Below are 113,997 nucleotides of genomic sequence, written 5' to 3'. Positions count from 1 at the left end.
GCCGGCAACCGGAGCCGACGCCGTAAAGGCAGGTGAGAAGCTGCGCTGCGACGCCTGCCCGGTGATGTGCTACATCGCGGAGGGGCGCACCGGCGCTTGCGACCGCTACGGCAATTTCGGCGGCCGGATCACGCGTTGCGATCCCGTGCGCATCCTCGAACACGTCGCCGCGCGAGGCAAAGACGCAATCGTCGCGCGTGACATGTTGGGCGACTGGGACGGCAATCCGGTCGATAGCTCGCAGCGCTTCGTGTCCGCGATCGGGGCCGGCACGACCTATCCCGACTTCAAGCCCGCACCGTTCATCGTACGCCAGGAGGTCGAGGGCGTCGACCTCGTAACGGTGGTGACGGAGGGGATATTCTCCTATTGCGGCGTCAAGGTGAAGATCGATACCGACAGGCATCTCGGAGCGGAAACGGCGACCGTGCGCGCCAATGGCGAGGCGATCGGGCACGTGACGACGGCCGAATACGGCTCGCAGATGCTCTCGCTCGGAGGCGTCCACCATCTGACGGGGGGCTCGAAGGCGGAAGGGCGTGCGACCTGTGACGCGATGCTGGCGCTGTGCAACAAACAGGCGGTCGAACTGACCATCGATGATGGTGCCACTCTGGTCGTGCAGGCAGGCAAGCCGCCGATCATTGACGGGCAGGTGGAAAGCCGCATGCGGGTCGGTTGCGGTTCGGCGACCATCGGGATGTTCGCGACCCAGTGGAAGGATCTCGTGGACGAGGTTGTGGTGGTGGACGACCACATCACGGGCGTCGTCTCCGAGCATCAGGCCGGCAAGGTCATCGGCTGGCAGGAAACCGGGATCAAGATCATCGGCCGCCGCTCGACGCCGGGCCGATATTTCAAGGTGTCCGAGCCGGGCCTCGGCTGGGGCGGCACGCGGCTGACCGACCCGCTGGACATCCTCGGCGATTTCAACGCGAAGAAGGGCGCGCGCCCCGGCCTGTCGCTTCTCATGGTCTCGACCACGGGCGAGCAGTTCGCCTATTTCGAGCTCGACGACGATCTGCGGCCGGTCGAAAAGCCGTTTCCCGATCGTCTGCGCAAATCGGTCGAACTGATCGAGGACAATTGCGAGCCGGCGCTTTGCACCGTCCTTTTCATGGGGGGAGCAGGCGGATCGTTGCGCGCGGGCGTCACGGAAAACCCGGTCAACCTCACCCGTTCGGTCCACAAACTGCAGACCTATGTCACATGCGGCGGTGCGCCCGTCTATGTCTGGCCGGGCGGCGGGATCACGTTGATGGTCGACGTCATGCGCCTGCCCGACAACGCGTTCGGCTATGTCCCGACGCCGGCGCTCGTCGCCCCGATCGAGTTCACCTTGCGCCGCGACCACTATGTGCAACTCGGCGGCTATGAGAACGAGGTGCGGACGGTCGATGAGGTGCTCGCCGCCGGCGGCGAATACCACAACGACCGCGTCATCGAGGCTGCGCCTTCGGAAAATCCATTCCCGCCCGCCGAACAGCGGGCGATCGAACGCGCATGAACGGGCCGCAGGCCGGCTGGCTCGCGGACGGGCGGCGGCTGCACCTCAATCACGGCCCGATCGATCTGATCGTCGAGGCGTTCGGCGATCCCGATCAATGTGCTGCCGCCTATCAGCGCGCCATTGCCCGATTCGAGACGGTGCTGACCGAGCTTGTCGGCGAGCTCGACGCGTTGCGCAAGCCGGCGGGCAACGCTCCGCGCCGGTTCGAGGGTCCCATAGCCGCCCGCATGGAGGCTGCGGTCGCCGCGCATTATCCCGTTTTCATCACCCCGATGGCGGCCGTAGCCGGCGCGGTTGCAGATGAAATGCTGGCGACCTTATGCGAAGGTTCGTCGCTGCGGCGCGCCTACGTCAACAATGGCGGCGATATCGCGCTTCACCTCGCGCCCGGCGAGGAAATCAGGGTGGCCATCGGTGGGCTGGACACTGTTACGGGCGACCGCATCACGATCGGGTTTGGCGATCCGGTGCGAGGGATCGCGACGAGCGGCTGGCGGGGGCGCAGTCATTCGCTTGGCATCGCCGATGCCGTGACCGTGCTGGCGCGCAGCGGCGCGGTTGCCGACGCCGCCGCGACGATCATCGCCAACGCGGTCGATCTTCCCGGACACAAGGCGATTTCACGAAGCCCTGCGGTTCTGCTCAGCCCGGACAGCGATCTGGGAACGCGCGAGGTCACGACAGGCGTCGGGCCGTTGAGCGAAGCCGAGATCGACGAGGCGCTCGATAAAGGGATGGAAGTCGCGGACGACCTGCTTCGGCGCGGACTGATCGCCGGGGTAGCGCTGAACCTGGCAGGTAAAACGCGAATCCACAGCCTATTGTGGGATGCGAAAAACGCGCTCAAATCGAATGGAACTTGATCGAGATTCGTTCGTATGCTAACGATATACCGACTATAAGAACGCCTGTTGCATCGCATCGAAAGGGAAAATCTTATGGCTCAAACAGCGCTTGCCGCCACCGACATTGCCGCCCCAGATTTCCCGATCCCCGCCAACACCTATGCCGAGAAGGTGGTGTCGGTAACGCATTACACCGACAGCCTGTTCTCGTTCCGCATCACAAGGCCCGCCGCCTTTCGCTTCCGCTCCGGCGAGTTCGTCATGATCGGCCTGCCGAATGCACAAAAGCCGGTGTTCCGCGCCTATTCGATCGCAAGTCCTTCATGGGACGAGGAGGTCGAGTTCTATTCGATCAAGGTCGAGGACGGCCCGCTGACGCAGCATCTGCAGAAAATGCAGCCAGGCGACACGGTGCTGATGAAGCAGAAGCCGACCGGGACGCTGGTGCTCGACGCTCTGAAGCCCGGCAAGCGCCTGTGGTTGATCGCGACCGGCACCGGCTTTGCCCCCTGGGCGAGCCTGTTGCGCGATCCCGAAACCTACGAGAAATTCGACGAGGTCGTCGTCACCAACACTTGCCGGGATGCCGCCGACCTTGCCTATGGCAATCATCTCGTCGCCTCGCTCCATGCCGATCCGCTGATCGGCGAACTGACGGCGGGCCGGGTCAAATACATTGCCACCACCACGCGTGAGCCGTCAGCGCAGATGGGCCGTATCACCACCTTGATCGAAAACGGCGAACTGTTCGCCATCGCCGGCTGCGCGCCGTTCGATGCCGCGAGCGACCGCGTGATGATCTGCGGCTCGATGGCGATGCTGAACGACGTCAAGGCGCTCATCGAGGCGCATGGCCTTGAGGAAGGCTCCAACGCCAAGCCCGCCGACTTCGTCGTCGAGCGCGCTTTCGTCGGCTGAACCAGGCGAGTGCTGCGCCCTTGCGAAACGCTTGTAGGCGAACAATACTAGTCTGAATTTTCCAGAGGAAGGGGCGCTTGCGATGGCGGATGTTGTTCAGGACGGGCAGGTGGGGCGTTTGGCGATCCGCAATATCGGATTGCTTCTTTCCGGTCGTATGGAAGAGCCGATCCTCGATGCCGATTGCATCGTCGCGGAAAAGGGGCGCATCGTCGCCATCGGCCGCGCCCGGGATATGGACCTCGAAGATATCGAGATCGTTGTGGACGCCAATGGAACAACCGTCACGCCGGGCCTGATCGACAGTCACGTCCATCCCGTCATCGGCGATTATACGCCGCGCCAGCAGCAATTGAGCTGGATCGATTCCACCCTTAATGGCGGTGTCACGACCATGATTTCGGCTGGTGAGGTCCACGCGCCCGGCCGTCCGCGCGACATCGTCGGACTGAAGGCGCATGCGATCGCCTCGCAGCGTTTTTACGAGAACTTCCGTCCGTCGGGTGTGAAGGTCCATGCCGGCGCCGTCGTCATCGAGGAAGGCATGGTCGAGCAGGACTTCAAGGACCTTTCCGATTCCGGCGTGAAGCTTCTGGGCGAGGTGGGTCTTGGCTCGGTCAAGCGCGGAGACGTGGCGCGCGAGATGGTTTCCTGGGCGCGCAAATACGGCATGCAAAGCACGATCCATACGGGTGGTCCGTCGATTCCAGGTTCCGGCCTGATCGACAAGGACGTCGTGCTGGAAGCCGATACCGATGTGATCGGTCACATCAATGGCGGTCACACGGCGCTTCCCGACGACCAGATCATATGCCTGTGCGAAAGCTGTTCGCGCGGCCTCGAAATCGTTCATAACGGCAATGAGCGGGCCGCGCTTTTGACGGTCAATACGGCCAAAGAACTGAAGCAGCTCGACCGCGTCATTCTTGGTACGGACGGGCCTGCCGGTTCGGGCGTCCAGCCGCTCGGCATCTTGCGGATGATCGCGCTGATCGCGTCGCTGACCGATACGGATGCGGAAATCGCGTTCTGCTTCGGTACGGGAAACACGGCGCGTCAGCGTGACCTCGATTGCGGGATCATCGAGGTGGGCAGGGCGGCGGATTTCGTCATCATGGACAAGGCCCAGCATTCGCCGGGCAGGACGATCCTGGACTCGGTCAAGCAGGGCAATCTTCCCGGTATCAGCATGACGATCATCGATGGCGTCATCCGCACGCAGCGAAGCCGCAACACGCCGCCCGCGACCGCGTTCGCCCACATCGTCAACGCGTAATGCGAGAGTGGGGCCGCTGCCCCGCTCTCAGGAGCCGATTTTTACCAGAAGCCGAAGCAATTGCGCGCGTTCCCGCTCGGTGAGGGGTTCGAGCGTTTTCTCCGTCACCTGAAGCGCGATGGCGTAAGCCTTGGCGAGAAACGCCTTTCCTTCGCCCGTCAGTTCCAAGACTGAGCGGCGCTTGTCGTCCGGGTCCGGCCTCGACTTGACCAAACCGCGCTGGCGCAGCCGGTCGATGACGCCCTTGATGGTGGCGACGTCTATGGCCGCCAGGCGCCCCAGATGGTTCTGCGAGCACGGGCCGGCCTGATCGAGGCGTGCGAGTGTCGCGAACTGCGTCGGCGTGACGCCGTCCGGCATCGCCTCGGCGAAGATCGTCGTATGCCGCTGCTGCGCCCGCCTCAGGACATGGCCGACCTGCGCGTCGAGAAGGTAACCCGGCGCATCGTCGCGCATTTCCGTCGTCATCCGTGCCTCCCCATTTTCCGCGCCGGAAGCGAGTGCCGCTTCCGGTCGCCTGCCTTCACCGAAGGCCGCCTTTTCCCTCGGCCTCGTCGGCCGTCAGGCCGCCAACGCGCGGCAAGGGACGACCGCTGTCGGTCACCGCGATGGCGACCATGATCTCGCCGGCGCGCGGCGCATCGTTGATTTCGACCTCCATCCCGTCGAAATGCGAGCGCACATAGGCAGCATCCTTGTGGCCGAGTGGAATGTCGAGCCGCTGGCCGGGACTGCCGCGCTTTTTCGACGATGGCACGAGCGCCGCGCCTTTCTCAACCGCCTCGCGCAAGGGTTTTCCCATGCGCGGATGCAGGATCGCGGCGGCGTGTTCGAGTTCGCCATCTTCGCCGACCATGGCCGCCTTGCCGAAGCTGTGCGCTGCGCCGGGCGCGATGCCGAGCGCTTCGACGCATTTGCGACCGAGTAGCCCGCCGAGCTCCTCGCCGATTGCCATCAGCGGTTCGAGGTCCTCGACATAGCGGCCTGCGAAGGGGTTGGCGATGACTGCCACCGCCGCCGCGCGGCGCGTCGGCCGGTCAAGCTCGCGGGTCACCTCGCGGTGCGTTTCCTCGACTGTGACGACCAGCTTGCGGATTTCGGCTTTCATCGCAATCCATCCTTTCCTTCGATCGCATCGGCTGCAAGACCGCCGACGCGGGCGTGGACCCGCGCTCCGGTGGTCATGACCAGCGCCAGAACAATCTCGTCGGCGCGCGGTGCATCGGGCAGGCCGACCTCGACGGCGTCGAAATGCGAGCGGACATAGGAGGCGTTGATGTGGGTGACGGGGACGTCGAGCCGCGTTCCCGGCCCTCCGACTTTCTTGGTGGATGGTACGATCGCGTTGGCTTCACCGAGCGCGCCGCGCATGGCGTAGCCGCCGGGCACATGCCAAAGCGCGCCGTGTTCGATCTCGCCCGCCGTGCCGACGATAGCGCCTTTGCCGTAGCCTTCGATCGCGCCCTTGTCGCCGCCCAGCACGCCGATCAGGCGCTGCGCCATTTCGAGGCCGAGCGGTTCCAGATCCTTCATGAAGCCCGCGATCTCCGGCTCATAGCGGCCCGCGAAGGGGTTTTCGACGATGGCCAGAATGGACGCCCGGCGGTGCGGCTTTCCAGCCACCGGCCCTCCCTCGTGGAAGATTTCTTCTACGCTTGTGACGATCTTGCGGATTTTGGGCTCGGGCATGTGCCGGCACCTCCCTTTCGCTCGTATGCTAATGGATAATCAGGGTGTTAAACACTGTCAACGAATGCGGACGCTGCCCGTACATTACCGAACCTCGCCGGATTTCAGCCGCGCGAAGCGGCGCTTGAAACGAGGCAGGACGATCGGCAGCACGATCGCTGCGATCGACATGACGATGAGCGCGAGCGACAGGGGCCGCTCGAGAAAAATGGTCCAGGAACCGCGTCCGATGATGAGGCTTCGGCGTAGGTTTTCCTCCAGAAGCGGCCCGAGTATCAGGCCGAAGGCGAGCGGCGCGGGCGGCATGCGCAGCACGTAGAGAACGTATCCGACGACGCCGAAGAAGATCATCACGAAGACGTCGGAGATCGAGTTGCGGGTCGCGAACGAGCCGACGACGCACAAAAGCGCGATGGCGCAGAACATGATGTGTCCGGGCACACGCATGACGAGCGTGATGACGCGGATGAAGGCGAAGCCGACGACCAGCGTCAGGACGACCCCGAAAAAGACCGACGCATAGATGTTGGAGACGAAGCCCGGATCGTTGGCAAAGAGCATCGGCCCGGGCCGAAGGCCGTGAATGAGCAGCGCGCCCATCAGAACAGCCGTCATGGAATCGCCGGGAATACCGAGCGTCATCATCGGCACCATCGATCCGCCGATGGCGGCGCTGTTGGCCGCTTCCGGTCCCGCTACGCCGGCGGGCTCCCCCTTGCCGAACGCTTCCGGGGTCTTCGAGAACTTCTTCTCCTGCGCGTAGGACAGCGCGACGGCGATAGCGGAGCCGGCCGCCGGGATCGCGCCGATGAAGGTGCCAACGATCGATCCGCGCAGCATCGATTTCCAGAGACCGGCGACCTCGGAAACTTTCGGAAAAAGGCTCCCAAGTGAAGGTACGGCGGGAAGCTTACCGCCGCCATGGGCGAGATTGCGCAGGACTTCGGCGAGGCCAAAGATACCGACCGTGACCGGAACGAGCTCGATTCCACCTTGAAGTGCGGGAGAGCCGAAATCGAAACGCGATATGTCGGTCAGCCGGTCGAAACCCACCATTCCACAGATCAGTCCGATTACGCCGACCAGAATGCCGCGCATGGTCGAGCCTTCGGAGGCGAAGGATAGGAGGATGAGCCCGAAGACGGCGGCCATCGCGAATTCCGGGCTGCGAAAGTTCATCGCTGTCGCCGCCACGAGAGGTGCCAGCATGACGAGCAGCGTCAGTCCGATCAGCCCGCCGACGGTCGAAGCGATCAGCGCGAAAGCCAGAGCGTGACCGGCGCGGCCTTTTTTGGCCAGCGGATAGCCGTCGAACTGGGTGACGATCGCGCCGGGCGTGCCGGGAATGTTGATCAGGATCGCCGAGATCGAGCCGCCATAGACGCTCGATATGAAGACGGCGAGCAGGAAAAGCATGGCGGCGTTCGGTTCGAGACCGAAGCTGACGGGCAAGAGGATGGCGAGCGCCATGGTCGAGGAAACACCCGGCAGAGCGCCGAGCACGATGCCGATCAGGACACCCGAGACGGCAAGCAGCAACAGGTCGGGGCGGACGATGTAGCTTGAAAGATGATCCAGGAAGAGGTCGAAAAGCATCTGTGAATCCGGGTCAGAGCGGGAGCGGCACGAGGAGGAAATGCGCGAAGATCGCGTATATGACGAGCGTGAGCGCGGCTCCTGTCACAACCGAAAGCAACGCGGCTTTCGGCGACCGGCGCAGGCCGGCAGAAAGCGCGTAAAGCCAGAATACCGAAAACAGGAGGCCCGAGGCGATGAAGCCGATATGCGGCATCAAAAGCGCGGTGAGCGCGATCGATGCGGCAAAGGCAAGCGGGCGGACATGATCGCCGGCGGCCGGCAGGTCGTGGGCGTAGGGCGGGCCTCCCCGAAGCCGCACAACGCCTCGGATCAGGATCGCGAGGCCGCCAGCGGTCAGCAGTCCAAGCACCAGCAAGGCCAGAAGGGCAGGGCCGGGATCGGCCGATACCCCTAGACTGTTGCGCAGCGGCATATTGGTCCAGTAACCGTACCAGCCGGTGAGCGCCCAGACGATGAACAGCATGCCGGCAAGAAGATCGATGACCGGAGAGGTCGGCGCAGTGGTGTCTTCGCCATTCATATGCGTATCCTCGAACGAGCGGAGCGTGCGCGAGCCACGCTCCGCTTCGATGGTTAGCGCTGGCGCGTCGTCACGAGGCCGGCATCGAGCATGACCGGGTAGACCTCCGCGTCCACATTCGCGATCGTCTCGCGCGCCGCGTCGGCACCTTGAGGGTCGAGGATAAGACCGATCGTTTCCGCCGACGCCTTGAAGCCGTCCGTGTCCATCGCGGCGAGGAGAGCGGCTTCGAGCGTGCCTTTGACATCTTCCGGCAGTCCTTTCGGTCCGAAGATCACGACGTAGTCGGAGAAGACGTAGTCGATACCCTGTTCCTGAAAGGTGGGCACGTCGGGAGCGGCGAAATGGCGTTCGGCGGCGGCGACGCCAAGGATCTTCACGTCGCCCGCCTCGTGAAGATCTGCAAGGAGCGGGACCGGAAGCGTCACCGTCTCGACCTCGCCCGCGACCAGAGCCGCCACGGTCGGCGCGAAGCCCTGATAGGGAACCTTGGTCATCTCGATCTCAAGGTTCCGTTCGATGAATTGTGCGTTGAGGAAGGAGAAACCGCCCGGCGAATCGTTGCCGTTGATCACCACGCCGGGATTTTCTTTGGCGAATGCGATGAATTCTTCGAGTGAGGAAATATCCATGCTGCTGCTGACGGTCAGCGCGGCCGGATCGATGTTGACCAGCGCGAGCGGCTCGATGGCATCCATCGCCGTCGCATTCTCGTTGATATAGGCCTGCGCGACGCCGTGAAGCCCGATCGTACCGATCGTGTAACCGTCAGGCTCGGCGGTCTCCACCTCGCGAACGCCGTTCGCACCGGCCGCTCCGGGCACGTTGGACACGACCACCGTCGTCGACAATTGCTGGCCGAGATGCTCGGCGACGAGACGGCCGACTGTGTCCTGCGCGCCGCCTGCCGGCCAGCCGATGACCATCGTCATGTTTTCAGACGGGAAGTCCTGCGCGCCGGCGAGGCTCGCGGAAAGGGTGACGACAAGCGTTCCGAGCAATGCGCCCGCATTTTTAGCCAGTATTTTCATTTCAGTTCCCCTGTTTCGAGCCGCCGCCGGAAACATGAAGAACACGACCGATGCCTCCCGTCATCGTGATGGCTCGTGTTCCCTTCGGCCGGCGTCTGACGTTTTTGCAGATCTTCGTTGACCAGCGACACGGTTCCTACATTTCGCTAGTACACCAACGATATGACTTTGCTTGGAACTGTCAAGCCGGTGTCGGGACGATCATGGGGCGAGAGACATTCCCGGTCGCCGATACCGCGGTGGCAGTCGGCTTTGCGTGCAGGCGGAGCGCCGTGTGAGGACGTAAGCGGATCTGTATAATGGGAGCGATCAGCGGCGGTGCTCGGTGACCGAGCCTGGCTGGTCGGCAGTTGTGCTATGCGCCGGCGACATCGCTTTCGGGCCGCGACCGCAATACGGCTGCGCCAGCACCGAGTGTGGCACCGAATGCACCGGCGAACGCAAGAACGAGAAACGGCCGGGGCTGGCTCCTGCCGGAGGGCGCGCGCGCCGCGATCAGCACCTGTGCGCCATCGCTGACCGGGAGAGAGCCTTGCTGAACCGCTTCCTCGTATCGCTGCAACATGCCGGCGTGGAGCGTCCGGTAGATTTCTGCCGAAGCTTCCAGTTCGTTCAATTGCGTTCTTTGCCGATTTGCCTCGCGTGCGCGAAAAGTGGCGTCCTCGAACGCGTCTTCGAGTGAAGCCAGGGTCTGCCGGGCATCGACGAGTTCGGCGTTTTCGGCTTCAGCATTTTCGCTGCGGCTTTGCGGGGCGTCTGTTTCAAGCCCAAAATCCGTCAGTCGTCGATCTGAGGCGAACGGCTCGGAAAGCATGGCGATCTCGTTACCCGCGCGGGTTTCCCGCGACGGGACGGCGGGCGTGTTTTTGCTCGTATCCGGTGCGTTGCCGTCCTGTCCGCTCGCCCGGTCAACAGCAGCCCGCGCCGCTTCGATCTGAATGCCAAGCTCGTAAAGGCGCTGCTCCGCCTGAAGGCCGTGATTGGCTCCGACGCCCAATATGTTGTTGGTGGTTTTGAAATTCTCGGCTGCTCTGTCCGCGTTCTCAAGCTGTTGCCGAAGACCGTCGAGGCGTTGCGTCAACCATGCCACGGACTGGTCGGAGGCCGTTGTCGCATCGCGCCGCCGCTGACTTACGTAGACCTGGATAAGCGCGTTGACGACATCGGCGGCCCGATCGGGATCGGTGGAATTGTATGCGATGGAAATGACCGGCGTCATGGCCGGTCGCGTGACGGTCAAATTGCGCCTCAGCGTCGATACGGCCTCCTGTACGGGGTCTGTCGTCTCCGGTTCGGATGCAAGCCCGGGCACGAGCGCGACGACAAAACGCTTTGCAGCGCGTGCAGGGTCGAGGAAGACATTCCGGTCATCCTGATCGATGCCCGCTTCCACCAGATGAAGCTGTTCGATGACCGCGCGTACGAGCACGTCAGACCTCATCGTCTGCGTCTGGCTTTCGATGTAATACTCCTCGGGCATCGAGGACGATGCCGGATCGACGAGCAATGTCGCACTCGCGATATATCTCGCCGGCGCATACGCCAGATAAGCCACGCCTGCACTGAGGCTTATCAGCACCATGGTCAGGATAAGAAGAGAATTGCCTTTGAGAAGGGCAAGCATGTCGCGCAGCCCTGTGACGGGCGGGCGCGTCTCCATGACGGCAAACGAACCGTCAGGGCCGGCAGGCTGAAGACCGGCGTCCAATTCACCGTCATCCGACATCTGCCGCGAATTCGTTTGTCGAAGAGGCTTTCCGTCCAGCTTCGCTGTGGAAGTGCGGCGCGCCGGCCTTTTGGGGTTCTTGATCATTATACGATACTTGCTCGCCACCCTTGCATGAGGCTCCATCTTGGAGACGTCGGCGCTCTGGCCCTAGAGGCGAATTAGGCGTGAAAGACCCTCCGATCGACGCCGAAAGGACGTGCCGTTACCTCTGTTTGGTGATCCATCATGCAAATGGTGGTGCCGGGATGATCAATCGGAGGTATCGGCTACCCTCTAGATCAGGTTTACCCGGCAATACGGGGCTCCCATCATCGGCGTGACAACGCAGCATCTGACCGGCCGGGCAACGCCGCGTCAGGCGGAATGGTCGGGGGATTTTTGATGAAACGTTACGCGATAACGGGTGCGGACGGAATGATCGGCAGGCATCTCGTCCAGACATTGCGCGCTTCGGGCGCCAGTCCACGCGTTCTTTTGCTGCCCAACGCGCCTGTGCCGTCCTTATTTGAAGGGCTTGAGATCGTGCGCGGCGATATCCGGCATCGCGCGACGGTGGAGCGCTTCGTGGACGGCGCGGACGTCGTGTTCCATCTGGCCGCGCTTGTCGGCAGGGCGGCGAACGGAGTGCCGCTGGCGATGGCGCGCGACGTCAATGTCGGCGGAACGCGAAATGTCCTCGACGCCGTTGCCCGGTCGAAAGACACGCGGGCCGTTTTCCTGAGCACCTGCTGCGTCTATGGCCTGCACGGGTTCGAGGAACAGGTTCTGGACGAAACGAGCCCCCACGTTCCTCTCGCTTTGCCTTATGACGTCTCCAAGGCGGAAGCGGAAATCCTCGTTTCCGGCACCGATCCGCAGGCCACGCAGTGGACGATACTTCAGGTTCCCGTCGCGCTTGGTGGCGTTCATACCGTCGAACGGCCCACGGCGATGTCGCTCATCCGCCTCGCCCGGACGGGGCTGGCCCCGCGCACAAGGGGTGCCGGCATCTGGACGAACTACGTCTTCGGAGCGGACGTCGCGGCGGCTCTTGCGATGCTCGGCGAGCATCGTGAGGCGGTTGGCCAGACATTCATCCATAGCGAGAGCGTTCCGCTGCATGTCCTCATTTCGTGGATCGCGCGCGAGTTGAACATACGATGTCGGGAGGTTCTTGTGCCGCATATCATGCTGAGGACGGCCGCTCGTGCCGCGCACTCGGCCATCGTTCTGGCCAATCGGCGGCGCTTTGCGAGCGAGAAGATCGGGCGTCTCGGCTTTGCCGCGCCGGTCGGCCTCGAGCGGGGTGTTCACGAAACGATCCAGCACTATCGCGCGGCGGGACTGATCTGATGAACGGGCAAACAAATCCGGCCGGTACGCTTCCGGCACCCGCCAATGTCACTGCCGGCCGGGCTGCCAAGTCTCGTCCCTTACGCGTGATCGTGCTCACGCCCGGCGTTGGCGGGCTCGGCGGAATCTCACGAATGATGGATAATGTGCAGGAGGAACTGCGAGACCGGCGCGATGCGAAGATTTCGGCGCGCTTCGTCAGTACGCGCGGAGACGTCAAGCACCTGATGCCGCTGGTCTTTCTTCAGTCGATCCTTCGCGTGACGTCTGCGTGCGTCGCCGGCCGCTGCGATGTCCTGCACGTCAATGTCGCCTCGTCCGGCAGCACGTTTCGCAAGCTCATTTTGGGAACGATCGCCGATATTTGCGGCGTCCCCTACGTCTTGCATCTTCACGGCGCGGAGTATCGTGAATTCTGGACGTCACGCGGACGCTTCGGTCGTGCCGTGATCGATCGGTTCTTCCGCCGCGCGGCAAAGGTCATCGTGCTGGGACGCACATGGGAAGATTTCGTGCAGGAGCGCGTGCCGGAAGCCGCCGGGCGGACGACCATCCTGCCGAATGCGACGCCTTCCCCGGATCTGTCGGATAGTGGGCAAAAGGGCAAGGAGCAGGTTATCGCCTTCCTTGGCCAACTCGGTCCCAGAAAGGGTGTTCCGCAACTGGTTGCAGCGCTTTCCGCATTGCCGCCCGACCTCTCATGGCGCGCGGTGCTGGGCGGCGACGGCGACGTCGAGGAAACGCGCGATCTCGTGCGCGAATTGGGTCTTGCGGACAAAGTGGACGTTCCCGGCTGGGTCGGTCCTGAACAGGTAGACGAGATTTTGCGTAAAGCCGATATCTTTGCGCTGCCGTCCTTCGCGGAGAATTTGCCGATGTCGATCATCGAGGCGTTTGCCTATGGCGTTCCGGTGATATCGACGCCTGTCGGTTCGGTGCCGGAGATGGTCGAGGACGGTCGCACCGGACTGCTCGTGTCGCCCGGAGACAGCGTGGCTCTTGGCGATGCACTGCAGCGTCTGCTTTCGGATGCGGAGCTGCGACAAGCGCTCGCGCGAAACGCGCGCCTTGTCCATGACGCGCGTTACGGGATTTCCTCACATACGGACCGCCTTGTGTCGCTGTGGCGGGCAGCAGCGCGTACCGGACGCGGCCAATAGCGTCAGTACGCGTCCATCTTTCCGGCCAGCATCGCAAATGCTGTTGCAACAAGGATGCGAATGTCGAGCGCGAAGGTCCAGTGCTCGATGTACCAGACGTCGAAATCGACCCGGTGTTTCATATCGGACGGCAGTGGGGTCGGCCCCCGCGCACCGTTGACCTGTGCCCATCCGGTGATGCCGGGTTTGACGGCAAATCTGAGCGAGTAGTTCGGCACCGTCTGGCCATATATCTCGTCATGCGCCAGCGCGTGAGGGCGCGGTCCGACAAGAGACATGTCGCCCGTCAGGACGTTGAAGAGTTGCGGAAGCTCGTCAAGGCTGGTGCGCCGCAGGAAGCTGCCAACGCGCGTGACCCGGCTGTCGGCCCTGCCGATCTGGCGTATCGACGGGCCATCCTCCAGAACGGTGAGCGTCCTGAATTTCAGGATCGCGAACGGACGACCGTCAAGTCCGCCCCGCCTTTGGCGAAACAGTACCGGCCCGCGGGAATCGAGTTTGATCGCCAGGGCTATGACGAGGAGCAGCGGCAAAAGGGCCACGAGGGCGATTGCGGCAAGAACGATGTCTACGCTTCTCTTTGATCTTTGGCTTGGATGACGAAATTCTTCGAAAGGTGGCGTCTTGAATATCCTGCTACCTTCGCGCCATAGATTACCGTCCACTTAAATGCCCCCTGTAATAGAATTAAAACTCTCCTTCGCGTTCTTTAATAAGTTTACAATCCGGCGTCCGGGTGGTCTATCGTCTTGTCGTACGCCTTAAGATCATTGAGGTACCTCTGTTTGGTGTATTAAAAATATTGCGTTTTTGTAATAATACTTTTGCACAGCACGAAAGTAGGTGTCCCGCCCACGGGAGGTTCGATCCATGCCATTTGCAGTCGGGACTGCATGATCATGAAGATGCTTCACGCCCTTGCCGCAGTCGGTGCATTGGCCACGGTGACATGGGGAGGCGTGACATGGGGGCTGCCTGTTCTCGGGCTTGACGTTCTTGGCAGGCATGCCGAACGCGACGCCCCCGTGCTGGGGTTGCGCAAGATATTCAGCGCCGGCTTCGAGGACCCCGTCTTCATCGTAGCCGACGATACGGGGCAGCGGGCGTGGCTGAAAGGCAGGGATGTCGACGGTCAGACCTGGGATGGTCTCGACCATGTGTTCGAGATGGTGGCGCCGCGATCCTTCGATCATCTGGTCACGACCGAATTCAGCGACGAACATGTCCGCTCGGGTAGCCGCTCCCTCTTCCTGCGCCAGAACGTCGAAGAGGGCGGGACGCAGAACCGGCTTCAGTTCTTTTCCAATGACGGCGAATTCAGTTCCGAGATATTCACGCGGCGGCACTATTTCGTGCCGGGACGAAATCTCGACTACCTGCCCGGACAGGACGATGCCGTTTCGATCGCCGGCACGCGCGAGGTTCGCGGCGGCAGCGCGCCGCCCGGCGCTGACAATGCCGATTTCTCCATGCCGCTATATATCGTGCGCCGCGGTGACCAGCTCGTCTTCGCACAGGCGATCATCGATTATTCGGCCGGCCCCAACTGGTCGGACTGGACACGTCCACCGAGCGGATTGCTGGCTTACGGAAACGAAACGCCCGTGCCGATCGATCGCTGGTTCGAACTGGACATCTACGTCAAGCGCGATCCGGTTCACGGCGAGATCAGGGTGTGGCTGGACGGCGAGCCGATCTTCGAACTGGAGGACGTGCGCACCAAGAACGACACCGACGCGTGGTTCACGAAGCTGGCTGATGTCGATTCGGAACCCGCGCCGTTCGAGCTGTGGGTGGACGACGTCGAGATCTGGACCCGGTAACCCGCGAATTATGCGGGAGCAGCGCGAATGCCAGAAACAGCATGGCAGGGATGGGCCGGGCCAGAAGCCCGTTGCTGAATAGCGAGCTGGTGACGAACATCACATATAGCGGGATGCGCGCTTCATCGAGAACACGCCCTGTCGTGACGAGGAGCAGCACGAAAAGTCCAAGACCCAAGACGCCGATCTGGATGGTCAGATCGATGAAGTCGTTATGCGAGTTCTTCGCCTCCCACCACCAGACCGTGGACGGCAAAAGCTCCGATCCCGGCCCGGTTCCGAACAGCAGTTCCGGGACCGGCCGGCTCGCTATGAGATCGAGGCGCTCCTCGTAGACGCTCGTGCGACCGCTCGAAAGCTCGACGAAATTGACGTTCGCGCTGAAGGCGAGCGCGATCAGCAAGGCGAGCATGCCGCCGATCGGCAGGAGCAGCCAGAACGCGTCGCGCGACTGCCGGCGAAAGTGGAGGATCAGGCAGGTTATCAGGTATGCGGCGACCATCATCCATGTGGTGCGGACCTGATATGCCATGACGAGGGTCAGAAGCGGAGCACCAAGGAGAATGCTCCATCCCGTTGCCAGCCAGCGACGTTGCCACAGGACCATGACACCGATCAGCGCGGCGGCGGTGACATAGCCGCTGGAATGAACGCCTTCGGGGCCGCCGGTAAAGGTGGCGGGGCGCAACGTGCCGGCATAGTCTACCGGCGCGGCGGTCAGTGCCGGCCACAGCGCCGCCAGGGTGATGGCGACACATAGAACGACCAGAAGCCTTGGCGAGACGATCTTCCCTTCATGACCGAAATACATGACCACGGCGATGCTGGTCATCAGCCTGAGCGCAAAGCCGGCATACTCGCCCGCCGAGTGAGTGAGCGGATCGGCAACGAAGATGAACTGGAATGCGCAGGAAAGAATCAGGCCGGCCAGCAGAAACGTCGCCGTTCGCGCCTGCGGCGACGGCCATGAGACGAGGCAACGCAGAACGACGGCGATGCCCAGCAGACCGGCCACGGCAACGCGAAGCCGCTCGTCGAGAACGTCGAACAAAAGCGTATAAACGAGCGCGATACCGACGAGGCAATTTGCAAAAGCTACGTTGAGCGCAGATGTCGTCCCTCCGATAGCAGTCGCATTAGACGGCGTGGTGATGGCGATTGAAGATTGCCCGCTCATCCCGCCACCTTCAAAGTCCGGAACAGGGCTTGCAGCCCCTGAGGTCGCAGGAAACCCGAGACCTCGAGCCGAGGCCGGATCTGTCGGGCAAGGCCGATGTCGAAGACGACGACGCCGAGCAGGAACGACAGAGCGATGCCGGTGACGCCGAGCCACTGGCCCAGAACGACGCCCGACACGGCGACTGTGGCGAGACGGAACACCGAATAGGTGCGCACGAGCTTCTGGCATCCGGTCACAAGCAGGATCGGGCTCGAGAGGCCGTATGCCGCATTCAGCGCGCACGCGGCCAAAATCACCAGCAGCGGCACGAATGCGTCCTGATAGGTTGCGGGAAAGAACAGGTCGATCAGCCACTGGCCGAGGAACAGCGTGACGAGAAGCACGCATGCGGACGGCACGAAGGCAAGCCATGAACCTACCGCCAGCGCCTCGCTGAAGGCCCGTCTTTCATTGCGCACATGCAGTCCTGCGAAGACGGGCGAATAGGTGACCGACACGCCGGTCGTGAAGATGGTCGGCAGGGTTCCGAACCGCATCGCGACTTCCAAAATGGCGGTGGGCACGGGGCCGAGAAGGATAAGGCTGATATAGTTCGGAGCGCGTCCCGCCAGCCCGATCAGCAGGAGGGCTTGCCAGACCTCGAAGGATTCGGAGCGGATGGTACGCCATGATTCCGGAGGCACCGGATCTGCGCCGGCCGAGATGTTCGGCAGGAGTGCGGCCACATAGACAAGCGTCGCCGCCACTGCCGAAACCGCCATGCAGGCGAGCACGATGTCGAGGCCGAGGCCACCCAGAAACGCCAGGCCCGCGATGAGAATGAGTATCAGGAGATTGAGGCCGAAGGACTCGATGCCTTGCGAGGCGATGTTGCGATCGAAACCGCGCAGCACCGCCGCAAGCACGCCCATGAGCGTGAAGGCGGGAACCGCTCCGGCGACGAGGGCGATCTCGAAGGTCGAAAGTTCGCCCCCTGTCGCCATGTTGACGAGCGCAAGCGCCAGTGCCGAAATCGCCATGAGAGCGAAGCCGGCGAAGCCTGCCGACCGACAGGCGCGGCGGGAGATTGCCACAGCGTATCCGTCATTGCCGGTCGCCCGCGCGGCTGCCACGTCACGTAAAATGATGTGATCGAGGCCGAAGGGGCCGAGCATTCGCACGAGGCCCCAGAAGACGTAGAGGACGGAAAAGATACCGACCTCGCGCGCAGGCAGGACGTTCACGAGAATCACGAAAGTAGCTGCCTGGCACAGGACGCCCGCGATGCGTAGCGCGACGACGACGATCGAGGACTGGGAAGAGGTGAGCGTCATCGCGCACCCTTCCGCCAGATCCCGAATTGACGCCGGTGGGCGATGCTCACTGGTGCTGTACCTCGATGAGGGGCAGCGTGTTTCCGGCGACATGCGTCGTTGGGACAGCCTGCGGTGTGGGCTGCGCGTCGCGCCACAGCCCACGCGTGTCGAGAACCCTCATCTGCTTGCGCAGGCCGATCGGCACGGACCTGAATTCGTCGTGGTCGACGAGCAGGACGCCGAGCGTGCAACTGGCCAGCGCGTCGGATAGCGGCGTCAGGCGTGCGCCGGTATTGGCGAGGGCGGGCGGGAGCCTGTCGAGGTTCGGTTCGACGATACGGATACGGTCTCCATAGCGTCGGGCGAGTTCGGTGGCGATCGTCAGCGCGGGGCTCTCCCTGATGTCGTCTACATTCGCCTTGAATGTGAGGCCGAAACAGGCGGCGCTTTCATTCGGATGCGTGTCCAGAAGACGGCAGGCGCGGTCGAGCGTGTGGCGCAGTTTTTCGTCGTTCACCTGCCGCGAGGTCCTGATGAGATTGGCGATATCCGGCGCAGAGTGGACGAGGAACCACGGATCGACGGCTATGCAATGGCCGCCGACGCCGGGACCAGGCGACAGGATGTTGACGCGCGGATGTTTGTTGGCGAGCCGTATGACCGACCACACGTCGACGCCGAGATGATCGGCGAGCATCGAAAGCTCGTTGGCGAAGGCGATATTGGTGTCGCGGAACGCGTTTTCGGCGAGCTTGACCATTTCGGCGGTGCGCGCGGTGGTCGTCGTGCACTCGCCGCGCACGAAGGTCTCGTAGAAGCGCTGCGCCTTCAGCGCGCATTGTTCCGTGATGCCGCCGATGCACCTGTCATTGGTGACGAGCTCGATGAGAATGCGGCCGGGCAGGACGCGTTCGGGGCAGTAGGCGACCGAAATGTCGGGGTATGGCTCATTGGAGCCCGGCACCCTCAGATCGGGACGTTCCCGCCTGATCAGCGCACAGACCTGCTCCGTCGTGCCGACCGGGCAGGTCGATTCCACGACGACCAGATTGCCACGTTGCAGGACGGGCGCGAGAGAGCGCGCCGCTGCCAGAACATAGTCGATACACGGCTCGAAATGCTCGCCGAACGGCGTCGGTACGGCGATCACGAAAACATCGGCGGGAGAGGGGTGCTGCTGCGCGGTCAAGTTGCCGGCCGCGACGACCTCGCGCAGGCTCGGCTCAAGCCCCGGCTCCCTGATGCTCATCGAGCCGGCCATGATCGACGACGTCACCGTCTCGTTGATATCGACGCCGATCACCTTCAATCCGCGGCTGGCTATGAGCACTGCCGTCGGCAGGCCGATATACCCCAGTCCATGAATACTGATAGTCCGAAATTCGTCGGTCATCGAGAAGTGCTCCCAGAATTCGTTCGCTCGCAAACCCGTCTCCGAACGGGTTGTGAGCCGTTGCCATTGAGTGATAGTGGGCCTTATCGTCGAGCAGCCTGGCGGCTTCCTCCACGATTGTGTGGCGGTTCGTTCCCACGAGCAGTGCCGTGCCGGCTTCGACCGCCTCGGGTCGCTCCGTATTGTCGCGCAGCACAAGCACCGGCTTGCCGAGCGCCGGTGCTTCCTCCTGAACCCCGCCGGAATCGGTCAGGATGAGTTCGGCGTGATCGAGAGCCGAGACGAAATCGACATAGTCGAGCGGCGGCAGAAGCGAGACGTACGGATGATCGCCGAGCCTCGTCTTGAAGATCGCGCCCACATTGGGGTTGGGGTGAACGGGCATCAGGATGTGCACGTCGCCGCGCGCAGCGATTTCGGCAAGCGCGTCCGCAACGTTTTCGATGCCCCGCCCGAAATTCTCCCGACGGTGGCATGTGGCGAGGACCGCACGGCGCCCACCAGTCATGGCGGCGAAGGTGTCCTTGCGCCCACGCCAGCGCGGTTCCGATGCGATTTTCGCCCTTGCCGCAAGCAGGGCGTCCACGACCGTGTTGCCGGTCGTCATGATGCGATCGTGCGAGACGCCTTCCGCGCGCAGCGCCTTTGCGGCCCGAGGTGTCGGGGCAAAGTGCTGGTGCGCGATCTGTCCGACGATCTTGCGGTTGGCCTCCTCGGGAAAAGGTGACGTGATGTCGCCGCTGCGCAGGCCGGCCTCGACGTGAGACACCGGAATGCGGTGGTAGAAAGCCGCCAGCGCCGACATCATCGCAGTTGTCGTGTCGCCCTGAACCACTACACGGTCCGGCCGCGCTTCACGCAGGACGGCGCTCACCTCCAGCATGATCCGCGCGGACAGGCCTTCCAGAGACTGACCGGCCTGCATGAGGTCAAGATCGTAGTCCGGAATGATGTCGGCGAAGGCGAGCATCTGGTCGAGCATGTCGCGATGCTGGGCCGTCACGCACACGCTCGCGTCTACGCCGGGCGTTTCCTTTAACAGATGCACGAGCGGGAAAAGCTTGATCGCTTCCGGGCGGGTGCCCATCACGACCATGATCTTCTGCTTGGCGCTCATGGCACGCTCCTCTGACGGTGCGCGCCGAAGCCGTTAAGCGCGAGCTCGCGCAGCATCAGGGCCATGAACATCGCGTTGGTGGAGACGTAGCGGCCGATCATCCGACGCGGCTCCTGGATCACGCGGAAGGCCCATTCGAGGCCGAAGCGCTGCATCCATGCGGGTGCCCGCGCGACCTTTCCGGCGAGCACATCGAAGCTGCCGCCGACGCCCATCACGAAGAAAGCGTCGATCGCCTGCCGGTGAGTGGCAAGGAAGCGCTCCTTGCGCGGCGTCGGCATGCCGACGAAAAGACAGTCCGCACCGCTCGCATTGATCGCCTCGACGATCGCCTTCTCGTCCGCCTCGGCGAAGTAGCCATCATGAAGGCCGGCGATTTCGAGGGCTGGATATCTGTCGCGCGCGGCCGTGGCGGCACGGTGCACCACATCCGGCGTCGCGCCCAGAAAATACGGCCGATAGCCCTGGCGGGCGCATTCATCGAGCAGCAACAGCATCAAATCTATGCCCGGCACCCGCTCCGGCACGGGGATGCCGGACAACCGGGCGCCCCAGACGATCCCCATCCCGTCGATCCCGACGATGTCGGCAGCGCATACGTCGTTTCGAAGAGCCGCGTTGGAGCGCATCTTGACGAGCTTGGCGACGTTCAGCGCGCAATGGGTCGCCTTTTTGCCAGACCGGATCGCCGCGAGCGCAAGCGAAACCGTTTCCGCCTTCGTCAGCACATCCATCGGCGCATCGATGAAGGTCGTTCTCATTATGGAGCCGCTCCCGCGTCAGTTGGAAAGACGTCTCCGGGAACTGACCCTTCCACGTCGTTATAATTCCCATCAAACACTGATTTGGCGCGTCTATTAATTTATACATGAGGAGTAGTAGACAATTAACAGTCTAGTCGAGTTGGCGTCCTTATTAATTCTTACGACATGTCCACAGTCGATTGGAGGGTTAAGGGGGCATGGTCGCAAGCCGAAGGGGTAAAGCCGCCGACAAAGGGCGTAGGGCTCTACCTCTCTGGTTCGGGATGACGAACGCCGCACGCATGCCGTACGACTTGATCAGGGTACCGTCGCCTCGTGCAGGAGGTGCTGGAGATCGTTGCAAGCAAGGAGGACGGATAGTTGGGGGCGTTCCTGGATATTGCTCGCAGCGGATATGTCGGTCTGCCGGCAGGCGTGAGGCGTTACATAGGTGCCGCGCTGGGAGCCGTACCGGTCGAGCTGCGCTTTGGCGGAGCCTACCGCGACTGCCGCACGAAGATTGCGCTAGCGCGTTGCGATCACGTCATGGCACGGGAAGAGCAACGGGCGCGCCTCGAACGGCTCGTGGCGGTTGCACTGGAAAAGTCACTCTGGTACCGGCAGGTCTTCACCCAAACATTCGGGCAGGGGACCGTCGCCGAGGAGATCATCCGGCCGGAAAATTGGCGGCGCGTGCCGGTTCTCGACAACCCGACGGTGCGGCGCGAAGGTGCGCGCCTGTGCTGCGCGCCGGCGGATACGCTCGACCGCGTCACGACCGGCGGCAGCTCCGGCAAACCATTGCCCTTTTATCTCGATCGTGACCGCAGTCCGACCGAATACGCCTTTATCATGGATCTTTGGGATCGAGCCGGATGCGGACCCGACGAGTGGCGCGCCTCCTTCAGGGGATGGAATATTGATGCCGCCTCACGCCAGCCGTTCGAGGTCGAGCACGGCTTGCGCCAGCTTCGGCTTTCCGTCTTCCGGATGCAGCCGGACGATATGGCCCGGTACGCCGGCGAGATCGCACGGCGCGGTATAAGGTTCCTTCAGGGCTACCCACACGCGATTGCGAAGTTCGCGGCTTTCGTGGCGCGCCACGATCTGCCGATGCGGCACGATATAGCTGCCGTCATGCTCCATTCCGAACCGCTCTATCCGGAATATTCGAGCACGATCGAGCAAGCTTTTCCGAACGCGAAGCTGCTTCCCTTCTATGGCCTGAGCGAGAAATGTGCATTCGGCAGCCCGGTGCCGGATCGCCCCGGCGTTTATGAGATGAACCCCCTTTACGGTTTGACGGAGCTTCTCGATGACGACGACGCGCCTGTCACCGAGCCGGGCCGCAGAGGCCGGCTGGTTTCGACCGGCCTCCAGTTCATGGGAATGCCGTTCATACGCTACGAGACCGGCGACCGGGCCACGCTGATCGAATTGCCTGAGGAGGCCAATGGGCATTGTCTTCGCGTGGCGGACATCGTGCCCCGGGAAGGTCATCTGTTTTTGGTGACGCGCTCAAACCAGTTCATTCCGGCGCACACCATGATGATGGGCGACCACGAAGTGGATGCCATTTCCGAGTTTCAGTACGAGCAGCACCGGGCCGGCGAGGTCAAGATGCGCCTCGTTCCGGCAGAGGGAGCCCAAGCGTCGACAATAGAGGCCTACATCAGGAAGGCCAATGAGCGTCTGGGCGGCGAACTTGTTCTCATTCCCGAGATCGTCTCCGCCATTCCTCTCACTTCCAGAGGCAAGCTTCGCATCGTCATCCAGCACCTCGATGTTTCCCGGTCGGACGACCATGGTCCGTTGCCTGCCATCACGAACGGAGCTGCCGATGTTTGAGCGAAATTCCAAGGACCGGCGGAGCACGAGCGCAGCATATGCTCGGGCAGTGGGGCTGGCTGCGATGCTTGGCCTCTCGCTTTCGATTGCTCCTGCGTCGGCTGCCGATTACTTGATCCAGCCCGGTGACATTCTCCAGATCGACGTCACCGGGGTGAGCGGGATGCAGCACATGATGCCGGTCGGCCCCGACGGAATGGTGCGCGCGCCGCTGGCCGGATCGGTTCCCGTCGCCGGTCGGAACATCCATGATATCGCCGCGCTTCTGCAGGCGCGGCTTGCCTCCAGAACGCTGCGCCAGTCCTCGCCATCGGGCGATGAGTTCCTCGTCATCATCGATCCGGAGCGGGTTCTGGTCTCGGTGGCCGAGTACAGGCCCGTCTATGTGAACGGAGACGTGGCAAGCCCCGGCGAACAGAGATATCGGCCGGGTCTGACGGTGCGCCAAAGCATCTCGCTGGCAGGCGGATATGAGATCGGCGATCGGCCGCAATCGTCCGACATGTCCTTGCAGGTTGCCGATTTCCAGGCCGAGCACGCAAGTCTGTGGACGCAGTATACGCGTGAGACGATGCGTATCGCGCGTATACGCAGCGAACTCGCCGGTGCCGATGCAGCCCCTTCTTTCGATGTCGATAACATACCGCTCCCGCAGTCGACCGTTGCCGAACTCGCCCGACTCGAAACCGAGATGTTCGACGTCCACCGTGTGGATCGCGCAAAGGAGCGCGCTTTCCTCGAAGGCGAGATCGAGAACAGCATGACCCAGCTTACGACCGTGAGAGAGCAGCAGGAACAGGAGCGCGAAGGTCTCGAAGCCGACACCACCGAACTCGAACGACACCGGGAAATGGAGCAGCGCGGCATAACGACATCCGCGCGCGTATCGGAATCGCGGCGCAATCTGCTCATGTCTTCCACGCGCTATCTTCAGGCAACCGTGCAGATCGCACAGTTCGGCCGGGAGGAGGCATCCCTTCGTCGGCGTCTCGATCAGCAGGAAGATGAAAGCCGGTCGGAGCTGCTCGGCGAATTGCAGGAAGCGGTCGTCAGCGCCACGTCAATCGCCGAGCAGATCGCGGCGGTGTCCGACAAACTTCTTTACGCGCGCGCCGGCCGGACGCGACTTTCTCAAGAGCCGGATCAGGCGCCGACCGTGACGGTGATCCGCAACGATGACGCAGCCCCGCAGACGATCGACGCAGACCAGGACATGCCGCTCATGCCGGGTGACGTGGTCGAAGTGTCGCTGCCGGACGAGCCGCGCGGTCCCGCACCGTTTCTCCAGAACTGAAGGAAAGGACATGGCCTCCCTCCTCGCCGAAGAAGTCAAGACATATGCGGGCGTCTTCGCGAAAAGGGTGCTTCCCGGCAGCGCCGTGGAAGGCCTTCGCGGGTTTGCTCGCCGTCGCGCGCGGATCAGGCGCCGCAAAGGGGTCGCGGATGAGCAAGCACCTCTTACGCGCGAGCGGCTGGCCTCGGATCTTTCCGCCCTCGGCCTTCGAAGGGATCAGGATGTCCTGATCCATGCCACCTTCAGCGCTCTCGGGCCGATCGAAAACGGCCCTGCCGGCGTCTTGAACGCTATCCGGGACGTCGTTGGACCCAACGCGACCATCCTGGCACCTGCCTATCCGATGTCGGGCACGATGCATGAATGGATGACGAACCCCGCACCGTTCGACGTGAAAGCCAGCAAATCGTGCATGGGAGCCATCAGCGAATATATGCGCTCGCTTCCCGAGATGCGGCGCTCCGCGCATCCGACGCACAGCGTGGTGGCGATCGGACCCGAAGCGGACGCCTACACGGCTCTGCATCACGAGGGCGAAACGCCGACCGGCCCGCACTCTCCCTTTTCCTTCCACATGCGCAAGGGGGGCGGCATCCTCTGTCTCGGCTCCGGTATCGGTAAGGTCACGTCCTATCACGTCATCGAGGATCTGGTGCCGGACTTTCCGCTCGACGTTTATTGCGTGCAGCATTTCGAGAAGCTCGTGCGCTTCGAAGACGGCACCAGCAGGCGCATCCGCACGCGCATCAACAATCCTGACCTGAGCCCGTGGCGGGTCGACAATTTCAAGCCCAAGGAAGCCGAGATTTTCGATCGCCTGCGCCAATGCGGCGCCGTGCGTGTCGGGATGGTGGGCGGTGCTCTTTCCCATCTGATGAATGCCGCCATCCTGCTCGAGTTGATGCGCGACTGGCTCAGAATGGGGGTGACCATCTACCACCGGCCAAGATGGGGAGTTCCGAGCCGCCCATGGGCACCGACAGCTTAGTGAGGGAAATTTATGGGAGTGATGCTTCATCTCGATAGCGTTTCGGCGAAAGACGCATCGTATGCGCTTCCCGTCGGCGCGAAACACGATCCGCTGATCGGCTATGTTCTGAAGGGGTTGCGCAATTGCTGGCTGCCCGAGCATGGACGCTGGTCGCACATCTACCATCTAGACGGACGCGATCAGGCGAACGAGTCCGTGCCGGAAAGCGACGTGTTCTACTCGCTCAACGTGCTTTTGGGCATGTCGCGCGTGGCTGGTGCCGGCTCGCTTGGCTACGACCTCGACGTGATTTTCGATACATGCGCCCGCCAGCTCCTGAAGCTGAACGTGCGCAAATATGTCTACGGCATGGCCCTGTGGACTTCTGCCGAGATGGGCAGGGATTTGCCGGGCGACGTCGATGACGCGATCCATGCCTTCGTGCGCGATCGCTCCAACTGGGCACATTTCCGGGCGCAGGATCTGGGCATGATCCTGACCGGGCTTGCCGCACGCGCGGCGGCCGGAGACGATCGCGGACGCGATCTTCTGGAGCCGCTTTTCGAGCACCTTCGCAGCAATCATGCCTGCGCATCCGGGTTGTTTTTCGAAGGAGGCGGAGCTTTGCGCCGTCGCTTCGCGACCTTTGCCACCCAGACTTATCTCACCATCGCCTGCTACACCTATTTCGAGTTTTCGCGCGACGCGCGCGCGCTGGCGCTTGCCAATGCGTGCGTGAAGAAACTGATCGAATTGCAGGGGCCGCAGGGGGAATGGCCCTGGTTCTTTTATGTACCGCGCGGGCAGGTTGCGGATTTCTACGAGGTCTACTCGGTCCATCAGGATGGCATGGCGCCGGCCTTTCTCGAATTTGCGGAACGTCATGAGGTCGCGGGCGCGCGGGATGCCCTGCGGCGCGGCTTCAACTGGATATTCGGCGACAATCAACTCGGACATGACATGCTGCGTCCTGAAGTCGGAATGATCGTTCGTTCCCACCTGCGCCGCGGTGAAGAAGACAGCAAACGTCCGCGAATGTTGCGAAGCGGTCTGGCGGCGCTGACCGGGCGCAGTCAAAGGCTCGTCGATCCACGAAATCTTACCCTGAGGCTTGAATGTCGCAGCTATCATCTCGGCTGGGTACTATGGTCGTTCGCCGCGAGGCGGGACCTGCCGGAGATCACCCGAGCGCCGATCTTCTCCAGCACGGTTTGACGCCGCCCGAACACGCAACCGCGCCGGCATCGGGCGGAACGCTGACATGGTATCTGCGCCGTGCGGCGGTGATGCCACCGCGAGAGCTTGGTCACCGCGTTGTCGAGCAGATCCGGCGAAGCCTTTCCAGACTTGATAAACGTGGCTGGGAACGCTTCGACATCGGTAACGGTCCGCTGACGCCGCTATCCGCTTTTAAGGTGCTCGCCGATGCGCCTTGGCCGGAAGGGTTGGAGGCGCTGGCATTTCCGCATGCCGCAAGCGAGCCGTTCAAGTTCCTCGGACAGACCTGGCCGGAATCGCCTTTCGCATCCCCGCAGGATGCGTTCTGGCACAAGGATCCCGTAACTGGCACGTGCTGGCCCGCTGCGGAGACCTTCTGCTTCGACGTGAATTGGCGGCAGGCGGCGAACAAGTCCGACGTCAAGTTCGTGCTGGAGCTGAACCGTCTTCAGCATCTTCAGGCGGTATCGACACGCGCCCTGCGCGAAGGCAACGCGGCAGCGGCGCATATGGCGGCCGACATGCTGATCGACTGGATGAATGCCAATCCGCCATTTTACGGCGTGAACTGGTTGTCGGGTATCGAACTCGCACTTAGGCTCGTTTCAGCCGCTTTTGTTGTAAGCGCACTCGACGCGACCAGCCCGGGACACAGCTACGACCGCGCCCTTCGCAGATTTGTCGCTGCGCACGCGTATTGGCTCGACCGTTTCCCGTCGCTCCACTCCTCCGCCAACAATCATCTGGTCGCCGAAGGTCTCGGCCTCGTGGTCGCCGCCGGTATCGTGCCCGACCTTTCCGCAAAATACGGACGCAAGGGCCAGGCGATCCTGTCCGAGGCGGTGCATACGCAATTTCACGATGACGGCACGGGCGTCGAGCAGTCCCCGACCTATGCGGCGTTCACGCTGGAAATGCTGCTTTTGGGCGTCTTGATCGAGAAATCGCAAGGCGATACGCCGCCGGCGGATAGGATGAATGCGCTTGGCCGGGCAGCCTCGCATCTCAAGTCGCTGCTGGATACAGGCGGGCGTCATCCACGCATTGGCGACGACGATGAGGGCAGGGTGATCGTCACGTCGCCGGCCCATGAGGATCGTTATACAGCCTCGATTGTCGCGGCTGCAGCCGGAGTGCTTGATCGCCCTGGCCTCGCGCCACCGGCTCGATCCACAGAGTTGCGCGATCTGCTGTTTGCGCCGCCGTCGCGTCCGTCCCTCACGCCGTCCGGCATATCTTCGTTTCCGTCAGGCGGCTATTCGGTGATCCGCGAGAAGATTGCGGGTCGGTCGATGCTTCTGGTGATGGATCATGGCCCGGTCGGCTTCGATCCGCTTGCCGCGCATGGACATGCCGACGCACTCTCGATCTGGATGCATCTGGACGATCAGCCGGTGTTCGTCGATGCCGGAACATACCGCTACAACGCAAGCGACGGTTGGCGCGAATGGTTGCGCTCGACGCCTGCTCACAACACGTTGGCGATCGAAGACGAAAGCCAGAGCCTGACTGCCGGTGACTTCAACTGGAGGCATAAGGCGAACTCGAAGCTCGTCGAACTCGACACCGGTGCCAACTGGCGGCTGAACGCCTGGCATGATGGCTACTTCAAGCGTTTCGGCGTGTTTCATCACCGAGCCTGCCGGCGCGTCGATAACGGTTTTATGATCGAGGATCGCCTGACGCCACCGAATGCAGGGCTCGATGCGGTTGTCGGATTTCTGGTCCATCCGGCCTTGACCGTCACGCCATGTGCGAACGGCGCACTTCTCTCTAAGGATGGAGATAAACTCGTGAGGGTGACATCGCGCGCGCAGATGCCGGCGGTATGCACGATCGCGTCATCGGCCTATTCTTCGGCGTATAATGCGTTGGAGCCGGCGAACCGGATCGAATTCCGGCTTTCCCGATCCGAACAGCCGCATTCGACTCTGATCGAGATCGTTGCTGGTCGCGGCGTGGCGTGAATAGCGACGTCAGTTGCTCGCGTTCTGAAGCAGATTATGCGTGAGATAGGCGACCTGGGTCCGGTTTTGAGCCTTCAGCTTTTTCATGATGTTGCGCACATGAACTTTCACAGTGCTCTCATGCATATTGAGTTCATAGGCGATCGTCTTGTTCGCCTTGCCCTGGCGGATCGCTTCCACGACAGCGGCTTGCCGCTCGGTGAAAATACCCGCGAGCGGAGATTTCGGCTCGCTGGAAATCGAGGTCAGCATTCGCTTGGCCGACAAGAGGCTGCTGGCCGGGACGAAGACGCCCCCGGCACGCACCAGATTGAGTGCCTCGACAGTGATATCCAGACTGACGCTGGTTGGAATATAGCCCTTGGCACCGCTGTCGAGCGCGCTGACAATCTCGCTGATGTCCTCCTGCTCGGAGATGAAGACGATCGGCGGCATTGCAAGCTTGGCCGGAAATTTGGCGCGGTCACGGTCGATCTGTTCGATCTGCTCACTGATGGTTTTTTGCCCGTACAGACACATCAAGATCAAGGCTGCAGGCGGCCTGTCCGTAGCATCACCGGCCCATTCTGACAGAGTTGCATAGGTTTCGACCGTTTGGCCGATAGACGTCTCAAGGCACGTCGCTATGCATTCGCGGATAAGCACTCGGGGGTCTATAACCGCGACCATGGCTTCGGACGACATCTCTTGGCCTGGTTTTTCTTCGTGAGGCACACGATCCCCATACGCAGGGACATCCATGCCATCATGCAGATCCATGTCTTGATTAGTAGGCCTTCTTAGTCGCAGAGACATCGATACCCCCAATATTTACATCGGAATTTTACAGTCTACATATTTTTTATTTAGTATTTTTTCCAAAATTCAATCTAGTAACGATTAATTTCCATCTTTAAATGTATAGCATGGTGTCGAAATTTGTTATATAGATCATATGATTGATTGGAATTTACATCCAAAATACCACTTTGGGTGTATTGAAAATCGAATGACTGCTCCTTTGGGAGGTGGTTGCTCATTTTCCGGTTCGGATGTGGCGGCTCGTCGGCTGGCTGATCGGATTGAAAATCGATCTTTCAGATCGACCATAGTCGATGTTCACTCGATCTGATGCGACAAAGACTGCTGAAATGGCTCATGCGAAGATGAATTTTATGTGTAGACGACAGGCTTGACTTCTATTTCTCCGAAAGCCGCTGGATCAGGACACGCTTCGGCGTCCATTCGGCTCAACACGAGTGACATTCGCCGGCCGACTTAAGGACGGCCGTTATTCAGGTCGATCGCGACGGGCCGAATTGGAGTTTTGCTTTTTGCCGAGCTTGCGATCGGGTGGCAAATCATCCTTGTCCGGCGGAAACCAGCCCAGTTCATTGAGGGCGTCGTGAAGCTTCTTTCCGTCTTGCGAGAGGTGGATTTCGCCGCAAATTTCACCGTCGCCGAGCAGCAGTCCCGCCTTCGTCATGGCGGTCAGCATTCTTTTGCTCACGCGATGAGGTTGCCCTCTTGCGATGAACTGCAAAGCCTTGCGCTGGTGATACTTCACCTCAAGGGCTTTCGCCCGCATTTCAGAGCTGACTGCCATCGGTCGAATGCCCCAAGTTAGGCGACCTTAAGCCACAATAGGCCAGACGATCTAGCCCAAAAGGGTGTCGCTTGGTCTGATAGCATGACCGGATGCGGGTCCCGCACCGATCTGTGATCCGGTGTGGCGTTTCGAGCGATTTTGAATAACCGGTAGCGAACAGGCGTTCGCTCGCTCGCGCATTTGCGAGCATGAATAATCAAAATGTTCGTGGTTTTATGCCGAAATGGCGCGCCCGAAAGGATTCGAACCTCTGACCCCCAGATTCGTAGTATATTTTGGGGTGCCCGCTATTCTTCTCCACTCTCCTGCGCGCAATTCCAAGGCCAATTCAAGTATATAAATTTACTGCGATAATAGCGTCGTAGCGCAAGATTTCGTGGATAGACCCTGGAAACCGCCGCCGCGAGCTTCCGCAGACTAATCGCAGACTAATTTTTTGTCGGGCCGCATGTCTGACCTCGACTCTTTCCGTCTCCAATAAAGCGATCGAGAGGCTTCCCTTGCGTCAAAGAGGGGCGGGCCGCGATCGCGCGGCTTGAACGAAGGGGCATGCAGCGCTATCTTACGATCGTCTTACGTCAAGAAGGATCAGCTCGATGGCCAGCGCGGAAAAACTCACCACCACCGTTTCGACCAAGGGACAGGTCATCCTACCGAGCGCCATCCGGCAGCGGCGGGAATGGGGTGCGGGCACGCGATTGGTGGTCGAGGACACGCCGGAGGGCGTGCTCCTGAAGCCGGCGCCAGCTTTTGCCGAAACACGGCCGGAGGACGTGTTCGCATCGCTGCCTTACAGCGGCAAGCCGAAGACGCTCGAGGAGATGGATGCAGGCGTACTCGCCGAAGCGAAGCGACGCGATGCTCGCGATTGATACGAACCTTGTCGTTCGCTACCTCACTGGCGACCACCCCAAGCAGTCGCTCCGTGCCCGTGCGCTAATCGACGGAAAGCCAGTCTTTGCGTCCGTCACAGTGATGATGGAGGTCGAATGGGTGCTTCGCAGCACCTATGGCTACCGTCCGACAGAGGTTGCGCGCGCAATGATGGCCTTCGCCGGCCTTCCCACCGTCACAGTCGAAGATGGAGCAATGCTGACCGCAGCCTTCAACCTTGCCGAGAAGGGAATGGATTTCGCCGACGCGCTGCATCTCGTCAGGTCCTCGCATTGCGATGGTTTCGTCAGCTTCGACCGAAAGTTCGTTAAAGCGGCGAAGGCCGCAGGCTATGTGGGTGTGCAGGAAGCATGAGCCAGACCGGCAGCTTTGCGCCCCCATTTCTGCCGTTCGGTCAAACTCTACCTTAGCCGCGAAGCTGACATTCAGGCCGTGCTAACTTTTTAACCGGCACGTCCGTGCACGCAATCTTAATAAAAAATCTGTTGTTCATCAGCATTCGTCCCCGTTTGAAATACCTCCGACGATAAAGAGCCGGGCACAGGTCAAGACTAATAACAACTATGCACCAAAGATTGATACGCATAACTTGATTGATGCAGCCAACCCCTGTTATCCAGTGCCCCCATCACTCCATGTTGCGGAACGGCGCCTCGCGGATGTCGAGAAATTCCTTCAGGCTTTTTTGCTTGAGCAGCCGCATCCAGTAGCGTCCCTCTTCGGTGCCATGGAGAATAGCCGTGGTTTCGCGATTGTAGGACCACGAACTTTCCAAGCCCATCGTCTGCTGCGTATGGTTGAGCGCCGCTTTCGCGTAGCCGATCGCCGCACCCGGCATTCGCGCGCATTTACGTGCCAGTTTCTCCGCTTCTATCATCAACCGCTCGCGAGGCACCGCCTTGTTCGCCAGATGGATTCGAACCGCCTCCTTCCCGTCAATAAGGTCGCCGGTATACATAAGATATCGCGCATGAATCATCGGCACCGTCCAAGGTAACATGAGCGTCGGCGGTGCGGAAACATGGCGCACCTCCGGCTCGCCCAGCAGCGCCTCCTCGGCAACGATTGTCATGTCACAGCACATCATCAGTTCGAGGCCGCCTGCGAGCGCGTAGCCGTTGACTGCAGCTATGATGGGGATTTGCGCGTCGCGAACGACCTTCATGCGGCGCATGTTTTCGCCGATATCGGTGCGCCAACGATCAGCGTCCATCTCGAAATCGTCGCCGCCCAGATCGAAGCCCGCAGTGAAGGCGGGACCGGCGCCCGTCAGGATCACGGCACGGATGGCAGGATCGCCCGCTGCGCGAAGGATGGCGGCTTCGAGCGCATCGCCCAGCGCCTGGTTCATAGCATTCATCTTGTCGGGTCGGTTCATCACGAGAGTGACGAATGCATCTCGTTCGTCCTTCTTCCAAAGTACCAGATCGTCGGGCATTGAATGGCTCCTCGCGCAAGTTCGATAAAGTAACGGCTGCGCGTCTGACCGCGCTTTCTTGACGTTTCGGCAACGGCTTTCGGATGTGGAGATCCATCAGCGTGCGCGTTCCCGCAGCTTCACATCTCCACATCCGTTCCGGCTGATCCGTCCGACAGGGCGCCGAACAAGCCGGCGCGGTTTCTCAGGAGAGTCCTGTGTACCAACTGGCCCTTCACGGACACCTCGCCGCGATCGGGATCGGGCGCGAAGTCGGCAATGGCGAACCGTGAAACGGCCATCGATGAACCGGGATTTTCGCGCTTCCATTCTGCCAGGATTGACGCGAGCCTGTTGCTCGGGTCCGGTGTTTTGGCGAAAACGAGACCGACGATGGCATCACGTCCTTCACCGCCGAGCACGATGTCATCGGCAAGATTGCCGATCCGCTCCATGAGTGCAGCCCGCAAGGCGCCCGCACGCACTCTCGTGCCGCTCGAAAGCTTGAAGTCCTCGGAGAGACGCCCGTCGAAACGTAGCGCGTCGCCATCCAGAATGCCGGCATCCCCGGTGCGATAGAAGCCCTCTTCATCCAGCGGTAGCGGCGAGACGCCATCTTCGAAAAGATAGCAGGGCGCAAGATTGGGTCCGCGAAACCGAATCTCGTATCCGGCATCGACGGGAACGAGAGCGATCTCATGGCCGGGCAGCGGCCAGCCGAGAATTCCCGGCGTCGGTACATCGGAGGGCGCGAGGCACATGGTGGAGGCCGCTTCGGTGGCGCCGTATCCCGACAGAATCGAAATCCGGGTGCCAAAACGGACTTCCATGTCCATGACAAACCTTCCTAGACGACTCCACAAGGCAGGGTCCATCGCAGCGCCCGCAAAAAAGATATGCGTCGCATTGCGGAAGCCCGGCGCGACCCGCTCGGGATCATGGTCGTAACGGTCGAGCATGAGCCGCAGGCCAAGCGGCACGCCGATCGATATGGTCGGTGCGGTCTCCGCCATCAGCTCCAGCAATTCATCCACCCCTTCTTCAGACGGTGCGGAAGCTCGATGTAGGGTGCCGCCATTCCAGATGATCTTGAATAGGTTGTCGAGGCCGCCGAATACGTGGTTCCACGGCATCCAGTCGACCAGAACAGGCGGGCGTTCGCGAAGGAACGGCCACATGGCGGCGCAGGCGGACTGACAGGACGAGATCATGCCGCGCGTCACCGGCACGCCTTTGGACGCCCCGGTGCTGCCGGCGGTGAAGAAAACGGCGCTCCAGTCACCCGGCTCGCCTTCATGGTCGGGAAGGGCCATCGCTGTTTCCGGAAGGTCTGTCAGTGCAAGTGCGCACCCGCTTCCTCTGGAAAGATGATCGTGTGCGACGACGATGAGTTCCGGCTTTACGATCCGCCACAGCCGGGCAGCCTCTCCTTCCACCGGAGGAAAGCACTCGATATCTCGAAACGGGTAGTGCGGCAGGGCGATATGGACATACCCGCCCAGCAGGCAGGCGAGCCGTAATCGCAACGCATCCAGACCAGGTGACAGCAGGGTTGCAACCCTGTCGCCCGGCCGCAGTCCTGCCTCGACCAGACGAGCGCGCAAAATACGTGCGTCACTCAGGGCGTCGGCATAGGTGAGAGAGCAGCGATTTCCGTTTGAACGTGCGGACATCAGCACACGGCCGGGCACATGCGCGGCCCAGTGGCGGAAGCGGACCGCGATGTCTTCAGGCGGGTTGGTGAGCTCGAGCCGACCGGACAGGAGGACCGCGCCGTCACGACGTTCGCCTCGCTCAAATATAAGGCGCTCTGGCACGGTTTCGTTCATGCGCAACCCACGCTGATGGAATCCGTGCTGAAACTCTTCCGCTGGCTTACCGCCAGATACCGGACGCCTTGATAATCGACCAGCCGGTCGAAATCTCCTGGGCCGACACTGTCGAGCGCAGGCGAAATGCTCTTGTTCACGACGACCGATAAAAGGCGAATCCCCCCACTGCTGCTCGCTCCTAAGATGGACGGACGATGCCACGTCGATGCAGTGGAAATCTTCGTTCGAGTCCGAAATCTTGATGCTGCCATTCGGGTCTCCTGTCGGCGCCGGTAACCGCCGGCATGATGAGCGACCGGGATCCAATGTTGCCATGAACAGTATTTGGTATACAATACGCCAAAAGATATAAAAAGAGGGTCGCCTGGATGAATTTACAACCCTTGGGTTCTGCGGAGGATGTGAATGCCCCAGAGCTTTTGCCGGCAGTTGACGTCCGCGAGCTGGGCTTTCGCTATAAGGGGACGCAGGTATCGGCCGTGCATGGCCTCAATATCAGCATCATGCCGGGAGAGTTCGTAGTCATTATGGGCGCTTCCGGCGCCGGCAAAAGCACGCTGTGCCAGGCGCTCAACGGACTGATCCCGCATCTGACCCGTGGCCAGATGGAAGGTGAGGTTCTCATACGTGGCATCTCGACGCGATCCACCACGGTCGGCGAGATGGCGCGGCATGTGGGGATGGTCTTTCAGGATTTCGAAGCACAGCTATTCTCGACCAATGTCAGGCTCGAGGTCGCGTTCGCGCCGGAAAATTTCGGATTGCCACGCGAGGAAATCGGACGGCGCGTCGAGAGCGCTCTCTCTCAGGTTCATCTCGAAGGCTTCGACAATCGCCAGCCTGCAACCTTGTCAGGAGGCCAGAAGCAGCGACTGGCCATTGCCTCCGTACTGGCCGCCGGGCCGACCGTGCTTTGCCTCGATGAGCCGACTACCGATCTCGATCCTGTCGGCAAGCAGGAAGTCTTTACGATCGCGAATGCGTTGCGCAGTCAGAACAAGACACTCGTCGTCGTCGAACACGAGACACCGGAGGCGCTGAGCGCGACGCGCGTCGTGCTGATGGACAAGGGTGCGATCCTTCGAGACGGCCCTGCGGAGGACGTGTTGCGCGAGGTCGAATTGTTCCGCGAAATCCGGGCTATGCCGCTGCAGATTCCAGACCTGTTCTGCCAGCTCGGCTACGAGACGTCTGCGCGCGCCCTGACGGTCGAGCAGGCGCTGGCCGAGTTCGGCGAGAACGGGCTGAAGATAGATTCGGCAACACATGCCGACTGCGTCGGGCGTGACGCCCTTCGCCGAGAAACCTATGGCGAACCGATGATCGAAATCTCCAATCTCGGTCACCGCTACGAAAGCGGGCTTCTTGCGGTCGATGACGTTTCCTTCACCGTCAGGCGTGGCGAATTCGTCGCCGTTCTCGGCCAGAACGGCTCCGGAAAGACGACGATGATCAAACATCTCAACGGGTTGCTGAGAGCGACGTCGGGCCGCGTCGGCATTGTCGGGCGCGACGCCGCTACTTCGAGTGTTCTCGAGCTCGGCGAGCATATCGGCTACGTTTTCCAGAATCCCGATCACCAGATTTTCTCCGACACGGTCTTCGACGAGGTCGCGTTCGGCCTTCGCAAGCGCAGCTTTGAAGACGACGAGGTTCATCAGCGCGTCACCGAAGCGCTCGCCGCAGTGGGGCTTGCCGGTTTCGAGCAGGAAGACCCGTTTTCGCTCACCAAAGGCCAGCGCCAACGCGTCGCCGTGGCGTCCGTGCTGTCGATGCGTCCCGACGTGCTGATCCTCGACGAGCCGACGACCGGGCTCGATTATCTCGAGCAGCGCGGAATGATGGAACTGGTGCGCGGTCTCAACGAACAGGGTTCCACCATCATCATCGTCACCCATGCCATGTGGGTCGTCTGCGAATTCGCCCACCGGGTGCTGGTGATGAAGGGCGGCAAACTCGTCGAGGACGGGCCGACGCGACAGGTTTTCGCTGAAGAAGACGTGCTCAAGGACATGTTTCTGCTACCGCCGCCGATCGTGTCGCTTGGCAACAGGCTCGGCTACCCGGTCCTGACCGTTACCGAGATGCTTTCGCTGACAAACGGAGGAAATCGTTCGTGAACGTATACCTTTATCTGGACCGCGACAGCCTCCTCCATCGCCTCGACCCGCGTACGAAAGTGCTGCTCCTGATGGCGAGTTTCGTCCTCGCGTTCAGCTTCGCGGATCCCCTTTATAATGTCGGTGTGCTCGCCTTCCAGCTCTTGCTCGTGACGTTGGCGCGGGCGTGGCCAAACGTTCTGCGCATGTGGAGGCTGCTGCTGGTCATCGCCGTGGTGACCGCAGTCCTGTTCGCTGTCAGCGCGCCGGGCGACACTCCGCTGTTCTGGATTGTGGAGCAGGAAAGCCTGGCATACGGCATCTCGGTGGCTCTGCGCCTCAACGTATTGATCATCGCGGGGCTCGTTTTCCTGTCGACGACGACGAACGAGGAGATCGCGCTGGCGCTTGTGCGGTTCGGTGTACCTTACCGCATCAGCTTCGCCGTTTCCACGGCGTTGCGTCTCGTGCCGACCATACTGGGAACCGCGTTGGTCATCACGCAGGCGCAGCGTTCGCGCGGGCACGATATCGATTCAGGCAACATCATTGCGCGAGTGCGCAAGTTTACGCCGATCGTGGTGCCAATCTTCATCTCGACGATACGCTCGACCCAGGTCTTCGCCATGGCGCTTGAATCCAAGGGCTTCAATGCCGGCGGCGTGCGGACCTTTTTCCTGAATCCCCGTTTCGGGCGCAACGATGCGCTGGTGGTTGCCGCCAGCGTCATCGTTCTCGCAGGAGCGCTTTGGCTTCGCCTCGAAGGCCACGGCGGCATCGAAGGCTACCGAGGCTAATAACATCAATGGGAACACCGGAGACGCGTCATGACTGAAGTTTTTACGATGTGGCGGCACACCAACATGATCGTGCTGACGGCGCTCTGCGCCGCCATCTACGCCGCGGTACTTATCCCCTTCCAAAGCATTCCCATCATTCCGGGCCATGTCTCGTTTCGTGTAGCCGGCGTCTTGCCGATTGCGCTTGGCCTTCTGTTCGGGCCGGCGGGCGCCTGGGGCGCGGCGATCGGCAATCTTATCGGCGATTTCTTCGGCACGCTCAGCCCTGGGGCGGTCGGCGGCTTCTTCTCGAACTTTTTCACCGGCTTCGTGTCCTACAAACTCTGGAGCGTTCTGAGCCCGTCGAAAGATCTCGGCGTCGGATTGAATTCCTTTCAGAAACTGGTGCGCTTCGAAATCATCGCCGTGCTCAAGGCGTTCGGCACGGTGGTGATTCTGACCTGGTGGGTGTGCCTGCTGCTGCGTCTGGCGCCTCCGCACGCTTACGCCACCGCGGTTCTGATCAGCAACCTCGTCGCGCCCGTGATCGGCGGCCCCTTCGTCCTCAAAATTCTCGAGCCGCGCATCCGCAAATGGGGCCTGCTGTGGACGGAAATCATGAAGCCCGAAGAAGTATCGCGCGGCTTCATGCCTGGGGTCGGCTTGGTCCTGCTGGTCATTGGCAGCCTCGGCGGCGGTGCGGCGCTGTTCTGGTCGCTCTTCATGTCGGGACTCGACATCGGCGATCCGCTCGTCCGCCTCCTGCCGGTTCCCTTCATCGTCATGCAGGTCCTTGGAGCGGTGATGATGGGCGGCCGCAATCAGGTCGAGGCGATGCAGCAAGAGGAACTGGCAAGCGCTGCAAGCCGTCCTGAAGTGAAGACCGCCTGAAGACGAAAGGGAGGAGAAACCATGCCATCGGTCATTTTGCTTGGAACGCTCGACACGAAGGGGCCGGAATACGCCTTCCTGCGTGACGAACTGGCGGCGCGCGGCGTCGGGACGACGGTCATAGACGCCGGTGTGCTGGGCGAGCCGTCATTCACACCCGACATCGACCGTGCGGCTGTTGCCCGCGCGGCCGGTGCCGAGCTTGACGAACTCGTCGCCGGCAATGACCGGGGCGCGGCCGTCGAGGCGATGTCGAAGGGCGCCGCGGCCATCGTTCGCGACCTGAATGAAAAGGGAGAACTCGCCGGTATCATCGGTCTTGGGGGTACCGGCGGCACGACGTTGATCACGGCAGCTATGCGCGCGCTGCCTGTTGGCGTCCCGAAGCTCATGGTCTCCACAGTCGCTTCGGGCGATACCCGCGCCTATGTCGGCGCTACCGACATCACCATGATGTATTCCGTCGTGGATATTGCCGGCATCAATAAGATTTCCCGCCGCATTCTTTCAAACGCGGCGGGGGCAATCGCCGGCATGGCGACGCCCGGCCGAGAGCTGAAAGACGCCGAGGACAAACCGTTGGTCGGCGCGACCATGTTCGGGGTCACGACGCCTTGCGTGCAGAAGGCGCGCGAATTGTTGGAGGCGAAGGGTTACGAAGTCCTTGTCTTCCACGCCACCGGCACCGGCGGGCAGTCGATGGAGGCACTGATCGACGCCGGAATGCTTGTCGGCTTGCTCGACACCACCACGACCGAGCTCGCCGACGAACTGGTTGGAGGCGTGTTTTCGGCTGGACCGACGCGCCTGACAGCCGCAGGCCGTACCGGCCTTCCGCAGGTTGTCAGCCTTGGTGCTCTCGATATGGTCAATTTCGGCCCGCGCGACAGCGTTCCGGCGCAGTTCGAAGGCCGCAACTTATACGAGCATAACGCCTCCATCACCCTGATGCGAACGACCCCGGAGGAATGCTCCGAACTCGGCAAGCGGCTGGCGGAGCGGCTTTCCGCCGGCAGCGGATCGCGCAAACTTCTCATCCCGCTGCGCGGAATCTCGCTTATCGCGACCGAAGGTCAGGTTTTCCATGATCCCGAAGCCGACAACGCGCTGATCGCGGCGATTAAAGCGCATCTTTCGGATGCGGTGGAGCTTCACGAAATCGATACGGACATCAACGACCCCGCATTTGCACGGGCGCTCGTCGATAAGCTTGTCGATGCCATGAGTAATGAAAAACAAGGAGCGACGAATGGTTGACAGGACGGCAGCGCTTGACCGCCTCAGGAAACAAATCGAGGCGGGCCGGCCGATAGTAGGCGCCGGTGCGGGTACGGGTCTGTCGGCGAAATGTGCCGAGGCCGGAGGCGCGGATCTGATCATCATCTACAATTCCGGCCGTTACCGAATGGCCGGCCGCGGCTCTCTGGCCGGTCTGATGCCGTACGGCGACGCGAATGCCATCGTCATGGAGATGGCGGGCGAGGTGCTTCCGATCGTCAGGGACACCCCTGTTCTCGCCGGCGTCTGCGGCACTGACCCGTTCCGCCGTATGCCGGTATTTTTGAAGCAGATCGCCGATGCAGGTTTCGCCGGGGTTCAGAATTTCCCGACTGTCGGGCTGATCGACGGCACGTTTCGGCTGAACCTGGAAGAGACGGGCATGGGCTTCGATCTCGAGGTCGAGATGATCGGTATGGCGCATGACGCCGGCCTGATGACCTCGCCCTACGTATTCGATACGGAACAGGCGGTTGCGATGGCGAAAGCCGGGGCGGACGTGATCGTCGCGCATATGGGATTGACCACATCTGGCGCCATCGGCGCGAAGACGGCGCTGTCGCTCGATGAATCGGTCCGCCTCGTGCAGGATATTCGGGACGCGGCGATTGCAGAGCGCGGCGATGTCATCGTGCTGTGCCATGGCGGTCCGATCGCCACGCCCGACGACACGGCCTACGTGCTGCAGCGCACGAAAGGCGTCTCAGGCTTCTTTGGCGCCTCCAGCATGGAACGCCTGCCCACAGAAACGGCCATCACCGAAAACATGCGCAAATTCAAATCAGTAGCGTTTGGTTGATGCCGGCGCAATAGAAAGGACATCGCGTGACAAGTCAGCTTACAATTCTGAATTCAATGGCCGATCCGGATTTTGATCGGGCGTTGGCCATCCATAAGGAATGGGGCCTGAAATGGCTCGACCTGCGGGACGGCATCTACGGCAACTGGGTAGCGAATGTGGATCTCGATTCCGCCAAGCGTGCGCGCGAAGCGATCGACGCCAGCGGTCTCGACGTATTTTGCATGTCGACCAGCACCTTCTTCGAGGAGATCGAGAAGGGCGAGGAACTGTTTCGGGAAAAACATCTCGGCAAGCTCGGGCACCTCATCGAACTTGGCAAAATTTTCAAGCCGAAGGTGATGCGCATCATCGCTGCTCAGCTACCGTCCCGCGAGCCTGGAGAAAACGCCGTCGAACTGATCGAGAAGAAATATCCGTGGGTGTTCGACGTTTACCGCGAGGCGGTAGACCGCATCGTGGATGCCGGCCTGCGTCCCACGATCGAGAACGAAGCGTTCAAATGCATGCTGTCCCAGCCGGGCGAGATCGTCGAATTCTTCGATCGTCTCGACCGAAAGAACAGCGTCGACTTCACATGGGACGTGCAGAACCAGTGGGCGACCGGGGTCTTTCCGACGCTTGAGGTCTACGAACAGCTCAGGCCGCTGATCCAATACTACCACGTCAAGGGAGGCGCGACGGAAGGAGACGACCGCAAATTGCGTTGGAACGTGGCTCTCGAGGACGCCGATTGGCCGGTCGTCGAGATCACCAGCAAGGTCGTCGCGGACGGCGTATCCCCCGTCATCTGCATCAATCCGGCGCAGCATGGTGAGAACAAGCCCGACTACGACTACAGCAATATCGTCAAGCGGGACATCGACTTCCTGCGCAATAACGTCCCGGGAGTGGAATGATGGAATATCTGAGAGAGGCCAAGCGCCGTATACGGATCGGCATCGTCGGCGCGGGATCGCACAGCTACCGCAATATCTTTCCCACGCTGACCTACCTGCCGGTCGATCTCGTGGCTGTGGCGGATATTGACTTAGACCGCGCTTCCGCGACGGCCAAACAATATGGTGCAACCGAAAGCTATGGCTCTGCCGAGGAAATGTATTCCAAGGCCGACATAGAAGCGGTGATCCTCTGCGTTTCTCCGCAAATGCATCCGGCCCTGACGATTGCGGCCTTCAAGGCCGGCCTTCATGTCTTCATGGAGAAGCCGGCGGCGATGGTCGCCAGCGAAGTCGAGGAGATGGTCGCGGCGCGCGGTGACCGCGTGAGCGTCGTGGGCTACAAAAAGGCTTTCATGCCGGCGCTTCGAAAGGCGCAGGAAATTCTCGCTATGGACGGAGTGGGGCCGCTTCGCAGCGTCGTCGGTACCTATCCCATGTCCATTCCCGAGAACGGCCGAAAGGTGCTGGACGAGCGGGAAGCAACGAACTGGCTTGCCAATGGGTGTCATCCGCTCTCAGTGTTTCTGGAGTTTGGCGGGCCCGCTGCCGCAGTGACGACCCATCGCGGAAAGAATGGGGGCGGCGCGCTGATCATTCATCACGCCAACGGCACGATCGGCAATTTCCATCTCGCCCAAGGCGCGCCGATGTTCCAGCCATTCGAGCGCTATGTCATCTACGCTGACAAGCAGAGCATCGAAATCGAAAACTCCCGCCGCCTCTCCTATCAGCGCGGTATAGAGTTTTCCTACGCAACCGGCACTTCCTTCGCACCCCCCGGACTTTCCGGCGGCGCCATCGTCTGGGAAGCACAGGACGGATTGAATACGCTGGAAAACAAGGCGGTGTTCACGCAGGGCCTTTACGGTGAACTCGCCCATTTCTTCGAATCGATCCTCGCCTCGCAGCCGGCAACGATAGGCACTCTCGAATTCGCGCTGGATCTGACGCGCGTTTACGAAGCGGCCCTTCTGTCCGAAGGCGATACGGTCGAGATCAGCCAGGGTATGTGAGTGATGAGCAGCAAAGATTTTGATATCGAAACCAAAGTCAGCCGGGCGTCCGCCCATGATGTTCAACCGACTTCGTGGGGCAAGCTCATCTGGCAGGTTTCGGCCGAACAGAAGAACTCCGAACTGATGACGGTCGGTATCTGTTACATCGATCCCGGTCAGGAGAACGGCAGACACCTCCATCCTGACTGCGAGGAAGTGCTATCGGTCTGGCGCGGGCACATCGTCCACACCTGGGAGGACAAGGAAGTGGAGATGCGGGAAGGCGATACCATCACCATTCCTGCCGGCGTCATGCACAATGCGCGCAATATCGGCGACGATATCGCCGAGTTGGCAATCTGCTTCTCCAGCGCGTACCGCACGACCGTGTCGGAAGAAGAGAGTAGCGATCCCGCCTGATACCGGTGCAGGCGAAGCAACGCGCTTCGCCCGCAATCACGCTGACCTAGCGGGCAGTTCCTCGTTCGAGACCCGCTCTGCGAAAGCCTCGCGCGCGCCGTCGATGTGCAGTTTCATCTGAGCAACCGCAGTTTCGACGTCCTTTTCGCGGAATGCCTTCAGGATGGCATTCCGCTCCGCGACAGTGCGTTGCGCGGCGTCTGGCGCTTCATTTGCATAATGCCGCGCCAGCTGAACTTTGAGACGCAGGTTTTCGAGGCATTCGATCAGCGTCTCATTGCGCGACAGACCTGTCAGGAAGCCATGGAATTGCTGGTCGAGCCGTTCGAAATCGAGGAGGCGATTGTCGGAAAGCGCCTGATGGCATTCACCGATGATACGGCCCAGTTCATCGATTTCGGAGCCAGTCGCCGTTTCCAGCGCCAGACGAACGGCGAGACCTTCCAGTTCCTTCCGAACCTCGTAGAGGTTGTGAATCTGGAGCGGCGTGAAGTTGCGCACGAAATTCCCCTGATAGGGGCGACGTTCGATAATGCCCTCAGTCGCGAGCCGACCGATCGCTTCGCGGATGGGCGTGCGACTGATCTTCATCCGCTCGGCAAGTATCCGTTCGTCCAGCCGCTCTCCAAACCGTAAGTGACCTGAGAAAATCAGTTCGCAAAGCCGATCATAGGCCCGCTGGTTTACGGTTTGGGTCGGGATTTCCAGATCGACCATGCCTGAATTGATATATTCCATCTATCGTTCTTTCGAAGGGCAGTCGGGCTTCCATCTGCCCTCATAAGGGGCAGTCTTTGCAAGATCGGACGCCATCGCGCAATGGTTCTTGGTATACCCAAATCATGTCGAATGAAAGTCAGCGGCTGCGAACGAACGGCCATTCGCATACCCTTTTGAGTGCAAAGCCCCCACTGCGCACTTGACCAAATCCATATTTGGTGTTTGGTATACCAAACAATCTGACGGAGAATGCAAAAAAATGCGCCCGTCGCAAATGGGAACGTCATCATGCACTCCAAAATCATATCGCTATCAGCCGCGCTCATTGTCGCAGCGCTGATGCCGTCACATGCTCAAGAGCCGCAATCCGGCGGCACTGTGATCATGGCCCTCGATGCTGATCCAGAGAATTTGAGCGGCGCGGAGGGTGGCAAATACAACGCCGAGGACGTTAAGGCGAAAATCTTCGAAGGTCTTGTCTGGCTTGACCCGGAATCGATCGAGAAACCTTTGTTGGCGAGCAACTGGACCGTGTCGGACGACGGCAAGCTCTATACGTTCAAACTTCGCGATAACGTGAAATGGCACGACGGCAACCCCTTCACCAGCGCCGATGTGAAGTTCACGTTCGATGAGGCGCTTTCCAAATACCATCCGCGCGCCGCAAGCATGATCGAGCGTTTGAATCTCAAGGTCGAGGCTCCAGATCCGATTACGGTTACGTTCGAACTCAACCAGCCCTATGCGCCGTTTCTGCGTCAGCTGACGGTCATGGATGCGCCGATCATCCCCGCCCATGTGTATCGCGACACGGACTTCAGAACCAATCCCGCCAATCAGAGCCCCGTGGGTACCGGACCCTTCAAGCTTTCCGAGTGGAACCGCGGCCTGAACATCACGCTGGAGCGAAACCCGGACTACTGGGCTGCCCCCAAGCCTTATCTCGATCGCATCATTTACCAGATCATCCCGCAACCTGCCGGCCGTGTCGCGGCTCTCGAGACTGGCGAGATAGACTTCGCCGCCGACTATTATCTTGCGAAGACCGATCTGCCGCGGCTGATGGATGGCGGGCAGTTCCAGGTTCGTGAGGGCGGCAGTCTTCCGGCGTTCTATCTCGCCAAGATGAACACCGATGGCCCTGTATTCTCGACAAGGGAAGCGCGGCAAGCGCTCGCCTTCGCGGTCGATCGCCAGCGCATGGCGCAGCAGGTGATGAACCGCTTCGGCCGCCCCGGCACCGGCGCATGGGGCGATGGCTTTCCATGGATGGTGGACACCGAGGTCAATTACGGGACGCTCTATCCCTACGATCCGGAGAAAGCGAAGGAGATGCTGGCAGAGGCCGGTATAGAGCCCGGCACACAGGTCCGCATTCTTTACGAGGCGACACGACCGCAACTCGTCACGACGGCCCAGTTGATCCGCGAAAGTCTGACTACGATCGGCCTCGACCCCGTGCTGGAGCCGGTGGAAAACACCGTTCTGGTCCAGCGTCTTTATGAGCGCCGCGACTTCGACATCGCCATTCTGTCCTATTTTTCCAGTGGCGACCCGGCAATCGGCTACCATCGCCTTTACCTGACAAACAGCACCAATGCGGTCAATACAAATGCATCAGGCTACTCCAATCCGGAAATAGACGAATTGCTGAACAAGGCAACTGCGGAGCTGGACCGGGAGAAGCGCGGCGAAATCTACAAGCAGGCCCAGCGTATCCTGGATCAGGATTTGCCGTTGCTTGATCTCTTCGAAGGGCAAGGCGCCGATCTCGCCGCCAAGACGTTGCACGGATTGTTTGCGTCAGTCGATGCGCGCGCGCGATGGGACGACGTGTGGATGGAGCAGTAACGTAACGACGCCGGCTGGTCCCCATGAACGCTCACTCCTTCGCAGTTTTCGTCTCCAAGCGTCTCTTGCTTGCGATTCCCCTGTTGCTGCTCGTCGTCGTTTTCAACTTCGCGCTGATCCAGTTCGCACCGGGCGATCCGGTCAACGTGTTGATCGGGGACTTCCCGGTACCCGAAAGCTACATAGAGGAAATCCGCCGCGAATTCGGGCTCGACAAGCCGGTCTTCGAGCGCCTGCTGATCTATGTCGGACAGGTCTTTCAAGGTAATCTGGGCTTTTCCTTCGCAAACCGCCAGCCAGTGCTGGATCTTGTGCTAGATCGGCTTGGCGCGACGCTCAGATTGACGTTGACGGCGCTGGTTTTTGCCAGCGTGGTCGGCATATTCCTTGGCGCCATTTCCGCGCGTCATCGAGGCAAGCCCATCGACCGGGCCATTCAAGGCGTGGTGGTGGCGGGCGATTCGATCCCGGAATTCTGGCTGGGTCAAATCCTCATCGTCGTCTTCGCGGTTGGCCTCGGCTGGTTCCCGTCGCAGGGCGCCATGTCGCTGCGCGCACCCGGTGAGGGGTTCGGCGCGATCCTTAGCCAGGCGCATTATCTCGTTCTGCCCGCCTTGGCGCTCTCCTTCCGCTATCTCGCTCTGATCTCGCGTATCACCCGCGCAAGCCTGGTCGAAGTGATGAATTCCGATTTCATACTCGCGGCACGCTCGCGCGGTGCGGGCGAGCGCACGGTTCTCTATGTCCATGCGCTACGTAACGCCGCCGCGCCGGTCGTCACAGTGATCGGGTACAATGTCGGTTTCGTGCTGGCGGGCGCGGCGCTGATCGAGACTGTGTTCGGTTGGCCAGGCATCGGCCGGCTTCTTTTCACGTCGATCTCGGCGCGAGACTATCCGGTAATGGTCGGCATTTTGCTGCTGATCTCGGCGACCGTGGTTATAGCCAATCTCGTCACCGACATCATCTACGGACTAATCGATCCAAGGATCAAATACCGATGAGCGTTGCTGCAACCCGAATCGAAGCGCGTGAAGGGCTTGCCGCAAGCGTTAGCCCGTGGCGTTCCTTTATACGTAATTTGCTGCGTTCGCCCATGGCGGTCGCGGCGCTGATCGTGATCCTCGTTATCGGGCTGATCGCCGTATTCGCACCACTGCTCGTGGGCCATGACCCCAATGTCGGCAGCTCGGTGTCGTTGCTGCCGCCGCTAAGCGCCGGCCATCCGCTCGGGACCGACCATCTCGGCCGCGATGTCTGGGCGCAACTCGCCTTCGGCGCACGCGTATCGCTCAGCGTCGGCATCCTTGCGGCCCTGAGCGCCTTGTCGATCGGCGTCCTGATCGGCGCGCTGAGCGGCTATTTTGGCGGCTGGACGGATGCCGTGCTGATGCGGCTATCGGAATTCTTCCAGACCTTGCCGCGCTTCGTAGTGGCACTGATCGTCGTCGCATTGTTTGGGACCGGCCTGTTCAAGCTCATTTTGGTGATCGGCTTCCTTTCTTGGCCACAGACTGCGCGGATTGTGCGGTCGTCGGTATTGTCGCTGCGCGAGGCCACCTTCGTCGAGGCAGCGCGGGTCGGCGGCATGAGCGCGCGGGCGATCATTCTTCGCGAAATCCTGCCCAATGTCGCGGCACCCATTGTCGTCGTCACGGCGCTGGCCATCGCTTCGGCGATTTTGCTGGAGGCCGGCCTGGGATTCTTCGGTGTTGGCGACCCGAACCTTCCATCGTGGGGTACGATGCTCAACCAGGCACAGGAATATCTGCGTCAGGCGTGGTGGATGGCCGTGTTTCCCGGTCTCGCCATTGCAGTGGTCGTTCTGAGCTTCAACGTCTTCAGCGACGGGCTCAACGATGCGCTCAACCCGAAATTACGTCAGGCCGAATGATGCCCCAACCGTTGCTCGAACTTGACAAGGTCTGCATCGATCTTCAGCGCGACCGTGACAGCCTTCGTATTGTCGACGGCGTGTCGCTCATTGTCGGACAAAGTGAAATAGTAGGCATTGTCGGCGAGTCCGGCTGCGGCAAGTCGCTGACTGCGTTTTCCATTCTCGACCTGTTTCCGTCGAACGCCGTGCGCATCTCCGCCGGGCGCGTATTGTTCAGGAACGACGATCTACGGACGATGGAAGCGCGCAAACTGCGCAAAATGCGCGGACGCGATATCGGCATGGTGTTTCAGGATCCGTCGAGCTTTCTCGATCCCCTCATGCGCGTCGGTGATCAGGTCGGCCAGGCGCTGCGTGTCCACGGCTATGACGGAACGATTCGCGCACGGGTGGAGGAATTGCTTGCGCTGACGGAGCTTCCCGATCCCGCAGGGGTCGCCCGCAAATATCCGCATGAATTGTCAGGCGGTATGCGCCAGCGCGTTCTGATCGCCGCCGCTCTGGCAATGAACCCAGCCTTGCTGATCGCGGACGAGCCGACGACCGCGCTCGACGTGACGGTGCAAAAGGGCATTTTGCAATTGCTGATGCGGCTGCGCGACGAACTCGGATTGTCCATCCTGCTCATCACGCATGATCTGGGGGTCATCGCTGAAACCTGCGATCGTGTCTATGTCATGTATGCTGGACGCGTCGTCGAAACCGCCGGAATATACGATCTCTTCGAAAATCCGCGTCACCCCTACACGCAGGGCCTTTTGAAGAGCACTCTTCCCGTCCTGAAGGATGATTCCGAACTCTTTTCCGTACCCGGCCGGGTGCCCAACCCACGCGCCTTTCCGACCGGCTGCCGCTTTAATCCACGTTGCCCGCTATCGCTTGCCGATCCGTGCGAGATGAGAGATCCGCCGTTGGTATTTCGTGATCCAGGCTCGGCCGATGCATGTTGGCGGTCAAACGAAGCTGTTGCAAAACAGGCCTGGTCCCATGTCGCAGCATAAGAGTCTTCCAGCATCGGCGTCCCGCTTTCTCGCCCCGACGCCGCCACACCCGATCATCGAGGCGGCGGGTTTGACCAAAAGCTTCAATGATGGATGGGCTCGGCTGTTCAAGTCGGATGAGCCACGTCCGGCCGTCAACAATGCGACGCTGGCGATATTGCCGGGAGAATTCGTCGCGCTGGTCGGCGAGAGCGGTAGCGGGAAGTCGACGCTCGGCCGGATGCTGCTCGGTCTGACGGACCCCGATGTGGGGAATATCCGCTATCGCGGTGTCGATGTCGGCGCGTTCACGCATGACGAGGCTGCCGCGTTCCGCCGCGAGGTTCAGGTCGTCTTTCAAGATTCGGGCGCCTCGCTCAATCCGCGCCGCACCATCCTTTCGAGCGTGATGATCCCGCTGCTTTACAATCTGCGCATGGGACGCGACGAAGCAGGCCACCGCGCCGCCGAATTGCTGGACCGCGTCGGCCTTACGCCGGCGCTGTTTCAGAACCGCTATCCGCATGAATTGTCCGGCGGCCAAAGGCAGCGTGTCGGCCTGGCGCGCGCCGTGGCGTCGCGACCCCGCCTTATCATCGCCGACGAGCCGGTTTCGGCACTCGACGTTTCCGTGCGCGCGAACATCCTGTCGCTGATGCGCGATCTTCAGCGAGACGAAGGCGTCGCCTATCTGTTCATCACGCATGATCTTGGCGTGGTGCGCGCGCTGGCAGATCGCGCACTTGTCATGTTGCGCGGCGAGATCGTCGAGGAGGGTGACGCCGCGCAAGTGATCGGGCAACCGAGCCATGCCTATACGCGTACGCTCGTCGCGGCCACTCCGGTGCCGGACCCGCGCCGTCGCTCTTCCCGGCCAGCCGTTCCGCAACCTTCATAGATACGAGCTTTCCCATGCATGTGAATTGCGATCTTAACGATCAACAACTGCGCGACCGCGCCGTACGGGCCGCGCTCGGATCTGCGCCGTTCGATGTGCTGATCGAAGGGGGCGTTGTCGCCGATATGGCTAGTGGCGAGTTGAGGCAGGCGGATGTCGGATTGGTCGGGCCGCTCATCGCCAGCGTGCACGCGACCGGCACGCGGACCGATGCGATTCGGCACGTTGCGGCGCATGGCAAGATCGTCGCCCCCGGCTTCATCGACACGCATCTCCATATCGAAAGCTCGATGGTGACGCCGCGCCGCTACGCCGAGACAGTCGTGCCGCAGGGCACCACGACGATCTGCTGGGATCCGCACGAGGTCGCGAACGTGCTTGGGTTGGAAGGCGTCCGCTGGGCCGTAGAGGCGAGTCGCGACCTTCCGCTGCGCATCCTGGTCCTCGCGCCGTCGAGCGTGCCGTCGGCACCCGGCATCGAGACGGCCGGCGCATCCTTCGGCGAAAACGAAATGCGCCAGATGCTGTCCTGGCCGGAAGTCGCCGGCGTGGCGGAAGTGATGGATATGCGCGGCGTTCTCGATCGCAGCCCGCGCATGACCGGCGTGGTGCAAGCGGGGCTGGAGAGCGGCAAGCTCGTCTGCGGACATGCGCGCGATCTTGCTGGCATGAAACTGACGGCCTTTGCCGTGGCCGGCATCGAATCGGATCACGAAATGGTTTCGGGGGCCGATCTTCTGGAGAAAATCCGCGCTGGCTTCGACATCGAGCTGCGGGGCGCTCATGATGCGGTGCTGCCGGGCGCGGTGGAAGCGTTGAACAGCCTGCCTATCATGCCTCCCACGCTGACGATCTGCACGGATGACGTGTTCCCCGACGATCTTGTAGAGGCCGGTGGCATGTGTGACGTGCTGCGCCGCCTCGTCCGCTACGGACTTCATCCAGTTCATGCATTGCGCGCGGCGACATTCAACGCCGCACGCCGTATCGGCCGCCGCGATCTGGGCCTCATTGCGCCCGGCCGTCGCGCGGACATCGTTCTGCTGGACGATCTCGAAAGCTTCGTTGCCGATACGGTTTTCGCATCTGGCGAGATGGTCGCCTCTCGCAACCGTCTGGTCATGGAACTGCGTCCCGATTCCGCCCAACTGCCGACGGGAACGATGCGCCTGTCGCCGCTCTCGCCGGCCGAATTCGAACTCAAGGTGCCGGGCGTCGGGGATGGTGCGGCCCGCTTTCGTACGGTGCATACGCCGCGCTTCACGCAGTGGGCCGAAGCCGAACTTGCCGTGCGGGAGGGGATAGCCTCACTGCCCGACGGCGGCCTGCTGATGGCCGTCATACATCGCCATGGCCAGGCGTCGCAAACGCCTGGGCTCGGCGTGCTGCAGGGCTGGGGAGACTGGCGGTGCGCCATCGCCACGACAGTCGCTCATGACAGTCACAATCTCTGTGTTTTCGGCCGCGACATCGCTGACATGGCGCTCGCCGCCAACACGCTGATCGAGGCTGGCGGTGGAATGGCGGTCGTAGCGCAAGGACGTGTGCTGGCGGTTTTGCCGCTTCCCGTCTGCGGCCTTGTTGCCGAAAGTGCGACGGTAGACGTCGCCGCGAATCTGCGAGAGCTGCGCGCAGCTATCGGCGACCGGGTCGATTGGGCGCAGCCATTTACGATCATCAAGGCGATCATCGGTGCAAGCCTTGCCTGCAACCCTGGCCCGCATGTCACCGATCTTGGCCTGACAGATGGCGGCAATGGAGAGATTTTCGGATCTGGACTGATCGCCGAATAGAGGCCGGCATGGAAAACGCTGTGTGCGAGGCCGACTTCGAGTTTGTCTGAGAGACACCCACTCTTCGTGCGCGGTGATGCCTCTTTCGGCCGCTCGTTTTTCAGACTGTCGGGTGCTTTCCCCTTAGTCCACTTCGAAGTGCAAAACCAGTCGGCAATGAGGCCGGGAAGCGGGGTCGCGACCGGGACGGCAGCTATTCGTGAAGACAGTCTAGAAGCGGACTGACTGCTGTCGGCCCCGATTCAGCCATCGCCAGAGTGCGTGCGAGATGATCGCTTCGGGCACACACCGAACGTATTCTCAGGAGCCTTGGAGCAGAAAGAAGGAAATCTCCGCAGACTAATCGCCGACATCTAGTCCGCTACCCGGCCTAAAATATTAATCGAAGTCATTGAAAATATTGGCGCGCCCGAAAGGATTCGAACCTCTGACCCCCAGATTCGTAGTTAAAACGGTCTTCTTCTGCCGATCCCGCGCTGCCTCTCTAATTTTGTATCAACTAACTGTAAAATAGTCGGATTTCGTACTCGCGCGCAGATCGTCGTAGTCGGACATTTGGACTTTACAGGAGTCCATCACCGGCTTAAAACCGGCATAGAAACTTTTTCTCGTCCCTCCTGACTCTGAATCTGAAAGAGGGCAATCGAAATTAAGCCGGTGTTTAAGCCGGTTCCGGAGCGACCTGTGGCCGATATTCGCATCCTGCTGAACGACAAGAACGTGGCCCGGCTGCCTTGGGCGACCAGCGGCCAGTATCGCGCTCGCGACACCGAATTGAAGGGCTTCTACGTTGTCGTCGGCAAGCGTCGGAAGACGTTTGCCGTGCAGGGCGATTTGCGCCAGGACGGCAAGCGGGCAGCTTCCATCACGGTGACGATCGCCGATGCAAAGGAGACGCCGACGCGGGAGGCCCGCGCCACGGCGAAGGAATACCTTGCGAAGATCAGCCGGGGCCAGCATCCGAAGGCCGAAGAGCTTGCCAAAAAGGAGGAGGCCGAGGGGTCGACTGCCGAGCCGTCGTCGATCGTCGGGATCACCTTGCGGGCCGCTTGGGAGCGTTACAGGGACGCGCATATGGTGCGCAAGGGTCGGAGCGAGCGGACGATCGACAGCTATCGCGATCATGTCGAGCGCATCTTCAAGGACTGGCTGGACACGCCGCTGGTCGAACTTGCTGACGATCCGGCCCAGGTCGCCACGAAGCACGACGAGATCACGAAGGAGAGCGGTCCCTATATCGCGAACGGCAGCATGCGGACGCTGCGGGCGATCTACAACCACGCGCGCAAGACGAACCGGGGATTGCCGGCCGACAACCCGGTCAACGCGATCGACTGGAATCAGGAGCAACGCCGCGACTCGGGAATGGGGCCGGCAGACCTGGCGAGCTGGTTCATGCAGGTCGCGGCGATGGGCAACCCGATCCGGCGCGAGTTTCACTTGATGACCCTCTTTTCGGGATGCCGGCCCACCGCGCTGATGGAGGTGAAGCCGGAGCATGTCGACCTGCGCCGGCGCGTGCTGCACATCCCGAAGCCGAAGGGCGGGGCGAAGCGCGCGTTCGACATTCCGCTGTCGCGGCAGATGATCCTGAGCCTCGTTCGGGCGATGCGCTTCGGCCGCTTCCTGCATCCGCTGGAAGCGCGCGCGTGGGTCTTTCCTGCGGACAGCGCCGCCGGCCATCTGGTCGAGCAGAAGGAAGCTCGCAAAGTCCTGTCGAAATGGGGCAACGATCTGCGGCAGAGCTATCGGACGATCGCCACGACCGCCGGCGTGTCGGAGTTCGACGCGCGGCTGCTCATGAACCACGCCATTCCAGGCGTGAATGCCGGTTACATCACCCGTCACAAGCTGCTTGAGGAACATCTGCGCAGCCAGCAGCAGGCGATCAGCGACACGATGTTCGCTGCCCTGGGCGAGACCGTGAAGAAGACCGCCGTGATGCGGGCTTGGCTCGCGCCTCGGGCAACACACGACGTCATCAAGGAGGCACGGACGGCACGGCTGAAAGAGAACAGCAGGACAGCGAAAGCCGCCTGACAATCACTGCCGCACCCTTGCCATTCCGTGCGAGGGAATCTTTCCGGTGCGCTTGATATGCTGAATAATGTGCATATATTGTGCATCAGGTGATGCGAGGTATATGCAATGGCTTATGTCGAGAAGGCAGAGACGGCGATCGTGTCGGGCTTCGTGCAGAGCTTGCAGGAGCCCCGGACGCCTTACATTTCTCCGAAGCGGCTCTCGAAGGCGCTGGGCGTCCAGGTCGCGAACCTAGCCCAGTTGACGGGCGTGCATCGGAACACGCTACGCAATCCCGCGTCAGAACGCCTTCAGGGCAGGCTGCGGGAGATGGTTAAGGTCATCACCGCTGCCGTCACGCTGACGGGGGATATCGACAAGGCGATTTACTGGTTCCGCAACGAGCCGATCGCCGACTATGACCACAAGACGGCGGCGGAACTCGTCGCCCAGGGCCACAGCGAGGCGGTGCTGGCCTATCTGCGCGATCTGGAGAACGGGGCGCGCGGATGAAGCTGGTCCGGCTTGGACCGAATGAGGTCTTCCACCGCTACCTGACGCCGAAATGGGCGTTCGCGCCGACCAGCGGCGCCGGTGCGGCGATCGACGGCGGCCGGTTCAACCGGCCGGGCATCGAGGCGCTGTATCTGTCACGCGCCCCGCAGACCGCGCTTGAGGAATATCGGCAGGGCGCGTCGATCACGCTGCCAGGCACGCTCGCGGCCTATGTCGTCACGCTCGACCAGGTGGCCGATCTGTCGGCTGGATTCGATCCCGCCACGTGGGCCAAGGAGTGGGCGGCGTGGGACTGCGCGTGGCGGAAGATCGCTCGGATCGACAGGAAGATTCCGCCATCGTGGCATCTGTCGGACAGGCTGATCGCCGATGGGTGCCGAGGACTGCTGTTCCCGTCGCTGCGCCACGCCGGCGGCACCAATCTCGTCGTCTTCTGTGCGAACCTGACGGCGGACGATGCTCTCGCAGTCTACGATCCCGAGGGCCGCTTGCCGAAGGACCAATCCTCTTGGCCTGGTTCTTAGCATTGCGAGCGGCCGCTGGGCAGTCAGATGCTCGACCTCGGGAGGTGGTGTTCGATCATGGGTTCGTGGTGAGGACGTGATGTCGAGCAGCAGGCGACGAAATGAAGCGGCCTTTCTGTCGGAAGATGACCTCTTTGCCGCTTTGGCGTCCAGCGCCTTTGAGTTTCTCGAACGTGCGATTGATGAGTTTGCCGATTCTGCGAAGTTCTCAACGGTTCATTTTGCGATCGCGATCGAACTGTTTTTGAAGGCACGACTGATGCGCGAGCACTGGTCGCTTCTGCTCGACAAACCGGATCATGCCGACAAGTCAGCATTTTTCCGTGGTGAGTCGAGGACGGTCACACCGGAACAGGCACTTGACCGGTTGAAGAAGATCGCCGGGGTGGCAGTTCCCTCGGTGACGCGCGACATATTCGTGAAGATAACGAAGCATCGCAACACGATGGTTCATTTCGCACATGCGGGAGAGGGTGAGAACGAAGGGACCGAAGGGCTCGCTCGGATAGCGGCAGAGCAGTGCGCTGGTTGGCTGGCGCTACGCCTTCTGCTGGAAGAGTGGGGAGAGTTCCAAGGCTTCAAGGCCGACATCCGGCGCGTCAGCCGGAAGATGGAGGGGCATCGCTCGTATCTGGAGGAAAAGTTCAAGTCGAAGGCCGACGAGCTTCTGGCTCATCGAAGAACCGGCCGGCTCGTCAGCGATTGTCCGAGTTGCCACTTCTCGGCGGTCAAGGTTTCAGAACCCATGGGCGCAATATCCTCGGCGGCGTGCGTCGTATGCAGCTATTCCGGCGCCGAAGTCGAGGTCAGATGCGAGAACGAGGACTGCGGGCGCGAGATCCGCTTCAACTCCTACGAGGGGCCACCAGAACAATGTCCCGACTGCGAGAAGTCCTTCACCAAGGACTTCATTCGGGAAAGCCTCGATACAGGAGAGGCAATCACGAAGGACAATTATTTCGATCATGTGGATATAAACTGCCCTGACTGCGGGGGGTATCACAGCGTCGTCGAGCACCACGACATCTATGTCTGTTCGGAATGCTTCGTTACGGTCGACGACTATGGCGTGTGCAGCTATTGCGCCGAAGGTCAACTCGGCGGCGTGCCGGAACACAGCTATTTAGTCGGTTGCGAATTTTGCGAGGGCAGAGCAGGTCGAGATGCCGACGACTAGGTGCGTCTTCCCGACGATCGCAGGCGCGTAGGCAGGCAGACCTAAAGTATGGTAGTTGGCAATGATTTAGGATGATAGGAAATCAACTGCTCTCGGAAGGCTTGCACAACAATTCTTGGCAGGGTTGCAGCGATAGTTCGCTGTCTTCCTCGTTTGTGCATGCGCATCCGTAAGAACATTCCAGGCAATCGACAATAAATGACAGACAAAGATCTTATCGACGCGGCAACAAGCTTCCTGTCCGCTTTTGCAGGCTCAGCCAACAGCGCGGGTGCGGTTCAGATTCGAAATGATCGCGCATATGTGCTCGGCCTTGCGGGCACCGTCGAGCTTTCGGATACGATCATCAATGCCCACTCCCGCTTTGTGAACCGTGCGGCAAAGCTTCTGAAGTCGAAGGCGGGGCATGAAAAAGCAATCTCCCAGATTGCGATGAACCATGCACACGCCTTCGTCGCCGGTGCGAAGCAGATCGAACCCGCCGTCACCGATATGGTCCAGGCGGTTTTTGACCGTGGAAACTCCTCATACGAGTATCTGGCGCCGAATTATCTCGTGAGGTTCGGTCGAGCCGTGAAAGAGATCAGGGTCGGTCGTGTCAGGGCGCTTCGGACCGAGGACTTTTCATTGGAGTGGAAGGCCGCCCACCCTGACCATCGCGTGAGCATCGTGGCAGGAAAAGGATTCTCCCTACGGCTCACGCCAGAGATCGTCATCGAGATGCGGCCTGTCTGCTGGATCGTCAAAGTCGACGCTGTCGCAGAAAACGTGGAGGAGGAGGGCAAGTGGCTCGTTGATGTTGCTGTCAGCTTTCTGCGTCTGAGCCATCGGACGTGGGCCGGGCATTTCCCGAGTACGGGCAGTATAGAGCCACATCCATTGCGGTCGACGCTTGTCCATAAGGAGGGGGTCAAGCTGGAGGGATCAGCGGTGTTGGCAGGCGGCAGCAGCGTTCCGCCGTGGTATGAGATCGACGAAGCCGTGGTTGCCACCAGTCTCGAAAAGAAGTTCCTTTCGCAGGCGGAGCTTCTGTTCGACCCCCCAAAGAAGAGCCTTGCCGAGCGTGTCAGTCAGGGACTTGGATGGTTGACGCGCGGCCGCCAAGCCGACGATCGAGCGGAAAGACTCCTGTATTTTTTCACGGCCATCGAGTCGCTCCTATCCACGGACGACAAAACGGCACCGGTTGTTCAGACAATTGCTCGGCACGCCGCCGTTCTATTGACGACCGACAACGGTGCGCGGGCAGAGATCGCGAGGGAAATCAAGACTCTGTATAATTTCAGATCGTCTCTGGTCCATGCGGGTAACAGATCGGTCCTATGGTCGGGAGCGAACAGTGCGCAGATCCTAGCTGAAAGCTTGTTTCAGATAGTGCTCGACAAGGCGGATCTGGCAGTCGGCCATGCCGGCTTCTGCAATCAACTCGCGACTGCCAGCTATGGGACAGCATGGCCTTTGTCTGACCGACATGGAGATAAGAGCCGAGAAGCTGAGTAGCTACAGAGGACCGCGCTGCACTTTCCGTTGATGGGCGTATCAGTTGGCGAAAGCCCGCTGAACGTCCGGTGACGCTCTTAAACAGGTGTGTAGAATTTCAAGGGAATGACGCAGGAGCGCTTCGCTACGTTGGGGTGCGAACCAGTGCCCGTTGAATTTTCCTCCGTGAAAGAGGTTGTTCCTGACGCGCCGCACATAGAGTAGCACGCGATCAGCTTGGAGGTCGGTTTGGGGCGCGGCCACTGCCCAGGTAAGAACGCCTGCCGCGATAACCTGCTTTTTCGGAGGGTGCGCAAGAACATAGCTGACGGCCTCCTTGAGTGGGGCTTCGGTGGGGTCATCGAACAGGCCGGGGATGGATTCGGCGAACGAACGCCAGTTCGGCTCGGCATTTCCGTCGCCGTTATGAAAGCCAGCGGCTTTCAGCGCGTATTCAAAGCGCGCGAAGGCGCGAAAGAGTTCGACAGCGAGTTCGTCCAGTGTCGCGTGCATTTCGCCTCCACTCTCCGATCTGGCATTCGTCAATGTCGGTGAACCAGAAAGATCGAGACCGCACAGGCGACGCTCACAACTAGCTCGGCCTCGTCATCGGTGAGCTGCTGCCCCTCGCGGATATGCCTGGCCCGATCCGAGGCAAAACCCCAAAGCTTCTCGACCGCCTCATCCAGCGGACGCGGAAGTCCGAGGCGGGGCACCAGACGGCCAAGCGTAAGTCTAGGTTCATTAGCGATGTCTCGTGCTACGCATTCCAGCGCCGCAATGGAGTGCTGGATAGCGCCCGTTCTGTCCGGTTCCGGTCGGCGGGAAATGTCGCGCAGCGCCTCGCGGACTTCGGTAGCGGCGTTTGTGCGTCCGGTCGCTTCGAGGGCCTCGACAGCGTTGGCGGTGGCAGCGGTAAACGGCGCGCTGCCACGGAACACGATGCCTTCGTGGTCTTTCAACTCCCAACCGATGCCCTTTTCGCGGAAAAACCTGTTCAGCTCGTCGCGAAATTGGTCCGCCTCTTGATAGTGGAGATTGCGATGTAGGAGTTCAGCGATGTCATAGACCTTGAACCAGTCGCACTTTTCCAGCAGCCATTGAACCTCATCCCAGATGTTCGGGTAGTCGGACCAATTGTTGCGGTCGGGCGCCACGAATAGGACGGTACAGACAACATCACGTATTTGGCTCGGCCGCATCCCTGCGTTGACGGCGATCTGCGCAACCGCAAAGCGCAAGTCATCCGGGGCGTCCTCCCTGATGGTGATCTCCGGTTCGGCTGGCTTGAAGCCGTAGCGGTCTGAGAAATTCTGCGACATGGCTGAAGCTGCTAGATTAATGGTCCGATGATCCTTGCGGGTGACGATTGTTTGTAGCGTGCCCCATCAGGTAGCTGAAAATCGGCTTGCCGTCTCCGGCGATCAGTGGAAGTTGCACGATTTGAACCTGATTTCGCCAGCGTGGCCGTTGTCATCAGCGATCGTGCGCCGCCTTGACGGCAGTGTGTAGTGATCCTCGCGCTGGCCTCTTGGGTTGAATTCGTCGACATGGCCGCGAGGCGTGAACAGAGCCCTTTGGCGCGCAAGCCATCGCGTCATCGCAGGAGACGATGCGGTGGCGGCGCAGATCGTCGCACAGAAAGGAAATGGAGAAAGGTTCTCTGTCCGCCGAGATGCTACGAAGAGTATTGAAAACTAATACACGGCTGGACCTCAATTTTATTATTGCCGCCGCCATGCTATCTGGCGGAACGAGAATATCGAACGGTTTCAAAATCATCTGCGCGGCCACGAGGCCAGCGCCGGGGATGGGGGTGTAGTGCTTCAAGGGGATAGTGTGACGCGGGACGTCGTCGCGGAACTGATAAGAGGAGCGGTGGATGATGTCGTGCGATCACAATTGGCACGACGGGCGCAGGAGGCGCCGATTTCATCCAAGATTGCAGCGATGCTCGAAACCCGGCTGCACGGGATGAACATCAACGGCTACAGGGTAACGGCCGTAGCGCAGGATTTTCGCGACAGGGGCGCGAAATCCGATGAGTCGAAGAGTGGTGCGGATCTCTATATTGGTATCCGGGTGGAGCCGGGGCGAGGCTTGCCCACAATCTCGAAGGGCATGTTGATCCAGGCCAAGAAGCGCGTAGGAACCAGCCCGCCAGCTTCATCGGCCAGTGCGGCGCGCAAGTCTTACGGGAAGAGACAGATGGATCTTGTCGGACAGTGCGAGAAGATGCTCGCGAGTACCGATAAAGGAGCATTCGTCTGGGTGTATGGCTCCGTAGGAACGCATGTGGTGCCTGCGTCGGAGGTCGTGGCCCATCCCGGCATCCCGCCAGATTACCTCGCGGGGCGCAACGTTTCTGAACAATTCCGCGACGTTCTTGACTGCTTTCTGGGGGATGAGGATTTGGTTGGCGCTGGCATCTTCGACGATGAAAGTGCGCTTGGAGACTTTTTGGCGGAGATTGCGGTTCGGAGTGGTGTAACCATGAGGCTCGCTTCTTTGTCGGGTGACGAGGTCCCAAGATAGGAAAAAATAGTCGATACGTCTCACCCGTTAGTTGTTTTTCATCTGCGCCAGTGATCCTCTTCCATCGAGTGTCAAATGAACGGTGCGGTCCCGTGGATGAGCTAAAAGACTACAGCCTCGCCGATTTCCTTTCGGAGCAAAGCACTAATTTCCGATCAGCTCTGCCACTCGTTCATTCGGCAGAGTCGAAAAGCCTGCTGTCCGTGATTCGAGAGGGAAAGATTTCCGTTACAGCATGCGATACATTCACCGATGAAAATCTCGCCTATTTCTTCCACGGTCGGCCATCGTACCGGAAATTTCACGAAAATCCGAAGGATTGGCAACTACCCTTCGTCCTGATTCTGAAAAGCACTTGCCTTTTGAACATGAGGCGAATCTATCCATTCGATTCGGGCGCATTTTTTTCAGGTCGGTTTCCAGCTTATCTTTCAGATTTTGAGGCTGAAGGATACGAATTGGCTGCGCAAGGAAGCCCAGCGATCGACCTCATCATAGACATATTCTTCGGAAACGACGTCGACTACCTCCACGGAAAAGCAAAGCCGGTCGATGAGGTGAAACAGAGGCGTAAGCTGACTGTGCGCCACTCGGAAATTCAGGCTCTTTGCGCAATGTATAATCGAGATCAGGTGACAGCCGACGACCGCTCACTTGCCATCGAAATCCAAAGTGGATCAGACGTTTCGATCACCGACCACCTGATCGGCATTGTTATGCCCCGTCCGTACTTCGATGATAAAGGCTTGAAGGAGCGGCTTCGAGCGATCAACAAGAGGATCGAAATACGCCAGTATGATGTGTGGCCGATTAGTACAGAGAGCTACATGGCAACCATATACGGGCTTGTGAAGGACATCTATCGAAAACTTGGTATAATTGATGGATGATCGCTACAACCTATTTGCATGTATCGACTTTGGGACGGATTCTTATTCAATCTCCGTGCCGGTTTTGAGACGACGCAACTCGAACTACGTTTACATTCCCAAGTCGGATCATTTCTTCATCGTTCTAGACTTTTTTGAGATCCTGGACCTCGGCTATGCGATTAAGCACGTCGACGCGAAGGATGAGCGTCCTGTTCAGATTGGCCAGAAAGCCCCCGTTCCTATCGTGGATGACGGTAACGTTTACGTGCTCGATCCCGAGTGGACAGAGACGGAAATCCGAACACGGCTACCTAATCTGGGCAATGAGGCTGTAAAGGCGTTTCTATCGCTTCGATCACGAATGGGCACCGCACCTATACCTGCTGAACATTTGGACATCCGCGCCGCGATGGATGATTTGCTGACAGAGCCGGTCCGCTCTCGGTACTGGATCTCGAAGTTCTCCGCATTGGTGCGGTCAGCATTCGCACGTGGCGTGCCTCCTCCCGATCTCCTTGAACGTGTTGAGAATGCTCGACTTCGCTGGCTCGACAAATTCTCCGCCAAGTCATCGTTGAAGCTTGTTCAAGGCGTGCTTGAGATTCCCCATCTCAAGCTGCAGCCATCCTCCGCCAATCGAGTGATGCTGCATAGGTTTGAAAGCATGTTGATGACGAAGGGCATTTTCATCTCTCGTACGGAGTTGCGGGCCTACGAGCGGATGTTTCCGGAAGGCATTTTCGACGCTATCAAACAGGAGACGGGGGGGCAGTACGAGTTCTGGAGCAGACGGAACGCCATATCCGAGTTCGTCGCCGCGCAAGTCTACGAACTGGTTTATCCAAGCGACAGCACCCAAGGGCGTATCTACGACCCCTCGCGTTGGACTATCGGCGAACTCTCGTCTCTGCTCCTTTTTTTCGAGGTCGTGGCTGGAAAGGACACTGGCCTCGACAACTCCCGGCAATACTTCCATCCACTTTTTGAGAAGTGCCTCGAGCAGGTGCAGCTTTTTCTTGGCGATCGCTACCGACTGTCGAGCGCCGTGTTTCGGACACAACCGCCAGCGCCTTGGTATGTACGCGAAATTTTGGGGGCACTGCGGCTTTCCGCCTCGGAGTTTCCTGATCGTTCCGAAGAATGGCTCGATGTCCTGCGCGATGTTGTGGAGCTTTATCGCAAACTGGTTGTCGTATCAAAAATTGTACGACCGAATACGGCAGACCTTCCGGATGACGATGTAGCTCTGGAAGGCATTGACTACACGCTTCTTGCTGCCGTCAGCAACGCTCTTTCAACTGGAAACATTTCGTCTCTGCGTACCATTCTCGCTCCCAATCCCAATTCAATAGGGTAGGAACGGGGTTATCGTGAAAAATCAAGGCACCGACAATAATTTCGGCTCCGAGCGTGCGAAGCTAGTCTACGGTCGAAGCTCCGACGGGAAACTACTGCACGTCAGCGAGGTTTCACGCGGTCGTTCTTGCGGTTGCGTTTGCCCTGCGTGTGAGGCACCGTTGGTCGCAAGGACCAAAGCCGACCATAAGATACCGCACTTCGCTCACGACAGCGGAAGAGCGTGCGGCGGCGGTCCTGAAACGGTCCTGCATCTGCTTGCCAAAGAAGCGTTTCGGGCCAATCCGAAAATGCTTCTACCGGAGCGCTCCGCGCTCGATGAACGCAAACAAGTCGTGACGAAGCCGGGCCAAGAGGTCGAAACCGAAATTCTCCGGCTCGAATACACCGATCCGAAAAAGATAATCCCCGACCTGTATGTTCGTGCGTTGGGCTACGATCTCTTCGTTGAGGTCGCGGTGACGCATTTCAGCGACGAAGCAAAGATTCAGCGCCTTCGCGAACACCGCATCCCGGCCGTTGAGGTTGACCTGTCGCGACTCCCGCGTGACTCGACGCGAGAAGCAATCGCGGATGCGGTGCTGCGAACAGCACCGCGCCATTGGCTGTATCATCCCGGTATCGACGCCGCAAAGGCCAAGCGCCGGGCTGACGAACAGAAATGGCAGGCTGAGATAGAGAAGCGGCAGGCTATCGCCCAAGCGAAGCATGACAGGCGCGTCAACGAACTGATTCATGCCTATCGCACCGCGCCGCCTCATGCCGTGATGGATGAAGCTCCCCGTCTTGCCGAGCTTCAAGCCGTTGGACTCGGCGAACATGTCGGCATCACGGTTGCGGGCATCGGCTGTTTCACGGTGCCGCCTGCGGTCTGGCAGGCGCGTATTCTAACTGAGGTTTTTCACGACCGATGCCTCGGCAACGGCGTCTGCAAAGCCGTCCCGATCACGCAATATCTGGAAAAGGCTGGCGTCATACGATCACCATTCCGCCGTGTGTCGGCCGCGGTGGCCGACGATGCCGCCACAATCGAACCGGACTTTGCGCCGCCGTGGAAGGCTGTAGACGCCTTTCTGAAATACCTCGTCGGTGCCGGGGTTCTAGTGCAGCACGGTTACGGCATGGTGCTCGCGTCAAAGTTTGCCGAGCCTTGGAAGGCCCGGACACTCGCGGAGAAGCGAAGGACCGATGCCATGCAAGCGGCCGTTCAGGCCGTCGATTGGATATTGGCGCAGCTCCCCGACGATGAACGCGGAAACATGACAGGGGATTCATGGCTGGATTCCATTCACGCCGAATCCGGCATGACATATCGAACTGCGCTTCAATCGGACATCGAAGTTCCAAAGATCGCAGGCGAAATCGACGCCATCGTTGACATGCTGGAGAAGCGCGGCTCACTGCCACAGGGAGCCGTTGGGTTGCCGATTGGAGCCGCCATCGGACGCCGTAAGGTACAGATGGCGAAGCAGGCAGAAGAACTTCGCGCAAAGCAAGTCGAGGAAGCAAACCGCCTTCGCCTCTCGCGACGTGAACGGCTTTGCGTGGACGCCGACAAGGAACTGAGCGGTCTCGATCTTGGAACATTCCTGAACACGAAACGCGATGACCTCAATGGAATGACGCCGTTGGAATCAGCGGAGGACAGCGAGTCCGGGCTGAGCCGGGCGCGCAACGCGCTGTCCGATTTGGTAAGGCAGCGGACGCGCGAAGCGGAGGCCGAGGCCGAGCGCAAGTGGTATCAAGAGAAGATCACGACCGACGCCAAACGGTCTTTGCCGCCTGAACATGTTGATGCCTTCCTGAACGGTCGGGATGACGATTTAGGGCGGACCACACCACTTCTGTTCGCCAAAGACGAAGGCAGCTATCGCAAGACGCTCAAGAAGCTGTCCGAATGGCAGCGTGAGTTTGGGCAACCCTTTTAGGCGGAAGTTTTTGCTAAATGGAAACTACGCGCTTCCCGGCGTGAATGCCGGCTGCATCATCAAGCTTCTTGAGGAGCACCTGCGCAGCCAGCAGCAGGAGATCAGCGACACGATGTTCGCGGCGTTTGGTGGCACAGCGGTGAAATCGACCGTCATCCGGTCCTAGCTCGATGTGACAGATCGCCATGAGCGTACCTAGGTATCACCACTATCTCCCTTCCTTCTACCAATCCCGATGGGCGGGAGTGGACGGCCGGTTGCGTCGTTACAGCATGCCGTACGGTGGCAAGGTCGATTGCAAGTGGGTGTATCCGGCGCAATCGGGGGGCGAATACAATCTCTACAGTGACCCGGCCGCGCCGGCAGAGAAGGCGCAGGGGATGGAGTCCGACTTCATGTCCAGGCTCGATTCATTGGCGCACGATGCGCTGACGATGCTGGAGACCGGCGACCCGCGCATCCATCGAGAATCCGGTCCGCGCAGCGCATGGTCGCGTTTTCTGATGTCGCTGATGATGCGGATGCCGAACGACATGGCGACGCTCAAGACCGGGCTTGTGGAGGAGTGGGCAAGATACTTGCCGGAACTGGAACAAGCCTATCAGGCGAAGAAGCAGACTGGATGGCCCGCAACCTTCGCGGCCTATATGGACACGCTGCATCCGAATGAGCTGGAGAGCTGGGCGATCTCCGTCGCGCCCACGCTGATGGATCATTCGATGATCGGGGAACTGATAAACAACATGCGTTGGTTCATCAGGGAGATCTCGGGTGATGCCGAGTTTCTCACCAGCGACCGACCTCTCATTTCACTGTACGAGTTTGCGGCAGACGATTCCTACATCATGCTGCCGATCGGTCCGAAGGCCGTTTTCGTCGCCGTGAACAATCTCGCGACACAACGTCGGATCGAAGCCAACGATCCCGCTGTGTGGGTGGAGTCGATGAATAGGATGGTGGTTGGCGCGGCGAAGCGGTTTGTGTTCGGGACGGATGACAGCCGCAAAGATTTTGTCCGAGAACATCTCGGCAAGCGGCAGCGAAAGACGCTCTTCGAAATGCTCGTGGAATATCGCAAGGCCCAGAATAGCCGGCCCTCGTCCGAGCGCCAAATGTAACCTATGCTGTCGGGGGGTGTTAATCGGATGGCGACAAGGGCGGCATGCACATTTCACGACTACAGCTCGTCAACTATCGCAATTTTGCGCGCGTGAATGTGCCCTTCAGGAAGGGCATAAACACGATCATCGGCGAAAACGGCTCGGGCAAAACGAACCTATTCCGTGCGATGCGGTTGCTTCTCGACGATGATATGCTTCGGATGTCGCACCGCATTGAAGAGGGCGACTTCCATCGTGGGCTAGATGACTGGCGCGGACATTGGATAGTCATAAGCCTTGAGTTCGAAGAGGTCTCGCAGGATGAAGCGATTCAGGCGCTTTTCCTTCATGGAGCCGGCAACGTCGAAGATGAGCAGATAGGCCGAGCGACCTACAACCTCATTTTTCGGCCCAATACCTCCACCCGGCTCCGCTTGTCTCGTCTTGACGAGGGAGATGTCGATGGGCTCGGCGATTTGCGCCGCACAATCACCCTGGACGATTATGAAGTCGTATTTACCGGCAGGAGCACAGCCGATTTTAGCGATCCCGCTCAGTATCGCGATTTTGTGGGCGATTTCGAAGCGGTTCGCTTCCCCACAGAGTTAGAGCCGCCCGAGATTGGGGGGCGCGTACCGAAGATTCTCTCCGTAGCAAAGGAAATCTCTTTCACCTTCGTGCAGGCCCTTCGCGATGTTGTGGCGGAGTTCCAGAACAATCGGACGAATCCTCTACTGAGCTTGCTGCGGAGCAAAAGCGGTGAGGTCGACCCAAAGGCCCTTGAGCCGATCACTGAGCTAGTCAACGGGTTGAACGCGGCCATCGAGGAATTGCCGGATGTGGGAGCGATCCGGGGTGATATTCGTCAAACCATCCGCGACGCGGCGGGAGAGACGTACTCTCCTGCCGGCATGTGGATTCGCTCAGGTGTCCCGGCCGAGGCTGAGAAGCTCTTTCAATCTCTGCGGCTGTTCGTCGGCGAGACCGACGATGGCTACGAGGGGGCGATCCATGAGCTTAGCCTGGGTGGCGCCAACCTCATCTATCTCACGCTCAAGCTGCTTCATTTTCGATATCAGAGGGAGAAACAGGTTTGCGCGAACTTCTTGGTGATCGAGGAGCCCGAAGCGCACATCCATACGCATATTCAGAAGACGCTTTTCGATCGGCTGAGCTATCCGGACACGCAGGTTATCTACTCGACGCATTCCTCACACATCTCCGAGGTGAGCAACGTCGAGAATGTGAATGTGCTGAGCCGCGTCGAAGGGCGTTGCGAAGCCTATCAGCCTGCTGCCGGTTTGCCGCCGGACCAGGTGCGCGGCCTTCAGCGCTATCTTGATGCGGTACGCAGCAATCTTCTTTTTGCGAAGAGCGTCTTGCTCGTCGAGGGCGATGCTGAGGAGATTCTTGTGCCCGCGCTTGTGAAGGAGGTGCTCGGGGTGAGTCTTGATGAGCTTGGGATCAGTCTCATCAATATCGGTAGCACGGGCTTTGAAAATGTTGCTGTCGTCTTTCATAAAGACCGCATGCGCAAGCGATGCGCCATTGTCACCGATCTCGACACGGCATTTTTCGACACCACACCAGATTCGCTCGATGACGAGCAAACACGAAGAGCAAAGGCCAGGGCGCTGGGTTCGCAGCAGGCTGGACTGGCCCGGCAGATCCGGTTGGACGAGTTCGCGGCCGGCAATCCGTGGATTTCTGTCCACTACGCGCGTCACACATTTGAGGTCGACTTTGTCGAGGCGGGCAATCACCAGCCTGTCGTGGCTGCCCTACCAGATTTCTACTCCCAACCAGCCACCATCGCCCTCGCCACCTCCGAATTGCGGTCCGGCGACATTTCGCAGTTTGGCCGCAGGGTTCTGACCGTAGCTGCCGGCGCCGGCAAAGGCTGGTTCGCAATCCAGGTGGCCAAGAAAATCGACGCTGATACTGAACTGCCCGATTACATTGCCAAGGCTCTCTTTACCGCCCACAGCCCAAGTCGTCCGGTCGTCGCCAACATCCTGCTTCATCGTATCAAGCGCCTCGAATCCAGCGGGCTGGAGAACCCGGAAACCATCGAGTCCATGCGCGTCCATGTCGAGCGGTTTCGGGAGGGGGAGATCGCCCTAGCTGAGCTGTTAGTGGAGATGGTTGCAGCGTTCCCCGCCGATCAGATCAGCCGCATACTCAACCACGCCGCATGACTTTCGTTTGGCCACAAGACGACCTAAACGCCGAGCAGGTTGATGCAATCACCGCGTCGGGGAATGTCTTTCTGAGCGCCTGTCCCGGCAGCGGGAAAACGCGCGCATTGACCTACAAAGCCGCATTGGAGCTGTCGCGGTTGACGACCAGCAAGAAGCGGGTTGTGGCGATCACCTACACTCACAGAGCGGCGGATGAGATTCACGAGCGCATCGAGGCGCTGGGTGTGGATACCGAGCAGCTTTGGATCGGCACCATTCACAGCTTCTGCCTTGACTGGATTCTGCGGCCCTATGGCATCTATCACCCGGAGCTTCAGAACGGCTTTCGGGTCATCGACGCCCACGAGACGGATCGCAGGCTTGCCGCGCATTGCCAAGCATCACGCCATCGGGTCACGCCGTTCCACTGCGGCTATAATTACACCACTAACGGCTGCGAACTGCGCGGCATCAACGCGGGGTTTCGCCCCGCTGTCATGGAGGTGCTTGGTTGGTATTGGGACGACCTTCGAGCAAGCCGTCAGATCGACTTCGAGATGATCCTGCGCCTTGCCTACGAACTTGTCTCCACGGTGCCGTCGATTGCCGTCCTGCTCAGCAAGATGTTCTCCTTCATTTTGGTGGACGAGTACCAGGATACGAAGGAAATCCAGTACGGCATCATTGCTCGCATTATGAGGGCGGGCGCAGGACGCACCAACGCATTCGTCGTGGGAGATGCCAATCAAGCGATCTTCGGCTCGCTTGGGGGATACGCGATTACTCGTGAACAGTTCGCGGCAAATTGCCAAGCATCGTTCATCGCCAAGAGCTTGTCGATCAACTACCGCTCATCCGAAAGGATCGTTGGCTACTTTGCAAAATATCATGTTGCCCCTGCGGAGATCAGGGCGGAGGGCAAGGACCGTCACTTTTCTAGCCTGATTTCATATAATTTGGCGACGCCAAGTCGAGAACTCGAAGACGAGCTGGTTCGTTTGCTCAGATACAATATTGAGACGGCCGGGATAGCGCCGCGCGAGATTTGCATCGTCGCACCGCAATGGATACCCTTGGCGGCCGTCACCCGCAGCCTTGTGGCAGCCTTGCCAGAGTATAGTTTCGATGGCCCTGGCATCGCACCGTTCGCTCGGAACATCGACAACTTCTTCTACAAGCTCGCGCGCCTGGCATTAACGGAGCCGTCTCCTCAGCTTTATGTCCGGCGCCTGCGCTGGGCTGGTGAGATTATCGCGGAGCTTGAGCATGCGGGGGTGCATGTCCGAGCGCTCTCTAGGCGAGACCTGCTTCGCTTGTGCAACGCAATTGAGATAGCAGAAGAGGACGGTCTTACTTATCTCAGCCTATTTTTTGATGAACTGCTTTTCCAACTCGGGGTCGAACTCACAGAATATCCAGCCCTCAAAGACCATCACGACACCTTCTTTGGCGATTCACGGGATCGCGTTGAACGTCTTCAACGCGAGGGCCTTCAGGGTATTTCCGACATCACAATGTTTCGTCGCGTCTTCGCCAGCCGCTCGGGCATAACGATTTCGACGATCCACAACGTCAAGGGTGCCGAGTATGATGTTGTGATCGCCTTCGCGCTGCTCCAGGGCATGGTGCCTCACTTCGGGGACTCGCATGTCGATAGCGCCAAAAAGCTACTCTACGTCATCTGTTCGCGAGCGCGGAAGAACCTTCACCTGATTTCCGAAACGGGCCGCATGAGCCGCAACGGCCCATATGAGCCAACGGAAATAGTCGCAGCCTATGCGTTCGAATATGACACCATCGCATAATGGATCGTAGCCATGTTCACCGTGTCCAGCACGTTCATCGGCGACTACAAGCTAGGCGACAACATAGCCTACAACCTCGAAATCCTCGGGGCTCTGTATGCTTTGCGGGCCGGTGCGTCGGAGGAGCGGAAGGAAGCGTTGAGGAAACCGATCATCATACTCAACGTGTCGATCATCGACGCGGTGCTCTATGATTTCTATGACAAGGTGCGGACCCTCAAGAGGGAGGGCGTAGCGAACCTTTCGGCGGCTCTGGCTGCTCTATGGCGGAGGATGACTGTCGAAAAGCTGGCAGTGAGCATAGACCAGGCGCGAAAGCACGACCTGTTTGCGGAGCCTCCAGCCTTCTACGATCAGCTCGATGAACTGCGCAAACTACGAAACCGCGTGCATATACAGAATGAGAAACGGGACTTTGAGCCTGACGATCGTGTCGCATTCAGCGACGCAAGGCTGATCCAGTCGGAGCAGGCCGTGGAAAAGGTGCTTGTCAAAATGGCGCGGGATCACCCACGAAACCACGACTACGTGGTGGATTTCGTCATTCCCTGGAACAAGCACTTCCCGTAATCCTAGGCCGTCGCCTCCTGGGCAGTCTTTCGGAGGTCAGCTCGCGGCCTGGTGAAGCTGCCCCCTCGCTCTCCGAAACCCCTTGTCGGTTGCCATGAAGCGCTGGAGCATCGGCGCGATCAGCTTAGCCGGATCGGGTGGCGCCTTCTCACCGTTGGACCGTGCGAGGATCTCGGCATAGGCGACGAGATCGCGGTGGACGGCGGCCGGAAGCTCGACGGTGAACTTGACCGGCCGGTCGTCGTGGATGGCGGATAGCTTCAGCTTGGTCATGACGGCTCCCTCGCCGCGCCGTGGGGCTGCATCACCAGATCGCGCTGGACGATCACGCGGACCGGGAAGCCGGGCCGCACGGTGAGCGTCGGCTGGATGTTGAGCTGGCGGCGCACGATCTGCTGGCCGATGTCGGAGGCGCTGTCCTGGGCGCTCTCGCGGATGGCGCGGGCGATCTCGCTCTCGTCGCCGATGGCGAGCTGCGTGCCGGCGCCGAGCAGCGTCGAGAGCGCGGCCGCGCGGAAGAGCTGGCCCCAGTGATAGTCGACCTGATCCTCAAGGCCGGAGAAGCCCTGCGGGTCTGCGCCTTGCAGCCGCTCCAGCACGATCGAGGTGCCGTCCGGCATGACGATGCGGTTCCAGACCAGCAGCACGCGACGCTGGCCGAAGGCGACCTGGCTGTCGTACTGGCCGATGAGGCGCGCGCCTTGCGGGATCAGCAGATGCGATCCGGTCGGGCTGTCGTAGACGTGCTCCGTCACCTGTGCCGTGACTTGGCCCGGAAGATCGGAGCGGATGCCGGTGATGAGGGCGGCGGGGATGACGGCGCCTGCCTGCACGACATAGGGCGACGCCTTGTCCTGCACGCGGTCGGTGCTGACCGTGCGGCGGTCGGCCTCTGCGTTGCCGAAGGCGAGCTTGCGATCCTGCATGTTCTGCGCGGAGCCCGGATCGAGCGGCGGCGGATCGGTCGGAAGGGTCAGCCCGTCGAAGGCCGTTCCGCCGGGACTTACCGCGCCTATCTGCGGAGCAGCGACCTGCGCGCCGCGGCTGTCGGTGAACAGCCTCGCGGTGCGGGCGGCCTCCATCTCGGCGAGGCGGCGCTGCTCCTCCGGATCGGCCTGCGGCGTCTGGATCGCCGGCGGTGCGACCGGCCTTCCTTGCTCCTGCGCGCGGCGGATCGGGCGGCCGAGATCGCCGGGCAGAGCCGGCCCCAGTTCGGGAACGTCGGGACGCGGCAGGCCGGTATAGTCGCGCGGCAGGTTCTGCAAGCCGTCCGCCGTCGAGCGGTTCTCGGTGCTGTAAAGCTCGGACGGCTGCTGGCCGCTGCGCCGGCTCGTATCGAGCGCCCAGACCAGCGCGCCGAGGACGGCGACGGAAGCGACACCGCCGAGGCCGATCAGCACCTTGCGCGAGAGGCGGGTCACGCGGTGCGGCTCCGGCCGCAGGCGCAGCTCGGCGCGAATGTCGCCGCCGGGTGAGGTCTGCGCGTCGGTCATCGTCCTTCTCCCCTGGCGAAGATCGCGGGACGCCGCGCCGCCGGCCTGCCGTCCGTGCGGACGATGCGGACGCGGCGCTGGGCGTCCTTGTCGCCCATGCGCAGCTCGGCTGCCGCGAACAGCCGGTCGACGACGTAGTAGTTCTGGTTGGCGCGGTAGTTGACCAGCTCGGAATTACCGGACGGGCCGATGACGAACAGCGGCGGCATCTCGCCTTGGGCGATACCGGACGGGAACTCGATATAGACCTTGGAGCCGTCGTCGAAGGCGCGCAGCGGCTTCCACGGCGCCGTGTCGCCCTCGATGCGGTAGCGGAAATTCAGCTTCGAGATGTCGACGCCGCTCGCCACGGGCTGAACCTGGGTCGCCCGCGCGTTCTTTCGGCGCAGCGCGATGAGCTGGTCCTGCGGATATTGCCAGGAGACCGACGCCATATAGGTCGAGGGCGTCGAGCGCAGCTCAAGGTGATAGGTGCGCCGGTCGGTGTTGATGACGAGGTTGGTCTGAAGGTCCGACCGCGTCGGCTTGACGAGGATGTGGACCTGCCTGCGGTCTCCGGTCCCGCTCTCCGTGTCGCCGATGATCCAGCGCACGGTGTCGCCGGCGGCGACGGGACCGGAGCCGACAAGCTGTTCGCCGTGCTGGAGCGCGATGTCCGTGACCTGTCCCGGTGCGGCGTAGACTTGATAGAGCGCGCCTGCCGAATAGGGATAGACCTGCACGGCGTTGATGAAGCCGTCGCGGACGGGCTGCATGCGGGCGGCCTCGTTGGCCTGGGTGATGCGCTGGCGCGGATCGGCCGGCTCGGGCTTCGCCGCGGCTCCGTCGACCGGCTTCAACTGGCCGGGAAGCGGAAGCGGCTTCGGCGTCTCGACGATGCGGACCGGACCGGGCGGATCGGCGGTCAGGACGGCGGGCGCGGCATCGTCGTAGTCGATCTCCGGCGGGATATACTTCCTGGCGCAGCCAGCGAGCGCCGTCGCGGACACCAGCACGACCAGCGGCAGCGAAATCCTTTTCCTGTAGGCCCCCTTCATGATCCCATCTCCCTCGACCAGTTGATTGCGTTGACATAGACGCCGAGCGGGTTGGCCCGCAGGCGTTCGGCGGTGCGCGGCTGCTGGATCACCACGGTCAGGATCGCGGTCCAGCGCTCGGTGGCCGCGAGCTGGTTGTTCTCGTAGCGGCGCTCCGTCCAGGCGATGCGGAAGGAATCGGGCGAGGCGCGGATGACGGACGAGATCTCGACGGCGACCTGCTGCCGGCCGACGCGGGCGAAGGGGTCATTCGATCTTGCGTAGTCGTTGAGCGCGATCGCGCCGCGATCGGTGGTGTATTCGTAGGCGCGCAGCCAGTTCTGCCGCACGATGATCGGATCGGCGGGGATCGCGCGGACCTGCTCGATGAAGCGGCCGAGATGCCAAGCGATCTGCGGATCGGTCGGCCGATAGTCGGCAACGGCCGATGCGACCGCCTGGGCCTCGCCGAAGCGGTCGATCTGCACCACCCAGGGCACGACGGTCCCGCGCGTCGACTGCCAGACGAGCGCGGACGCGAAGCCGCCGGCGAGCAGTAGCGAGCCGAAGGCCATGAGCCGCCAGTTGCGCGCCTGCGCGCGGGCCGAGCCGATGCGCTCGTCCCAGACCTGGGCGGCTCGTCTGTATGGGGTTTCGGGTTCTGGCGTGCGTGCGTAGCGCACGGTCGGTCGTTTGAAGAGGTTCATCCTCGGTCGTCCTGATTGAGAGAGACGTTCATGGAACCGCCGCCGGAATCGCCGGAGCGGACCGCATGGGCGGCGGCGGTGGTTCCGTGGCTGATGGTCTGGCCGCGCTTCATGCGCGCGGCCCATGCAGGCTGTCCGGAGGGCGCGGCGGTTTCGGCGGCGCTACCTGCGCCCGACGCCATGCCGGCGACCTGCGACTGGCCGCCGGTGGCGGTCCATGCGCCGGCCTGTCCGGAGCGGAAGCTGGACCGCATGGCATCGGCCGCGCGCGACATGGCCTGACGGGCGGGTTGAGCTGCGGCGGACGCGCCGGCCTTGGCGACACCACCGAGACCGGCCGCGACCGCGCCCATGCCGGACTGGCCGGAGGTGGAAGCGGCGAGCCCGTAGGCGGCCGAAGTGCTGCCGGCGAGATGGGCACCACCGCGCGCGGCAGCGGCCGACATGCGCCCGCCGGCTCCGATCGCCGCTGCGCCGCCGCCAGCCGCCGCACGCGCGCTCATATAGCCCGCCGCTCCCATACCGGCCACAGCCAGGCCGGTGCCGACAGCCGCGCCGGCGCCAAGCTGTGGCGCACCGGAAACGAGGCCGGTGGCGATGCCCGGACCGAAGATCGACAGGCCCATCAGGGCGAGCGCGCCGAGCGCCAATGACATGGCGTCGGTGATGGTGGGCTCTGGCGGGAAACCGGAGGTGAACTCGCCGAAGAGGCCGGAGCCGATGCCGACGATCACGGCGAGGACGAGAATCTTGACGCCGGAGGCGACGATGTTGCCGAGCACCTTTTCCGCGAGGAAGGCGGTCTTGCCGAACAACGCGAACGGGATCAGCACGAAGCCGGCGAGCGTCGTCAGCTTGAACTCGATCAAGGTCACAAAAATTTGGATCGACAACACGAAGAAGGCGATCAGCACGATGGCCCAGGCGGTCATGAGCACAACGATCTGGACGAGGTTCTCGAAGAAGGAGAGATAGCCCATGAGATCGCCGGCGGCCTCGAGGATCGGATTGCCGGCGTCGATGCCGACCTGCGCGACGCGGCCGGGCTGGAGAAGCTCGGAGCCGGAAAGCGATCCGCCGCCGGCCTGAAGGCCGAGGCCGGAGAAGCTCTCGAAGACGATGTTGGCGAGCCAGTTGAAGTTGCCGATGATGAAGGCGAAGAAGCCGATATAGAGGGTCTTCTTCACGAGCCGCTGAAGCACGTCCTCGTCGGCGCCCCAGGCCCAGAACAGGCCGGCAAGCGTGATGTCGATCACGATCAGCGTGGTGGTCAGGAACGCCACCTCGCCGCCGAGCAGGCCAAATCCGGAGTCGATATAGCTGGTGAAGACGCTGAGAAAGCGGTCGATGACGCCGACGTCGTTCATGGCTGCGCGCTCTCCGGTGGTGCGCCGAGGAAGCGGCGGCGATTCTCGGCCCATGCCTTCAGGCAGGCGGCATCGTCGGCGGCCGCCATGCCGAGGTCGCGGCAGCGAACCAGCTCGGCATTGGCGGGCTCGCCGCCCGGATCACGGAGGCGGGTGGCGGGGGCGTTGTCCTCCGAGCCTGCCTCGCGCAGCGCAGCGACGGCAGCAATCATGGCTGCGCCGATGGCGAGGACAGCACACATCCGGGCGGCGATCTTCAGGTCCATCGTGTGCGTGTCGTCAGTCGTTGAACATGCGCACGGTGGACGGGCTGTAGTCGCGGCCTGACATGAAGCGGCCGAACTGCTCGCGGGCCTGCTCCTGCGCGGCCGCGCGGCGGGACTGCTCCAGCGCCTCGGCGCGTCCCTGTGCGGCCAGCATGGCGGTCAGGTCCGCGATCTGGCTCGCCTGCACGGCAAGCAGCTCATTGCCGGCCTGCGTCGCCTGAAGGATGCCGACCGCCGACTGGCTGGCGCCGACCAGCGATCGGGTCTGCGCCTGCGCGCCGTCGATATTGCCCACGGCCGTCGCGCCGGCCTTCAGCGAATGCTCGTAGGCCGAAAGCGACTGCTGCCAGCGTTCGCGGGCAGCGGCGACGAGCTGCTCGTTGGTCTTGTCGCCGGCGAAGTCGCGATAGGTCGAGGCGAACTGGCTCTCGATGTCCTGCACGCTGTAGGCGAGCCGCTCGGCCTGGGCGAGCAGGTTCTTCATCTCGGAGAAATTGCCCTCGATCTCGGAAATCATGGAGGTGGGCAGGCTGGTGAGATTCCGCGCCTGATTGATGAGCATCTGCGCCTCGTTGGCGAGCGACGTCACCTGATTGTTGATCTGCTCCAGCGCGCGGGCGGCCGAAAGCAGGTTCTGGCTGTAATTGGTCGGGTCATAGACGATGCGGCCGCCGAAGAATTGCGCCTGGGCTGGCGCGGTGACGGCGACGATGGCGGGCGCGGCGAGCGACAGCGCCATTGTGCCGGCGAGCGCGTGGCGAAGGCGGACGTTTCGAGGGGCGTGGGGCATGGTCAAACCTCCTGTTCGGCTGACGGGTGGACGGGATCGGGATCGCCGGCCGCGACGGGAAGCTCCGGAGCGGATCGGTCGATGACGTTGGAAAGCTCGGGGACGAGTTCGGCGGCCCAGGCGAGGTCGTTGGCGTGGAGCCATGCTTCGAGGAAGTATGGCCGCGATCCGTCGCGCAGCAGCTCGGCGATCAGCGCGTGAGCCGCCTTGTCGGACGAGGCGCAGAGCGCCAGGGCGATGTGTCCCAGGCCAAGCTCGAACAGGCGGTTGCCGCGCCGCGACTGGCAATAGTAGTCGCGCTTCGGCGTGGCGCGGGCCAGTATCTCGATCTGGCGGTCATTGAGGCCGAACTGGTGATAGACGGCAGCGATCTGCGGCTCGATGGCGCGCTCATTGGCAAGGAAGATGCGGGTCGGGCAGCTCTCGACCAGCACCGGCGCGATGGGTGACGCCTCGATGTCGGCGAGCGACTGCGAGGAGAAGACGACGCTGACATTCTTCTTGCGGAGCGTCTTCAGCCATTCCTTGATCTTGTCGGCAAAGCCGCCATCGTCGAGCGCGCGCCAGCCCTCGTCGATGATGAGCAGGCTCGGCCGTCCGTCGAACCGTGCCTCGATCCGGTGGAACAGGTAGGAGAGAACGGCGGGTGCTGCCCTCGTGCCGACCAGCCCCTCGGTCTCGAACGCCTGCACTTCCGCCGCGCCAAGATATTCGTGCTCGGCATCGAGCAGCCGGCCATGCGCGCCGCCGATGCAGTATGGCCGCAGCGCCTGCTTCAGCACGGTGGATTGCAGAAGCACGGTCAGGCCGGTGATGGTGCGCTCCTCGACCGGCGCGGAGGCGAGCGAGGTCAGCGCGGTCCAGATGTGCTCCTTCACCTCCGGCGTGATGGCGACGCCTTCGCGCGCGAGGATGTCGACCAGCCAGTCGGCGGCCCATGCCCGCTCCGGCGTATGGTGGATGTGAGCGAGCGGCTGGAGCGAGACCGAGGACGACTCGGCGTCGTCGGAGAAAGAGCCGCCAAGGTCTTGCCAGTCGCCGTCCATCGCCAGCGTGGCGGCGCGGATCGAGCCGCCGAAATCGAAGACGAAGACCTGGCTGCCGGGATAGCGGCGGAACTGGAGCGCCATCAGCGCCAGCAGCACCGACTTGCCGGCGCCGGTCGGGCCTACCAGCATCAGGTGGCCGACGTCACCGACATGGAGCGCGAAGCGGAACGGGGTCGCGCCTTCGGTCTTCGCATAGAACAGCGGCGGCGCGTCGAGATGCTCGTCCTTCGCCGGTCCTGCCCAGACCGCCGACAGCGGGATCATGTGGGCGAGGTTCAGTGTCGAGATCGGCGGCTGGCGGACATTCGCATAGACCTGTCCGGGGATGGAGCCGAGCCATGCTTCAATGGCATTGACGCCTTCGACGATGCAGGTGAAGTCGCGCGACTGGATGACCTTCTCGATCAGGCGTAACTTCTCGTCGGCGATCGACGGGTCGGCGTCCCACACCGTCACCGTGGCGGTGACATATGCCTCTCCGACCTGATCGGAACCGAGATCCTGAAGTGCCGCGTCGGCGTCGGCCGCCTTGTTTGCCGCGTCGGTGTCCATCAGCACTGACGCCTCGTTGGTCATCACCTCCTTGACGATCGCCGCGATCGACTTGCGCTTGGCGAACCATTGGCGACGGATGCGCGTGACAAGCCGCGTCGCGTCGGTCTTGTCGAGCATGATCGCGCGCGTCGACCAGCGATAGAGGAAGGCGAGCCGGTTGAGGTCGTCCAGGATGCCGGGGAATGTCGTGGTCGGGAAACCGATCACGGTCAGCGTGCGCAGATGGAAGCCGCCCAGGCGCGGCTCCAGCCCGCCGGCAAGCGGCTGGTCGGCGAGCAGCGCGTCGAGGTGCATCGGCGTCTCGGGCACGCGCACGCGATGGCGCGAGACGGATATGGTCGAATGCAGGTAGGTCAGCGTCTCGCCGTCATCGAGCCAGTCGGCCTCTGGGACAAAACCCTCGACCAGATTGAGCACGCGATCGGTGCGGTCGATGAAGCCTTTGAGCAGCTCCCACGGATCGACGCCGCTGCGCTCGCGGCCCTCATAGAGCCAGGATTCCATCCGCGAGGCTTCCTCGGCCGGCGGCAGCCAGACGAAAGTGAGGAAATAGCTCGACTCAAACAGCACGCCGCTGTCCTCGAACTGCTCGCGCCGCTCGACATCGACCAGGGTGGACGCACTGTCGGGAAACAGGCTCTCGGGGTAGTCGGTGGCCGGATTGCGCTGCGCCTCGACGAAGATCGCCCAGCCGGAGCCGAGCCGGCGCAGCGCGTTGTTGAGGCGCGCGGTCGTGCCGACCAACTCGGCCGGTGTGGCGCTATCGAGGTCGGGACCGCGAAAACGCGCGGTACGCTGAAAGCTGCCATCCTTGTTGAGAACGACGCCGGGCGCGACCAGCGCGGCCCAGGGCAGAAAGTCGGCAAGGCTGGCGGAACGCTTGCGGTATTCGGCGAGGTTCATCATGACGGCAGCGTCCTCTAGAGGCCGAGATGGGTCGGGTAGCGGAGGTGCCGGCGCACCACGTCGACGAACTGCGCGTCGCGCTTCGCGGCCCACACGGCTGCGAAGTGACCGATGGCCCAGATGACCAGGCCGGCGAGCCAGAGCCGCAGGCCGAGGCCGACCGCGCCGGCCAGCGTGCCGTTGGCGATGGCGACGGCGCGTGGTGCGCCGCCGAGCAGGATCGGCTCGGTCAGCGCCCGATGGACCGGCGCGAAGAAGCCGCGAACGTCCTCATCCATCAGCGATCCGGGCATCACGCCAGCGCCCCGCCGCCGAAGGAGAAGAAGGACAGGAAGAAGGAACTGGCCGCGAAGGCGATCGACAGGCCGAACACGATCTGCACCAGACGCCGGAAGCCGCCGGCCGTATCGCCGAAGGCCAAGGTCAGGCCGGTGACGATGATGATGATTACGGCGACGATCTTGGCGACCGGCCCCTCGATGGATTCGAGGATCTGCTGAAGCGGTTCCTCCCAGGGCATCGAGGAACCGGCGGCCCAAGCGGGCGCGGTGTAGAGCAATCCGGCGGCGGTGATACCCGCCGTGCCGAGGCTGTTCATAAATGCGCCGGAAAGCAGCCGGCTGCGTAGGCTGCGAAAAGTATCGGGCTTTGTCGTCATACGGAGTCTCCTTGTGTGGGGCTGGAGGATTCGAGCGTTGCGTTGAGGGTGCGGTAGTCGCCGGTCGCGGGATCGAGCCCTTCGACCAGCGCGATTTCGGCGAGGCGTCTTGAGGAGCCGCGGCCGGAGAGCACGGCGATGACATCGACCGTCTCGGCGATGAGTGCGCGCGGGACCGTGACGACAGCCTCCTGCACAAGCTGCTCGAGCCGGCGCAGTGCACCGATCGCGGTGTTAGCGTGGATAGTGCCGATTCCGCCGGGATGGCCGGTGCCCCACGCCTTGAGAAGATCGAGCGCCTCGGCGCCGCGCACCTCGCCGACCGGGATGCGGTCAGGCCGCAGCCGCAGCGACGACTTCACGAGGTCGGACAGCGAGGCCACGCCATCCTTGGTGCGCAGCGCGACCAGATTGGGCGCGGCGCATTGCAGCTCGCGCGTATCCTCGATCAGCACGACGCGATCCGACGTCTTCGCGACCTCGGCGAGCAGCGCATTGGTGAGCGTGGTCTTGCCGGTCGAGGTGCCGCCGGCGACGAGGATGTTCCTGCGCATGGCGACAGCGAGCCGTAGCACTTCGGCCTGGGCGTCGGTCATGATGCCGGCAGCCACGTAGTCCGAGAGGGTGAACACGGCGACCGCGGGCTTGCGGATCGCGAAAGCCGGCGCGGTAGCGACGGGAGGCAGGAGACCTTCAAAGCGCTCGCCGGTCTCGGGCAACTCGGCCGAGACGCGCGGGCTGCCGGGATGAACCTCGGCACCGACATGGTGCGCAACAAGGCGGACGATGCGCTCGCCATCGGCGGGTATCAGCACATCGCCGGTGGCGACGAGGCCCTCGCGCAGCCGATCGACCCAGATGCGGCCATCGGGGTTCAGCATCACCTCGACAACGGAAGGGTCTTCGAGATAGCGGGCGATGGCCGGGCCGAGCGCCGTGCGCAGCATGCGCGCGCTCCGCGATAGACCTTCGTTTTGATGACGATGTGCCGGCATTCGTCCCCGCTTCCGGCCATCCGCAAGACGATCGGATGGCGACGGGGACAATCAAGAAAGGCACAAATTACGGGCGGGCAACCAGATTATTCGCGGTTTCGTAGGCGCTCGTAGAGCATCGAAAAAATACTTGAATCTTGCGGCGGCAAATCCGGGCTCGCGAGCACCGGAAATGCCATTCCGGACCGAATCACGCTCTCGGCTTTACGGTGTCGAGGAAGGTCTTCAGCGCCGGATTGGCGTTGTTTGGCTTCCAGCAGGCGATATAGCCAAGGCGGGTCGCGCCGTTGCCGTCGTGCAGCGGCCGGAAGACGACGCCGAGGCAGGATAGGCCGACAGCGGATTCGCATTGCAAGGCGATGCCTTGGCCGTCCGCGACTTCGCTGAGGAGGCTTTCGCGGCTGAGACGCCGGGTCACGATCTCGGGGTGGTCGGAGGGCGCGGCAAGGTGGCGAAGCAGCACGACACGGATGTCCGGGCCGGGGTCGTGGTGCGTGATGATGAAGCGCTCGCGCTTCAGCTCCGGCCAGTAGATCACCGGCTTCTCGGCCAACGGATGGTCTTCCGGCAGGGCGACAACTAGCTGATCCGACCACAGCGCCACGGACTCCATCGCTTCGCACTTGCCGGCATCGCCGAGGATGATGGCGGTGTCGATCGCGCCCGAAAGCACGGCGGCCGAAAGCTCGACGAAAGGCGACTCGACCAGCTCGACCTCGATCTCGGGGTGCTGGCGACGGAAGTCGCGGAGCGCGGCGCGGAAGCCTCCGGTGGAAAGCGACTTATAGAACCCCACGACGACGCGACCGGCTTTGCCGGCCGCGCTCGCTTTCATTCGTTCCCGCAGCCGCTCGACGTCTTCGAGAATGCGGCGCGCCGCGACGATGAACTCCTCGCCGGCCGGGGTCAGCCGCGCGCCAGCCGTGGAGCGGTCGAACAGCGCGACACCGCCAAGTCCTTGCTCAAGTTCCTTGATCCTCTTGCTGACTATGGGCTGTTGGACGTTGAGTTCTTGCGCGGCCGCGCTGAAGCTGCCATTGCGGGCGCTTGCGACAATGTAGCGAAGGTGGCGCACTTCCACCGATTTTCCTCCAAGGTCTGATGGGAGCTAGTCTTGCGAAAGCGTGCTCAGTGCGGAAGGTGATTTGTAGAGATAAAACCTCAGGCCCCTTTAGGTTCAAGGCTTCAAAGTTATGTTGACGCAGAAAGTAAAGGACTCACTCCGGCGGTTCGGCGGCCCGATTCCCACAGCCTTGACGGGACTGCTGGAGAGGCGTTATCGAAGATGCGCTGCGAGCCACTTTCAGGTTGGATAGCTTGGCCAGTTGCTTTCAAACTTGGGTGCCTGGCTCGCTACAGGACTGTGGCGAGTCATTCCGCTGGCACGTCCGATCTGACAAGTGCCGTCCCTTTCCGATACGGCGCGCCTACCCGAAACCGACGATCGAACAGCGATATTGCGCCACCAGCCATCATCGCAACACCGCCGAGCCAGAGCAGCAGCACCATCGGCTTCCACCACACGCGCACCACCACGCCGCCGTCGGGCGTGGGATCGCCCAGCGAAACGTAGAGCTGGCTGAAGCCGCGCGTGGCGATGCCCGCCTCCGTGGTCGGCATCTGGCGGGCCGTGTAAAGCCGTTTGGACGAGACGATCTCGCCGCGCTGGCGGCCCGCGCTGTCGAGATAGACGAAGCGGCCTTGCTCCTCGGTAAAGTTCGCGCCGCGATGCGGCGCGATACCGTCGAAACGCAACGTGTATCCGGCTATCGGCAGCGTGTCGCCGGGGCGCATCACGACGATTCGCTCAATCTCGAGCGAGGTAACGGCGGCAATGCCAAGTACCGTCACGCCCAACCCGAGATGCGCCGCAGCGGTACCGAACACCGAGCGCGGAAGCCCCTTGAACCGCCGCCAAGCTACTGCCGCGCCCACGCTGCCGATGCCTGCCTTCAGCGCAAGATCAGTCAGCGCACCCAGCATCAGCCAGACTGCAAGTCCGACGCCGAAAGCGGCGAGCGCCCCTTTGCCTTCCACGAAGAAGTACACCACCAGCGCCGTCAGCAGTGCGGTGCCGAAGGCGGCGAACAGGCGCTGGGCGACGGCGTAGAGATCGCCGCGCTTCCAGGCGAGCAGCGGCCCGAATGGCACGGCTAGCAGCAGCGGGATCATGAGTGGAATGAAGGTGAGGTTGAAGAAGGGCGCGCCGACCGAGATCTTGTCGCCCGTCACGGCCTCGACCATCAGCGGATAGAGCGTGCCGATCAGCACAGTGGCGGCAGCCGTGGTCAGGAACAGGTTGTTCAACACCAGCGCGCCCTCGCGAGAGACGGGATGGAACAGCCCGCCCTGGGTCAGCGCCGAGGCGCGCGCGGCGAACAGCGCCAGCGAGCCGCCGATGAACAGGATGAGGATGATCAGGATGAACAGGCCGCGCGCCGGATCGGTGGCGAAGGCGTGCACGGAGGTCAAGACGCCCGAGCGCACCAGGAAGGTGCCGAGCAGCGACAGCGAGAAGGTCAGGATTGCTAGCAGCAGCGTCCAGATATTCAGCGCCGAGCGCTTCTCCATGACGATCGCGGAATGCAGCAGCGCGGTGCCCGAAAGCCAGGGCAGAAAGGAGGCGTTCTCGACCGGGTCCCAGAACCACCAGCCGCCCCAGCCCAGCTCGTAGTAGGCCCAGTAGGAGCCCATGGCGATACCGCCGGTCAGGAACAACCAGGCAACAAGCGTCCACGGCCGTACCCAACGCGCCCATGCGGCATCGATCCGGCCCTCGATCAGCGCCGCCACCGCGAAGGAGAAACACACCGAGAAGCCGACATAGCCGAGGTAGAGAAGCGGCGGGTGGATGGCGAGGCCGATGTCCTGAAGGATCGGATTCAGGTCGCGACCCTCGATCGGCGCGGGGTTGATCCGGGCGAACGGGTTCGATGTGGCGAGAATGAACAGGAGGAAGGCGGCGCCCACCAGCCCCTGAACAGCCAGCACATTCGTGCGCAGGCTGGCCGGAAGATTGTCGCTGAACCAGGCAACAAGTGCGCCGAAGAAGGCCAGGATCAGGACCCAGAGCAGCATGGAGCCCTCGTGGTTTCCCCAAACTCCGGTGATCTTGAAAAGCATTGGCTTTAGCGAATGCGAATTCTCCCAGACATTTTGAACCGAGAAGTCGGAAGTCACATAAGCTGTAGTCAGTGCAGCGAACGACAGCGCGACGAAGCCGAAAACCGCCACCGAAGCCGGCCTGGCAACCGCCATTAGGCGATCGTCGCTAAGTCGCGTGCCGAGCCACGGGAGGAAGAACTGGACCGTGGCCAGCACACATGCCAGCACGAGCGCGAAATGTCCCAACTCAACAATCATGGCGATGTCCCGAGCAGCCTCTGAGGGCGATACGGTTGGAGATTGCGCGCGCAAGCCGTCTCGCCGCGACGGGGCTAACCGTACGTATGATCACCGGGAACGCGAAAGCCGACTCCCTTCTCCGATCAAGAAAAAATGCCCGGGACTGGCGCAGCAAACCGATGCCGCCGCCCCGATCAAGCCCATTATGCAACCTCTAGCAGGATGAGGTGCAAGAGCCCGACCACGTTGCCAAGTTCCCGGAACCGGCCCCGGCGCTCTAGCGTTCACCGCCACTCGCCCGCGTTGTCGCGCCTGCCCGCCGTCGGATAAACACGTATGGCACCGCGCCAAGTACGAACACGCCGGCGAATGTCAGATAGACGGCCCACTCGTATTGAGTGGCCAGCAAGAGTGAGGTCACCACTCCCAGGACCGCAGTCGGCGGCACGTTTGCGATCGATGGCAGCCGGAAAGGCCGCTCGAGGTCGGGCTGTGTAAACCTCAGGACGATCACGGCCGTATTGATCGCGGCGAAGACAAGTGTCACTCCCAGCGAGGACAGGCTTGCGACAAACGCGATTTCCCCGACGGCCACGAAGGCGCAGGCGATCACGAGATAGATAAGCGCGGCGATCCACGGGCTTCGACTGAAGCGCAAGGTTCTGGATAATGAACTCGGAAGATCGCCGTCGCGGGCCATGCCGAAAAGGAGCCTGCTCCCCGACAGCGAGGAACTGACGACAGCGTTCGCGGTAGCGATGAGGGCAGCAGCGATGATGATCATGCCGAAAGATCCGCCCAGTTGCTCGGCCGCGTCGGCGAGCGGAGATTGAGAACCTGCAAGACTGTCAGCACTCATCAGGCTCAGGACGCCGAAAATCACGGCCATGTAGACCACAGTGGTGATGCCCAGCGCGATCATGAAGGCGCGCCACAAATCGCGGTCGGGACGCTTGGCCTCTTCAGAGAGGGAGGCCATGTGCTCGTAGCCGGAATATATGAAGAACAGGATAGCAGCACCCTGAAGGATGCCGGCGGGATTGTCGGGCCAGACCGCGATGTCCTGCAAGCTACTGCTGCCGGATGGTATGGCGAACAATGCAAAGCCCACGAGACAGGAGACCTGGAGCACGGTCAGGGCCGCGCTGACGAAAGCCGCCTTGCCGATCCCGGCAATATTGATCAGCGTGGCGACGCCCATGAGCGCAATGGCAACGACGACGGGCGCAAACGGAAGGAGTGTCTGCGCGTAATTACCGAAAGTGAGTGCCACCGTTGCCAGGGTGGCGGCGCCATGAACGGCGATGAACAGCCCGATCATGAACGCCAGAGCCGGAAACGATGGAAACGTCTTACGCAGGAAGTTGTGTTCCGCACCAGCACCTGGAAGCGCCGAGGCGATTTCAGCGTAGGACAGGCCCGAAAATGCTGATATCACTGCGGCGAGCAGGAAACTCAGCCATATGCCGTCGCCCGCGGCGCCGGCTGCTGGCGCAATGACAGAATAGATCCCCGCGCCGATGATCGTACCGACGCCATAGAGCGACAGCCTTACGACACCAAGCGACTTGGCCAGCGCCGGATGCTCGTTTCTGCTGCCCGTCATCTTTCCTAGCGTCCATGTCTCGGTTGGATATCGCGCCGTTCATTCGCTTCCAACGAAACGGTCAGCAGATGTCTAGAACCTCACCCAGCTAGAGGTTCAACCGAAAAAGACAGGCGCCGATGGATCGGGTTGCCTAAGACATCGCGCGTGGATCGTGGTGACGAAGGCGCTTCAGTGGCAATTTTTCGCCGACGCCTTCTTTCACCTTTCCACCCGGGTAGTGTTCGCGGAACGCTCACCTGGAGCCGTCGGCGGTGCTGCCCTCGCAAATTCCGACGAGACGCTTCTCATGGATCTTCGGTGGACGGCAAGCGAGTAAGTGAAGATCACGCTAGCCCTCGCGGTCGGAATGATGGTCGCCGCCGTAATGATTGACTTGTTGTTCGTGTGATTCTTCGGTCGGAGCGGTATCCACTCCAGTTCCCTACAATGCTTTCGGCCGCTAGACAGGCGCACGTAGGGTAGCCGTTGAGCGTGCTTGCTCCAGAAGCAGAGCTCCATCGATGCGCGCTCGCTCGGCCAGGAAGGCCTGCAACTCATCTCCTGTGAGCGTTCGCTCGGCCGGCAAACGCACTCGCATCGGATCCACCTTGGAGCCGTTGACGATCAGTTCGTAGTGAAGGTGGTTGCCTGTCGAAAGGCCCGTTGAGCCTACGTAGCCGATAATCTGGCCTTGCCGGATCCGCGCGCCCGGGACCACTCCATCTGCAATCCTGCTCTGGTGATTGAACGTGGTCTGATAGCCGTTTGCGTGGCTGATAATGGTCTGACGGCCATAGCCGCCACTCCAGCCCGCCTGTTCGACGACGCCGTCGCCGGAAGCGATTATCGGCGTGCCTCGGGGGGCCGCCCAATCGACTCCGGTATGAGCGCGGGCGTAGCCGAGTATCGGGTGGCGTCGATTGCCGAAGCCAGATGTGAATCTCCCGTTCGGAATCGGATTCCGGAGGAGAAACTGTCGCGCACTGCGGCCACCCTCGTCGAAATAGCCGATAGTGCCGTCCTGCATCTGGAAGCGATAGAATGCGCGCTCGGCACCGCCCACGCTGGCCCGCACGAACAGGAGTTCGGAGTCTTGTGTGGCGTTATCCTCACCATCAGGCTGGGAAAAGAAGACCTCGATACGGTCGGCTTGATCGAGACCCGATTGAAGATCGACATCCGCGGCGAGCAATCGAACCAGCTGCCGGGTCATCGAACGCGTTAGCCCGTGAGAGAAAGCGGCTCGGTAAATTCCATCATAGAGGGATGGTGGATCGTCGCGGCTGTACATCGAGGGCGGGTGAGTGGTGTCGAACGCCGCCTGCACCGCGGGACTTGGCTCCGGCTCGCTTCCTGGCACATACTGCAGCCTGTCGTTGAGCCCGACCGTGGACACATGCCGGTCTGTATCGTAAACGCTCGCTCGCACGATGCGGCTTTCCCCGCGACGCGCCTCGATACCGAGCCGCAGAACACTGCCGGCCCTCAGCACCGGCGTCCCCAGCATGGTGGAAAGCGCCGTCGCCATTCCATCTGCATCAGCGCTCGCATAGCCTGCCCGCTCCAGCGCTTCCCTAATCTCGCCTTCGGCATGGAAGGGGATGACGTCCTCGGCATAGTCGATAATGGGATCGTCCATTTTCCCCCGGTTAGCCACCGACGCATTCTCCGCTACAATCCTAATGCCGGTAGGCCCATCCGTGCCATTTGTGGGCTGCAAATCGCCGAAACGCTCAGGGTCGACGAAATGGAGAGCCGCAACCCGCACATCGCCATCTGTGAGGATTGCGCCAAGATTCCGTACCACGAACTCAACCTCATCGGCCGACAGTGCATTGCTCGGGTCAAAGGACTTGGTATCAAGGGGAAAATCGATCGTCCGCAGACGGACTACGTTTTCGATGCTGGCACCATAGAGAATGCCAGTGCTCGAGGTGAACTGATTGGCCCCTTCCTCGGCGAAAATTTCGAGGCCGTCGAAGGCGGGATATGCGCGGCTCGTCGCGTGGCCGGCGGCCAGTGACATTCGGGCCTGCACAAACGGCACCGTGCGCAACACATCGCGGTCGCCCGACCGGGTCATTGTCGCCAGTTCCATTCGCCTGCGGTCGGTCAAGCTGGCCAGATTGCGCGGCGGTACCAGTCGGCCAGCCTTGGCGCTGACCTGCCCGCCATTGAGTCCTTCGATTACAGTAAGGTTAAGGGTCTCAGGAGGCGTGGCTAGTACTTCGCGACCGTCAAGGGCTGCAAACAACGCCGCGCCCATCAGCACACTTGAGGTGACGCCGGTCAGAAATGTTCCCGATAGCCAACGGATCGACACTTCACGCCGGTCCGGTGGCTTCGCTCGGCCGCCGACAACCAACGGCGGTTCGTTTCCCAACGCAGCAAGAGTGTCGTCGACAGACGGCATTTGTTGTAGCTGCTATCCCTCAGGCTTTCATACATGTCTCTCATAGCGTGAAGACCATCAGCGTCAACACGCGTATCGCCCCTGCTACGAGGAACTCCTCCACGCCGCAAAAACGTAACCTGTCCTGGAACGCCTCCGCGGAGTAGCGCCAACGGCCTCGTTCGCAGCTTTGATCCGATCCGACTATGGAGAGAATTGGGCTCGAATATGACCTGGCCGGCTAGGAGGTTCCAGCCCGCGCTTCACGGATCTATTCCTCATTGGCCATGACCGTCGGGCGTGGCGAACACCTGATTGCGATGTAGAAGGTCTTAAGGATCCGCGAAGCGCGGGCTTGAACCTCATGCTGCTAGAGGTGGGAACATCAGCCACCTATCCAGCCGAGCGGATGATTCGCGGGGAAACCTCGAACGCCTTCCCGGCTGCGAGGGACTCCACTCGGCAGCGAGAGATTGAAACAATGCCCCAATCGGCCGACGCGCTAACATTCCTGCGTGCATGGCTCACTAACCCCTTGCGCGTCGGTGCTGCCATCCCCTCGAGCCAGCACCTCGCTGCATTGATCACCAGGCATGTTCACCCAGGGATTGGGCCGGTGATCGAACTCGGGCCTGGCACCGGGGTGTTCACGGAGGCGTTGATCCGCCGAGGCGTGCGGCAGCAGGATCTAACCTTGGTTGAGCTGGGAGACGAATTTGGTGACATGCTTGCGCAGCGCTACCACCAAGCGACTATCGTGCGTGCAGACGCTGCGCGCCTATCAATGAGAAATCTCCCCCAGCCAAAGCTCCATGGAGCGGCCATCAGCGGACTGCCGCTGCTGGCAATGCCGGCTTCCAAAGTGCTGCGGATCCTTGCCGGGGCATTTTCGCTGCTGGAACCGAAAGCAAGCTTTTTCCAGTTCACCTATGGATGGAGAAACCCTGTTCCTGAAAGCGTCCTGCGACGTCTTGATCTGAAGGTTGAGATGATCGGAACGGAGTTCCGCAACTTTCCGCCCGCTTCTGTCTATCGGATTGGCCGTCGAGCGATCCCCAGCCTGGCAGGTACGGCCGATCTGCCAAGTTGACGATTTCGACAATGCCAACTGCTCCTCGACCCCTCCGACGGAGCAAGGCTGGGCGAAGATCACCCACGGGGTAGCGTTTCCATCGGGAAGATCATGACCGAGCCTTTCGATCGCGAACTGTCGACAATTCTCGCAGCTCCACGCGTTGCCCGGGGCTCCGGCCACATCACGCAGCAGGTCTCCGAATCCGGCCGTGCCAGCACCGGCGGCGCGGGATTGCTGACGCACTCCGACCTGCTCGAGGAAGCTGAGATCCTCCACCGGCGTCTGCGGGGCGGCTTCCGACAAGACGACCACCATGCGCTCGATGCCGAAGCTGGATGAGGTGAACTCCAGAAGGGGAACGGTGATCTCGTTTCCGCTGTGCAGGCGCTCGCCATACATGTGGCCGATCGAATAGTCGCTGCCGATGTAAAGGACGTTGATGTCGATCGGTCGTGAGGTTCCGTCGCGCATCTCGAGATGCACCTGGTCGCCGGGATGCACGACAGGCACGACGCCGGGCGGCAAGGGCTCCGTGCCGCCCGTTTCCTGCCGTTTGATGGAGAAGCCGACGCTGAACTGATCCGGGCTAAAGTCCGAGGCCGCGGAAAGACGGGACAGGCTGGTTGCCCGGAACATGGTTACGAGGTTCTGAGCGAGCTTGCCGGCGATCTCGTCGGCGGTCGCGCCGGCGAGGGATAGCGAGGGCGCGCGCCGTCCGTCATCCAGCGACAGCTCCGCCGAAGGAGGCAAATAGCCATACGCGCGGTTCGGCGGCGAGCGCGGCGCGTCCGGATTCCGGCCCGTCCGCCTGAGCTGCAACGAGCCTGGCGACCTCCTGCTCGCTCATCACGGCCAGCTTCACGTCCGCATCGTCCCTCGCACCGACAAAACGCAGGTTCGCAGGTACCTGTTCATCGCCGGCGATTCTGTCGAGAGCGGCATTCAGAAACGCTACCTCCTCCGAATAATCTACAGCCTCGTCCTGCGGGCGTGCCACCACTAGCTCGAAACCGATCAAAACCTCGGTCAGGCGCGCATAGGCGCCTAGCGGGATGTCGGCGACTGCGATTACGGGAAGCCCCTCATGGGCAACCGGCACCACGCGACTGGTCAGGTTCCTGGTGGCGGTTACCTCCAGGTAGCCCAGCGTCTGATCGAGCGTGGCGCCCGGCGACGACAGAATAGCCAGCTTCGCGCCCGGCGACACTCGGTGAAGCATTCCGGCCGGTATTTCGAGCGCATTCCCATCGACCCCGATCGCCCATTGCGCGATGCGATCGGCATTGCTCATACCGAACACAGGCCTGTCGAGATCTCCCTCGAAGAGCGGAGTCGGCCGCGTACGGTTGTTTCCGGAACAGGCCTGAAGGATCGCCTGCCCGAGTTGGCGATAGGTGACGGCCGGGTTCTCGGCCAACATGCTGTAGAGCGTGAAGGTGAAGAGCCCCAGCCTCGTAGCGTCCGCCGCGCCGCGCGGCAGCGTCGTCTCCGTGGTTTGCGAGGCGAAAAATGCAACCATGCCGCCGGGGGAGCTCGATTCCGCACCTGTCGGTTTCGTCGAGATCAGCCCTAGCGCGTTCTGGCGCGGGGCGGGCTCCCCCGTTCCGCGCGTCGCTTCGCCCAGCGCGGCCGCCTCGGTCATTACCGCATCCGGTATCCCGAGATCGGCAGGAAGAACCCTGCGTTCCACCTCTTCGCCATCGGTCAGCCCGACGGCGCGTGTCATCGTGCCCGAATTGCAGCAGTCGAACACCACCCAGACGAAGGCGCCCTTGTCGCGGATCGCCTGCAGGTGATCGCGGACCTCCTTGTCGATCAGCGCGTCGGGCACGCCCTTGGTTCGATCCGTCCATTGCCCGGTATCGCGGGGAAGAAAAATCTCGTCCAGGCCGTCCGGCTCGACAGCGGGGTCCATCGCCGGCTGCTGCGTGCCGTGACCCGAAAAATGAAGATAGATGAAGTCGCCGCCTCTGACCTTGGTCACAAGTTCGTCGAGCGTTCTTCGGATCGCATCGCGGCTCGGCGAGATCGCGTTCTCGAGCCCGTCCGCAAGGAGGATAACGTTTTCCGGCGCGAAGGTGACAGGCGCGGAGCCCATCAGATACTCGTAGACCAGTTGCGCGTCGTTGTTGGGACCGACCAGCTTGGCGCTGGGCGGAAGGTGCGGATACTCGGTCACAGCCACCAGGACAGCGTGGTTGGTGCGCTCGCCATCTGCCGGTTGCGTCCAGCCATGCTCCACAGAAAACAGAGCGCCGCCTGCGGCCAGCGCGCTCGCGCCCAACAGCAGATTGCGTCCGGGCATCAGATACCCCCCCCCAAGCCCATTGTATTGCCCAGCAGCCGCAACCAGTGCCGCGGAATTGGGGCAGGAGTTGGAACGGCGCGTCGTTCTCGATCTCGCAAGGCGAAGCTCGGTGATCCGCGAGCGCGCCGTTTCGACTCGGTCACAGCAAGGGCAATCCATCCCTTCGCGAACTATGTCCTAATGGTAGGTCGAACTGCGCTCGTTAGTTCGCGCTGGCGAGCAAAAATCGGGATTGAACCTCTAGTAGGTCGAGCTCCTATTGTGTGTCCCGTGGAACCTTGGGTGAAGGCATTGCATGACGAATTCCTTGCGACTATGGGCTATCGACGCCGTACGCGGCGCCGCCATCGCCGGTGTCGTCCTGTTCCACTTCGTCTGGGATCTGGAGTTCACGGGCTTTATTGCCGGCATCGCCAATCATCCGCTATGGCTGGCATTCGGACGTAGCCTTGCCGGCACTTTCATGATCCTTGTCGGTGTCGGTCTCGTACTGGCGGACCGGAGCGGCTTTCGGCCTTTCAGCTACTTCAAACGCTTGGCAAAAATCGCCACGGCAGCCGCTGCGATCACGGCCGTGACGTGGTATGTCCTTCCGGGGACGTTCATCTACTTTGGCATCCTGCACGCGATCGCTGCGGCCACTTTGATCGGTACGCTATTTCTGCGGGCGCCCGCATGGACATGCCTCCTGGCAGCCATCACCGTCTTTTCCATGCCGATGCTGTGGCGGTCTGCGATCTTCGACACGCGCTGGCTTGCCTGGATCGGGTTCGCGCAGCAGGTGCCGCCCAGCAACGATTTCGTGCCGATCTTTCCGTGGGTCGGCTTGACCCTGATGGGCATGGCCGTGGCAAAGTGGCTCCTGTCAGCCATCCTGGACGCCACCTACGCGAACGTGCTCGCCGCCCGAACACCAGCACGCCTGCTCGTCTGGATGGGGCGCCGCAGCCTCGCGATATACCTTCTGCACCAGCCAATCCTTCTCGCGATCATTGTGCCGCTATCCTGGCTCGCGCAACGATGAGAAGATAGCCGCCCCTTTGGCGAGCCTGGTTCAAGGCTCGACGAGCCTGCCGTGATGGTGACTGCTGTCCGCGAGTATTTCGATAACGCGACATTCGCCGATCCGGCCGGCAGCACACTCGTGCATCATCTTCTTGAGCTCGGAGCGCAGCAGTTTCAGGCTTGAGATCCGCCGCTCCACATCGTCGAGGCGCGCCTTGGCAATTGCGTCAGCAGCCTCGCAAGTTTGGTCGGGATCGTCCTGCAATCTCAGCAACGTGCGGATCGCATCCACCTCGAATCCAAGCTCACGCGCGTGGCGGATGAAGGAGAGGCGGCTGAGGTCGGAACGGTCGTAGAAGCGCCGATTACCGTCGCTGCGCGCGATTCTCCCAAGCAAGCCGATATCCTCGTAGTAGCGGATTGTCGGCACCTTGACCCCGCTCTCTTTTGCCGCCTCGCCGATCGAGTACGTCCTTGCGCCCATGGTCCTCGCAATCCTCTCGTTACCCGCCGATGTAGCACGTTTGAGATGATGCTCAAGGTGCCCGCCATCTCGCCTCCTGTCCTCGGACCTCGATGTCGTGCGGGCAAATTTGTCGCATCAAGAAGCCTCGAAGGGTCTTGAAGCTCTAGCAACGTGAGGTGTTACCCGTTCCGGATTGTGTCTCCGCAGATCGACCGGATAAGGAGGGGAACAGAATGTCGGGGTCGCCATCCAGCTACGTCCCAAAGTCAGGTATTGGCCGCTGGGTCGATGCACGCATGCCGCTTCCGCGACTGGTCCATGATTCCTTCGTATCCTATCCTGTTCCGCGCAATCTGAACTACGCCTATACGTTCGGCGGCATTCTCACTCTGATGCTGGTCCTCCAGATAGCGACCGGAATCGTGCTGGCGATGCACTACTCGGCGACCACCGCAACGGCGTTCGACTCGGTCGAGAAGATCATGCGCGACGTCAATTCGGGTTGGCTCCTGCGGTATCTGCATTCCAACGGGGCATCATTCTTCTTCATTGCCGTCTACCTCCACATCTTTCGCGGACTGTACTACGGTTCTTACAAGGCACCTCGCGAGCTGCTGTGGATCCTCGGTTGCATCATCTACCTCCTGATGATGGCTACTGGTTTCATGGGCTACGTACTCCCCTGGGGGCAGATGAGCTTCTGGGGCGCGACGGTGATCACGGGATTCTTCACCGCTATCCCGCTGGTCGGAGAATGGCTCCAGCAGCTCTTGCTTGGCGGCTTTGCGGTCGACAGTCCTACGCTGAACAGGTTTTTCGCGCTCCACTACCTTCTGCCGTTCATGATTGCGGGCGTGGTCGTCCTGCACGTCTGGGCGCTGCACGTCACAGGACAGACCAACCCCACTGGAATAGAAGTCAAGCACAAGACCGACACGTTGCCCTTCACGCCTTATGCAACGGCGAAAGACGCGGTCGGCATGGTGCTCTTTCTGATCGTGTTCGCATATTTCGTCTTCTATATTCCGAACTATCTCGGCCATGCGGACAACTATGTTCAAGCCGATCCGCTCAGGACGCCCGCGAAGATCGTCCCCGAATGGTACTTTCTGCCGTTCTACGCGATCCTGAGAGCGATTACCTTCAACATTGGGCCCATCGACGCGAAGCTCGGCGGTGTGCTCGCGATGTTCGGCGCGATCGCCGTACTGTTCTTCGTGCCCTGGCTCGACACGTCAAAGGTTCGCTCGGCGGTCTATCGTCCTTGGTACAAGCTGTTCTTTTGGCTTTTCGCAGCCAACGCCCTTTTCCTCGGGTGGCTGGGAGCGAAGCCCGCGGAAGGCGTCTACGTGCCGCTGATGCAGGTCTCGACGCTGTTCTATTTCGGCTTCTTCCTCATCGTTATGCCGCTATTGGGGCTTCTCGAGACGCCCCGACGTCTCCCCAACTCGATCACCGAGGCGGTGCTTGGTAAGGAAACCGGCAATGCGATCAGTGAGCCGGCAAAAAGCGATCAGGGACAAAAGGCCAGTTGAGTCTTCAGGCATTTCTGTTGGCGCGTGCATGGAACCGTGCCGACGGTTCCATGCACCGTCCGCTGACGCTGGATCGACGTTCCTACACCGAACCCGAGCCGTGCGCTGCTTCGCGATCTCACGGTCGAGCCGTTTTACAATGCCTGCCGCGTTTTTCGAATTGGCCCACATGCTTACTTCGTCGATTGCAGCAAAACTTACTGGCGGCGGGGGCAAGGCCCGGGACGTAACCTGCGACCTGAACCACGAGAAAAGTTCGAGGCCCATAGTTTCCACTAACGCGGTAGACTAAGACGCTTAAGCTCACAAAAGCCTGGTACAACGTCGGGGAGACATTGCGTCATGCCATTTGAAAGCTTCAATCCATACTGCGGATCCGCCCCGGTGCCGTCGAACCTTTGGACAAGCTGGAACTTCGATCCATTCCTCCTCGGCGCTCTGGCAATCGGGCTCATCGTCTGGCGCCTGGGCGGTCGCAACGACAGGATGGGGCGAACCTGCCTTGTCGCCGCCTATGCCCTGATCTTTCTGGCCTTCATCTCTCCGCTCTGCGCGCTTTCATCGGCTCTGTTCTCGGCAAGGGTTGCACATCACCTCATCCTGATCGGCGGTATCGCACCGCTGCTGGCGATCGCGTTTCCGTGGCCCAAGGGGCCGACGCTGCCGCTGGCGGCGCTGGTCATCCTGCACGCCGCGATGGTTTGGATTTGGCACGCGCCCGCTCCCTATGCGTTCGCGCTCTCATCGCACTCCGCCTATTGGCTCATGCAAGCGACCCTCTTCCTGTCGGCATGGCTACTCTGGCGAGAGGTCTTTGCGCCGCGCGCTCATCGGGGCAGTGTCGTGCTGGCGTTGCTGGCGACGATCATGCAGATGGGATTTCTTGGCGCCCTGCTCGTTTTTGCCCGGCAGCCCCTCTTTGCCCCGCATTTCACCACGACGCTGGCTTTCGGCCTGACCCCGTTGGAAGACCAGCAGCTTTCCGGCCTTCTGATGTGGGTGCCGGCCTTCATCCCCTATGCAGGCGTCGCGCTCTACCAGTTCGTCGCGCTCATCTCGCCGCAGCAACGGTCTGATGCACCATGATCGCGATGGCAGCCGAGCGCGATGTTCGACACTCGACTGAGTAGCTGTTTCATCGCGGGCCGATTCCAGCGTGCAAATTTCGCTTGCTCCTCTAGCGGCTAGAGGATGCAGTCTGGGTCAAGACTGCATCAGGCGAGCCACCCATGATCCGCGAAACCGCATCCTATAAGCAGCAGACCGAAGGCCCTTGCACACTTTCGAGCAACGCCGGGTTGTCATACGAAGTAAGCACCCGTGGGCCGAACAAGCCCGATCAGGATCTAATCCTGCGTGCCTGGACATTCGCGTTGCCGGGCCGACCATGACCAGCAACTCCTATACCGTCACAGCCGCATTTCTCTTCACCGTAGCGGTTCTTGCCCTCGGCTATGCCGCTTTCGGCTTCTGGACGATGCTAATCTTCACCTCCGGATTCGTCGGCGGGTTCGTGCTGTGGCTGTTCTTTCCGGCATCCCCATCCTTCACTGCGATCAGGATCCCGTACTTTCTGGCGTTGGCACTTTTCGCCCTTCACCGCGTCGAGGAGTACTCGATGGGCTTCTTCGAGAAGCTGGCGACGATCACCGGCATAGTCACTCCCGATACCGCTTCTTGGCAGGTGATCATGCTGGTGCTGCTGTCCGTTGGAGCGTGGCTGCTGATGCCGGTTTTGGTCATGCGCGGATATCGCTTCGGCTCCTATCTCGCCTGGACCTTCTTCGCCGCCATGGGCATCACCGAGCTCGCGCACCTTATCGTCTTCCCTTGGTTTGCCCCAGAGCTTTTTGCCTATTTTCCCGGGATGGCGAGCGTCGTGCTGCTCGCACCTGTAGCGTGGTGGGGCATGAGGCGTCTTTCCAGAGGAGCTTGATGTGACCGGAAATCCAGAGATCTCGAAAACGGACCATCAAGGGCACGCGCACGAGGACGGACACGATCATTCACAGGTCGTGACCTCCTCCAATGAACGGCGAATCCGGTTCGTCCTCGTCTTCACCGCCGGATACGCCATCGTGCAGGCGATCGGCGGCTGGCTTTCAGGCTCGCTCGCGCTGATCGCCGATGCGGGACACATGGTCTCCGACGCGGCCGCGCTGCTGCTCGCCCTGATCGCCTATCGCATCGCTCGCCGCGCGGCGGATGCCACGCGCACCTATGGCTTCCATCGGGTGCGGGTCCTGGCAGCGCTTGCCAACGGTGCGACGCTGCTGCTGCTCGTGGCCTGGATCGCCTGGGAGGCAGTGCAACGCATCAACGCGCCGGTCGAGATACTGGCGGGCCCGATGCTGATCGTCGCGGTGATCGGCCTTTGCGTGAACGTTGCCGGCGCCTGGATCCTGTGGTCGGGCAACAAGGGCGATAGCAATCTCAGGGGCGCGTTTCTGCATGTCATCGGCGACCTGCTCGGATCCGTCGGTGCAATCGCCGCGGCGATCGGGATCATGCTGACCGGTTGGACGATCCTCGATCCCATCCTTTCGGTGCTGGTGGCGGGGCTCGTCGTCAGGTCCGCATGGAGCCTGGTCTCGGATTCAATCCGCGTCCTGCTGCAAGCGGTTCCGCGAGGTGTGGACGCGATCGAGGCTGAGCGGGGGCTCTCAGGCATACCGGGCGTTGCCGAGGCCGGCCACTTTCACGCCTGGACGCTGACGGACGAGACGAGCGTTGCCACGGTCCATGTCAGCCCGGCGACAGGAACGGATCCGCTCAGCCTCCCGCCGCTCGTCTCGGCCTGGCTCAAGGAGCGCTATGCGATCGACCACGTCACCGTGCAGGTGGACCCGCCAGGCGAACTCAAGATCGAGCACGAGTGATCCTGCCTTTCAGCAGTGCGCTCAAACATTGCCGATCAGTTCACCCGCCTTGGCGAGCAAGCTGCACTTCGGCCTCGACGAGCTCAATCAGCTGCTGGGGTCCGAAAGACGGCAAGCTCTTTCCGTTCACAAAGAACGTCGGTGTCTGCCTGACCCCGAGCGCGTCGACATCGCTCGTATCCTGCCGCAGCACAGCCGCGACCTCAGCCGATGTCGCGTCCTGGCGCGCGCGCTCGAGGTCGAGGCCGGCAGCGGCGGCGGCCTGCCACGCGCGGTCGAGGTTCGGGTTGCCATGCAAGGCCCACTCGGGCTGCGCGGCAAGAAGAGCTTCGAGCACCGGCACGAAGAGGTCCTGCCGTCGTGCGGCCTCAATGATCCCGACCGCCTGATCCGAACCGTCATGAAAAGCTGCGTAACGGAATACGACCCTGACGTCATCGGGATACTGCGCAAGGATGTTCTTCACGAGGGGATGAAAGGCCCGGCAGGCTTCACACGAGGGATCGAAGAACTCCACGATCGTCACCGGAGCGTCCGGCGGCCCCATCACCGGAGAATGCTCCCTCACGAGAGCTTCGGCGCCGGACGGATCGAGGCTGCCGGCGCGATTGTAGTAGAGCGCAGACGCACCGAAGATTGCCCCTGCGGCCAATCCAACGGATAGGATGGTCACCTGTCGACGGTTCATTTGAAAACTCCAGGTCGGCACAAGGCAAGACTGCCGCCGATCGCGAGGAACGCGAGCAGCGACACGAGCGGCAGCGGCACGCCGCCGAAAATGGTCATGTCAGCGCCCGAGCAGGACGGGCCGTCGCGCGCGCATGGTGTTATGCCCTCATCAATGAGGCCGAAGTAAATCAGCGAGTGAAACGCCGCGATCGCAGCGCCGACTGCGACCAGAGGCAATGCATAGATTCTGATACCGACATCGAGCCTGAACGCCGCGATGCCGAGCATTATGGCGAGCGGGAACATGAACACACGCTGGAACCAGCAAAGGTTGCACGGAGCCTGCCCCACGATCTCACCGATGAACAGAGCTGCCAGCGTCGACCCGGCCGCGGTCAGCCAGGCGACCAGAAGCCACCAGGAATTCCAGTCTTCAACGGATTTGCCGGTCACTTTGTCGAGCATCGTCTTGTCCCGTTCAGGCGCTCACGAGACGGCGCAGTTTCTCCAGCCTCGTATCGCGCGGTTCGTGCATGTCGAGAATGCCGCCCAGGCTGCCGTCGCCTCGCATGAGGAAGACACCTGCCGTGTGGTCCATCGTGTATTGGCCACCTTCGAGGGGTACCTTTGCCGCGTAAGCGGAGAACGCGGCAAGGGCGGCCTCGGTCTCCTCGGCCGTTCCCCGTAGCGCGGTGATGCGACTGTCGAAGGCCGTCATGTAGCCGGCCAGCATGTCCTGGGTGTCGCGCTCGGGATCGACGGTGATGAACAGGACCTCGAGCTTGTCCGCATCCGGACCCAGCTCGCCCATCAGGTCGGTCAGTTCGAACAGCGTCGTCGGGCAAATCTCGGGACAATGGGTGAAGCCGAAGAACACGACATAGGGTCGTCCCCTCAGGGACTGGTTGTCCACGCGGTCCCCGTCGTGCGACACGAGCGAGAAAGGGCCACCCACACGCGGCGCCCCGGTCGACGCTTCCGCAGGCTGGCGCTTTCCGGTCAACTGTGTCGACACAACCAGGAACATGCCCAGAACCACGATTGCTACCAGGATGGCAATGCGGAACAGCTTGACGAAGGTCATGGCCCGTGGCCTCCGTGTCCATAGTCAGGTCCCACATTCGCTCCAGGCCGCGCTTCAGGCATCCTTGATGCCTCGCCATGCGAGCAGCCGCATGGCGTTGGCGGTGACGAGCACCGTCGCGCCGGTATCGGCAAGGATCGCCGGCCACAGCCCGGTCACACCGAGGACGGTCGTGACGAGGAACACCGCCTTCAACCCAAGCGACAAGACGATGTTCTGAACGATGTTGCGCATGGTGGCACGCGACAGCGCCACCATGTTCGCCACATCCTTGACGCGGCCGTGCAGAACCGCTGCATCTGCGGTCTCCAGGGCGACATCGGTTCCGCTTCCCATGGCGATGCCGATGTCGGCGGCGGCAAGTGCCGGCGCATCGTTGATTCCGTCGCCGACCTTGGCGACGAACGAACCCGTCGCCCGCATCTCGCCGACGATCTTCTGCTTGTCCTGAGGCAAGAGCTCGGCACGCGCTTCCATCCCGAGCGAGGCGGCAATCGCCTTGGCCGTGCGCTGGTTGTCGCCAGTCAGCATGACAGAGTCAGCACCCAGTTCACGCAGCGCGGCGATGCCTACCTTGGCGTCGTCGCGTGGCTCGTCACGCATCGCAATCAAACCGGCGACCTGACCGCCTGCCAGCAGTACCGACACCGTCTTGCCCTCGTCGTTAAGCGAGGCTATGCGCGCGGAAAGGGCCTCGTCCAGCATGACCTGCTGGCCGGCCGCCCGGGGCGAGGCGAAGAACAGCTTCACACCCTCGAGCGTGCCGACCACGCCCTTGCCGCCCACGGCGCCTGCCTCCAACGCGGCGACCACGGGCACATTCTCGGCCTCGGCCTTTGCCAGGATCGCGACCGCCAGCGGATGGCTGGAACCCACCTCCAGCGAAGCCGCGAGGCGGAGCGTCTCGCGCTCGTCGCGCGCGACGCCGACGATGTCCGTTACCTTCGGCTTACCCTCGGTCAGCGTTCCGGTCTTGTCGAAAGCAACGCGCTCGACCTTGCCCAGGTTCTCCAGCACAGCTCCGCCCTTCATCAACAGGCCACGCCGGGCGCCGGCGGAAAGTCCTGCCGCGATCGCCGCCGGCGTCGAGATGACGAGGGCGCACGGGCAGCCGATCAGGAGCACTGCGAGGCCGCGATAAATCCAGGTATTCCACTCTGCGCCGCCCAGCAGCGGCGGCAGGATCGCCACGAGTGCCGCCACGACCATCACTCCTGGCGTATAGTATTTGGAGAAGCGGTCGATGAAGCGTTCGGTCGGAGCCTTCGACTCCTGCGCCTCCTCGACCAGCGCAATGATGCGCGCGATCGTGTTGTCTGCTGCGGCCGCAGTCACGCGCACACGCAGCACGCCTTCCTGGTTCACCGTGCCGGCGAACACCTTGTCGCCTTCCTCTTTGCGCTTGGGAACCGACTCGCCTGTCACCGGTGCCTCGTCGACCGCGCTCTCCCCGGAAAGCACGACGCCGTCGGCAGGCACGCGATCGCCTGGACGGATCATCACGATCGAACCGACCGTGAGGCTGTCCGCCGGAACGGTCCGCGTCCCGCCCTCGCTTTCCAGCAGTGCGGTCTTGGGCATCAGCGTGGCCAGCGCGCGGATCGAGGCCCGAGCCCGTCCCGTCGCGATGCCCTCCAGCAGTTCACCGACGAGGAACAGGAAGACGACGACCGCGGCCTCTTCCGCAGCATTGATGATGACGGCCCCCACCGCGGCTACCGTCATGAGCGTCTCGATCGAGAACGGGCTGCCGTTCATCGCACCGAACAGCGCCCGCCGCGCAATCGGAACGAGACCGACCGCCATGGCGACGATGAAACCCCAAGGCTGCGTCTGCGGCAGAAGCTGCGACAGCCCGAAGGCGACGGCGAGCGCGGCGCCGCAGATGATCGTCAGCTTAGCCTTGGATGTGCTCCACCATGGACCTTCAGTCGGTGCATGATCATGACCATGCATGCCGTGAAGGGCGTGCTTTTCGTGCTCCGACCCCCGCACCACGGGTCCGTGTGCGTGGTCGTGTCGATGATCTCCGCCATCGTGGGTGTGGCCCTCGTGATGATGATGCCCCTCATGGCGGCATTCAGGTCCGTGGACATGTGCTGCGCCGGCGACACGGGGAGCAGTGGCGTCATCGGCGCGCGTGAGACGGGCAGCCTTGTAGCCGAGGCTCCCGACCTTGCGCGCGACACTATCAAGATCGGCATCAGGCCCGTGGGTCACCGTCATCGTGCCGGCCACGACCGAGACACTCACATCGCTGACTGTGGCGATTCGACGAACAGCGGTGTCGATTTTGGCTGCGCAACTCGCGCAATCCATCCCCTCCACGCGAAAGCGCGTCTGGCGTTGCGGCACCGTCATCATTCATCACTCCTAGATCTCAGGAGCGCACTCATACGACCTACAGCAGCTAGAGGATCAAGAGGCAATTTCAGATTTCTTGACGATCGTCGCCTTTGACGTTTGGCGTCTTGCCCGGCGGCCACTTCGGTCCAAGCGCAACACCCCCGGCACAGTCCATCGAAGGAGACGCAAGTGCACCGGTGAAAATGATCTTTCATCGGATATAGTCTCAGCAATGATGGCGTTCACCCCGTGCCAGCACGCTGGCCGCCTGCAGGAACGGCCGTGGATTGCCGCGGTCCAATGTCAGACTGGTCGAGAACCTGATGAGCGAAACAATTCTACCCAGGCGCGAGAGCCAGATCCCGAAACCGGGAAACCTCGTCACCCAATTCATGATGGTGTCAGGAACTGTGCTCATCGCAGGCATGCTTGCCATCGGACTCTGGGTCACGTCCGAGATCGAGGAAGGCGTCACGGACAGCGCGGGAGCGGTCACCGCGCTCTATGTCGACGCACTCATCGCGCCTGTGACCCAGGAACTGGACGATGGAGGAAGCCTTGGAGACGAAGCCAGACGTGAGCTCGACTTCATCGTCAGGCGCGGCGCGCTCCGCGACGAAGTCTCCGCGTTCAAGCTCTGGGACCCGAGTGGCCGGATCGTGTTCAGCGACAATCCCGACCTTGTAGGTAGCATCTTCGATGTGAGCGACGGTCTGGCGCAGGCTCTTGCAGGCAGGGTCGACGCGGCGCTGGCGCGCCAATCCCATATCGTCAGCGACATCGATCGGAATGCACCGCTTCTGGAAGTGTACAGCCCGGTGCGCTCGGCCACGACAGGCCGGATTATAGCGGTGGCGGAGTTCTACACGACCGCGGAGAGGCTGCGGGAGCATCTTTTCGACGCGCGCGTCAAGAGCTGGTTCGTCGTCGGTCTGGTCTCCCTCGGCATGTTCTCGGCGCTCTATGCACTGTTCGCGCGCGGCAATAGGACAATCTCGCTCCAGCGCCGGGCTCTGGACGATCAGATCGATCAGCTTTCGGCGCTGCTGGAACAAAACACGGGGCTTACCCAGCGTGTCGAACAGGCCAACCATCGCATCGCCGACTTTAACGAGCGCAACCTTCGGCGGATCTCCGCCGAGCTGCATGATGGACCGGTCCAGCTGCTCGCCTTTGCGGCGCTTCGTCTCGACAGCCCGCAACACTCCAGGCGTGAACAGGTTCGCCAGGCCGTCAATGAGGCAATGAAGGAGATCCGTGATATCTGCAGCGGATTGGCGTTGCCGGAGGTAGAGGCCTGGTCGGTGGCGACGATAGTGAAGAAGGTCGTGTCTGCGCATGAGCGGCGGACGGGCCGCAAGGTCGTCCTGAACCTGGAGGACGATCTGCCAGAACTGTCGCCGGCGGCCAAGACCTGCATCTATCGTTTCCTGCAGGAAACGCTCAACAATGGATCGAAGCATGCGCATGGAGCACGCCAGACCGTGGCGATCGCCAGGGCTTCGGACGGCATCGAGGTCCAGGTCTGCGACGACGGTCCCGGCTTCGCCCCACCGGAAGGGGGAGAGGGACTCGGCCTGCTGGGCCTGCGCGAGCGCGTGGCTGGCCTTAAGGGCTGCTTCGATCTGCACAGCCGCCAGGGCGGCGGAACGCGCGTCGTCATGCGTCTGCCGGAAGACAAGGAGGCGATAACATGACGACACGTGTTCTGATCGTCGACGATCACCCGCTCTTCCGCCAGGGTCTTTCCATGGCGCTGGGCGAAACGGAAGATCTCGTCGTCTGCGGCGAAGGGACGTGCGCACAGGATGCTGTCGACCTTTCGCGCGACCTGCAACCGGATGTCGTCCTGCTCGATCTGTCGATGCCGGGTGGCGGGTTCGCTGCGCTGGAGCATATCCGCGCTTGCCAGCCCGCGTTGCGCGTTGCCGTGCTCACCGCATCGGAGGATTGCGATGACGTCCTGAAGGCGATGAAGCTTGGCGCGCGGGGCTACGTTCTGAAAGGCGTCGGAGGCAACGCACTGATCGACGCGGTGCGCGATATCGCGCGAGGAGCGGGCCACGTTGCGCCGACGCTGGCAGCGGCGATCCTGTCCGGACACAACGGCGCCGAGGGATGGTTCCAGACGAAGGAGCCAGACATAGGGGACCCAACCAACCGCCGTCTGGCACAACTGACGCCGCGTGAAGCGCATGTGCTCAAGATGGTGGCAGCCGGCTTTTCCAACAAGGAGATCGCCCGGCAAGGCGACATGCAGGAAAAGACGGTGAAGCACCACGTGACCCGCATCCTGCAGAAGCTGCAGGTGCGCAACCGCACGGAAGCTGCGATGGTCTGGCGGAGCGCCGAGCCGGCGGGCTGACCGCATCGGACTTTAGCCCCATACGTGTGGCCAATGGTCTTAGGCCGATATTAAAGTGGACAATTTTTGAATAGTTATCTGTCGTCAACGGACCAAGGGGCGGTCTCCATCTGAGCCGACGCGATCGATGATCGTGTGAACGTTCACCAGGACTTCCACCTCCGCAGGTCTTCTTAACTGGCCGCACCTGGTGTGCTCGCCGGCGGATGGCGGACATGTGCCGCATCTGCCCGGCTTAGCTTTGCCAAGGCGCACGGACCGCATCCGTCGACCGCGGCTTCAAGCGTCCCATCCTCACGGGTGTGGAAAAATAGTTACAGGAGAGACATTAATGAAGAGAACCATCCTGGCGAGCCTCGGTCTGGTGCTTGGCATGACGACCTTTGCCCTGGCTGAATCCGTCACCATCTACTCGGGCCGCGGCGAGGCGCTGATCGCGCCGCTGATCAGGCAGTTTGAAGCCGAATCCGGCATAACCGCCGAAGTGCGCTACGGCGGAACATCCGAGCTCGCGACGTTGCTGCTGGAGGAAGGCGCGAACAGCCCAGCGGATGTGTTCTGGGCGCAGGATGCGGGCGCGCTCGGCGCGCTCTCTGAAGCGTTTGCCGAACTGCCGGCAGAGGTGAATGGTGCAGTCCTCGAAGCCTTTCGGTCGGATGCCAACAAATGGGTCGCGACGTCCGGAAGGAACCGCGTTCTGATCTACTCGACGGAGCGTGTCGAGGAGGATGATCTGCCGCAGGGCATCGCCGACCTGACCGACGAGAAGTACAAAGGGCGCGTCGCCTGGGCACCGACGAACGGCGGGTTCCAGGCGTTCGTCACGGCCTTCCGCGTCGCCCATGGCGACGAGGCCACCAAGGAGTGGCTGGAGGGCATGATCGCCAACGATGCGAAGGTCTACCGCAACAACGGCACGCAGATCGACGCGATTGCCAATGGCGAGGTCGATTTCGGCTTGGTCAACAATTACTATCTCGGCCGCTACACCGCGCGGGATGCAGAGTTCCCGGTCGGCCAGACGCCGTTCGCTTCCGGCGACATCGGCAATCTCATCCTCGTCGCCGGCGCGGGCATCGTCGAGGCGAGCGACAACAAGGAAAATGCACAGAAGTTCATCGACTTCCTGCTTTCGCCGGCCGCCCAGCAATTCATCACCCTCCAGGGCTACGAGTATCCGGTGCGCTCAGGCATCATCCCGCACGACACCCTTGAATCCCTCGAAACCGTGAACGAGATCAGCCCCCAGGTCGATCTCAACCAGATCGGCGATCTCGAAGGGACGCTTGCGCTGCTTCGTGAGGTCGGCCTGCTATAACGGGCTCGTGACTGGTCTTTCGTCATATGCGAGGGCGGGCCACAAATCCCGCCCGTCGCCCTTGCTGGTGCTTCCCGCGCTCGTTGTTGCTCTGGGAACCTGCCTGCCGGCTCTGTATCTGCTCCTTCGCGCTTTCGATGCGGAACCGGCGCAACTTGGCGAGATCGTCTTCCGTCAGCGTAACCTCCTGCTGCTCCTCAACACGCTGAAGCTGGTCGCAGTCGTGCTCGTGATAGGCACGCTGATCGCCTTGCCCGCCGCATGGCTCGTGACGCGCAGCGACATCCGATTCAAGAAGGTTCTGTCCTTCCTGATGGCGCTGCCTCTGGCAATGCCGGGCTACGTGATGGCCTACGCCTTGCTGGGTCTTTCCGGCTACTATGGGTTCGTGCGGCAATGGTTCGGTATCGCGCTGCCGCCGCTCCATGGCCTTTGGGGCGCAGGTCTCGCGCTGTCGCTCTATACTTTCCCTTATCTGTTCCTGAACCTGCGAGCGGCCTTTCTGGGAATGGACCCTGCGCTGGAGGAATCGGCGCAAAGCCTCGGGCGGCGGCGATCGGAGATCTTCCGACGCATCATCCTGCCGCTGCTGTGGCCCGCGCTGGTGGCGAGCTGGCTGATCGTCGGCCTCTACGTCGTCGGCGACTTCGGGGCCATCGCCTTGATGCGATACGAGGTCTTCAGCTACGCCATCTTCACGCAGTACAGCGGGGCCTTCGACCGCACCTACGCAGCCTGGCTCTGTCTGATGCTTCTGGTGCTGACGGTGGCGGTGCTCTGCCTCCAGCGGGCCGTGACGAGAAACATGCGTTTTGCCTCCACAGGGACCGGAACACCAAGGCCTGCGCGGCCGATCGCGCTCGGGCGCTGGGCGGTCCTGGCATGGGCCTTCCTGGTGATGGTGGTCCTCTGCTCTCTGGGGCTTCCCCTGCTTGTGCTGATCCACTGGATGCGGCTCGGTGTTCCCGAAGTGGATCTGGCCCAGCTTGGCAGAACCGCGATCGGAACGCTCTTGGCGGCCGGTCCCGCCGCGCTACTGTCGACGACGCTCGCCCTGCCTGTCGTTCTCCTGACCTTGCGCCATCCCGGCCCGATTTCCTCGCTGGTCGACCGGCTGGCCTATCTGGGCTATGCGACACCGCCGCTCGCATTCGCGCTGGCCATGGTGTTCTTCTCGCTTCAGGCCGCGCCGGTCCTCTACCAGTCCTACGCGTTGCTTCTCTTCGCCTATGTGATGAGTTTCCTCGTATTGGCGTTCGGGCCGATCCGTCTGGCGCTCCAGCAGATCGGGACCAGGCAGCAGGAAGCAGCCCGTGGTCTCGGCTCCACTCCCGCCCAGGCATTTGTCCTCGTGGTGCTGCCACGCCTGCGCCGGCCTATGGCCGCGGGCGGCCTGCTCGTCTTCATCATGGTCGTCAAGGAACTGCCGATCACCTATCTGCTGGCCCCGACGGGTTATGGAACCCTGGCGATGAACGTGTTCAGCCGCACCAACGAGGGCATGATGGGCGAGGCCGCGCCGTTCGCTCTGAGCATCATCCTGTTCTCCAGCCTCTTCGTCGGATTGATGCTGAAGTACGAGAGCCGGGATCTGCGCGGCGCGAGCGGAGGGAGTTGACGATGGAAAAACCCGCCCTCCTATCGGCTCGAGGCCTGTCGCGACGCTTCGTTCGCGGCGGAGCGGCCGTGGTCGACGACCTGTCGCTGGAGATTCAGCCGGGCGAGATTCTCGCTCTGATCGGACCGTCCGGTTGCGGCAAGACGACCACGCTGCGCATGATCGCCGGGTTCGAGACGCCGGACGAGGGCCATATACTCCTTTCCGGCCGCGACATAACCGGCGTCGCCGCCGAAAGGCGCGGCGTCGGCATGATGTTCCAGGACTATGCGTTGTTCCCGCACATGACGGTCGCAGAGAACATCCAGTTCGGTGCCCGCGGCAAGGAGGCCGGAGTGGTCGAGCGCTATCTCGGTATGGTCGGGCTAGCAGGGCTTGGGCGCCGCTATCCCGACCAGCTTTCGGGAGGGCAGCAGCAGCGCGTTGCGCTTGCTCGATGCCTGGCCTGCGAGCCGGAGGTAATCCTTCTCGACGAGCCATTTTCCAACCTCGACGCCGCACTGCGCAGCACCGCCCGCCGCGAGATCAGGCGGCTCCTGAAATCGTCTGGGCTCGGCATCGTGTTCGTCACCCACGACCAGGAGGAGGCGTTGAGTTTTGCCGACCGCATCGCTGTGATGCGCGATGGTCGCATTCTCCAGAGCGGATCGGCGCAGGAGGTTTACGATCGACCCCTCGATGCCTTCGTCGCGAGTTTTCTAGGCCGCACCAACCTGCTCGAAGCGACGGCACAACGCGGCGTCGCCAAGACGCCCTTTGGCGATCTAGCCTTGACGGAGCCCGTATCCGGCGCTGTGCATTTCTCCGTCAGGCCCGAACGGATAAGCATCCGTCGTACCCATGAAGGTGAAAAGCCGAATGGCCGAATTCTCTCCGTGGAGTTCAAGGGGCATGACATGACCTACTGGGTCGAATGCGGCGGCCTGGAGTTGCAGGTCGACGTCATGCAGCAGCGCCGCTTGCCTGAAGGAGCCGAGGTCCATGTATCTGCGAAAGGGAGCTTCCCGCCCTTCCGCCAGGTTTAATCGGTTCGGGAAAAAGCGCCGGGCAGAGCGCACATGTCGCAGTGACAAATCGGACGCCCGGGATCATGAGTTGCGCATGCGCAATAGGGGAACATCCAGAGGCGGATGCCTGACAGCCGGTCTCATGATCGGTCTGATCACCTATCTCGTGCTGCTGCAAGGGCTCGCCACGTCCTATGCCAAGACGTGGATGGCGGTCGACCAGCTTGCGCCCGCCTTCATCATATGCTCGCCTTTGGGCACGGCGGACCAGCCGGACGTCGATCCGCTCGAACTTATCGTCAAGGAGTGCTGTTCCGCACTGTGTGCGGCCGCCAGTTCTGTCGGTCCGACCCTTCAGCCTTCGGAAACCGGATCGTTCGAATTTCGGCCCGTCCTGTCGAACGACGATCCACTCCGCCCGCGTTCGCAGCGCGCGCCGCCCGGAGAGCCTGGCGCCATAAAGGATGCCCGCGCCCCGCCCGCCTTCTCCATCTGATGCTTCAACCTTACGGCTGCGTCCAGCGACGCGCCGGAACATCACATATGGAGACTTCAATGCGACACCTCTTTTCGATGCTGGCGGCTATCGCCTTTGTTGCCGCAGCCACACCCACCGTCGCGCACGACTATCGCGCCGGAGACATCGAGATCGGCCATCCATGGACGCGCGCGACACCACCAGCGGCAAAGGTAGGGGGCGGATACCTCGAACTGACCAATGCAGGCGACACAGCCGACCGTCTTCTAGGCGGTTCCTCACCCGTCGCCGCCCGCGTCGAGATCCACAACATGGAGATGACCGACGGCATCATGAAGATGCGTCCTGTTCCGGAGGGTGTGGAGATTCCCGCCGGCGAAGCCGTGAACCTGGCGCCGGGCGGCTATCACCTGATGCTACTGGAACTGAAGAAGCCGATCACCGAAGGTGAAATGGTCCCGGTGACGCTCGAGTTCGAGCAAGCCGGCGCCGTCGACGTCGAACTGGCGGCTGGCCCGATCGGCTCCACGGCGACGGGACACGGCAACGCCACGTCTTCCAGCCATGAAGGGCATGAATGATGAGCGGTCGTGTTGTCGGATTCATAGCGGCCGGGGTCATGGCGATCGTCATGACGCTGGCGGCATTCTCCATCGTGATCGACTCCAGAAGGGCGCCAGTGCTCCAGTCCACTGGTGTTGCGACGGTCGGCGGGCCCTTCACGCTTGTCGACACCGAGGGACAGGAGGTCACCGAAAAGGAGCTACTCGGCAAGCCGAGCGCGGTGTTCTTCGGCTTCACCTTTTGTCCCGACGTGTGTCCCACGACGCTATTCGAACTGACGAGCCTGATGGAGCAACTGGGCAGCGACGCTGACAGGATCAATTTCGTGTTCATCTCCGTCGATGCTGGCCGCGACGGTCCGGAGGAGATGAAGCAGTATCTCACGGCCTTCAATGAACGCATCATTGGGCTCACCGGCACAGAAGATCAGATCGATGCTGTTACCCAAGCGTACAAGGTCTACTACGCCCGCGTCCCCGTCGAGGGCGGGGACTACACGATGGACCACACCGCCTCGGTGCTTCTAATGGACGCGAGCGGGCAGTTCTTCGGAACCATGGCCTATGAGGAGGCGCCCGAAGTGATGCTGGCGAAACTGAAGCGCCTCATAGACGAGGGCTGACGAGCAGGAACGACTAGGGCGCTTCACGACTGGAAGTTAATGAAGCGCCTCAACTACAATGACTGATGCATGATCGCGAGCGGCATGCCGATCGGAAAGCTCGCCCGCATCACCGGGACCAATGTCGAGACGATCCGGTTCTACGAGAAGTGCGGCTTGCTGCCGGCGCCGGCACGCACCAAGGGCAACTATCGCGCCTACGAAACCTCTCATCTCAACAGGCTGAGCTTCATTCGTCGCGCTAGGGATCTCGGCTTTTCGATCGACCAGGTCCGCACACTGCTCGACCTCTCCGACGACAAGTCGCGCTCCTGCGAGGTGGACGAGATCGCCAAGGAGCATCTGCGCGAGGTAGAGCGGAAAACCGCCGACCTGAAGGCGTTGCAAGGCGAGCTCGACCGCCTGATCACGCAATGTCGCTGCGGAACGGTTGCCGACTGCCGCATCATTGAATCGCTGTCGCCTCGGCCCTCTGGCACGTCCATGGAGGTCGCGATGTGACATCAGACGCGGTCGCGCTCTCGCAGACCCGGCGCCGGCCGCTCAAGCGGCCGCCCCGCCGCTGCCGTTCCGCACCTTTCCATAGGGATCGCGATAGGCCAGCAGCCTGAGCGCGTTGAACACGACCAGCAGCGTCGAGCCTTCATGCACCGCGACCGCCGCCCCGATGCTCAATCCGAGGATCGTCGCGGGCACGAGCACGGCGACGATGCCGAGGCTGACCACCACGTTCTGGAGGATGATCGAACGGGTGTGCCGGCTGAGCCCCACCGCGAAGGGAAGGTGCGACAGGTCGTCGGCCATCAGCGCGACATCGGCCGTCTCCAGCGCCACGTCGGAGCCGGCCGCCCCCATGGCGATGCCGACCGTGGCGCTCGCCATTGCGGGGGCGTCGTTGACGCCGTCACCGACCATGGCGACCTTGCCTTCGGATCGCAGCCTCTTGATCGCCTCCACCTTGTCCTCGGGCATCAGGTCGCCCCAGGCCTCGTCGAGCCCGACATCCTTAGCGATCGCGTCGGCGACCTTCTGGTTGTCGCCCGAGATCATGATCATGCGCGTGATGCCGATCTCGTGCAGCTTCTTCAATGTATCGCGTGCCGCGGCGCGGGGCGTGTCCATCAGCCCGATCGCGCCCAGATCGCGGTCGCCCTGCCGGACCACCATCGTCGTGCGGCCGCCGTCCCGAAGCCGTGCGATCGCCTCGATCATGGCATCGCCGAGAGCCGGAATGCCGTCGCTTCCGAACATCTCGGCCTTGCCGATCCACACCGTCTGCCCGTCGAACGTCGCGGTCACACCCTTGCCGGTGAGGCTCTTGAGATCAGATGCGGCGGTGACGGCCTTTCCGCCAAGCTTCTCCTTGCCGTCGCGCACGATCGCCTCGGCCAGCGGATGGTCGCTCAGGCTCTCCACGGCGACAGCCACCGTCAGCAGTTCCTGCTCGTCGACGCCTTCAGCGGTGACGATGTCGGTGATGCGTGGCTGGCCTTCCGTCAGCGTGCCGGTCTTGTCGAAGGCGATCGCCGTCAGCGAGCCGAGGTTCTCGAGCGGTCCGCCGCCCTTGACCAGCACGCCGCCGCGCGCCGCACGCGCGACGCCCGACAGGACGGCGCTCGGCGTGGCGATGGCGAGCGCGCAGGGGCTGGCAGCGACCAGCACGGCCATCGCCCGGTAGAAGCTGTCGCGGAACGGTTCGTCGATGACGACCCAGCCGAACAGCATCACCACAGCCAGCGCCAGCACCACCGGCACGAAGACGCGCTCGAACTTCTCGGTGAAACGCTGGGTGGGCGACTTCTGCGCCTCCGCCTCGCTCACCATCTTGACCACCTTGGCCAACGCGCTCTCGGTGGAACGCCGCGTCACCTCGATTTCGACCGCGCCCGCGCCGTTGATCGTGCCGGCGAAGACGCGCGAAGCACTGTCGACTGAGTCGGGCCGCGCCCGTGCCGCTTCGGTGTCGGCAACCGGACGCTTGTCGACCGGGATGCTCTCGCCGGTAACGGGCGCCTGGTTGATGCTGGTCGTGCCCTTGACGAGGAAGCCGTCGGCGGGAAGCCGCTCGTTGGGACGCACGACGACGATGTCGCCGACCACCAGCTCCTCCACCGGGATCTCGCGGGTTTCGCCGTCGCGCCTGACGGTCGCGACGGGCGGCGCGAGTTCCGCCAGCGCCTCGATCGCGCGCTTGGCACGTCCCATGGCGTAGTGTTCCAGCGCGTGGCCTAGGCTGAACAGGAACAGGAGCAGCGCGCCTTCCTCGAATGCGCCAAGCGCCGCCGCGCCGGCTGCCGCGACCAGCATCAGCGTGTCGATCTCGAACCGTCCGAGGCGCAGATTGTCGATGGCCTCGCGTAGCGTGAAGAAGCCGCCGAAGAAGTAGGCAGCGATGAAGCAGGCTGTGGGCAGCCAGCCCGGCGCGCCCGAGACCAGATACTCGACGGCGACGCCGATCCCGAGCAGCGCGCCGCTCGACAGGGCGAAGATCAGCTCCGTGTTCGGCCCCAGGAACTCGCCATGCGCATGGTCGTGGCCTTCACCTTCCCCATGCTTTCCGCCTGCCGGCCCATGGTCGTGACCGGCGTGCTCGTCCCTGCCGTCTTCTGAAATTGATGCAGGCCCTTTGGCTCGCTGGACCCCGAGTGTGCGCAGCGCCTCGGCTATCGCTTCCTCGGAAGTTGCGTCGCGGTCGAACTCGACATGCACCGTGCCCGCTGCGTTCGCCTCGGCCTGGAGCACGCCGGCGAGCGACCTGAGCTTCTCCGCGACCGTACGCGCGCGGCGTTCGTGCCCGATGCCCTTGACCTGCCACGTAAGGTGTCCGAAGCGGGCGGTGATCCGCGCGCCGGAAGCCTGGGCGATCTCGCGAATCCGGCTGAGCGGCAGGGCCTCTTGATCGAAATGGACACAGAGCTTGGCGGGCTCGTTTGCCTCGGCCGCAACGACGTGGACCTTCTCTACACCCTCGCGTGCTTCCAGATCGGATGTCAGCCGCGCCACGCATGCATCGGCCACGTGCGCGACGTCGGGAAGCAGAACAGGGATGTCCAAACGCAATTTTTCGCTCATGATCGTTCCTGCTTTCTGCGCCAACGTGCTCCATCATATTGGCCGTGTTGTAGAACCTCTAGCTCATATAGGATCAAGAGCGAAAACCGATGATTCGTGAATCATCCCTCGACAGCCGGAGTCAATGGAACAATCTGAAGCAAAACATGCGGCAATAGTTTTCGCTGTCTCGACTTCGGTCTTCGGTCCAAACCTACGCGGCGCTCAGCAAACTTAAAGCAAAGGACTCCGACTTGCCGGGGGAGCGTATGAGGACCCCGCAAGCCGGGGTCTCTTTTTCCTCAAATTCTGTGCCAATTGCGAGGCCAACGAACCAGAGGCAGGAATCCAGCGCGGGAGCCCACTGAATAGCGAAGCCTATGCGCCAGATTGCCCCATTGGCCGAAGCCGACGCCACGGCAATTATCCAGCCCCCGAAGCGCACACAGCAGGATCGATCCCGGTGCCCCTCTCGTCAGCCAGCGGCGGAATGCCGAAGCTCTTCGTCGCCGCTGTTGTCCTGGTGCAGCTTGTCTTTGCTGCGGCACAGCTCGTATCGTTGGCGCTATCCCGAGACCTTTGGATCGCGGACCTCGCGAACTTCATCCGTCCCCATCTTCTGGTCGCGGGCGTCGTTCTGTTCGTGGTCGGTTTTGTGCTTCCTCCGCGCTCCACGAAGATCGCGGGAACGGTTGCGCTTCTGGCTGCCGGCTTTCCCTACTTCCTGCTCCCGTCTCCAGCGCCGGCTGCGCCGGGAACGACGTTCACAATGATCTCCGCCAACGTGCTGACCGACAATCTGGACCCGCGCCCCTTTCTCGCGCTGCCCGATGTCGGCGCAGCGGACATCCTTGTTCTGCAGGAAGTGAGACCTCTCTGGCAGAACGCACTGATCGCCAGCGGGCGTTGGCCCTTCGAAAGCAGCCGCGACCTGGCCGGCAACACCGATATGAAGGTCCTCAGCCGTTTCCCGATCCTGGACGAACGGACGGTCTCTTCCGAGAGCACCGATACATACGGCAGGTTCGCGGTGCGCTACGAGCTGTCGGTCGAAGGGACGAACGTCGTTCTCTATGCAATCCATCCCCAGACCCCGCGAGGCCCCCGTGCCTGGGAGGCGCGCGCTGCGTACCTTCGCGATCTGGAAGCAGCCGTGAAGTCGGAGCCGTCGGACGCTCTGGTCGTCGTCGCCGGCGACTGGAACACGCCGCCCTGGTCTCCGTTCTTTCGCGACTTCTTGTCCTCGACGGGATACCGGACAACGGAATCCCGGTGGTGGCCGCTGCCGACCCGCTTCAGCATACGCCTCTGGTCGCTCACGCAGATCGGCACGCCAATCGACCGAATCGTCTTATCGCCTACGATGGCGCTGGAGGAATTGGCTTTGGGGCCGAAATTCGGCTCCAATCATCTGCCAGTCGTTGCGCGCGTGGTTATCCCGGATTGACGACCACCCAAGTGCGAAAACGAAGGACAGCCGCGCCGGCTGCGTGGGACATGAGATGAGACCGCGCTTCACAGTACCTGCTTTCGGAGCTGCCTTATGGCTTGCTGGCGCGGGTCATGCCCTGGCGAGCCCGCCGACCGGCGTGTTTCTCTGGTATCCAGAGCAGGGCACGCCAACATCGCAGGACTGCGACGACGTCGTCGCGCGCGTTGGACCGTCGCTGGAAAAGGCCGAAGCCTGGCTCTGGGGCCGCGCACCCTTCGGGTCGGAGCTTGAGTTCTATCTCTTCCTTTCAGAGGACCGGATGGAAACCACGTTCTCCGCGGAAGGGGACTACGATACGGGGACATTGCGCCTTGGTCCTACGGTCGGCGACGAAACGACGTTCGAGCTGGTGCCGGAGGATCACCCGACGATCACCATATCCGGCTCGATCGTGGCGCCAAAGGACAGCGTGACCATCACCATCATCCTTCGCGACGTGCCCTCGACAAACGGCCCTGCCGACAGGGTAGCGCACTATTGCCGCTTCGACGAACAGACCGAGGTCTGAGCAGGCCTTCAGTGCTCGTTCGAGCACAGTTCGTGGTTAGCCAAAGACTGGATGACGTAGCAGTCCTTGATCTGATCGCCGTGGCATCGAGTTGCGATGCGTTCGAGTTCGCGCTCAAGGGGCCTGAGCTTTGCAATCTTCTCACGGACAATCTGCAGTTGGCGCACCGCGATGCTGTCGGCATCCGCGCATGGCCGCTCCGGATGCTCGCTCAGCTCAAGCAGTTCACGAATGGCCCCGATCGTGAACCCGAGGTCGCGGGCGTGCTTGATGAAGGACAGCCGTTCACGTTCGCTGGGCTCGTAACGCCGTTGATTGCCGCCCGACCGGCCCGGTGCCACCAACAGGCCCTTTTGCTCATAATAGCGGATGGTCGGAACTTTCACCCCGGTGACGCGCGACAACTCTCCGATCGTCAGCATGATTACCTCCAGCTCCTATAGATATTGGCGGAGGAACAGCGGTCGTGCAACAGTGCGGAATTGCCGCATCCAGATGGCGGGCCCGGTTCACAGCCTTGCCCGATTCATCACGGACGTTCACGGCCAATAGTCGTGGAGGGGACATAAGCAATGTACATGGCGACTTCTTGCCGACTTCCGATCGCTCTTGTTGCGTTCGTTCTGCTCGCCGCGTCGGCAGCGGCCTCCGAGCGGACGCTTGACCACGCCAATCCCCCTCGGACGCTGACGGTCGAACATGCCGAGATACTGATCGATGATCGCGATGGCTCCCCAGCGAGAGGTTTCCTAACGGTCTGGAACGGCACGGATACGCACGCCTATCTCGCTGCGGTGAGAAGCGAAACTTTTGCAAGCAGCACGATCATGCGTACTCCATTCAACTCCGACGATGACGCGGCTGAGCCGGCCAGCGGCCCGCTTGTAATTCCAGCACATGCCGAACTGCAGATGCGCAAAGGCGGCATCCACCTACTACTTGCCGATCCCGCGTCTGCAATCGAGCTATCGGAGAGCGAACGCCTGATGCTGATCTTCGATGATGGCCGGGAAGTGGAGGTGTCAGCCCATCTCGTGCAGACATCAGATCTTCTGACAAACCACCGGCACGGCGAGGCTGATCGTGCCGCTAACTAGCTCTCTGCAAGCGCTCGATCCTGGTAAATGAAGGATTTCGAAATCCGTTGCGATTTGCGCCGAGTTTGAATCGAATACAAACCACTGATTTTCTTCGATTTTGAGGTTTCTGGGCTAGGCTTCTTCCCATCACTTCGGGGAGAGTCAAATAATGAAAAAGCTTTGGATGAGCGCGCTCGCGCTCTTGGTCTTCTGCACGTCGGCCTGGGCGAGTGCGTCCGAGTTCAACCCGTCGCAGCCATTCAACGCTCGCAACATGGCGACGTTCGGCGCGACCTCGATTCCGGTCGGGTATTACGAGTATTGCCTTCGCTACAGGCAGCGGTGCGCCAGAGGGCCGGAGGGAACGATGATCCAGCTCACGCGGGCGAGCTGGAGCGATATCGTAAGCGTCAACGCGGAGGTCAATACCGCGGTCATTGCGATGACCGACATGGAAATCTACGGCGTCGAAGAGCGGTGGGAGTATCCGACAACCGTTGGCGACTGCGAAGACTATGCGCTGCTGAAGCGCCAACGGCTGAACGAGATGGGCTACCCGCTCGGCGCGTTGCTGCTGACGACCGCTCTCGATGCCAAGGGCGGCGGGCACGCGGTGCTGTCCGTGGTCACGGATCTCGGCGACTTCATCCTCGACAATCTGGAGCAGCGAGTGCTCCTGTGGAGTGACGCCAGGATCTACTTCCTGAAGCGTCAGTCCCAGCGTGACCTGAACCAGTGGGTCAGCCTGGTGGATGAGGATGATCTCCTGATATCCTCGGGCAACAACCAGGCTCCCTCCACGGCTGCG

Annotated in this window: 104 protein-coding genes (2 of these 104 running past the window's edge); 60 read left to right on the top strand and 44 right to left on the bottom strand. The window is 61.7% G+C overall.

Annotation, left to right across the window (positions count from 1 at the left end):
• The 4 genes from ACX82Z_RS14790 to ACX82Z_RS14775 form a co-directional block, all read left to right on the top strand.
• On the top strand, window positions 1–1,507 hold the 3' portion of the coding sequence (locus ACX82Z_RS14790) for a 6-hydroxynicotinate reductase (RefSeq protein WP_459589817.1). It extends 26 nt beyond the left edge of the window; only the last 1,507 of its 1,533 coding nucleotides appear in the window; the start codon falls outside the window, past its left edge; its stop codon occupies window positions 1,505–1,507.
• Window positions 1,504–2,373, top strand: a complete 870-nt coding sequence (locus ACX82Z_RS14785) for a UPF0280 family protein (protein ID WP_459589816.1) — start codon at window positions 1,504–1,506, stop codon at window positions 2,371–2,373. Before ACX82Z_RS14790 ends, ACX82Z_RS14785 begins: the two co-directional genes overlap by 4 nt.
• A 75-nt stretch (window positions 2,374–2,448) precedes the next feature.
• Window positions 2,449–3,273 carry a ferredoxin--NADP reductase gene (locus tag ACX82Z_RS14780; RefSeq protein ID WP_459589814.1) on the top strand — a complete coding sequence of 275 codons (825 nt, stop codon included), beginning with the start codon at window positions 2,449–2,451 and terminating at the stop codon, window positions 3,271–3,273.
• A gap of 82 nt (window positions 3,274–3,355) precedes the next feature.
• Entirely contained in the window at window positions 3,356–4,549 is a 1,194-nt protein-coding gene (locus ACX82Z_RS14775; protein ID WP_459589812.1) for an amidohydrolase family protein, read from the top strand.
• A gap of 27 nt (window positions 4,550–4,576) precedes the next feature.
• Here the strand turns inward: ACX82Z_RS14775 and ACX82Z_RS14770 are convergent, their stop codons facing one another.
• The 7 genes from ACX82Z_RS14770 to ACX82Z_RS14740 all read right to left on the bottom strand — a co-directional run bounded on the left by ACX82Z_RS14770 (window position 4,577) and on the right by ACX82Z_RS14740 (window position 11,114).
• Window positions 4,577–5,017, bottom strand: coding sequence for a MarR family winged helix-turn-helix transcriptional regulator (locus ACX82Z_RS14770; RefSeq protein WP_459589810.1), 441 nt, complete (start codon window positions 5,015–5,017; stop codon window positions 4,577–4,579).
• 55 nt (window positions 5,018–5,072) lie between these two features.
• Window positions 5,073–5,657 carry an amino acid synthesis family protein gene (locus ACX82Z_RS14765; protein ID WP_459589808.1) on the bottom strand — a complete coding sequence of 195 codons (585 nt, stop codon included), beginning with the start codon at window positions 5,655–5,657 and terminating at the stop codon, window positions 5,073–5,075.
• Window positions 5,654–6,238: an amino acid synthesis family protein gene (locus ACX82Z_RS14760; RefSeq protein ID WP_459589806.1), complete on the bottom strand. Its 585-nt coding sequence runs from the start codon at window positions 6,236–6,238 to the stop codon at window positions 5,654–5,656. The genes ACX82Z_RS14765 and ACX82Z_RS14760 overlap by 4 nt, the downstream gene beginning before the upstream one ends.
• Before the next feature lie 84 nt (window positions 6,239–6,322).
• Window positions 6,323–7,834, bottom strand: a complete 1,512-nt coding sequence (locus tag ACX82Z_RS14755) for a tripartite tricarboxylate transporter permease (protein WP_459589804.1) — start codon at window positions 7,832–7,834, stop codon at window positions 6,323–6,325.
• Between the two features lie 13 nt (window positions 7,835–7,847).
• Window positions 7,848–8,357: a tripartite tricarboxylate transporter TctB family protein gene (locus tag ACX82Z_RS14750; RefSeq protein ID WP_459589802.1), complete on the bottom strand. Its 510-nt coding sequence runs from the start codon at window positions 8,355–8,357 to the stop codon at window positions 7,848–7,850.
• A gap of 53 nt (window positions 8,358–8,410) precedes the next feature.
• Window positions 8,411–9,388: a Bug family tripartite tricarboxylate transporter substrate binding protein gene (locus ACX82Z_RS14745; protein ID WP_459589801.1), complete on the bottom strand. Its 978-nt coding sequence runs from the start codon at window positions 9,386–9,388 to the stop codon at window positions 8,411–8,413.
• A 355-nt stretch (window positions 9,389–9,743) separates the two neighbouring features.
• Entirely contained in the window at window positions 9,744–11,114 is a 1,371-nt protein-coding gene (locus tag ACX82Z_RS14740; RefSeq protein WP_459589800.1) for a GumC family protein, read from the bottom strand.
• 384 nt (window positions 11,115–11,498) lie between these two features.
• Between ACX82Z_RS14740 and ACX82Z_RS14735 the strand changes: the two genes are divergently transcribed.
• Together ACX82Z_RS14735 and ACX82Z_RS14730 are read left to right on the top strand one after the other, a co-directional pair.
• Window positions 11,499–12,449, top strand: a complete 951-nt coding sequence (locus tag ACX82Z_RS14735) for an NAD-dependent epimerase/dehydratase family protein (protein ID WP_459589798.1) — start codon at window positions 11,499–11,501, stop codon at window positions 12,447–12,449.
• On the top strand, window positions 12,449–13,609 hold the full coding sequence (locus ACX82Z_RS14730; RefSeq protein WP_459589796.1) for a glycosyltransferase family 4 protein: 1,161 nt from the start codon (window positions 12,449–12,451) through the stop codon (window positions 13,607–13,609). Before ACX82Z_RS14735 ends, ACX82Z_RS14730 begins: the two co-directional genes overlap by 1 nt.
• Window positions 13,610–13,611: 2 nt before the next feature.
• Here ACX82Z_RS14730 and ACX82Z_RS14725 read toward each other — a convergent pair whose 3' ends face one another.
• On the bottom strand, window positions 13,612–14,241 hold the full coding sequence (locus ACX82Z_RS14725) for an exopolysaccharide biosynthesis polyprenyl glycosylphosphotransferase (RefSeq protein ID WP_459911806.1): 630 nt from the start codon (window positions 14,239–14,241) through the stop codon (window positions 13,612–13,614).
• A gap of 267 nt (window positions 14,242–14,508) precedes the next feature.
• On the opposite strand from ACX82Z_RS14725, the gene ACX82Z_RS14720 reads away from it, so the two are divergent.
• Entirely contained in the window at window positions 14,509–15,432 is a 924-nt protein-coding gene (locus ACX82Z_RS14720) for a hypothetical protein (protein WP_459589794.1), read from the top strand.
• Here the strand turns inward: ACX82Z_RS14720 and ACX82Z_RS14715 are convergent.
• From ACX82Z_RS14715 to ACX82Z_RS14695, 5 genes are read right to left on the bottom strand one after another with little or no spacing between them, the layout of a single operon-like run.
• Entirely contained in the window at window positions 15,353–16,609 is a 1,257-nt protein-coding gene (locus ACX82Z_RS14715; RefSeq protein ID WP_459589792.1) for an O-antigen ligase family protein, read from the bottom strand. The two genes, ACX82Z_RS14720 and ACX82Z_RS14715, sit on opposite strands and share 80 nt — an antisense overlap.
• Entirely contained in the window at window positions 16,606–17,925 is a 1,320-nt protein-coding gene (locus ACX82Z_RS14710) for a lipopolysaccharide biosynthesis protein (RefSeq protein ID WP_459589791.1), read from the bottom strand. Before ACX82Z_RS14710 ends, ACX82Z_RS14715 begins: the two co-directional genes overlap by 4 nt.
• Window positions 17,926–17,971: 46 nt before the next feature.
• The gene (gene wecC, locus ACX82Z_RS14705; protein ID WP_459911804.1) at window positions 17,972–19,237 is read right to left on the bottom strand and encodes a UDP-N-acetyl-D-mannosamine dehydrogenase; all 1,266 of its coding nucleotides are present in this window, start codon (window positions 19,235–19,237) and stop codon (window positions 17,972–17,974) included.
• A complete protein-coding gene (wecB, locus tag ACX82Z_RS14700; protein ID WP_459589789.1) occupies window positions 19,131–20,417 on the bottom strand; it encodes a non-hydrolyzing UDP-N-acetylglucosamine 2-epimerase in 1,287 nt (428 codons plus the stop codon). Before wecB ends, wecC begins: the two co-directional genes overlap by 107 nt.
• Window positions 20,414–21,178: a WecB/TagA/CpsF family glycosyltransferase gene (locus tag ACX82Z_RS14695; RefSeq protein WP_459589788.1), complete on the bottom strand. Its 765-nt coding sequence runs from the start codon at window positions 21,176–21,178 to the stop codon at window positions 20,414–20,416. Before ACX82Z_RS14695 ends, wecB begins: the two co-directional genes overlap by 4 nt.
• 363 nt (window positions 21,179–21,541) lie before the next feature.
• Between ACX82Z_RS14695 and ACX82Z_RS14690 the strand changes: the two genes are divergently transcribed.
• Genes ACX82Z_RS14690 through ACX82Z_RS14670 form a run of 5 tightly spaced genes read left to right on the top strand, consistent with a single transcriptional unit; the run spans window position 21,542 to window position 28,457 of the window.
• On the top strand, window positions 21,542–23,008 hold the full coding sequence (locus ACX82Z_RS14690) for a phenylacetate--CoA ligase family protein (RefSeq protein ID WP_459589786.1): 1,467 nt from the start codon (window positions 21,542–21,544) through the stop codon (window positions 23,006–23,008).
• Entirely contained in the window at window positions 23,001–24,302 is a 1,302-nt protein-coding gene (locus ACX82Z_RS14685) for a polysaccharide biosynthesis/export family protein (RefSeq protein WP_459589784.1), read from the top strand. The genes ACX82Z_RS14690 and ACX82Z_RS14685 overlap by 8 nt, the downstream gene beginning before the upstream one ends.
• A gap of 10 nt (window positions 24,303–24,312) precedes the next feature.
• Window positions 24,313–25,290, top strand: coding sequence for an AAC(3) family N-acetyltransferase (locus ACX82Z_RS14680; protein WP_459589782.1), 978 nt, complete (start codon window positions 24,313–24,315; stop codon window positions 25,288–25,290).
• Window positions 25,291–25,311: 21 nt separating this feature from the next.
• Window positions 25,312–26,487 carry a hypothetical protein gene (locus ACX82Z_RS14675; protein ID WP_459589781.1) on the top strand — a complete coding sequence of 392 codons (1,176 nt, stop codon included), beginning with the start codon at window positions 25,312–25,314 and terminating at the stop codon, window positions 26,485–26,487.
• Window positions 26,418–28,457 (top strand): heparinase II/III family protein, encoded by a 2,040-nt coding sequence (locus ACX82Z_RS14670; RefSeq protein WP_459589779.1) that lies wholly within the window; start codon window positions 26,418–26,420, stop codon window positions 28,455–28,457. The genes ACX82Z_RS14675 and ACX82Z_RS14670 overlap by 70 nt, the downstream gene beginning before the upstream one ends.
• 9 nt (window positions 28,458–28,466) lie before the next feature.
• On the opposite strand, the gene ACX82Z_RS14665 is transcribed toward ACX82Z_RS14670, so the two are convergent.
• Window positions 28,467–29,216, bottom strand: coding sequence for a LuxR C-terminal-related transcriptional regulator (locus ACX82Z_RS14665; RefSeq protein ID WP_459589777.1), 750 nt, complete (start codon window positions 29,214–29,216; stop codon window positions 28,467–28,469).
• A 511-nt stretch (window positions 29,217–29,727) separates the two neighbouring features.
• On the bottom strand, window positions 29,728–30,042 hold the full coding sequence (locus tag ACX82Z_RS14660) for a hypothetical protein (RefSeq protein ID WP_459589775.1): 315 nt from the start codon (window positions 30,040–30,042) through the stop codon (window positions 29,728–29,730).
• Between the two features lie 599 nt (window positions 30,043–30,641).
• Here ACX82Z_RS14660 and ACX82Z_RS14655 point away from each other — a divergent pair.
• Together ACX82Z_RS14655 and ACX82Z_RS14650 are read left to right on the top strand one after the other, a co-directional pair.
• A complete protein-coding gene (locus ACX82Z_RS14655; RefSeq protein WP_459589774.1) occupies window positions 30,642–30,917 on the top strand; it encodes an AbrB/MazE/SpoVT family DNA-binding domain-containing protein in 276 nt (91 codons plus the stop codon).
• A complete protein-coding gene (locus ACX82Z_RS14650; protein WP_459589772.1) occupies window positions 30,904–31,293 on the top strand; it encodes a type II toxin-antitoxin system VapC family toxin in 390 nt (129 codons plus the stop codon). The genes ACX82Z_RS14655 and ACX82Z_RS14650 overlap by 14 nt, the downstream gene beginning before the upstream one ends.
• Before the next feature lie 274 nt (window positions 31,294–31,567).
• On the opposite strand, the gene ACX82Z_RS14645 is transcribed toward ACX82Z_RS14650, so the two are convergent.
• Window positions 31,568–32,377 (bottom strand): enoyl-CoA hydratase/isomerase family protein, encoded by an 810-nt coding sequence (locus ACX82Z_RS14645; protein WP_459589770.1) that lies wholly within the window; start codon window positions 32,375–32,377, stop codon window positions 31,568–31,570.
• 119 nt (window positions 32,378–32,496) lie between these two features.
• Window positions 32,497–34,185 (bottom strand): AMP-binding protein, encoded by a 1,689-nt coding sequence (locus ACX82Z_RS14640; protein WP_459589768.1) that lies wholly within the window; start codon window positions 34,183–34,185, stop codon window positions 32,497–32,499.
• 371 nt (window positions 34,186–34,556) lie between these two features.
• Between ACX82Z_RS14640 and ACX82Z_RS14635 the strand changes: the two genes are divergently transcribed.
• The 8 genes from ACX82Z_RS14635 (at window position 34,557) to ACX82Z_RS14600 (ending at window position 42,390) form a co-directional block, all read left to right on the top strand.
• Entirely contained in the window at window positions 34,557–36,308 is a 1,752-nt protein-coding gene (locus ACX82Z_RS14635; protein WP_459589767.1) for an ABC transporter ATP-binding protein, read from the top strand.
• A complete protein-coding gene (locus ACX82Z_RS14630) occupies window positions 36,305–37,084 on the top strand; it encodes an energy-coupling factor transporter transmembrane component T family protein (RefSeq protein WP_459589765.1) in 780 nt (259 codons plus the stop codon). Before ACX82Z_RS14635 ends, ACX82Z_RS14630 begins: the two co-directional genes overlap by 4 nt.
• Before the next feature lie 66 nt (window positions 37,085–37,150).
• Window positions 37,151–37,957, top strand: coding sequence for a QueT transporter family protein (locus ACX82Z_RS14625; RefSeq protein ID WP_459589764.1), 807 nt, complete (start codon window positions 37,151–37,153; stop codon window positions 37,955–37,957).
• A gap of 21 nt (window positions 37,958–37,978) precedes the next feature.
• Window positions 37,979–39,214, top strand: a complete 1,236-nt coding sequence (locus ACX82Z_RS14620) for a Tm-1-like ATP-binding domain-containing protein (protein ID WP_459589762.1) — start codon at window positions 37,979–37,981, stop codon at window positions 39,212–39,214.
• On the top strand, window positions 39,207–40,034 hold the full coding sequence (locus tag ACX82Z_RS14615; protein ID WP_459589761.1) for a phosphoenolpyruvate hydrolase family protein: 828 nt from the start codon (window positions 39,207–39,209) through the stop codon (window positions 40,032–40,034). The genes ACX82Z_RS14620 and ACX82Z_RS14615 overlap by 8 nt, the downstream gene beginning before the upstream one ends.
• 26 nt (window positions 40,035–40,060) lie before the next feature.
• Entirely contained in the window at window positions 40,061–40,933 is an 873-nt protein-coding gene (locus tag ACX82Z_RS14610; protein WP_459589760.1) for a sugar phosphate isomerase/epimerase family protein, read from the top strand.
• Entirely contained in the window at window positions 40,933–41,988 is a 1,056-nt protein-coding gene (locus tag ACX82Z_RS14605) for a Gfo/Idh/MocA family protein (RefSeq protein WP_459589758.1), read from the top strand. Before ACX82Z_RS14610 ends, ACX82Z_RS14605 begins: the two co-directional genes overlap by 1 nt.
• A 3-nt stretch (window positions 41,989–41,991) precedes the next feature.
• Complete coding sequence (locus ACX82Z_RS14600; protein ID WP_459589756.1) at window positions 41,992–42,390, top strand: cupin domain-containing protein; 399 nt, start codon at window positions 41,992–41,994, stop codon at window positions 42,388–42,390.
• Between the two features lie 36 nt (window positions 42,391–42,426).
• On the opposite strand, the gene ACX82Z_RS14595 is transcribed toward ACX82Z_RS14600, so the two are convergent.
• Window positions 42,427–43,128, bottom strand: a complete 702-nt coding sequence (locus tag ACX82Z_RS14595; protein WP_459589755.1) for a GntR family transcriptional regulator — start codon at window positions 43,126–43,128, stop codon at window positions 42,427–42,429.
• Between the two features lie 270 nt (window positions 43,129–43,398).
• Here ACX82Z_RS14595 and ACX82Z_RS14590 point away from each other — a divergent pair, with 270 nt between their 5' ends.
• From ACX82Z_RS14590 to ACX82Z_RS14540, 11 genes are all read left to right on the top strand, one after another.
• Window positions 43,399–44,961: an ABC transporter substrate-binding protein gene (locus ACX82Z_RS14590; RefSeq protein WP_459589753.1), complete on the top strand. Its 1,563-nt coding sequence runs from the start codon at window positions 43,399–43,401 to the stop codon at window positions 44,959–44,961.
• Window positions 44,962–44,984: 23 nt separating this feature from the next.
• A complete protein-coding gene (locus tag ACX82Z_RS14585; protein WP_459589751.1) occupies window positions 44,985–45,965 on the top strand; it encodes an ABC transporter permease in 981 nt (326 codons plus the stop codon).
• Window positions 45,962–46,855 (top strand): ABC transporter permease, encoded by an 894-nt coding sequence (locus tag ACX82Z_RS14580; RefSeq protein WP_459589749.1) that lies wholly within the window; start codon window positions 45,962–45,964, stop codon window positions 46,853–46,855. The genes ACX82Z_RS14585 and ACX82Z_RS14580 overlap by 4 nt, the downstream gene beginning before the upstream one ends.
• A complete protein-coding gene (locus ACX82Z_RS14575) occupies window positions 46,855–47,859 on the top strand; it encodes an ABC transporter ATP-binding protein (protein ID WP_459589746.1) in 1,005 nt (334 codons plus the stop codon). The genes ACX82Z_RS14580 and ACX82Z_RS14575 overlap by 1 nt, the downstream gene beginning before the upstream one ends.
• Entirely contained in the window at window positions 47,846–48,736 is an 891-nt protein-coding gene (locus tag ACX82Z_RS14570) for an ABC transporter ATP-binding protein (protein WP_459589745.1), read from the top strand. Before ACX82Z_RS14575 ends, ACX82Z_RS14570 begins: the two co-directional genes overlap by 14 nt.
• A gap of 14 nt (window positions 48,737–48,750) precedes the next feature.
• The gene (locus ACX82Z_RS14565) at window positions 48,751–50,529 is read left to right on the top strand and encodes an adenine deaminase (RefSeq protein ID WP_459589743.1); all 1,779 of its coding nucleotides are present in this window, start codon (window positions 48,751–48,753) and stop codon (window positions 50,527–50,529) included.
• Between the two features lie 684 nt (window positions 50,530–51,213).
• Complete coding sequence (locus tag ACX82Z_RS14560; RefSeq protein ID WP_459589741.1) at window positions 51,214–52,569, top strand: tyrosine-type recombinase/integrase; 1,356 nt, start codon at window positions 51,214–51,216, stop codon at window positions 52,567–52,569.
• Between the two features lie 108 nt (window positions 52,570–52,677).
• Window positions 52,678–53,064, top strand: a complete 387-nt coding sequence (locus tag ACX82Z_RS14555; RefSeq protein WP_459589740.1) for a hypothetical protein — start codon at window positions 52,678–52,680, stop codon at window positions 53,062–53,064.
• A complete protein-coding gene (locus ACX82Z_RS14550; protein WP_459589738.1) occupies window positions 53,061–53,591 on the top strand; it encodes an RES family NAD+ phosphorylase in 531 nt (176 codons plus the stop codon). The genes ACX82Z_RS14555 and ACX82Z_RS14550 overlap by 4 nt, the downstream gene beginning before the upstream one ends.
• Window positions 53,592–53,670: 79 nt before the next feature.
• Window positions 53,671–54,768, top strand: coding sequence for a hypothetical protein (locus ACX82Z_RS14545; protein ID WP_459589736.1), 1,098 nt, complete (start codon window positions 53,671–53,673; stop codon window positions 54,766–54,768).
• 198 nt (window positions 54,769–54,966) lie between these two features.
• Window positions 54,967–56,268: a hypothetical protein gene (locus tag ACX82Z_RS14540; protein ID WP_459589735.1), complete on the top strand. Its 1,302-nt coding sequence runs from the start codon at window positions 54,967–54,969 to the stop codon at window positions 56,266–56,268.
• 39 nt (window positions 56,269–56,307) lie between these two features.
• On the opposite strand, the gene ACX82Z_RS14535 is transcribed toward ACX82Z_RS14540, so the two are convergent.
• A complete protein-coding gene (locus ACX82Z_RS14535) occupies window positions 56,308–56,760 on the bottom strand; it encodes a hypothetical protein (protein ID WP_459589733.1) in 453 nt (150 codons plus the stop codon).
• A 29-nt stretch (window positions 56,761–56,789) separates the two neighbouring features.
• Window positions 56,790–57,569 carry an AbiJ-NTD4 domain-containing protein gene (locus tag ACX82Z_RS14530; RefSeq protein ID WP_459589732.1) on the bottom strand — a complete coding sequence of 260 codons (780 nt, stop codon included), beginning with the start codon at window positions 57,567–57,569 and terminating at the stop codon, window positions 56,790–56,792.
• Window positions 57,570–58,086: 517 nt separating this feature from the next.
• Here ACX82Z_RS14530 and ACX82Z_RS14525 point away from each other — a divergent pair.
• The 9 genes from ACX82Z_RS14525 to ACX82Z_RS14485 all read left to right on the top strand — a co-directional run bounded on the left by ACX82Z_RS14525 (window position 58,087) and on the right by ACX82Z_RS14485 (window position 68,593).
• Window positions 58,087–58,782 (top strand): hypothetical protein, encoded by a 696-nt coding sequence (locus tag ACX82Z_RS14525; protein ID WP_459589730.1) that lies wholly within the window; start codon window positions 58,087–58,089, stop codon window positions 58,780–58,782.
• A gap of 92 nt (window positions 58,783–58,874) precedes the next feature.
• Complete coding sequence (locus ACX82Z_RS14520; RefSeq protein WP_459589729.1) at window positions 58,875–59,672, top strand: hypothetical protein; 798 nt, start codon at window positions 58,875–58,877, stop codon at window positions 59,670–59,672.
• Window positions 59,665–61,011, top strand: a complete 1,347-nt coding sequence (locus ACX82Z_RS14515; RefSeq protein WP_459589727.1) for a hypothetical protein — start codon at window positions 59,665–59,667, stop codon at window positions 61,009–61,011. The genes ACX82Z_RS14520 and ACX82Z_RS14515 overlap by 8 nt, the downstream gene beginning before the upstream one ends.
• 160 nt (window positions 61,012–61,171) lie before the next feature.
• A complete protein-coding gene (locus ACX82Z_RS14510; RefSeq protein ID WP_459589725.1) occupies window positions 61,172–62,938 on the top strand; it encodes a competence protein CoiA family protein in 1,767 nt (588 codons plus the stop codon).
• Window positions 62,939–62,948: 10 nt separating this feature from the next.
• Window positions 62,949–63,104, top strand: coding sequence for a hypothetical protein (locus tag ACX82Z_RS14505; RefSeq protein WP_459589723.1), 156 nt, complete (start codon window positions 62,949–62,951; stop codon window positions 63,102–63,104).
• A 19-nt stretch (window positions 63,105–63,123) separates the two neighbouring features.
• On the top strand, window positions 63,124–64,056 hold the full coding sequence (locus ACX82Z_RS14500; protein WP_459589721.1) for a DUF4238 domain-containing protein: 933 nt from the start codon (window positions 63,124–63,126) through the stop codon (window positions 64,054–64,056).
• A 44-nt stretch (window positions 64,057–64,100) separates the two neighbouring features.
• Window positions 64,101–66,236, top strand: a complete 2,136-nt coding sequence (locus ACX82Z_RS14495) for an ATP-dependent nuclease (RefSeq protein WP_459589719.1) — start codon at window positions 64,101–64,103, stop codon at window positions 66,234–66,236.
• Window positions 66,233–68,023 carry a UvrD-helicase domain-containing protein gene (locus ACX82Z_RS14490; protein WP_459589718.1) on the top strand — a complete coding sequence of 597 codons (1,791 nt, stop codon included), beginning with the start codon at window positions 66,233–66,235 and terminating at the stop codon, window positions 68,021–68,023. Before ACX82Z_RS14495 ends, ACX82Z_RS14490 begins: the two co-directional genes overlap by 4 nt.
• Before the next feature lie 12 nt (window positions 68,024–68,035).
• On the top strand, window positions 68,036–68,593 hold the full coding sequence (locus tag ACX82Z_RS14485) for a hypothetical protein (RefSeq protein WP_459589716.1): 558 nt from the start codon (window positions 68,036–68,038) through the stop codon (window positions 68,591–68,593).
• A 36-nt stretch (window positions 68,594–68,629) separates the two neighbouring features.
• Here the strand turns inward: ACX82Z_RS14485 and ACX82Z_RS14480 are convergent, their stop codons facing one another.
• The 17 genes from ACX82Z_RS14480 to ACX82Z_RS14400 all read right to left on the bottom strand — a co-directional run bounded on the left by ACX82Z_RS14480 (window position 68,630) and on the right by ACX82Z_RS14400 (window position 89,100).
• Entirely contained in the window at window positions 68,630–68,866 is a 237-nt protein-coding gene (locus ACX82Z_RS14480) for a DUF2274 domain-containing protein (RefSeq protein ID WP_459589714.1), read from the bottom strand.
• Window positions 68,863–70,086: a TraB/TrbI/VirB10 family type IV secretion system protein gene (locus tag ACX82Z_RS14475; protein WP_459589712.1), complete on the bottom strand. Its 1,224-nt coding sequence runs from the start codon at window positions 70,084–70,086 to the stop codon at window positions 68,863–68,865. The genes ACX82Z_RS14480 and ACX82Z_RS14475 overlap by 4 nt, the downstream gene beginning before the upstream one ends.
• The gene (gene trbG, locus ACX82Z_RS14470) at window positions 70,083–71,123 is read right to left on the bottom strand and encodes a P-type conjugative transfer protein TrbG (protein WP_459589710.1); all 1,041 of its coding nucleotides are present in this window, start codon (window positions 71,121–71,123) and stop codon (window positions 70,083–70,085) included. The genes ACX82Z_RS14475 and trbG overlap by 4 nt, the downstream gene beginning before the upstream one ends.
• Window positions 71,120–71,809, bottom strand: a complete 690-nt coding sequence (gene trbF / locus ACX82Z_RS14465; protein ID WP_421928646.1) for a conjugal transfer protein TrbF — start codon at window positions 71,807–71,809, stop codon at window positions 71,120–71,122. Before trbF ends, trbG begins: the two co-directional genes overlap by 4 nt.
• Window positions 71,806–73,176: a P-type conjugative transfer protein TrbL gene (gene trbL, locus ACX82Z_RS14460; protein ID WP_459589708.1), complete on the bottom strand. Its 1,371-nt coding sequence runs from the start codon at window positions 73,174–73,176 to the stop codon at window positions 71,806–71,808. The genes trbF and trbL overlap by 4 nt, the downstream gene beginning before the upstream one ends.
• Window positions 73,173–73,442 carry a putative entry exclusion protein TrbK-alt gene (gene trbK-alt, locus ACX82Z_RS14455; protein ID WP_459589706.1) on the bottom strand — a complete coding sequence of 90 codons (270 nt, stop codon included), beginning with the start codon at window positions 73,440–73,442 and terminating at the stop codon, window positions 73,173–73,175. Before trbK-alt ends, trbL begins: the two co-directional genes overlap by 4 nt.
• A gap of 13 nt (window positions 73,443–73,455) precedes the next feature.
• Complete coding sequence (gene trbJ / locus ACX82Z_RS14450) at window positions 73,456–74,232, bottom strand: P-type conjugative transfer protein TrbJ (protein ID WP_459589704.1); 777 nt, start codon at window positions 74,230–74,232, stop codon at window positions 73,456–73,458.
• A 2-nt stretch (window positions 74,233–74,234) separates the two neighbouring features.
• Window positions 74,235–76,742, bottom strand: a complete 2,508-nt coding sequence (gene trbE, locus ACX82Z_RS14445) for a conjugal transfer protein TrbE (RefSeq protein WP_459589703.1) — start codon at window positions 76,740–76,742, stop codon at window positions 74,235–74,237.
• Window positions 76,743–76,756: 14 nt separating this feature from the next.
• On the bottom strand, window positions 76,757–77,020 hold the full coding sequence (locus tag ACX82Z_RS14440; protein ID WP_173189914.1) for a VirB3 family type IV secretion system protein: 264 nt from the start codon (window positions 77,018–77,020) through the stop codon (window positions 76,757–76,759).
• 14 nt (window positions 77,021–77,034) lie between these two features.
• The gene (locus tag ACX82Z_RS14435) at window positions 77,035–77,340 is read right to left on the bottom strand and encodes a TrbC/VirB2 family type IV secretion system protein (protein ID WP_206680510.1); all 306 of its coding nucleotides are present in this window, start codon (window positions 77,338–77,340) and stop codon (window positions 77,035–77,037) included.
• Between the two features lie 56 nt (window positions 77,341–77,396).
• Window positions 77,397–78,347 (bottom strand): P-type conjugative transfer ATPase TrbB, encoded by a 951-nt coding sequence (gene trbB, locus ACX82Z_RS14430; RefSeq protein WP_459589701.1) that lies wholly within the window; start codon window positions 78,345–78,347, stop codon window positions 77,397–77,399.
• A 238-nt stretch (window positions 78,348–78,585) separates the two neighbouring features.
• The gene (locus tag ACX82Z_RS14425; RefSeq protein WP_173187449.1) at window positions 78,586–79,476 is read right to left on the bottom strand and encodes a LysR family transcriptional regulator; all 891 of its coding nucleotides are present in this window, start codon (window positions 79,474–79,476) and stop codon (window positions 78,586–78,588) included.
• A gap of 290 nt (window positions 79,477–79,766) precedes the next feature.
• Window positions 79,767–81,758, bottom strand: a complete 1,992-nt coding sequence (locus tag ACX82Z_RS14420; RefSeq protein ID WP_459589698.1) for a heme lyase CcmF/NrfE family subunit — start codon at window positions 81,756–81,758, stop codon at window positions 79,767–79,769.
• Window positions 81,759–82,017: 259 nt separating this feature from the next.
• Entirely contained in the window at window positions 82,018–83,346 is a 1,329-nt protein-coding gene (locus ACX82Z_RS14415; RefSeq protein WP_173187447.1) for an APC family permease, read from the bottom strand.
• A 442-nt stretch (window positions 83,347–83,788) separates the two neighbouring features.
• Window positions 83,789–85,741, bottom strand: a complete 1,953-nt coding sequence (locus tag ACX82Z_RS14410) for a M23 family metallopeptidase (protein WP_459589696.1) — start codon at window positions 85,739–85,741, stop codon at window positions 83,789–83,791.
• 760 nt (window positions 85,742–86,501) lie between these two features.
• A complete protein-coding gene (locus ACX82Z_RS14405) occupies window positions 86,502–87,431 on the bottom strand; it encodes a hypothetical protein (protein WP_459589694.1) in 930 nt (309 codons plus the stop codon).
• Window positions 87,432–87,513: 82 nt separating this feature from the next.
• Window positions 87,514–89,100, bottom strand: a complete 1,587-nt coding sequence (locus ACX82Z_RS14400; RefSeq protein ID WP_459589692.1) for a caspase family protein — start codon at window positions 89,098–89,100, stop codon at window positions 87,514–87,516.
• A 298-nt stretch (window positions 89,101–89,398) separates the two neighbouring features.
• Between ACX82Z_RS14400 and ACX82Z_RS14395 the strand changes: the two genes are divergently transcribed.
• Entirely contained in the window at window positions 89,399–90,127 is a 729-nt protein-coding gene (locus ACX82Z_RS14395) for a heparan-alpha-glucosaminide N-acetyltransferase (protein ID WP_459589690.1), read from the top strand.
• 30 nt (window positions 90,128–90,157) lie between these two features.
• Here ACX82Z_RS14395 and ACX82Z_RS14390 read toward each other — a convergent pair whose 3' ends face one another.
• Window positions 90,158–90,592, bottom strand: coding sequence for a MerR family transcriptional regulator (locus tag ACX82Z_RS14390; RefSeq protein WP_404933679.1), 435 nt, complete (start codon window positions 90,590–90,592; stop codon window positions 90,158–90,160).
• A gap of 215 nt (window positions 90,593–90,807) precedes the next feature.
• Here ACX82Z_RS14390 and ACX82Z_RS14385 point away from each other — a divergent pair, with 215 nt between their 5' ends.
• The 4 genes from ACX82Z_RS14385 (at window position 90,808) to ACX82Z_RS14370 (ending at window position 94,988) form a co-directional block, all read left to right on the top strand.
• A complete protein-coding gene (locus ACX82Z_RS14385) occupies window positions 90,808–92,109 on the top strand; it encodes a cytochrome b (RefSeq protein WP_173187443.1) in 1,302 nt (433 codons plus the stop codon).
• A 342-nt stretch (window positions 92,110–92,451) separates the two neighbouring features.
• A complete protein-coding gene (locus ACX82Z_RS14380) occupies window positions 92,452–93,195 on the top strand; it encodes a cytochrome c oxidase assembly protein (protein WP_379012700.1) in 744 nt (247 codons plus the stop codon).
• Between the two features lie 301 nt (window positions 93,196–93,496).
• Complete coding sequence (locus ACX82Z_RS14375; protein ID WP_173187441.1) at window positions 93,497–94,045, top strand: hypothetical protein; 549 nt, start codon at window positions 93,497–93,499, stop codon at window positions 94,043–94,045.
• 1 nt (window position 94,046) lies between these two features.
• Window positions 94,047–94,988, top strand: coding sequence for a cation diffusion facilitator family transporter (locus ACX82Z_RS14370; RefSeq protein WP_312860483.1), 942 nt, complete (start codon window positions 94,047–94,049; stop codon window positions 94,986–94,988).
• A 40-nt stretch (window positions 94,989–95,028) separates the two neighbouring features.
• Here the strand turns inward: ACX82Z_RS14370 and ACX82Z_RS14365 are convergent, their stop codons facing one another.
• Genes ACX82Z_RS14365 through ACX82Z_RS14350 form a run of 4 tightly spaced genes read right to left on the bottom strand, consistent with a single transcriptional unit; the run spans window position 95,029 to window position 99,102 of the window.
• The gene (locus tag ACX82Z_RS14365) at window positions 95,029–95,676 is read right to left on the bottom strand and encodes a DsbA family protein (protein ID WP_173187439.1); all 648 of its coding nucleotides are present in this window, start codon (window positions 95,674–95,676) and stop codon (window positions 95,029–95,031) included.
• Window positions 95,673–96,122, bottom strand: coding sequence for a disulfide bond formation protein B (locus tag ACX82Z_RS14360; RefSeq protein WP_404933673.1), 450 nt, complete (start codon window positions 96,120–96,122; stop codon window positions 95,673–95,675). The genes ACX82Z_RS14365 and ACX82Z_RS14360 overlap by 4 nt, the downstream gene beginning before the upstream one ends.
• A gap of 13 nt (window positions 96,123–96,135) precedes the next feature.
• Window positions 96,136–96,741, bottom strand: a complete 606-nt coding sequence (locus ACX82Z_RS14355; protein ID WP_459589686.1) for an SCO family protein — start codon at window positions 96,739–96,741, stop codon at window positions 96,136–96,138.
• A gap of 54 nt (window positions 96,742–96,795) precedes the next feature.
• Entirely contained in the window at window positions 96,796–99,102 is a 2,307-nt protein-coding gene (locus ACX82Z_RS14350; RefSeq protein WP_459911802.1) for a heavy metal translocating P-type ATPase, read from the bottom strand.
• Window positions 99,103–99,410: 308 nt separating this feature from the next.
• Here ACX82Z_RS14350 and ACX82Z_RS14345 point away from each other — a divergent pair, with 308 nt between their 5' ends.
• The 9 genes from ACX82Z_RS14345 (at window position 99,411) to ACX82Z_RS14305 (ending at window position 107,560) form a co-directional block, all read left to right on the top strand.
• Window positions 99,411–100,784 carry a sensor histidine kinase gene (locus tag ACX82Z_RS14345; RefSeq protein ID WP_459589684.1) on the top strand — a complete coding sequence of 458 codons (1,374 nt, stop codon included), beginning with the start codon at window positions 99,411–99,413 and terminating at the stop codon, window positions 100,782–100,784.
• Window positions 100,781–101,452, top strand: coding sequence for a response regulator (locus ACX82Z_RS14340; RefSeq protein ID WP_459589682.1), 672 nt, complete (start codon window positions 100,781–100,783; stop codon window positions 101,450–101,452). The genes ACX82Z_RS14345 and ACX82Z_RS14340 overlap by 4 nt, the downstream gene beginning before the upstream one ends.
• A gap of 331 nt (window positions 101,453–101,783) precedes the next feature.
• Complete coding sequence (locus tag ACX82Z_RS14335; RefSeq protein WP_173187429.1) at window positions 101,784–102,770, top strand: iron ABC transporter substrate-binding protein; 987 nt, start codon at window positions 101,784–101,786, stop codon at window positions 102,768–102,770.
• A 67-nt stretch (window positions 102,771–102,837) separates the two neighbouring features.
• Complete coding sequence (locus tag ACX82Z_RS14330) at window positions 102,838–104,388, top strand: ABC transporter permease (protein ID WP_459911800.1); 1,551 nt, start codon at window positions 102,838–102,840, stop codon at window positions 104,386–104,388.
• A gap of 2 nt (window positions 104,389–104,390) precedes the next feature.
• A complete protein-coding gene (locus ACX82Z_RS14325; RefSeq protein WP_459589680.1) occupies window positions 104,391–105,413 on the top strand; it encodes an ABC transporter ATP-binding protein in 1,023 nt (340 codons plus the stop codon).
• Between the two features lie 76 nt (window positions 105,414–105,489).
• Window positions 105,490–105,891 carry a hypothetical protein gene (locus ACX82Z_RS14320; RefSeq protein ID WP_459589678.1) on the top strand — a complete coding sequence of 134 codons (402 nt, stop codon included), beginning with the start codon at window positions 105,490–105,492 and terminating at the stop codon, window positions 105,889–105,891.
• 59 nt (window positions 105,892–105,950) lie between these two features.
• Window positions 105,951–106,454: a copper chaperone PCu(A)C gene (locus ACX82Z_RS14315; RefSeq protein ID WP_459589677.1), complete on the top strand. Its 504-nt coding sequence runs from the start codon at window positions 105,951–105,953 to the stop codon at window positions 106,452–106,454.
• The gene (locus ACX82Z_RS14310; protein ID WP_459589676.1) at window positions 106,451–107,059 is read left to right on the top strand and encodes an SCO family protein; all 609 of its coding nucleotides are present in this window, start codon (window positions 106,451–106,453) and stop codon (window positions 107,057–107,059) included. The genes ACX82Z_RS14315 and ACX82Z_RS14310 overlap by 4 nt, the downstream gene beginning before the upstream one ends.
• 84 nt (window positions 107,060–107,143) lie before the next feature.
• The gene (locus ACX82Z_RS14305; protein WP_459589673.1) at window positions 107,144–107,560 is read left to right on the top strand and encodes a MerR family transcriptional regulator; all 417 of its coding nucleotides are present in this window, start codon (window positions 107,144–107,146) and stop codon (window positions 107,558–107,560) included.
• A 42-nt stretch (window positions 107,561–107,602) separates the two neighbouring features.
• Here the strand turns inward: ACX82Z_RS14305 and ACX82Z_RS14300 are convergent, their stop codons facing one another.
• Window positions 107,603–110,131, bottom strand: coding sequence for a heavy metal translocating P-type ATPase (locus ACX82Z_RS14300; protein ID WP_459589670.1), 2,529 nt, complete (start codon window positions 110,129–110,131; stop codon window positions 107,603–107,605).
• Between the two features lie 442 nt (window positions 110,132–110,573).
• Between ACX82Z_RS14300 and ACX82Z_RS14295 the strand changes: the two genes are divergently transcribed.
• Both ACX82Z_RS14295 and ACX82Z_RS14290 read left to right on the top strand, forming a co-directional pair.
• Window positions 110,574–111,557 (top strand): endonuclease/exonuclease/phosphatase family protein, encoded by a 984-nt coding sequence (locus ACX82Z_RS14295; protein ID WP_459589668.1) that lies wholly within the window; start codon window positions 110,574–110,576, stop codon window positions 111,555–111,557.
• Window positions 111,558–111,612: 55 nt separating this feature from the next.
• On the top strand, window positions 111,613–112,110 hold the full coding sequence (locus tag ACX82Z_RS14290) for a hypothetical protein (RefSeq protein ID WP_459589666.1): 498 nt from the start codon (window positions 111,613–111,615) through the stop codon (window positions 112,108–112,110).
• Window positions 112,111–112,118: 8 nt separating this feature from the next.
• Here the strand turns inward: ACX82Z_RS14290 and ACX82Z_RS14285 are convergent, their stop codons facing one another.
• On the bottom strand, window positions 112,119–112,532 hold the full coding sequence (locus ACX82Z_RS14285) for a MerR family transcriptional regulator (protein WP_173187413.1): 414 nt from the start codon (window positions 112,530–112,532) through the stop codon (window positions 112,119–112,121).
• A 150-nt stretch (window positions 112,533–112,682) separates the two neighbouring features.
• Between ACX82Z_RS14285 and ACX82Z_RS14280 the strand changes: the two genes are divergently transcribed.
• Together ACX82Z_RS14280 and ACX82Z_RS14275 are read left to right on the top strand one after the other, a co-directional pair.
• Entirely contained in the window at window positions 112,683–113,207 is a 525-nt protein-coding gene (locus tag ACX82Z_RS14280; protein ID WP_459589663.1) for a copper chaperone PCu(A)C, read from the top strand.
• Between the two features lie 151 nt (window positions 113,208–113,358).
• Window positions 113,359–113,997: the 5' portion of a transglutaminase-like cysteine peptidase gene (locus ACX82Z_RS14275; RefSeq protein WP_459589661.1), read on the top strand. Its footprint extends 18 nt past the window's final position; only the first 639 of its 657 coding nucleotides appear in the window; the start codon lies at window positions 113,359–113,361; its stop codon lies beyond the right edge, outside the window.

This window comes from Aliihoeflea sp. PC F10.4 (assembly GCF_054612275.1).
This window is presented reverse-complemented; position numbering and strand designations above follow the sequence as displayed.

What these genes read in the sequence shown, in the direction of transcription:
- ACX82Z_RS14645 (WP_459589770.1), bottom strand. Translation starts at nt 32,377, where the DNA reads ATGCCCGACGATCTGGTACTTTGGAAGAAGGACGAACGAGATGCATTC.
- ACX82Z_RS14675 (WP_459589781.1), top strand. Translation starts at nt 25,312, where the DNA reads ATGCTTCATCTCGATAGCGTTTCGGCGAAAGACGCATCGTATGCGCTT.
- ACX82Z_RS14670 (WP_459589779.1), top strand. Translation starts at nt 26,418, where the DNA reads ATGGTCGTTCGCCGCGAGGCGGGACCTGCCGGAGATCACCCGAGCGCC.
- ACX82Z_RS14550 (WP_459589738.1), top strand. Translation starts at nt 53,061, where the DNA reads ATGAAGCTGGTCCGGCTTGGACCGAATGAGGTCTTCCACCGCTACCTG.
- ACX82Z_RS14485 (WP_459589716.1), top strand. Translation starts at nt 68,036, where the DNA reads ATGTTCACCGTGTCCAGCACGTTCATCGGCGACTACAAGCTAGGCGAC.
- ACX82Z_RS14695 (WP_459589788.1), bottom strand. Translation starts at nt 21,178, where the DNA reads ATGAGAACGACCTTCATCGATGCGCCGATGGATGTGCTGACGAAGGCG.
- ACX82Z_RS14435 (WP_206680510.1), bottom strand. Translation starts at nt 77,340, where the DNA reads ATGAACAGCCTCGGCACGGCGGGTATCACCGCCGCCGGATTGCTCTAC.
- ACX82Z_RS14770 (WP_459589810.1), bottom strand. Translation starts at nt 5,017, where the DNA reads ATGACGACGGAAATGCGCGACGATGCGCCGGGTTACCTTCTCGACGCG.
- ACX82Z_RS14360 (WP_404933673.1), bottom strand. Translation starts at nt 96,122, where the DNA reads ATGCTCGACAAAGTGACCGGCAAATCCGTTGAAGACTGGAATTCCTGG.
- ACX82Z_RS14315 (WP_459589677.1), top strand. Translation starts at nt 105,951, where the DNA reads ATGCGACACCTCTTTTCGATGCTGGCGGCTATCGCCTTTGTTGCCGCA.
- ACX82Z_RS14750 (WP_459589802.1), bottom strand. Translation starts at nt 8,357, where the DNA reads ATGAATGGCGAAGACACCACTGCGCCGACCTCTCCGGTCATCGATCTT.
- ACX82Z_RS14605 (WP_459589758.1), top strand. Translation starts at nt 40,933, where the DNA reads ATGGAATATCTGAGAGAGGCCAAGCGCCGTATACGGATCGGCATCGTC.
- ACX82Z_RS14625 (WP_459589764.1), top strand. Translation starts at nt 37,151, where the DNA reads ATGATCGTGCTGACGGCGCTCTGCGCCGCCATCTACGCCGCGGTACTT.
- ACX82Z_RS14780 (WP_459589814.1), top strand. Translation starts at nt 2,449, where the DNA reads ATGGCTCAAACAGCGCTTGCCGCCACCGACATTGCCGCCCCAGATTTC.
- ACX82Z_RS14420 (WP_459589698.1), bottom strand. Translation starts at nt 81,758, where the DNA reads ATGATTGTTGAGTTGGGACATTTCGCGCTCGTGCTGGCATGTGTGCTG.
- ACX82Z_RS14320 (WP_459589678.1), top strand. Translation starts at nt 105,490, where the DNA reads ATGCGCAATAGGGGAACATCCAGAGGCGGATGCCTGACAGCCGGTCTC.
- ACX82Z_RS14715 (WP_459589792.1), bottom strand. Translation starts at nt 16,609, where the DNA reads ATGAGCGGGCAATCTTCAATCGCCATCACCACGCCGTCTAATGCGACT.
- ACX82Z_RS14475 (WP_459589712.1), bottom strand. Translation starts at nt 70,086, where the DNA reads ATGACCGACGCGCAGACCTCACCCGGCGGCGACATTCGCGCCGAGCTG.
- ACX82Z_RS14440 (WP_173189914.1), bottom strand. Translation starts at nt 77,020, where the DNA reads ATGGATGAGGACGTTCGCGGCTTCTTCGCGCCGGTCCATCGGGCGCTG.
- ACX82Z_RS14615 (WP_459589761.1), top strand. Translation starts at nt 39,207, where the DNA reads ATGGTTGACAGGACGGCAGCGCTTGACCGCCTCAGGAAACAAATCGAG.
- ACX82Z_RS14345 (WP_459589684.1), top strand. Translation starts at nt 99,411, where the DNA reads ATGAGCGAAACAATTCTACCCAGGCGCGAGAGCCAGATCCCGAAACCG.
- ACX82Z_RS14355 (WP_459589686.1), bottom strand. Translation starts at nt 96,741, where the DNA reads ATGACCTTCGTCAAGCTGTTCCGCATTGCCATCCTGGTAGCAATCGTG.
- ACX82Z_RS14650 (WP_459589772.1), top strand. Translation starts at nt 30,904, where the DNA reads ATGCTCGCGATTGATACGAACCTTGTCGTTCGCTACCTCACTGGCGAC.
- ACX82Z_RS14290 (WP_459589666.1), top strand. Translation starts at nt 111,613, where the DNA reads ATGAGACCGCGCTTCACAGTACCTGCTTTCGGAGCTGCCTTATGGCTT.
- ACX82Z_RS14325 (WP_459589680.1), top strand. Translation starts at nt 104,391, where the DNA reads ATGGAAAAACCCGCCCTCCTATCGGCTCGAGGCCTGTCGCGACGCTTC.
- ACX82Z_RS14305 (WP_459589673.1), top strand. Translation starts at nt 107,144, where the DNA reads ATGCCGATCGGAAAGCTCGCCCGCATCACCGGGACCAATGTCGAGACG.
- ACX82Z_RS14635 (WP_459589767.1), top strand. Translation starts at nt 34,557, where the DNA reads ATGAATTTACAACCCTTGGGTTCTGCGGAGGATGTGAATGCCCCAGAG.
- ACX82Z_RS14655 (WP_459589774.1), top strand. Translation starts at nt 30,642, where the DNA reads ATGGCCAGCGCGGAAAAACTCACCACCACCGTTTCGACCAAGGGACAG.
- ACX82Z_RS14515 (WP_459589727.1), top strand. Translation starts at nt 59,665, where the DNA reads ATGGATGATCGCTACAACCTATTTGCATGTATCGACTTTGGGACGGAT.
- ACX82Z_RS14710 (WP_459589791.1), bottom strand. Translation starts at nt 17,925, where the DNA reads ATGACGCTCACCTCTTCCCAGTCCTCGATCGTCGTCGTCGCGCTACGC.
- ACX82Z_RS14620 (WP_459589762.1), top strand. Translation starts at nt 37,979, where the DNA reads ATGCCATCGGTCATTTTGCTTGGAACGCTCGACACGAAGGGGCCGGAA.
- ACX82Z_RS14660 (WP_459589775.1), bottom strand. Translation starts at nt 30,042, where the DNA reads ATGGCAGTCAGCTCTGAAATGCGGGCGAAAGCCCTTGAGGTGAAGTAT.
- ACX82Z_RS14340 (WP_459589682.1), top strand. Translation starts at nt 100,781, where the DNA reads ATGACGACACGTGTTCTGATCGTCGACGATCACCCGCTCTTCCGCCAG.
- ACX82Z_RS14335 (WP_173187429.1), top strand. Translation starts at nt 101,784, where the DNA reads ATGAAGAGAACCATCCTGGCGAGCCTCGGTCTGGTGCTTGGCATGACG.
- ACX82Z_RS14310 (WP_459589676.1), top strand. Translation starts at nt 106,451, where the DNA reads ATGATGAGCGGTCGTGTTGTCGGATTCATAGCGGCCGGGGTCATGGCG.
- ACX82Z_RS14365 (WP_173187439.1), bottom strand. Translation starts at nt 95,676, where the DNA reads ATGAACCGTCGACAGGTGACCATCCTATCCGTTGGATTGGCCGCAGGG.
- ACX82Z_RS14740 (WP_459589800.1), bottom strand. Translation starts at nt 11,114, where the DNA reads ATGTCGGATGACGGTGAATTGGACGCCGGTCTTCAGCCTGCCGGCCCT.
- trbF (WP_421928646.1), bottom strand. Translation starts at nt 71,809, where the DNA reads ATGAACCTCTTCAAACGACCGACCGTGCGCTACGCACGCACGCCAGAA.
- ACX82Z_RS14760 (WP_459589806.1), bottom strand. Translation starts at nt 6,238, where the DNA reads ATGCCCGAGCCCAAAATCCGCAAGATCGTCACAAGCGTAGAAGAAATC.
- ACX82Z_RS14540 (WP_459589735.1), top strand. Translation starts at nt 54,967, where the DNA reads ATGACAGACAAAGATCTTATCGACGCGGCAACAAGCTTCCTGTCCGCT.
- trbG (WP_459589710.1), bottom strand. Translation starts at nt 71,123, where the DNA reads ATGAAGGGGGCCTACAGGAAAAGGATTTCGCTGCCGCTGGTCGTGCTG.
- wecB (WP_459589789.1), bottom strand. Translation starts at nt 20,417, where the DNA reads ATGAGCGCCAAGCAGAAGATCATGGTCGTGATGGGCACCCGCCCGGAA.
- ACX82Z_RS14685 (WP_459589784.1), top strand. Translation starts at nt 23,001, where the DNA reads ATGTTTGAGCGAAATTCCAAGGACCGGCGGAGCACGAGCGCAGCATAT.
- ACX82Z_RS14555 (WP_459589740.1), top strand. Translation starts at nt 52,678, where the DNA reads ATGGCTTATGTCGAGAAGGCAGAGACGGCGATCGTGTCGGGCTTCGTG.
- ACX82Z_RS14680 (WP_459589782.1), top strand. Translation starts at nt 24,313, where the DNA reads ATGGCCTCCCTCCTCGCCGAAGAAGTCAAGACATATGCGGGCGTCTTC.
- ACX82Z_RS14500 (WP_459589721.1), top strand. Translation starts at nt 63,124, where the DNA reads ATGAGCGTACCTAGGTATCACCACTATCTCCCTTCCTTCTACCAATCC.
- ACX82Z_RS14495 (WP_459589719.1), top strand. Translation starts at nt 64,101, where the DNA reads ATGCACATTTCACGACTACAGCTCGTCAACTATCGCAATTTTGCGCGC.
- trbJ (WP_459589704.1), bottom strand. Translation starts at nt 74,232, where the DNA reads ATGCCCCACGCCCCTCGAAACGTCCGCCTTCGCCACGCGCTCGCCGGC.
- ACX82Z_RS14730 (WP_459589796.1), top strand. Translation starts at nt 12,449, where the DNA reads ATGAACGGGCAAACAAATCCGGCCGGTACGCTTCCGGCACCCGCCAAT.
- ACX82Z_RS14755 (WP_459589804.1), bottom strand. Translation starts at nt 7,834, where the DNA reads ATGCTTTTCGACCTCTTCCTGGATCATCTTTCAAGCTACATCGTCCGC.
- ACX82Z_RS14395 (WP_459589690.1), top strand. Translation starts at nt 89,399, where the DNA reads ATGACGAATTCCTTGCGACTATGGGCTATCGACGCCGTACGCGGCGCC.
- ACX82Z_RS14405 (WP_459589694.1), bottom strand. Translation starts at nt 87,431, where the DNA reads ATGTTCCGGGCAACCAGCCTGTCCCGTCTTTCCGCGGCCTCGGACTTT.
- ACX82Z_RS14280 (WP_459589663.1), top strand. Translation starts at nt 112,683, where the DNA reads ATGTACATGGCGACTTCTTGCCGACTTCCGATCGCTCTTGTTGCGTTC.
- ACX82Z_RS14480 (WP_459589714.1), bottom strand. Translation starts at nt 68,866, where the DNA reads ATGACCAAGCTGAAGCTATCCGCCATCCACGACGACCGGCCGGTCAAG.
- ACX82Z_RS14745 (WP_459589801.1), bottom strand. Translation starts at nt 9,388, where the DNA reads ATGAAAATACTGGCTAAAAATGCGGGCGCATTGCTCGGAACGCTTGTC.
- ACX82Z_RS14415 (WP_173187447.1), bottom strand. Translation starts at nt 83,346, where the DNA reads ATGACGGGCAGCAGAAACGAGCATCCGGCGCTGGCCAAGTCGCTTGGT.
- ACX82Z_RS14400 (WP_459589692.1), bottom strand. Translation starts at nt 89,100, where the DNA reads ATGCCCGGACGCAATCTGCTGTTGGGCGCGAGCGCGCTGGCCGCAGGC.
- ACX82Z_RS14590 (WP_459589753.1), top strand. Translation starts at nt 43,399, where the DNA reads ATGCACTCCAAAATCATATCGCTATCAGCCGCGCTCATTGTCGCAGCG.
- ACX82Z_RS14565 (WP_459589743.1), top strand. Translation starts at nt 48,751, where the DNA reads ATGCATGTGAATTGCGATCTTAACGATCAACAACTGCGCGACCGCGCC.
- ACX82Z_RS14380 (WP_379012700.1), top strand. Translation starts at nt 92,452, where the DNA reads ATGCCATTTGAAAGCTTCAATCCATACTGCGGATCCGCCCCGGTGCCG.
- ACX82Z_RS14640 (WP_459589768.1), bottom strand. Translation starts at nt 34,185, where the DNA reads ATGAACGAAACCGTGCCAGAGCGCCTTATATTTGAGCGAGGCGAACGT.
- ACX82Z_RS14390 (WP_404933679.1), bottom strand. Translation starts at nt 90,592, where the DNA reads ATGGGCGCAAGGACGTACTCGATCGGCGAGGCGGCAAAAGAGAGCGGG.
- ACX82Z_RS14530 (WP_459589732.1), bottom strand. Translation starts at nt 57,569, where the DNA reads ATGTCGCAGAATTTCTCAGACCGCTACGGCTTCAAGCCAGCCGAACCG.
- ACX82Z_RS14545 (WP_459589736.1), top strand. Translation starts at nt 53,671, where the DNA reads ATGTCGAGCAGCAGGCGACGAAATGAAGCGGCCTTTCTGTCGGAAGAT.
- ACX82Z_RS14720 (WP_459589794.1), top strand. Translation starts at nt 14,509, where the DNA reads ATGAAGATGCTTCACGCCCTTGCCGCAGTCGGTGCATTGGCCACGGTG.
- ACX82Z_RS14600 (WP_459589756.1), top strand. Translation starts at nt 41,992, where the DNA reads ATGAGCAGCAAAGATTTTGATATCGAAACCAAAGTCAGCCGGGCGTCC.
- trbB (WP_459589701.1), bottom strand. Translation starts at nt 78,347, where the DNA reads ATGCTGCGCACGGCGCTCGGCCCGGCCATCGCCCGCTATCTCGAAGAC.
- ACX82Z_RS14300 (WP_459589670.1), bottom strand. Translation starts at nt 110,131, where the DNA reads ATGAGCGAAAAATTGCGTTTGGACATCCCTGTTCTGCTTCCCGACGTC.
- ACX82Z_RS14375 (WP_173187441.1), top strand. Translation starts at nt 93,497, where the DNA reads ATGACCAGCAACTCCTATACCGTCACAGCCGCATTTCTCTTCACCGTA.
- trbE (WP_459589703.1), bottom strand. Translation starts at nt 76,742, where the DNA reads ATGATGAACCTCGCCGAATACCGCAAGCGTTCCGCCAGCCTTGCCGAC.
- ACX82Z_RS14665 (WP_459589777.1), bottom strand. Translation starts at nt 29,216, where the DNA reads ATGGATCTGCATGATGGCATGGATGTCCCTGCGTATGGGGATCGTGTG.
- ACX82Z_RS14595 (WP_459589755.1), bottom strand. Translation starts at nt 43,128, where the DNA reads ATGGAATATATCAATTCAGGCATGGTCGATCTGGAAATCCCGACCCAA.
- ACX82Z_RS14585 (WP_459589751.1), top strand. Translation starts at nt 44,985, where the DNA reads ATGAACGCTCACTCCTTCGCAGTTTTCGTCTCCAAGCGTCTCTTGCTT.
- ACX82Z_RS14350 (WP_459911802.1), bottom strand. Translation starts at nt 99,102, where the DNA reads ATGACGGTGCCGCAACGCCAGACGCGCTTTCGCGTGGAGGGGATGGAT.
- ACX82Z_RS14490 (WP_459589718.1), top strand. Translation starts at nt 66,233, where the DNA reads ATGACTTTCGTTTGGCCACAAGACGACCTAAACGCCGAGCAGGTTGAT.
- ACX82Z_RS14765 (WP_459589808.1), bottom strand. Translation starts at nt 5,657, where the DNA reads ATGAAAGCCGAAATCCGCAAGCTGGTCGTCACAGTCGAGGAAACGCAC.
- ACX82Z_RS14410 (WP_459589696.1), bottom strand. Translation starts at nt 85,741, where the DNA reads ATGCCGTCTGTCGACGACACTCTTGCTGCGTTGGGAAACGAACCGCCG.
- trbL (WP_459589708.1), bottom strand. Translation starts at nt 73,176, where the DNA reads ATGAACGACGTCGGCGTCATCGACCGCTTTCTCAGCGTCTTCACCAGC.
- ACX82Z_RS14575 (WP_459589746.1), top strand. Translation starts at nt 46,855, where the DNA reads ATGCCCCAACCGTTGCTCGAACTTGACAAGGTCTGCATCGATCTTCAG.
- ACX82Z_RS14535 (WP_459589733.1), bottom strand. Translation starts at nt 56,760, where the DNA reads ATGCACGCGACACTGGACGAACTCGCTGTCGAACTCTTTCGCGCCTTC.
- ACX82Z_RS14735 (WP_459589798.1), top strand. Translation starts at nt 11,499, where the DNA reads ATGAAACGTTACGCGATAACGGGTGCGGACGGAATGATCGGCAGGCAT.
- ACX82Z_RS14570 (WP_459589745.1), top strand. Translation starts at nt 47,846, where the DNA reads ATGTCGCAGCATAAGAGTCTTCCAGCATCGGCGTCCCGCTTTCTCGCC.
- ACX82Z_RS14285 (WP_173187413.1), bottom strand. Translation starts at nt 112,532, where the DNA reads ATGCTGACGATCGGAGAGTTGTCGCGCGTCACCGGGGTGAAAGTTCCG.
- ACX82Z_RS14785 (WP_459589816.1), top strand. Translation starts at nt 1,504, where the DNA reads ATGAACGGGCCGCAGGCCGGCTGGCTCGCGGACGGGCGGCGGCTGCAC.
- ACX82Z_RS14775 (WP_459589812.1), top strand. Translation starts at nt 3,356, where the DNA reads ATGGCGGATGTTGTTCAGGACGGGCAGGTGGGGCGTTTGGCGATCCGC.
- ACX82Z_RS14580 (WP_459589749.1), top strand. Translation starts at nt 45,962, where the DNA reads ATGAGCGTTGCTGCAACCCGAATCGAAGCGCGTGAAGGGCTTGCCGCA.
- trbK-alt (WP_459589706.1), bottom strand. Translation starts at nt 73,442, where the DNA reads ATGGACCTGAAGATCGCCGCCCGGATGTGTGCTGTCCTCGCCATCGGC.
- ACX82Z_RS14385 (WP_173187443.1), top strand. Translation starts at nt 90,808, where the DNA reads ATGTCGGGGTCGCCATCCAGCTACGTCCCAAAGTCAGGTATTGGCCGC.